Annotated in this window: 103 protein-coding genes and 1 pseudogene (2 of these 104 only partly in view); 53 read left to right on the forward strand and 51 right to left on the reverse strand. The window is 62.8% G+C overall.

Annotation, left to right across the window (positions count from 1 at the left end; translation table 11 throughout):
- Both hsdR and RhoBH5_RS22335 read right to left on the reverse strand, forming a co-directional pair.
- Positions 1–38: the beginning of an EcoAI/FtnUII family type I restriction enzme subunit R gene (gene hsdR / locus RhoBH5_RS22330; protein ID WP_270008806.1), read on the reverse strand. The gene continues 2,326 nt to the left of window position 1, outside the view; 38 of the gene's 2,364 nt are visible here — the first part of the coding sequence; its start codon is at positions 36–38; its stop codon lies off the left edge, out of view.
- 13 nt (positions 39–51) lie between these two features.
- Entirely contained in the window at positions 52–447 is a 396-nt protein-coding gene (locus RhoBH5_RS22335; RefSeq protein WP_270008807.1) for a hypothetical protein, read from the reverse strand.
- 508 nt (positions 448–955) lie between these two features.
- Between RhoBH5_RS22335 and RhoBH5_RS22340 the strand changes: the two genes are divergently transcribed.
- Entirely contained in the window at positions 956–2,545 is a 1,590-nt protein-coding gene (locus RhoBH5_RS22340; protein ID WP_270008808.1) for an integrase, read from the forward strand.
- A gap of 89 nt (positions 2,546–2,634) precedes the next feature.
- Here RhoBH5_RS22340 and RhoBH5_RS32725 read toward each other — a convergent pair whose 3' ends face one another.
- The 3 genes from RhoBH5_RS32725 to RhoBH5_RS22355 form a co-directional block, all read right to left on the reverse strand.
- Positions 2,635–2,919 (reverse strand): hypothetical protein, encoded by a 285-nt coding sequence (locus tag RhoBH5_RS32725; protein ID WP_442972470.1) that lies wholly within the window; start codon positions 2,917–2,919, stop codon positions 2,635–2,637.
- A 714-nt stretch (positions 2,920–3,633) separates the two neighbouring features.
- Complete coding sequence (locus RhoBH5_RS22350; RefSeq protein ID WP_270008809.1) at positions 3,634–5,073, reverse strand: phytoene desaturase family protein; 1,440 nt, start codon at positions 5,071–5,073, stop codon at positions 3,634–3,636.
- A gap of 4 nt (positions 5,074–5,077) precedes the next feature.
- The gene (locus RhoBH5_RS22355; RefSeq protein WP_270008810.1) at positions 5,078–7,270 is read right to left on the reverse strand and encodes a GmrSD restriction endonuclease domain-containing protein; all 2,193 of its coding nucleotides are present in this window, start codon (positions 7,268–7,270) and stop codon (positions 5,078–5,080) included.
- 534 nt (positions 7,271–7,804) lie between these two features.
- On the opposite strand from RhoBH5_RS22355, the gene gltB reads away from it, so the two are divergent.
- The 3 genes from gltB (at position 7,805) to RhoBH5_RS22370 (ending at position 14,928) form a co-directional block, all read left to right on the forward strand.
- Positions 7,805–12,403, forward strand: a complete 4,599-nt coding sequence (gene gltB, locus RhoBH5_RS22360; protein WP_270008811.1) for a glutamate synthase large subunit — start codon at positions 7,805–7,807, stop codon at positions 12,401–12,403.
- On the forward strand, positions 12,396–13,847 hold the full coding sequence (locus RhoBH5_RS22365; RefSeq protein WP_270008812.1) for a glutamate synthase subunit beta: 1,452 nt from the start codon (positions 12,396–12,398) through the stop codon (positions 13,845–13,847). The genes gltB and RhoBH5_RS22365 overlap by 8 nt, the downstream gene beginning before the upstream one ends.
- A 184-nt stretch (positions 13,848–14,031) precedes the next feature.
- A complete protein-coding gene (locus RhoBH5_RS22370) occupies positions 14,032–14,928 on the forward strand; it encodes a cutinase family protein (protein ID WP_007735797.1) in 897 nt (298 codons plus the stop codon).
- Here RhoBH5_RS22370 and RhoBH5_RS22375 read toward each other — a convergent pair whose 3' ends face one another.
- Complete coding sequence (locus RhoBH5_RS22375; protein ID WP_270008813.1) at positions 14,929–15,477, reverse strand: DUF732 domain-containing protein; 549 nt, start codon at positions 15,475–15,477, stop codon at positions 14,929–14,931.
- Positions 15,478–15,690: 213 nt separating this feature from the next.
- On the opposite strand from RhoBH5_RS22375, the gene RhoBH5_RS22380 reads away from it, so the two are divergent.
- Together RhoBH5_RS22380 and RhoBH5_RS22385 are read left to right on the forward strand one after the other, a co-directional pair.
- Positions 15,691–16,563, forward strand: coding sequence for a hypothetical protein (locus RhoBH5_RS22380; RefSeq protein ID WP_270008814.1), 873 nt, complete (start codon positions 15,691–15,693; stop codon positions 16,561–16,563).
- A gap of 149 nt (positions 16,564–16,712) precedes the next feature.
- The gene (locus RhoBH5_RS22385; RefSeq protein ID WP_042453658.1) at positions 16,713–17,438 is read left to right on the forward strand and encodes a hypothetical protein; all 726 of its coding nucleotides are present in this window, start codon (positions 16,713–16,715) and stop codon (positions 17,436–17,438) included.
- A gap of 1 nt (position 17,439) precedes the next feature.
- On the opposite strand, the gene RhoBH5_RS22390 is transcribed toward RhoBH5_RS22385, so the two are convergent.
- Positions 17,440–18,342, reverse strand: a complete 903-nt coding sequence (locus RhoBH5_RS22390) for an SDR family NAD(P)-dependent oxidoreductase (protein WP_003943614.1) — start codon at positions 18,340–18,342, stop codon at positions 17,440–17,442.
- Between the two features lie 71 nt (positions 18,343–18,413).
- Between RhoBH5_RS22390 and RhoBH5_RS22395 the strand changes: the two genes are divergently transcribed.
- Both RhoBH5_RS22395 and RhoBH5_RS22400 read left to right on the forward strand, forming a co-directional pair.
- Positions 18,414–18,704, forward strand: a complete 291-nt coding sequence (locus RhoBH5_RS22395) for a putative quinol monooxygenase (protein ID WP_003943546.1) — start codon at positions 18,414–18,416, stop codon at positions 18,702–18,704.
- A gap of 174 nt (positions 18,705–18,878) precedes the next feature.
- Positions 18,879–20,498 carry an ABC transporter substrate-binding protein gene (locus tag RhoBH5_RS22400; RefSeq protein WP_042453342.1) on the forward strand — a complete coding sequence of 540 codons (1,620 nt, stop codon included), beginning with the start codon at positions 18,879–18,881 and terminating at the stop codon, positions 20,496–20,498.
- 91 nt (positions 20,499–20,589) lie between these two features.
- Here RhoBH5_RS22400 and RhoBH5_RS22405 read toward each other — a convergent pair whose 3' ends face one another.
- Both RhoBH5_RS22405 and RhoBH5_RS22410 read right to left on the reverse strand, forming a co-directional pair.
- Complete coding sequence (locus tag RhoBH5_RS22405; protein ID WP_042453341.1) at positions 20,590–22,902, reverse strand: transketolase-like TK C-terminal-containing protein; 2,313 nt, start codon at positions 22,900–22,902, stop codon at positions 20,590–20,592.
- A 292-nt stretch (positions 22,903–23,194) separates the two neighbouring features.
- Positions 23,195–23,515 (reverse strand): UBP-type zinc finger domain-containing protein, encoded by a 321-nt coding sequence (locus RhoBH5_RS22410; protein WP_003943615.1) that lies wholly within the window; start codon positions 23,513–23,515, stop codon positions 23,195–23,197.
- A 26-nt stretch (positions 23,516–23,541) separates the two neighbouring features.
- On the opposite strand from RhoBH5_RS22410, the gene RhoBH5_RS22415 reads away from it, so the two are divergent.
- The 6 genes from RhoBH5_RS22415 (at position 23,542) to RhoBH5_RS22440 (ending at position 31,193) form a co-directional block, all read left to right on the forward strand.
- Positions 23,542–25,137: a Na+/H+ antiporter gene (locus RhoBH5_RS22415; RefSeq protein ID WP_030536674.1), complete on the forward strand. Its 1,596-nt coding sequence runs from the start codon at positions 23,542–23,544 to the stop codon at positions 25,135–25,137.
- A gap of 182 nt (positions 25,138–25,319) precedes the next feature.
- Positions 25,320–26,939: an ABC transporter substrate-binding protein gene (locus tag RhoBH5_RS22420; protein ID WP_221742474.1), complete on the forward strand. Its 1,620-nt coding sequence runs from the start codon at positions 25,320–25,322 to the stop codon at positions 26,937–26,939.
- 127 nt (positions 26,940–27,066) lie between these two features.
- The gene (locus RhoBH5_RS22425) at positions 27,067–28,023 is read left to right on the forward strand and encodes an ABC transporter permease (RefSeq protein WP_003943571.1); all 957 of its coding nucleotides are present in this window, start codon (positions 27,067–27,069) and stop codon (positions 28,021–28,023) included.
- A complete protein-coding gene (locus RhoBH5_RS22430) occupies positions 28,016–29,110 on the forward strand; it encodes an ABC transporter permease (RefSeq protein WP_230359944.1) in 1,095 nt (364 codons plus the stop codon). The genes RhoBH5_RS22425 and RhoBH5_RS22430 overlap by 8 nt, the downstream gene beginning before the upstream one ends.
- Positions 29,107–30,204: an ABC transporter ATP-binding protein gene (locus tag RhoBH5_RS22435; protein WP_003943600.1), complete on the forward strand. Its 1,098-nt coding sequence runs from the start codon at positions 29,107–29,109 to the stop codon at positions 30,202–30,204. Before RhoBH5_RS22430 ends, RhoBH5_RS22435 begins: the two co-directional genes overlap by 4 nt.
- Positions 30,204–31,193, forward strand: a complete 990-nt coding sequence (locus RhoBH5_RS22440) for an ABC transporter ATP-binding protein (protein WP_151097451.1) — start codon at positions 30,204–30,206, stop codon at positions 31,191–31,193. The genes RhoBH5_RS22435 and RhoBH5_RS22440 overlap by 1 nt, the downstream gene beginning before the upstream one ends.
- On the opposite strand, the gene RhoBH5_RS22445 is transcribed toward RhoBH5_RS22440, so the two are convergent.
- The 4 genes from RhoBH5_RS22445 to lysX form a co-directional block, all read right to left on the reverse strand.
- Positions 31,194–31,793 (reverse strand): histidine phosphatase family protein, encoded by a 600-nt coding sequence (locus RhoBH5_RS22445; RefSeq protein WP_003943544.1) that lies wholly within the window; start codon positions 31,791–31,793, stop codon positions 31,194–31,196.
- A gap of 5 nt (positions 31,794–31,798) precedes the next feature.
- Positions 31,799–33,208: a GGDEF domain-containing protein gene (locus RhoBH5_RS22450; RefSeq protein ID WP_270008815.1), complete on the reverse strand. Its 1,410-nt coding sequence runs from the start codon at positions 33,206–33,208 to the stop codon at positions 31,799–31,801.
- 78 nt (positions 33,209–33,286) lie between these two features.
- Positions 33,287–34,177 (reverse strand): alpha/beta fold hydrolase, encoded by an 891-nt coding sequence (locus tag RhoBH5_RS22455; RefSeq protein ID WP_151097454.1) that lies wholly within the window; start codon positions 34,175–34,177, stop codon positions 33,287–33,289.
- A gap of 13 nt (positions 34,178–34,190) precedes the next feature.
- A complete protein-coding gene (lysX, locus tag RhoBH5_RS22460) occupies positions 34,191–37,547 on the reverse strand; it encodes a bifunctional lysylphosphatidylglycerol synthetase/lysine--tRNA ligase LysX (protein WP_003943575.1) in 3,357 nt (1,118 codons plus the stop codon).
- 88 nt (positions 37,548–37,635) lie between these two features.
- Between lysX and RhoBH5_RS22465 the strand changes: the two genes are divergently transcribed.
- Positions 37,636–37,863 carry an RNA-binding S4 domain-containing protein gene (locus RhoBH5_RS22465; protein ID WP_003943569.1) on the forward strand — a complete coding sequence of 76 codons (228 nt, stop codon included), beginning with the start codon at positions 37,636–37,638 and terminating at the stop codon, positions 37,861–37,863.
- 15 nt (positions 37,864–37,878) lie between these two features.
- Here the strand turns inward: RhoBH5_RS22465 and rraA are convergent, their stop codons facing one another.
- Positions 37,879–38,355, reverse strand: a complete 477-nt coding sequence (rraA, locus tag RhoBH5_RS22470; protein WP_003943552.1) for a ribonuclease E activity regulator RraA — start codon at positions 38,353–38,355, stop codon at positions 37,879–37,881.
- 30 nt (positions 38,356–38,385) lie between these two features.
- Positions 38,386–39,009 (reverse strand): TetR/AcrR family transcriptional regulator, encoded by a 624-nt coding sequence (locus tag RhoBH5_RS22475; protein ID WP_042453334.1) that lies wholly within the window; start codon positions 39,007–39,009, stop codon positions 38,386–38,388.
- Positions 39,010–39,133: 124 nt separating this feature from the next.
- Between RhoBH5_RS22475 and RhoBH5_RS22480 the strand changes: the two genes are divergently transcribed.
- The 3 genes from RhoBH5_RS22480 to RhoBH5_RS22490 are packed head-to-tail and all read left to right on the forward strand — an operon-like array spanning position 39,134 to position 42,498.
- Positions 39,134–40,342, forward strand: coding sequence for a phosphotransferase family protein (locus tag RhoBH5_RS22480; protein WP_065352822.1), 1,209 nt, complete (start codon positions 39,134–39,136; stop codon positions 40,340–40,342).
- Complete coding sequence (locus RhoBH5_RS22485) at positions 40,339–41,502, forward strand: hypothetical protein (protein ID WP_064688032.1); 1,164 nt, start codon at positions 40,339–40,341, stop codon at positions 41,500–41,502. The genes RhoBH5_RS22480 and RhoBH5_RS22485 overlap by 4 nt, the downstream gene beginning before the upstream one ends.
- Positions 41,503–41,553: 51 nt before the next feature.
- On the forward strand, positions 41,554–42,498 hold the full coding sequence (locus RhoBH5_RS22490) for a tyrosine-protein phosphatase (RefSeq protein WP_192712820.1): 945 nt from the start codon (positions 41,554–41,556) through the stop codon (positions 42,496–42,498).
- 10 nt (positions 42,499–42,508) lie between these two features.
- On the opposite strand, the gene RhoBH5_RS22495 is transcribed toward RhoBH5_RS22490, so the two are convergent.
- A complete protein-coding gene (locus tag RhoBH5_RS22495) occupies positions 42,509–43,084 on the reverse strand; it encodes a hypothetical protein (protein ID WP_064113858.1) in 576 nt (191 codons plus the stop codon).
- A gap of 148 nt (positions 43,085–43,232) precedes the next feature.
- On the opposite strand from RhoBH5_RS22495, the gene RhoBH5_RS22500 reads away from it, so the two are divergent.
- Positions 43,233–43,691, forward strand: a complete 459-nt coding sequence (locus RhoBH5_RS22500; RefSeq protein WP_042920782.1) for a GNAT family N-acetyltransferase — start codon at positions 43,233–43,235, stop codon at positions 43,689–43,691.
- Between the two features lie 62 nt (positions 43,692–43,753).
- Here RhoBH5_RS22500 and RhoBH5_RS22505 read toward each other — a convergent pair whose 3' ends face one another.
- Positions 43,754–44,650 carry an oxygenase MpaB family protein gene (locus tag RhoBH5_RS22505; RefSeq protein WP_054780980.1) on the reverse strand — a complete coding sequence of 299 codons (897 nt, stop codon included), beginning with the start codon at positions 44,648–44,650 and terminating at the stop codon, positions 43,754–43,756.
- A gap of 171 nt (positions 44,651–44,821) precedes the next feature.
- Between RhoBH5_RS22505 and RhoBH5_RS22510 the strand changes: the two genes are divergently transcribed.
- The gene (locus RhoBH5_RS22510; protein WP_003943607.1) at positions 44,822–45,280 is read left to right on the forward strand and encodes a hypothetical protein; all 459 of its coding nucleotides are present in this window, start codon (positions 44,822–44,824) and stop codon (positions 45,278–45,280) included.
- A 152-nt stretch (positions 45,281–45,432) separates the two neighbouring features.
- Positions 45,433–45,816, forward strand: coding sequence for a helix-turn-helix domain-containing protein (locus tag RhoBH5_RS22515; protein WP_192712821.1), 384 nt, complete (start codon positions 45,433–45,435; stop codon positions 45,814–45,816).
- Here RhoBH5_RS22515 and RhoBH5_RS22520 read toward each other — a convergent pair.
- The 3 genes from RhoBH5_RS22520 to RhoBH5_RS22530 all read right to left on the reverse strand — a co-directional run bounded on the left by RhoBH5_RS22520 (position 45,762) and on the right by RhoBH5_RS22530 (position 50,188).
- A complete protein-coding gene (locus RhoBH5_RS22520; protein ID WP_270008816.1) occupies positions 45,762–47,210 on the reverse strand; it encodes a histidine-type phosphatase in 1,449 nt (482 codons plus the stop codon). The genes RhoBH5_RS22515 and RhoBH5_RS22520 overlap by 55 nt on opposite strands.
- Positions 47,211–47,588: 378 nt before the next feature.
- Complete coding sequence (locus RhoBH5_RS22525; protein WP_161121515.1) at positions 47,589–49,238, reverse strand: class I adenylate-forming enzyme family protein; 1,650 nt, start codon at positions 49,236–49,238, stop codon at positions 47,589–47,591.
- Positions 49,235–50,188 carry a cyclase family protein gene (locus tag RhoBH5_RS22530; protein ID WP_270008817.1) on the reverse strand — a complete coding sequence of 318 codons (954 nt, stop codon included), beginning with the start codon at positions 50,186–50,188 and terminating at the stop codon, positions 49,235–49,237. The genes RhoBH5_RS22525 and RhoBH5_RS22530 overlap by 4 nt, the downstream gene beginning before the upstream one ends.
- 115 nt (positions 50,189–50,303) lie before the next feature.
- Between RhoBH5_RS22530 and RhoBH5_RS22535 the strand changes: the two genes are divergently transcribed.
- Entirely contained in the window at positions 50,304–51,230 is a 927-nt protein-coding gene (locus RhoBH5_RS22535; RefSeq protein ID WP_270008818.1) for a TetR family transcriptional regulator, read from the forward strand.
- A gap of 46 nt (positions 51,231–51,276) precedes the next feature.
- Positions 51,277–53,004 carry an oleate hydratase gene (locus RhoBH5_RS22540; protein WP_073512952.1) on the forward strand — a complete coding sequence of 576 codons (1,728 nt, stop codon included), beginning with the start codon at positions 51,277–51,279 and terminating at the stop codon, positions 53,002–53,004.
- A 7-nt stretch (positions 53,005–53,011) separates the two neighbouring features.
- Here RhoBH5_RS22540 and RhoBH5_RS22545 read toward each other — a convergent pair whose 3' ends face one another.
- The gene (locus RhoBH5_RS22545) at positions 53,012–53,389 is read right to left on the reverse strand and encodes a DUF5313 family protein (RefSeq protein WP_003943558.1); all 378 of its coding nucleotides are present in this window, start codon (positions 53,387–53,389) and stop codon (positions 53,012–53,014) included.
- A 30-nt stretch (positions 53,390–53,419) separates the two neighbouring features.
- Positions 53,420–54,391, reverse strand: a complete 972-nt coding sequence (locus tag RhoBH5_RS22550; RefSeq protein ID WP_007735863.1) for a GlxA family transcriptional regulator — start codon at positions 54,389–54,391, stop codon at positions 53,420–53,422.
- Between the two features lie 71 nt (positions 54,392–54,462).
- Here RhoBH5_RS22550 and RhoBH5_RS22555 point away from each other — a divergent pair, with 71 nt between their 5' ends.
- The 3 genes from RhoBH5_RS22555 to RhoBH5_RS22565 all read left to right on the forward strand — a co-directional run bounded on the left by RhoBH5_RS22555 (position 54,463) and on the right by RhoBH5_RS22565 (position 57,858).
- Positions 54,463–55,779, forward strand: coding sequence for an MFS transporter (locus RhoBH5_RS22555; protein ID WP_047272696.1), 1,317 nt, complete (start codon positions 54,463–54,465; stop codon positions 55,777–55,779).
- Between the two features lie 78 nt (positions 55,780–55,857).
- The gene (locus RhoBH5_RS22560; protein WP_003943578.1) at positions 55,858–57,411 is read left to right on the forward strand and encodes a succinic semialdehyde dehydrogenase; all 1,554 of its coding nucleotides are present in this window, start codon (positions 55,858–55,860) and stop codon (positions 57,409–57,411) included.
- Between the two features lie 3 nt (positions 57,412–57,414).
- Positions 57,415–57,858, forward strand: coding sequence for an SRPBCC family protein (locus RhoBH5_RS22565; RefSeq protein WP_003943564.1), 444 nt, complete (start codon positions 57,415–57,417; stop codon positions 57,856–57,858).
- A 61-nt stretch (positions 57,859–57,919) separates the two neighbouring features.
- Here the strand turns inward: RhoBH5_RS22565 and RhoBH5_RS22570 are convergent, their stop codons facing one another.
- Positions 57,920–58,876 carry a proline dehydrogenase family protein gene (locus tag RhoBH5_RS22570; RefSeq protein ID WP_270008819.1) on the reverse strand — a complete coding sequence of 319 codons (957 nt, stop codon included), beginning with the start codon at positions 58,874–58,876 and terminating at the stop codon, positions 57,920–57,922.
- A 161-nt stretch (positions 58,877–59,037) separates the two neighbouring features.
- Between RhoBH5_RS22570 and RhoBH5_RS22575 the strand changes: the two genes are divergently transcribed.
- A complete protein-coding gene (locus RhoBH5_RS22575) occupies positions 59,038–59,250 on the forward strand; it encodes a hypothetical protein (protein ID WP_047272698.1) in 213 nt (70 codons plus the stop codon).
- Positions 59,217–59,396, forward strand: a complete 180-nt coding sequence (locus RhoBH5_RS22580; RefSeq protein WP_003943560.1) for a hypothetical protein — start codon at positions 59,217–59,219, stop codon at positions 59,394–59,396. The genes RhoBH5_RS22575 and RhoBH5_RS22580 overlap by 34 nt, the downstream gene beginning before the upstream one ends.
- Before the next feature lie 9 nt (positions 59,397–59,405).
- Here the strand turns inward: RhoBH5_RS22580 and RhoBH5_RS22585 are convergent, their stop codons facing one another.
- The 4 genes from RhoBH5_RS22585 to RhoBH5_RS22600 all read right to left on the reverse strand — a co-directional run bounded on the left by RhoBH5_RS22585 (position 59,406) and on the right by RhoBH5_RS22600 (position 63,513).
- Positions 59,406–60,221 (reverse strand): siderophore-interacting protein, encoded by an 816-nt coding sequence (locus RhoBH5_RS22585; RefSeq protein WP_007735878.1) that lies wholly within the window; start codon positions 60,219–60,221, stop codon positions 59,406–59,408.
- 144 nt (positions 60,222–60,365) lie between these two features.
- Complete coding sequence (locus tag RhoBH5_RS22590; protein ID WP_270008820.1) at positions 60,366–61,604, reverse strand: HNH endonuclease signature motif containing protein; 1,239 nt, start codon at positions 61,602–61,604, stop codon at positions 60,366–60,368.
- A gap of 92 nt (positions 61,605–61,696) precedes the next feature.
- Complete coding sequence (locus RhoBH5_RS22595; protein WP_270008821.1) at positions 61,697–62,314, reverse strand: response regulator; 618 nt, start codon at positions 62,312–62,314, stop codon at positions 61,697–61,699.
- Positions 62,311–63,513, reverse strand: a complete 1,203-nt coding sequence (locus RhoBH5_RS22600) for a sensor histidine kinase (protein ID WP_003943587.1) — start codon at positions 63,511–63,513, stop codon at positions 62,311–62,313. Before RhoBH5_RS22600 ends, RhoBH5_RS22595 begins: the two co-directional genes overlap by 4 nt.
- A 114-nt stretch (positions 63,514–63,627) precedes the next feature.
- Here RhoBH5_RS22600 and RhoBH5_RS22605 point away from each other — a divergent pair, with 114 nt between their 5' ends.
- The 3 genes from RhoBH5_RS22605 to RhoBH5_RS22615 all read left to right on the forward strand — a co-directional run bounded on the left by RhoBH5_RS22605 (position 63,628) and on the right by RhoBH5_RS22615 (position 65,963).
- The gene (locus RhoBH5_RS22605) at positions 63,628–64,674 is read left to right on the forward strand and encodes an ABC transporter permease (RefSeq protein WP_039973533.1); all 1,047 of its coding nucleotides are present in this window, start codon (positions 63,628–63,630) and stop codon (positions 64,672–64,674) included.
- Positions 64,671–65,411: an ABC transporter ATP-binding protein gene (locus tag RhoBH5_RS22610; RefSeq protein WP_003943539.1), complete on the forward strand. Its 741-nt coding sequence runs from the start codon at positions 64,671–64,673 to the stop codon at positions 65,409–65,411. The genes RhoBH5_RS22605 and RhoBH5_RS22610 overlap by 4 nt, the downstream gene beginning before the upstream one ends.
- 111 nt (positions 65,412–65,522) lie before the next feature.
- Positions 65,523–65,963, forward strand: coding sequence for a PAS domain S-box protein (locus RhoBH5_RS22615; protein ID WP_003943598.1), 441 nt, complete (start codon positions 65,523–65,525; stop codon positions 65,961–65,963).
- Positions 65,964–65,969: 6 nt separating this feature from the next.
- Here RhoBH5_RS22615 and RhoBH5_RS22620 read toward each other — a convergent pair whose 3' ends face one another.
- A complete protein-coding gene (locus RhoBH5_RS22620; RefSeq protein ID WP_003943606.1) occupies positions 65,970–66,596 on the reverse strand; it encodes a TetR/AcrR family transcriptional regulator in 627 nt (208 codons plus the stop codon).
- 51 nt (positions 66,597–66,647) lie between these two features.
- Here RhoBH5_RS22620 and RhoBH5_RS22625 point away from each other — a divergent pair, with 51 nt between their 5' ends.
- Positions 66,648–67,619, forward strand: coding sequence for a hypothetical protein (locus tag RhoBH5_RS22625; RefSeq protein ID WP_037130941.1), 972 nt, complete (start codon positions 66,648–66,650; stop codon positions 67,617–67,619).
- Here the strand turns inward: RhoBH5_RS22625 and RhoBH5_RS22630 are convergent.
- The 5 genes from RhoBH5_RS22630 to RhoBH5_RS22650 form a co-directional block, all read right to left on the reverse strand.
- Positions 67,566–68,858, reverse strand: a complete 1,293-nt coding sequence (locus tag RhoBH5_RS22630) for a YcaO-like family protein (protein WP_030535883.1) — start codon at positions 68,856–68,858, stop codon at positions 67,566–67,568. The genes RhoBH5_RS22625 and RhoBH5_RS22630 overlap by 54 nt on opposite strands.
- Positions 68,855–70,195 carry a YcaO-like family protein gene (locus RhoBH5_RS22635; protein WP_064688025.1) on the reverse strand — a complete coding sequence of 447 codons (1,341 nt, stop codon included), beginning with the start codon at positions 70,193–70,195 and terminating at the stop codon, positions 68,855–68,857. The genes RhoBH5_RS22630 and RhoBH5_RS22635 overlap by 4 nt, the downstream gene beginning before the upstream one ends.
- A complete protein-coding gene (locus RhoBH5_RS22640; RefSeq protein WP_050657051.1) occupies positions 70,188–71,618 on the reverse strand; it encodes a CocE/NonD family hydrolase in 1,431 nt (476 codons plus the stop codon). The genes RhoBH5_RS22635 and RhoBH5_RS22640 overlap by 8 nt, the downstream gene beginning before the upstream one ends.
- The gene (locus tag RhoBH5_RS22645; protein ID WP_047272718.1) at positions 71,615–72,427 is read right to left on the reverse strand and encodes a hypothetical protein; all 813 of its coding nucleotides are present in this window, start codon (positions 72,425–72,427) and stop codon (positions 71,615–71,617) included. Before RhoBH5_RS22645 ends, RhoBH5_RS22640 begins: the two co-directional genes overlap by 4 nt.
- Before the next feature lie 94 nt (positions 72,428–72,521).
- Positions 72,522–72,710, reverse strand: a complete 189-nt coding sequence (locus RhoBH5_RS22650) for a streptamidine-related RiPP repeat protein (RefSeq protein WP_047272767.1) — start codon at positions 72,708–72,710, stop codon at positions 72,522–72,524.
- Between the two features lie 92 nt (positions 72,711–72,802).
- On the opposite strand from RhoBH5_RS22650, the gene RhoBH5_RS22655 reads away from it, so the two are divergent.
- The 5 genes from RhoBH5_RS22655 to RhoBH5_RS22675 all read left to right on the forward strand — a co-directional run bounded on the left by RhoBH5_RS22655 (position 72,803) and on the right by RhoBH5_RS22675 (position 77,662).
- Positions 72,803–74,062: an MFS transporter gene (locus tag RhoBH5_RS22655; RefSeq protein WP_054827487.1), complete on the forward strand. Its 1,260-nt coding sequence runs from the start codon at positions 72,803–72,805 to the stop codon at positions 74,060–74,062.
- An 84-nt stretch (positions 74,063–74,146) separates the two neighbouring features.
- On the forward strand, positions 74,147–75,214 hold the full coding sequence (locus RhoBH5_RS22660; RefSeq protein WP_162114201.1) for a FecCD family ABC transporter permease: 1,068 nt from the start codon (positions 74,147–74,149) through the stop codon (positions 75,212–75,214).
- Positions 75,211–76,005 carry an ABC transporter ATP-binding protein gene (locus RhoBH5_RS22665; protein ID WP_047272721.1) on the forward strand — a complete coding sequence of 265 codons (795 nt, stop codon included), beginning with the start codon at positions 75,211–75,213 and terminating at the stop codon, positions 76,003–76,005. The genes RhoBH5_RS22660 and RhoBH5_RS22665 overlap by 4 nt, the downstream gene beginning before the upstream one ends.
- On the forward strand, positions 76,002–76,982 hold the full coding sequence (locus RhoBH5_RS22670) for an ABC transporter substrate-binding protein (RefSeq protein WP_063315292.1): 981 nt from the start codon (positions 76,002–76,004) through the stop codon (positions 76,980–76,982). The genes RhoBH5_RS22665 and RhoBH5_RS22670 overlap by 4 nt, the downstream gene beginning before the upstream one ends.
- Positions 76,979–77,662: a SagB family peptide dehydrogenase gene (locus RhoBH5_RS22675; RefSeq protein ID WP_007735907.1), complete on the forward strand. Its 684-nt coding sequence runs from the start codon at positions 76,979–76,981 to the stop codon at positions 77,660–77,662. The genes RhoBH5_RS22670 and RhoBH5_RS22675 overlap by 4 nt, the downstream gene beginning before the upstream one ends.
- Before the next feature lies 1 nt (position 77,663).
- Here the strand turns inward: RhoBH5_RS22675 and RhoBH5_RS22680 are convergent, their stop codons facing one another.
- The 4 genes from RhoBH5_RS22680 to RhoBH5_RS22695 form a co-directional block, all read right to left on the reverse strand.
- Complete coding sequence (locus RhoBH5_RS22680) at positions 77,664–77,948, reverse strand: SHOCT domain-containing protein (protein ID WP_007735909.1); 285 nt, start codon at positions 77,946–77,948, stop codon at positions 77,664–77,666.
- Positions 77,945–78,397: a DUF6325 family protein gene (locus RhoBH5_RS22685; protein ID WP_270008822.1), complete on the reverse strand. Its 453-nt coding sequence runs from the start codon at positions 78,395–78,397 to the stop codon at positions 77,945–77,947. The genes RhoBH5_RS22680 and RhoBH5_RS22685 overlap by 4 nt, the downstream gene beginning before the upstream one ends.
- A gap of 3 nt (positions 78,398–78,400) precedes the next feature.
- Complete coding sequence (locus RhoBH5_RS22690; RefSeq protein WP_204855105.1) at positions 78,401–80,047, reverse strand: MFS transporter; 1,647 nt, start codon at positions 80,045–80,047, stop codon at positions 78,401–78,403.
- A gap of 68 nt (positions 80,048–80,115) precedes the next feature.
- Complete coding sequence (locus tag RhoBH5_RS22695; protein WP_125050158.1) at positions 80,116–81,363, reverse strand: hypothetical protein; 1,248 nt, start codon at positions 81,361–81,363, stop codon at positions 80,116–80,118.
- Between the two features lie 18 nt (positions 81,364–81,381).
- Between RhoBH5_RS22695 and RhoBH5_RS22700 the strand changes: the two genes are divergently transcribed.
- Complete coding sequence (locus tag RhoBH5_RS22700) at positions 81,382–81,969, forward strand: DinB family protein (RefSeq protein WP_003944177.1); 588 nt, start codon at positions 81,382–81,384, stop codon at positions 81,967–81,969.
- A gap of 1 nt (position 81,970) precedes the next feature.
- Here RhoBH5_RS22700 and RhoBH5_RS22705 read toward each other — a convergent pair whose 3' ends face one another.
- Together RhoBH5_RS22705 and RhoBH5_RS22710 are read right to left on the reverse strand one after the other, a co-directional pair.
- Positions 81,971–83,533, reverse strand: a complete 1,563-nt coding sequence (locus tag RhoBH5_RS22705; protein WP_050657054.1) for a YfcC family protein — start codon at positions 83,531–83,533, stop codon at positions 81,971–81,973.
- Positions 83,530–84,906, reverse strand: a complete 1,377-nt coding sequence (locus RhoBH5_RS22710) for a M20/M25/M40 family metallo-hydrolase (RefSeq protein WP_076948835.1) — start codon at positions 84,904–84,906, stop codon at positions 83,530–83,532. Before RhoBH5_RS22710 ends, RhoBH5_RS22705 begins: the two co-directional genes overlap by 4 nt.
- Positions 84,907–85,056: 150 nt before the next feature.
- On the opposite strand from RhoBH5_RS22710, the gene RhoBH5_RS22715 reads away from it, so the two are divergent.
- From RhoBH5_RS22715 to RhoBH5_RS22730, 4 genes are read left to right on the forward strand one after another with little or no spacing between them, the layout of a single operon-like run.
- Positions 85,057–85,686 carry a TetR/AcrR family transcriptional regulator gene (locus RhoBH5_RS22715; protein WP_050657055.1) on the forward strand — a complete coding sequence of 210 codons (630 nt, stop codon included), beginning with the start codon at positions 85,057–85,059 and terminating at the stop codon, positions 85,684–85,686.
- A 25-nt stretch (positions 85,687–85,711) separates the two neighbouring features.
- The gene (locus tag RhoBH5_RS22720) at positions 85,712–87,409 is read left to right on the forward strand and encodes an AMP-binding protein (RefSeq protein WP_162114198.1); all 1,698 of its coding nucleotides are present in this window, start codon (positions 85,712–85,714) and stop codon (positions 87,407–87,409) included.
- Complete coding sequence (locus RhoBH5_RS22725) at positions 87,406–90,603, forward strand: carboxyl transferase domain-containing protein (protein WP_270008823.1); 3,198 nt, start codon at positions 87,406–87,408, stop codon at positions 90,601–90,603. The genes RhoBH5_RS22720 and RhoBH5_RS22725 overlap by 4 nt, the downstream gene beginning before the upstream one ends.
- 56 nt (positions 90,604–90,659) lie before the next feature.
- Positions 90,660–92,030 carry a sulfatase family protein gene (locus tag RhoBH5_RS22730; RefSeq protein ID WP_270008824.1) on the forward strand — a complete coding sequence of 457 codons (1,371 nt, stop codon included), beginning with the start codon at positions 90,660–90,662 and terminating at the stop codon, positions 92,028–92,030.
- Here RhoBH5_RS22730 and cysC read toward each other — a convergent pair.
- The 8 genes and pseudogenes from cysC to RhoBH5_RS22770 all read right to left on the reverse strand — a co-directional run bounded on the left by cysC (position 92,027) and on the right by RhoBH5_RS22770 (position 99,118).
- Positions 92,027–93,907: pseudogene (gene cysC / locus RhoBH5_RS22735) on the reverse strand (adenylyl-sulfate kinase). The gene RhoBH5_RS22730 and the pseudogene cysC overlap by 4 nt on opposite strands.
- Complete coding sequence (gene cysD / locus RhoBH5_RS22740; protein WP_047272728.1) at positions 93,907–94,821, reverse strand: sulfate adenylyltransferase subunit CysD; 915 nt, start codon at positions 94,819–94,821, stop codon at positions 93,907–93,909. The pseudogene cysC and the gene cysD overlap by 1 nt, the downstream one beginning before the upstream one ends.
- Positions 94,818–95,627, reverse strand: a complete 810-nt coding sequence (gene stf0 / locus RhoBH5_RS22745) for a trehalose 2-sulfotransferase (protein WP_007735934.1) — start codon at positions 95,625–95,627, stop codon at positions 94,818–94,820. The genes cysD and stf0 overlap by 4 nt, the downstream gene beginning before the upstream one ends.
- Positions 95,628–95,749: 122 nt before the next feature.
- Positions 95,750–96,691, reverse strand: coding sequence for a copper resistance D family protein (locus tag RhoBH5_RS22750; protein ID WP_007735936.1), 942 nt, complete (start codon positions 96,689–96,691; stop codon positions 95,750–95,752).
- Between the two features lie 4 nt (positions 96,692–96,695).
- A complete protein-coding gene (locus RhoBH5_RS22755) occupies positions 96,696–97,214 on the reverse strand; it encodes a copper resistance CopC family protein (RefSeq protein ID WP_003944137.1) in 519 nt (172 codons plus the stop codon).
- Positions 97,214–97,882 carry a YcnI family copper-binding membrane protein gene (locus tag RhoBH5_RS22760; RefSeq protein ID WP_042453253.1) on the reverse strand — a complete coding sequence of 223 codons (669 nt, stop codon included), beginning with the start codon at positions 97,880–97,882 and terminating at the stop codon, positions 97,214–97,216. Before RhoBH5_RS22760 ends, RhoBH5_RS22755 begins: the two co-directional genes overlap by 1 nt.
- A gap of 52 nt (positions 97,883–97,934) precedes the next feature.
- Positions 97,935–98,450, reverse strand: coding sequence for a hypothetical protein (locus RhoBH5_RS22765; protein ID WP_047272730.1), 516 nt, complete (start codon positions 98,448–98,450; stop codon positions 97,935–97,937).
- A 14-nt stretch (positions 98,451–98,464) separates the two neighbouring features.
- A complete protein-coding gene (locus RhoBH5_RS22770; RefSeq protein ID WP_003944178.1) occupies positions 98,465–99,118 on the reverse strand; it encodes a DUF6474 family protein in 654 nt (217 codons plus the stop codon).
- A 124-nt stretch (positions 99,119–99,242) separates the two neighbouring features.
- Between RhoBH5_RS22770 and RhoBH5_RS22775 the strand changes: the two genes are divergently transcribed.
- Positions 99,243–100,799, forward strand: coding sequence for a TM0106 family RecB-like putative nuclease (locus RhoBH5_RS22775; protein ID WP_270008844.1), 1,557 nt, complete (start codon positions 99,243–99,245; stop codon positions 100,797–100,799).
- 138 nt (positions 100,800–100,937) lie between these two features.
- On the forward strand, positions 100,938–103,265 hold the full coding sequence (locus RhoBH5_RS22780) for a putative bifunctional diguanylate cyclase/phosphodiesterase (RefSeq protein WP_064442941.1): 2,328 nt from the start codon (positions 100,938–100,940) through the stop codon (positions 103,263–103,265).
- A gap of 55 nt (positions 103,266–103,320) precedes the next feature.
- Here the strand turns inward: RhoBH5_RS22780 and RhoBH5_RS22785 are convergent, their stop codons facing one another.
- Positions 103,321–104,088, reverse strand: a complete 768-nt coding sequence (locus RhoBH5_RS22785) for an SDR family NAD(P)-dependent oxidoreductase (protein ID WP_003944195.1) — start codon at positions 104,086–104,088, stop codon at positions 103,321–103,323.
- Between the two features lie 158 nt (positions 104,089–104,246).
- Between RhoBH5_RS22785 and RhoBH5_RS22790 the strand changes: the two genes are divergently transcribed.
- From RhoBH5_RS22790 to RhoBH5_RS22805, 4 genes are read left to right on the forward strand one after another with little or no spacing between them, the layout of a single operon-like run.
- Positions 104,247–104,837, forward strand: coding sequence for a hypothetical protein (locus RhoBH5_RS22790; RefSeq protein WP_054188683.1), 591 nt, complete (start codon positions 104,247–104,249; stop codon positions 104,835–104,837).
- Positions 104,830–105,480: a DUF6308 family protein gene (locus RhoBH5_RS22795; protein WP_192712843.1), complete on the forward strand. Its 651-nt coding sequence runs from the start codon at positions 104,830–104,832 to the stop codon at positions 105,478–105,480. Before RhoBH5_RS22790 ends, RhoBH5_RS22795 begins: the two co-directional genes overlap by 8 nt.
- Positions 105,481–105,515: 35 nt before the next feature.
- Entirely contained in the window at positions 105,516–106,973 is a 1,458-nt protein-coding gene (locus tag RhoBH5_RS22800) for an HNH endonuclease signature motif containing protein (protein ID WP_270008825.1), read from the forward strand.
- A 3-nt stretch (positions 106,974–106,976) separates the two neighbouring features.
- Entirely contained in the window at positions 106,977–107,966 is a 990-nt protein-coding gene (locus RhoBH5_RS22805; protein ID WP_192712845.1) for an FAD-dependent monooxygenase, read from the forward strand.
- On the opposite strand, the gene RhoBH5_RS22810 is transcribed toward RhoBH5_RS22805, so the two are convergent.
- Both RhoBH5_RS22810 and RhoBH5_RS22815 read right to left on the reverse strand, forming a co-directional pair.
- Complete coding sequence (locus tag RhoBH5_RS22810; RefSeq protein ID WP_270008826.1) at positions 107,929–108,387, reverse strand: GNAT family N-acetyltransferase; 459 nt, start codon at positions 108,385–108,387, stop codon at positions 107,929–107,931. The genes RhoBH5_RS22805 and RhoBH5_RS22810 overlap by 38 nt on opposite strands.
- Positions 108,388–108,491: 104 nt before the next feature.
- Positions 108,492–109,175: a TetR/AcrR family transcriptional regulator gene (locus RhoBH5_RS22815; RefSeq protein WP_158170479.1), complete on the reverse strand. Its 684-nt coding sequence runs from the start codon at positions 109,173–109,175 to the stop codon at positions 108,492–108,494.
- 102 nt (positions 109,176–109,277) lie between these two features.
- Between RhoBH5_RS22815 and RhoBH5_RS22820 the strand changes: the two genes are divergently transcribed.
- The 5 genes from RhoBH5_RS22820 to RhoBH5_RS22840 are packed head-to-tail and all read left to right on the forward strand — an operon-like array spanning position 109,278 to position 114,936.
- Positions 109,278–110,468, forward strand: a complete 1,191-nt coding sequence (locus RhoBH5_RS22820; protein WP_007735955.1) for a lipid-transfer protein — start codon at positions 109,278–109,280, stop codon at positions 110,466–110,468.
- Between the two features lie 42 nt (positions 110,469–110,510).
- Positions 110,511–110,942, forward strand: coding sequence for a type II toxin-antitoxin system Rv0910 family toxin (locus RhoBH5_RS22825; RefSeq protein ID WP_030535858.1), 432 nt, complete (start codon positions 110,511–110,513; stop codon positions 110,940–110,942).
- 7 nt (positions 110,943–110,949) lie between these two features.
- Positions 110,950–111,825 carry a MaoC/PaaZ C-terminal domain-containing protein gene (locus RhoBH5_RS22830; RefSeq protein ID WP_073513190.1) on the forward strand — a complete coding sequence of 292 codons (876 nt, stop codon included), beginning with the start codon at positions 110,950–110,952 and terminating at the stop codon, positions 111,823–111,825.
- A gap of 41 nt (positions 111,826–111,866) precedes the next feature.
- Positions 111,867–112,733: an SDR family oxidoreductase gene (locus tag RhoBH5_RS22835; RefSeq protein WP_007735961.1), complete on the forward strand. Its 867-nt coding sequence runs from the start codon at positions 111,867–111,869 to the stop codon at positions 112,731–112,733.
- 4 nt (positions 112,734–112,737) lie between these two features.
- Positions 112,738–114,936 (forward strand): acyl-CoA dehydrogenase, encoded by a 2,199-nt coding sequence (locus RhoBH5_RS22840; RefSeq protein WP_162114191.1) that lies wholly within the window; start codon positions 112,738–112,740, stop codon positions 114,934–114,936.
- Between the two features lie 20 nt (positions 114,937–114,956).
- Here the strand turns inward: RhoBH5_RS22840 and RhoBH5_RS22845 are convergent, their stop codons facing one another.
- On the reverse strand, positions 114,957–115,343 hold the 3' end of the coding sequence (locus tag RhoBH5_RS22845) for an amidase (RefSeq protein WP_118604933.1). Its footprint extends 1,026 nt past the window's final position; only the last 387 of its 1,413 coding nucleotides appear in the window; the start codon falls outside the window, past its right edge; it ends in the stop codon at positions 114,957–114,959.

Below are 115,343 nucleotides of genomic sequence, written 5' to 3' on the forward strand. Positions count from 1 at the left end.
TCGGTCTCCTTCAATGCCTTTTTGCCGAGTTCGCTCACGACGTCATCACTATCATGGGCGTGATCCTATTGGGCGGTCCAGACGACATTCGGGGCGACCGCCCGGAATGTCGGATACCCGATCCTGGTTGCCGGATTCACCGGGCGATTCGCCCGCGGCGAGAGTGCATGAACCGGCGCGAAGCCCGGCCTGCTGCATCGAAAGATTGTCGGTGGCCCCGGATACCGTTCCGGATCGGCGGGTCTGTTCGTCGACCATCGACGCAATCTTGAACTTCCGCCCATCCGTCGTGGAGTCGAACTGAAAGTCGTTAGCCCGCAACACCTTCTGTGCATGATCCTCAGTGATCGAGGTGACCCCGGCACTGGCCCGTTTCCGGATCTTGCGGACCTTCACCCGCAATCCTTCCTCGCGCCAGAGGCGCTGAACCTTCTTCTTGTTGATCACCTAGTCGGCGGCCCGCCGGTCCGCCCACGCCCGTCGGAACCCTTTTTGCTGGTTGGCTTCGGCCCAGTCCCGCAACCACTTCCGCAGATCGGTATCCGGGTGGACCGCCCGCGATCACCACGAACTGTTCGGAGGGTGAACTGGTGGTCGACGTCGCTGAATTCGAGGATTTCTCGCCGATCATCGACCGTATTGTGTCGGACCGGTAGCCGGACGGCCTTCGACCTGACATAAGGGCGGCTATCGGAGGGTGTCGTGTGTTCTAGCTGCGGTGTCACACCCCGACCTTTTACTGTGTCAAGACGGTCAGCCATCTCGTGATGGTTCCCGTGATCGCACAAATCCCGATGGGTAAAGCTAGCCGGTGCATGCAGTTCTTGGGCAAAATAGAAGTACCCCCCAGTGAAACTGGGGGGTACTTCTGACCTCAACGAGGTAACGAGCTTATGGATGGCTTCGACGAATCGAAACAAGCCATGTAGCTCGTTTACGCCAATAAGATAACACGATGCCGATCTCAGAACTACCCCGTTACGCGAACTTCACTGCTCGAATGATGGAGATCACGTCGACACAGGCGCCGTGGCATCGACGCTTGTGGCGCAGCGGCACCATGCAGATCGCAAGGGAACTTCTCGACGAGAGTGTCAGGCCTGGAGCCCCAGAAGCCGCTATCACTGATCAACGCAGCTACGTCCAGCACTGTCTACGCACCGACCACGGCATTGCAGATCATGGCAAATGCGTCGAGGGCACTATCAAGGCGATCAAGCCGGGCATCACAGAAACGAGCCACGCCTGGATCAACCTAAGGGAACACGTCGACCGCATGCACGACTCGTATTTGATGAACTGGGCCGACTCTCTCGATTCCACGATTGCCAACGGCAAGCCGATCGACGTGGAGGGTGCAGCTAGGCGGATCACCGCCCATCTTTTGGATGCCGGCATGCACAAAAGCAGCCTGTATGCCTGGTTGCGTGCAATACGGGACAGCTCGAATACGATCACCATCGGGGATTTCTTGCGTGAGGCGGACAGCCGCCTGAAGCAGCCTGAGCGGATGTACACCTTCTGCGTTCCTGTCGAGAAAATGGGCAGATTTGATGTAGCAAATGCTCTTGGCTGGATGACAGCGCAAGAGACAGCGAAATGGAAACGACTCTACGCGAAGAACGCTCCGGGTCTGTTGCAACGCGGATCATTCTTACTCGAAGTGCAGGCCCGCGATGTCAACGCGGCAGCGGACAAAGCTAGATCCCGCATTTCCAACCTGGCCGCGAAGTTCTATCTCGGCAGCAAAACCCCAATCGTGATCTGCGCGAGCATGTGGTCGCAGGAAAAGGGCAGCGAGTTCCCCACCCAGGCAACCAACCGGGTCATCAATGTTCGCTCATTCGAACGACTCGGGCGGGTGCAGGACCTTGAGATGCTTGACTACATCACCAACACCCTTGCTCTGGTACAACCGTTGAGGACCGCCGCACCCCACATTGCAGTGATGAGTGGGTGGTCTGCGATCGAGTCGCTCATGATCGGTCCGTCCGACGGGCAGGATGCCATCGCGGCGAGTCGCTTTTCTCTTATTGTCGCCGCCAGCATGGTCCGAGCCGAACTCTCATGGCTATCGAGGAGCTATGCCGCTACTCACGGCGACGCCGCAGCCGATGACATGAGCAGCTGTGAGAAGAACATCGACCGGGCACGGTTATTTCAGATGCATGCCTGCGCGAATCCTCTAATCGACTTGCAGAAACCGGTCGACAACCTTGCCTTGGAGCGGATCCGGCCCGCACTGATAAATCCGCGACAGGAAGTCGAAAAGATCAGCGGCATCCTCACCCGCGAATTCACCCGGTTGTACAGGAAGAGAAACATGATTGTTCACGGCGGACACACACAGGAGAGCAACCTTCACTCCATTTCCGAAACGCTTGCCCCCCTGATCGGAGCTGGCATCGACCGAGTAGTCCATGTTGGCCTCACCTTCAACGTCCGACCGCTCGAACTTTCGGCAGTTGCCGAATCCCGAGTCCACTACCTCGTACCGGCAACCCCCGCCAACTCAGGCAACCTCTTGGACCTACTTGAGTTCTAATAGAGGTTGCCTTCGTTGCCGTTCTCAGATGCCAGCTTCGACTTGGTGCTCAGCTCCCACCTGCTGTTCAGTTATTCCGCCGAACTCGATCACACCTTCCACGTCAGCGCGATCGGTGAGCTGATGCGCGTCACCCGCAGCGAACTGCGAATCTTTCCACTGGTGGCCGTGGGGTCGGCGGCCCCTACCCACAACTCGACGAACTGCTCGCCGACCGGCGGGACCGCGACATTGCCGGCCGAGTCGTCAAGATTGACTACGAATTCCAGAGAGGCGGAAACCGCAGTTGGTGTGCCGCTATGACCCTTCCTCAGTTGGCCGGTGACTCGTCCACACGCCCAACTGAAGCACGCGGCATACCACTCACTCGCCACGGAACCGTTGACGGAAAACCATCGATATTCGGCATCTGGTCAGCCGCGGCGATTGCGCAGGTGGAGTGTGTCGAGAACCCGTGTCGACCGTCAACGTCGAATCGCTGCGGGCGTCCGGGGTTTCCGACGGCATTGAAGGGATCGAACCCCGTGGATTGCAGATCAGATCGCATGTCCGCGCGCAGAGGTGGTGTGCAGAGATGGACAGGCACGGTTGGTGGGCGGTCATCCTCCACCTGAATATTCGAGTGGCCATGGCGACGGAGGGTCGACTCTAACTTCGATGATCCGATTCGATCATTGTGAAGGTGCGAAATCTCGTAGCCCTCTGCACCGCGATGAAGCCATTACTCGGCGGCAACACGGCAGGGTTGAACCGGGCTGAGAAACATGGGAAGCGCGTCGGGGATCAGGAGTTCGACCCGTACAAAGTTTGATGTCGATGGCATCGCGAGTTTCCATTCGTCGTCGATGTGGGCCAATGCCAGTAGTTTCTCACCGGCGGTCGCTACGCCGGTCTCGATCTGAACCGACACAGCCCACGCGCCAACAGGGTCAGTTCAACCTCTTGTTCAGAGGCGCGACCGAAGCGCAGGCGTGCTCGAATTACGGCCCGTATTTGTGTATCGGGCGTGTCCGACAGAAGTTCCCCGTTTCCTTGAACAGTGACGACCGGTTCACGTGTGTCCGAAATGTCGTCCCCATCGGGGACGCTCAACCCCTAGACTTCATCGCCGCCCGCGCAGCATTGAACCCACCCATCCCGTGGACCCCGCCGCCCGGGGGAGTTGCGGACGAGCAGAGGTAGACGCCCGGGGCGCCGGTGGCATAGGGGTCGAGCCCGAACCGGGGGCGCGCGATGATCTGCCGCGCAGTGTTCGCCCCCGCGGAGATGTCGCCGCCCACGTAGTTGGGGTTGTACGCCTGCATCTGCGGCACATTGCGCACGTGGACGCCCACGATCCGGTCCCGGAACCCCGGCGCGAACCTCTCGATCTGACGCGTGACCACATCGGTCGCGTCACCCGGATATCCGTGCGGCACATGCGCATACGCCCATACCGGGTGGATGTCTCCCACAGATCGGGAGGGGTCGGCCAAGAACTGCTGGCCCAACAGAATGAAGGGCTTGTCCGGCATCTGACCCCGTACGGTCTGGCGTTCGGCAGCAGCAGTTTCCGAAATCGTCCCGGACAGATGCAGGGTGCCGGCCTTGCGGGCATGCGGATTCGTCCACGGCACGACGCTCCCGTCGGAATCACCACGCACGGCGTAGTCGACCTTGTACGCGGCGGTGCCGTAGCGGAATTTGCGGTAGGCCCGGGCAATGCGGTCGGGCTGCCGACCGTCGAGCAGACGGCCGGCCACGTCTGGTGCGATATCGAGCATCACGATGTCGTAGTCGGCGATCTGGGAGTAGTTGGTGACCCAGTTCCCGGTTTCGATGGTGCCACCGAGGCTACGCAGGATCGAGGCGAGCGCCTCCGCAATTGATTCTGAACCACCTTGCGCCACAGGCCAACCGTGAGCATGGGCTCCAGCAGTGAGCATCGAGCCGACAGCACTGGAGAGTGGAAGGGTGAGCGTCCCGAACATGTGCGCCGCGACGCCACCGAACAGCGCCCGCGCTTGTGGGGTCTTGAACATCCGAGCGAAACCCGTCGCGGGAAGCAGAGCGCCCGTGCCGAAACGGGCGAGCATCAGCGGGTGCTTCGGAACGTGCACGATCGGCTGGAAGACGTCCTGCACCAACTCATCGAAGTTCTCGGAGAGGTATCCGAAGACGTCGAGCCAGCGCTTACCGTCGACACCCAGTCCTTCAGCGGTCCGGCTGATGTCGCGCCACAGAACCCCGGCGGTGCCGTCGTCGAGTGGATGGACCAGATCGATCTCGGGCCACAGCCACGTCAGGCCATGCTTCGCGAGCCCGAATTCGCGGTCGAGGGCCTTGAAGTAGGGAGAAGCCAAAGCGGTGGGATGGAAGGCGGAGCAATCGTCGTGGACGAGTCCGTCGACTATGTATTCGCTACTGCGGGTGCCGCCGCCGATCTTGTCCGCACCTTCGATGACATGGACGTCGATTCCGGCGCGGGCGAGTTCGATCGCCGCCGCGAGACCGTTGGGGCCACTGCCCACCACTGCCGCTGTTGTCATGACTCTACCTTGTCAGCTTTTGTCTCTCGACGAGTGAACTGAGGGGAGTTAGTCCATCTGCTGATTCGCGCTGCCAGAAATCAAGCCCAGACATGTTGTCTGCACCAGCATGGTGCGCTGCTGAATCCAGCGTCGTGAATTCGTGGCCCTCGACCAACGCGGTTGAACTTTCCGTGATTTCGGCTCGTATCCGTAGCGATTCGTCGATCGGACTCAAAACGTCACCGACAGCCAAAATTCCGGTATCGATCAGATCCGAAATTTCTGGAGTTGCGAAAGGAGATGCAGCAGTGGGCGTCTCGTAGATTGCCGAAGGAGATTGACCTGCCAGCAATTTTTCGTATCCTGCTCGCGTTACCTCAGCCATAAGTGTGCGACGTTTCCGCAGGAACTCGTCGTACTCCATGTGCTCCCACCTGTCAGGTAGAGCGTGCCAAAACATTTGGTCTTTTAGAGATTTACCTGCGAAGCCTCGCTCCTCGACAAGCGCCGGCCAGTACTCGCCAGGTCTACGATCGGAGATCGCAATGTTGGTGCTCCAGTCCGTTGGCGCGAAGTTTGCAACCTGGTTAATCTTCTTCAGATCCATTATGCCCAAGGAGTTTTGGAGGTACTTTCGAGGATTGAGGTGGTGTCCTTCCGAACCTTTCTCCGCAGGTAGGGCCGGATCCATCCACTGTTGGATCTTGTTGTTCAACATGAACATGTCCGCATCCAAGATATTTAGAGAAGCGAGATAGGTCTGGTAGGTGGGGGAGAGCGCGGCCGACGACGAAATCAGAGCGTCGGGCATACGCAACGTCCAGAAATCTTCTGACAACTCAGCGTTGATGACCGATTCCAGTGTATTGATGAAGTGCCTGCTGTCGGTACTCTCCAGCGCACTCAAGCGATCCAGATCCTTCTGCAACTGTGTCTCTGCACTGCCGGTGTAGCGACCCGAGAGCTGAGACATGAACAGCCAACGTGCCATCAGGTTGCGTAGGACGGTCAGATCCACACCGAATCTGGTGCGTCCTAATATCCAAAGTGCGTAACTTGACAGAACATTCATGTCAGAGGTGATCATCTTGCGGGACTTGAATCCGGCGACCGCAAGGCATCGTATGAACTCTGTCCAGTGGATCTCTTTGATCACCAGAGGAAGCGCGGTTCGCAGTTTGTTTAGTTCAATTTCCTGGCGCGCGCCGTCAATGAAACCGGTGTGCCGATCTTTCGCCTGTAATGCGTTGTATGCATCACCCAGCTTCGCGCGATTCTGGCCGACAGCGACGAGCACGCGGACAAGCTGTCCGGCATCAACGGCAAGGTAGTTGTTGATCGGTGTCCACCGAACCGGTGCCTCCGCGATCTCGCTGGCTCGTTGCGGGGTCAGGCGGGAATTGCGGGCGAACTGCTCTAGCTGTTCACGCCCGTTTGGCCAGAAAACGCTCAGCCAGGTCAAGATGAAATCTGAGGATTTCAGGCTGACACCCTCGGAGTTGATTCGCACAAAGATGTCAGCGACAACCTTCTTGTCTGCGTGGCTCTGGATTTCGACGACGGTGAACTCGTAGGAACGAAGGTTGTCGAGCTGCCCCAGCCGATCTTCGATCAGCTCCTCCAACTCCTCGTCGATCTCCCCGCGCGCATCCTCGTACCTCCGTTTGAAGGCACGTTTGACCTTGAACGGATTGTCGAAAAATGCCGAGATGTTCGGTATCCAATCCGCGGATCTCTCAATAGCCGTGTTCGTGACCTCGAACTTCTCGGTGAACGGGTTGAACGCTATGAGCATGCGTTGTTCCTTGTACTCTGCATTCCGTACCGGTTGCCCCTTGAAAACGGAATACAGACTGGTCAGCCGCTGTTGCCCATCGATGATCTGGTGTGAACCACTTCGCTCGGTCGATCCTGATATGGCACGGGATGTGTCCTCTTGCGACACGTTCCAGAACATGATCTCGCCGACCGGATAGCCTCGGTACATCGAATCGAGCAGATCGCGGATCTTTGCCTTGGGCCATACAAATGGCCGTTGGAGATCTGGCAACTGAATGACACCGCTGTGGACTGAATCGACGAGGCTCTGAACATTCCATCCGACGGGTTTGAAAAGCGTGCTCATCCGGCGTTTCCTTCGACTTGGTTGGACCACGACGTAGTTGCCATCGTCGCGAAGAACTTTAGCTGCGGGGACGTCGGAGTTGACGGTCATGGCGACCTGAGCCTACGGAAATTACAGCGATGGCATTCTGCGAGCAAACAATTCAGGCCTAGACCTTGGTTGATCGATCAACTTTTGTTACAGTTCGAGGCGCACTGGCCGCAGCTGATTTTCATCGCTGCGGCCAGTTGTTGCATTCATCGCCCATCGCGCCTGTTTCCTGCGGATTCGGTATCCTGTGAATCGGAACTTCTCTGCACAGACGCAGCTCCGGAATCTGTCGAGGGGCCTTCTGGCTCCCTGCATCGCCGCAGTTCAGAGCAATTATAGGGCTACCTTAGTTGCGCCCGTGCCGGGGTTCTGAATTATCGTTTTCGTTACACGGTTGACTCACAAAAGTTTCAACCGACCGAAGACTCACGTCGCCGGGTGCCAGAACGCACACCATCGCGTCTGCGCAGGGCGGCTACTTCGGTGGTACCGAACACATCGTCGTGTCGGTGCTTTGAAGGACTTGCATTGCAAGTTGATGGCCATCAGCGCTGCTGGTCGTCGGTGCATCTTTATGGCATACGAAGGCTGGGTATGAAGCAACTTCCAGGCCCCCAGGGCCTCTATCACCCGTCCAATGAGCACGACTCCTGTGGAGTCGCATTTGTTGTCGACATGCATGGTCGCCGCAGCAGGGACATCGTCGAAAAGGCGATCACCGCTCTGGTCAACCTCGAGCATCGCGGCGCTGCCGGATCCGAACCCAACACGGGTGACGGTGCGGGCATTCTGCTGCAGGTTCCCGACAAGTTCTTCCGAGCTGTCGTGGACTTCGCGCTGCCCGCCGAAGGCGCGTATGCAACCGGTATCGCATTCCTCCCGCAGGGCGACGCCGATGCACACGAGGCTGCTGCTGCAGTCGAGAAGATCGTCGTCGAAGAGGGCCTGAAGGTTCTCGGCTGGCGCGAGGTCGGAACAGACGACTCCTCGCTGGGCGCACTGGCGCGCGACGCGATGCCGACGTTCCGTCAGATCTTCATCGGTTCCGAGGGTGACAAGTACACCGGCATGGATCTCGAGCGTCGTGCATACGTGGTGCGTAAGCGCACCGAGCACGAGCTCGGCTCCGAAGGCGCCGGCAAGGGTGGCCCGGGTAGCGAGACCGTGTACTTCCCCAGCCTGTCCGGCCAGACGTTCGTCTACAAGGGCATGCTCACCACCCCGCAGCTCAAGGGTTTCTACCTCGACCTGCAGGACGATCGTGTCGAGAGCGCACTGGGCTTGGTCCACTCGCGCTTCTCCACCAACACGTTCCCGTCGTGGCCGCTGGCGCACCCGTTCCGACGGGTCGCTCACAACGGTGAGATCAACACCGTCACCGGCAACGAGAACTGGATGCGCGCTCGCGAGTCCCTCATCGACAGCGACGTCTTCGGTGGCCGCGAGAACCTGGACAAGATCTTCCCGATCTGCACCCAGGGCGCCAGCGACACCGCTCGTTTCGACGAGGTGCTCGAGATGCTGCACCTCGCCGGTCGCAGCCTGCCGCACGCAGTTCTCATGATGATCCCCGAAGCCTGGGAGAAGCACGAGAGCATGGACCCCGCTCGTCGGGCGTTCTACGAGTACCACTCGGCTCTCATGGAGCCCTGGGACGGACCGGCGTCGGTGTGCTTCACCGACGGCACCGTCATCGGCGCCGTGCTGGACCGCAACGGTCTGCGTCCGTCGCGTCTGTGGATCACCGAAGACGGCCTCGTCGTCATGGCGTCGGAGGTCGGCGTCCTGCCGATCGATCCGTCCACGGTTGTCCGCAAGGTCCGCCTCCAGCCCGGCCGCATGTTCCTCGTGGACACCGCGCAGGGCCGGGTCATCAGCGACGAGGAACTGAAGAACGAACTCGCTGCCGAGCACCCGTACCAGCAGTGGATCGACGAAGGTCTGATCCACATGGACGACCTGCCGGACCGTCCGTACACGTACATGTCGCACGAGCGCGTCGTCCTGCGCCAGCAGCTCTTCGGTTTCACCAACGAAGAGGTCAACCTGCTGGTCAAGCCGATGGCTCTCTCCGGTGCCGAGGCACTGGGCTCGATGGGTACCGACACTCCGATCGCCGTGCTCTCGTCACGTCCGCGGATGCTGTTCGACTACTTCTCGCAGCTCTTCGCTCAGGTCACCAACCCGCCTCTCGACGCGATCCGTGAAGAGGTCGTCACCAGCCTCGGCGCGACCATCGGACCCGAGGGCGACCTGCTGCACCCGAATGCGGACTCCTGCAAGCAGATTGCGCTCCCGCAGCCGATCCTGCACAACGACGATCTGTCGAAGCTCGTTCACATCAACGACGACGGCGAATTCCCGGGCTTCCGCAGTGTCGTGATCCGTGGCCTGTACCCCGTCAAGGAAGGCGGCGACGGTATCCGTCGTGCGCTCGAGGGCATCAAGTACCAGGTCTCGCAGGCAATCGAGGGCGGCGCACGCATCGTCGTGCTCTCGGACCGTGAGTCCACCGAGGACTACGCACCGATCCCGTCGCTGCTCCTCACCTCGGCCGTGCACCACCATCTGGTTCGTGAGAAGTCGCGCACCAAGGTCGGCCTCATCGTCGAGGCCGGCGACGCCCGCGAGGTGCACCACATGGCGCTCCTCATCGGCTTCGGTGCCGCAGCGGTCAACCCGTACATGGCTTTCGAGACCATCGACGAGTTCCTGCAGAACGGCGAGCTCGAGGGTCTGACCCTCGAGAAAGGCATCGCGAACTACATCAAGGCAGCCGGCAAGGGTGTCCTGAAGGTGATGTCCAAGATGGGCATCTCGACGCTCGCGTCGTACACCGGTGCTCAGCTGTTCCAGGTCATCGGCCTCTCGCAGGAGCTGACGGACGAGTACTTCACCGGTCTGCAGTCGCAGCTCGGTGGCATCGGCCTCGACCAGATCGCAGCCGACGTCCAGGCACGTCACGCCGTCGCATACCTCGATCGCCCCGAAGAGCGCGCTCACCGCGAGCTCGAGGTCGGCGGCGAGTACCAGTGGCGTCGTGAAGGCGAGTACCACCTGTTCAACCCGGACACGGTCTTCAAGCTCCAGCACGCAACTCGCACAGGTCAGTACGAGGTGTTCAAGGAGTACACGACCATGGTCAACGACCAGTCGGAGCGCCTTGCCGCTCTGCGTGGTCTGTTCGACTTCAACATCGGCAAGCGGCCGTCGATCTCGATCGACGAGGTCGAGCCGGCCAGCGAGATCGTCAAGCGTTTCTCGACGGGTGCGATGAGCTACGGCTCCATCTCCGCCGAGGCTCACGAGACTCTCGCCATCGCGATGAACCGTCTGGGTGCCCGCTCCAATTCCGGTGAGGGCGGCGAACATCCGTCGCGCTTCACGCCGGACGAGAACGGCGATCTGCGTCGCAGTGCCATCAAGCAGGTCGCGTCGGGACGCTTCGGTGTCACCTCGCACTACCTGAGCAACTGCACCGACATCCAGATCAAGATGGCGCAGGGAGCCAAGCCCGGTGAGGGCGGCCAGCTTCCGGCTCACAAGGTGTACCCGTGGGTGGCCGAGGTTCGGCACTCCACGCCTGGCGTCGGGCTGATTTCGCCGCCGCCGCACCACGACATCTACTCGATCGAGGATCTCGCTCAGCTGATCCACGACCTGAAGAACGCCAACCCGCAGGCCCGCATCCACGTGAAGCTGGTCTCCGAGGTCGGCGTCGGAACCGTCGCGGCCGGTGTCTCCAAGGCACATGCCGACGTCGTTCTGATCTCCGGTCACGACGGTGGCACCGGTGCCACCCCGCTGACCTCCGTCAAGCACGCGGGCGCACCGTGGGAACTCGGCCTCGCCGAGACCCAGCAGACGTTGCTGCTCAACGGTCTCCGTGACCGCATCGTCGTGCAGGTCGACGGCCAGCTCAAGACGGGTCGCGACGTCGTCGTCGCTGCCCTGCTCGGCGGCGAGGAGTTCGGTTTCGCCACCGCACCGCTGGTGGTCTCGGGCTGCATCATGATGCGCGTCTGCCACCTCGACACCTGCCCCGTCGGTGTCGCGACGCAGAACCCGTTGCTGCGTCAGCGTTTCAGTGGCAAGCCGGAATTCGTCGAGAACTTCTTCATGTTCATCGCCGAAGAGGTTCGCGAGCTTCTCGCGGAACTCGGCTTCCGCACGCTGCTCGAAGCCGTCGGCCAGGTCGACATGCTGGACACCACGCGCGCTCTCGATCACTGGAAGGGAAGCAAGGCAGGCAATCTCGATCTGTCGCCGATCCTCACCCAGGTCGAGTCCGCGTTCATGGACCAGGACGTCCACTGCACCGGCACGCAGGATCACGGTCTCGACAAGGCACTCGATCAGCAGTTGATCGTCTCGGCCCGCAACGCACTCGACAAGGGTGAGGCGGTCTCCTTCGAGTCCGCGATCACCAACGTCAACCGCACGGTCGGCACCATGCTCGGCCACGAGGTCACCAAGGCGTTCGGTGGAGAGGGCTTGCCCGAGGGCACCATCGACATCACGTTCACCGGTTCCGCCGGTAACAGCTTCGGTGCTTTCGTGCCCAGCGGTATGACCCTGCGCCTGCACGGCGACGCCAACGACTTCGTCGGCAAGGGTCTCTCGGGTGGACGCATCGTCGTACGCCCGCCGCTCGATGCAGCGGAAGGCTTTGTCGCCGAGGACAACATCATCGGTGGCAACGTCATCCTGTTCGGCGCCACCAGCGGCGAGGCTCTGCTTCGCGGTGTCGTCGGCGAACGCTTCGCAGTCCGTAACTCCGGCGCCACTGCCGTCGTCGAGGGTGTGGGCGATCATGGTTGCGAGTACATGACGGGTGGAAAGGTGGTCATCCTCGGAGCCACCGGACGTAACTTCGGCGCCGGCATGTCCGGTGGCGTCGCGTACATCTACAACCCCGACAAGGCATTCGAGAAGAACCTCAACACCGAACTGGTGGACCTCGAGGATCTTTCGGGCGACGACTTCACCTGGTTGAAGGGCGCCATCGAACGTCATCGCGACGAAACCGGCTCCGAGGTTGCCACGCGCATCCTCGCTGACTGGTCGCAGCAGGTGGGTCACTTCGCAAAGGTGATGCCCCGCGACTACAAGAAGGTTCTTTTGGCCATCGCGGCCGCAGAGAAGGATGGCAAGAACGTGGACGAGGCAGTTATGGAGGCAGCTCGTGGGTGATCCAAGCGGCTTCCTGAAGCACACGTCGCGCGAACTTCCGGTTCGCCGGCCGGTGCCGTTGCGCCTGCTCGACTGGAAAGAGGTCTACGAGGAGTTCCCGAAGGAAACCCTCAAGACCCAGGCCAGCCGTTGCATGGACTGCGGAATTCCTTTCTGCCACAACGGTTGCCCTCTCGGAAACTTGATTCCCGAGTGGAACGACCTGGTCTACAAGGACCACTGGCACGACGCCATCGAGCGTCTGCACGCGACCAACAACTTCCCGGAGTTCACCGGTCGTCTGTGCCCCGCACCCTGTGAGGCGTCCTGTGTCCTGGGCATCAACCAGGATCCGGTCACCATCAAGCAGGTCGAGGTCGAGATCATCGACAAGGCCTTCGACGAAGGGTGGGTCAAGCCGGTTCGCGCCGCGCACGCCACCAACAAGAAGGTTGCGGTTGTCGGCAGTGGTCCGGCCGGTCTGGCTGCAGCGCAGCAGCTGACCCGCGCCGGTCACGCAGTGACGGTCTTCGAGCGGGCAGACCGCATCGGCGGCCTGCTGCGCTACGGCATCCCCGAGTTCAAGATGGAGAAGCGGCACATCGACCGCCGTCTCGAGCAGATGGAAGCCGAAGGCACCGTCTTCAAGACCAACGTCAATGTCGGCGTGGACATCACCGCGGAGGAGCTGCGTGAGCAGTTCGACGCAGTGGTTCTGGCCGGCGGCGCCACCGCAGCTCGCGATCTTCCGATCCCGGGCCGCGAACTGGACGGCATCCACCAGGCGATGGAGTTCCTGCCGATCGCCAACCGCGTGCAGTTGGGTGACCTCGACGCTCCCACCATCACCGCTGAGGGCAAGAAGGTTGTCATCATCGGCGGCGGCGACACCGGAGCGGACTGCCTCGGCACCTCGCACCGTCAGGGTGCGGCCAGCGTCCACCAGTTCGAGATCATGCCGCGTCCGCCGGAGACTCGCGCCGAGCAGACTCCGTGGCCGACGTACCCGCTCATGTTCCGCGTGGCTTCGGCTCACGAGGAGGGCGGCGAGCGTCTGTTCTCCGTCAACACCGAGAACTTCGTCGGTGAAAACGGCAAGGTCACCGGACTCAAGGCTCACGAGGTCGAGATGAAGTCGGGTCGCTTCGAGAAGGTCGAGGGCTCGGACTTCGAGCTCGAAGCCGATCTCGTGCTCCTGGCCATGGGCTTCGTCGGTCCCGAGAAGCCGGGTCTGCTCACCGATCTCGGTGTCGACTTGAACGAGCGTGGCAACGTCGCCCGCACGTCGAAGTGGAACACCAACGTCGACGGCGTGTTCGTGGCCGGCGACATGGGCCGCGGCCAGTCCCTGATCGTCTGGGCCATCGCCGAGGGACGTTCCGCAGCAGCCGCTGTGGACACCTACCTCGAGGGTGTCACGGCCCTTCCGTCACCGATCCACCCGACAGCGGCTCCGCAGCGCTAGAGGCTCTCACAAAGCCGCACCCCACCGCATTCGGTGGGGTGCGGCTTTGTTTCTGCAAGCAATTCGCACGATCTGTAACAAACCTTCATCAATCGTGCATCGGACAGACACAACGCCCAGACAGCATGATTCCGGAGCACCGATAGTGGTGTATGGGTTGCTGAAGGTAAAACAGGGGAGTTTCATGCGTGCGAGGCGTCTCGTTGCGGTGTTGTCGGCACTTGCTGCGGCAGTAGTGGTACCGGTTGTCAGTGCTCCCGTGGCGTCGGCTGATCCCTGCCCCAGCCTGTACGTCGTGGCCATCCCGGGAACCTGGGAGCCCTCGGGCACCAGGCCCGGCGCCGGCATGCTCGCCCCGGTGACCAACGGGCTTCCGGGCTCCGTTCGCACCGATTACGTCACCTACTCGGCGACGGCCTTCCCGTGGGAGTCCAACGTCTACGCCAAGTCGAAGCAGCAGGCCGTCGACAATGCCCGCGGCATGATCGGCGCCATGGCCGCCTCGTGCGGTGACACTCGCTTCGCCATCGTCGGATACAGCCAGGGCGCCGACGCGGCAGGCGATCTCGCCGCCGAGATCGGAACCGGCATCGGCGTGGTCCCCCCGACTCGCGTCGAGGGCGTCGGCTTGCTGTCCGATCCCCGTCGTTCCGAGTCCGACGTCCTGATCGGCCCCGCTGTCGGCGGTAACGGTGCCAGCGGCCCTCGCATCGGTGGATTCGGTTGGCTGTCAGGCAAAACGGTGACGCTGTGCGCGGTCGGTGACCTGTACTGCTCGACGCCGAAGGACGATTTCGTGATGCGTCTGGCCGGATTCATGGCTCAGGCGTCCGATCCCACTCCGGCCAGTGCGCTCGCGCTGCGCGACGAGGCCGCCGTGATCGTCAATGATCTGATCACCGCAGGCGGTCTCCCCGCTTTGATGGCCCAGCTCGATCCGGGCGCGAACTCGCGGCGCATCGATCAGTTGGTCGACTTCTACGGCTCGCAGGTCCACACCGACTACACGCGTTACGTCGTTGACGGCGCAGGCAATTCGGCTACATCCTGGCTGCACGGCTGGTTGGCCGGCAAGGCCTGATCAGCAGTACGTCTGCTCCGCCGTGTCGACGTAGATCTCGGCAACGCGCTGCGAGGACATCGGCGTGATCTGTGAGTACACCTCGCCGACGGAGTTGAACTCCGCCAGCACTTCGGACCGAGGCATACCGTCAGCGAGCGCCTTGCAGGTGCCGTCGGCGTAGAGGATCTCGGCGGAATCCATTCCGGCGGGCGGGATCCCGGCCAGACGCAGAGCGGCGATGTACCGCTGTCCCTTCTCGCCCGCGTTCGCGACGATCTCTTCCGGTGAGCGTGCGTCGATCGGTGCGTTCGCCGGAGGCGCTACCGGTAGTGACACCGCCGGCGGAGTCGATTCGACGATGCTCGGCGCTGCTTCCGCAGGTGCGGCGAGTGGGCTGGTCGGCAATTCGGGAAGCGTACTGGGGGCAGTCGAACTCGACGTCGCCGCAACCGACGTGCTGGTGGCCGCAGAAGTGGATTCCGATGCGTCGCTGTCGGATTGGCTGCTGCAGCCGCTGAGGAGTAGGCCCGCTGCCGCGACGCAGAGGACCAGTCTGTTCGTGTTCATCACCCGTGAGTGTTACATACCGTACCGCCTATTTTGTCCGTTTTAAGGAAACTCCCTTTTGCCCTGTTTTTAAGTCGAAGTCCTGTGATATACATCTGTTCAGTTGTTACTTGTGAGTAGGAGCACACCGCAAAGACCTTGTCGGCGGCGGTCGAAACACAAGCAATGACTGCGAGTTTCGTCCCCCATCACATAAACGGCAGGGAGAAATCAGTGCAGAAATCTCACAAGAACGGCAACAGACGTCTCGGCACGCGCGTGGCCGTCATTGCAGGTACCGCAGGTGCGGTCCTCGCGTTCGCGGCGCCGATGGCCTCGGCTCAGGATCCGGTCGACAATTCGATACCCGGTGCCGCAGTGTGTCCGGCTACTGCCGAATCCTGTGTGTCGGTTGTGGTTCAGAGCGGAACCTTCGACAACAACGGCTTCAACCTCCCGATCGGAAAAGGCGACATGATCATCGCCGCCGAGGCCGGCTCCGGTGAAGGTGAGTCCACCGTTCTTCTCCCGCGCGACGACGGACACAACGGTGTCTACTCCAAGCCGTTGACCGTTCCGGGTGGAGTCCTGGGAATCGATCTTCCGTTCGGCAATCTCTTCGGCCTGGCCGCAGTCACCGCCGAAGTGGAGGCAACGGCTGCGCCGACCCTCAACGGAATCATCACCGACATGGATCTGAGCATCCCGGTGCGGATGAAGATCAACAACGCGTTCCTCGGTGACAACTGCTACCTGGGCTCCGCGGCTGCGCCGGTGAATCTTCGTCTCGCGCCTGACCCGTCGGTGGTACCGACCTACACGGTGCTCCCGGACAATGCACTGAAGGTGAGCCCGGTCGGGAACCAGGCCACCGGCTTCGCGCTGCCCGCCGCCAGTGGTTGCGGACCGTTCGGAGTGCTGAACCCGATCGTCAACTGGCGAGCAAAGGTACCGGCCACGTCGGGAACCTCGCTCAGCACGATCTCCGACGCCTACCTGTACCCGGGCGGCCTCACCGGTAGCGATCCTCTCGACGATCTCGGTGGCGGAACAGGATCCAGCGGTTCCAGTGGCTCGAGCGGTTCGTCCGGAAGCTCCGGTTCCTGAAAACTCGGATGCCTTGAAGCAGCGGTGGTGACGGACTGTCACCACCGCTGCGGCGTCCGACCTGTAATAACCTGTGCCTCAGGGTGGGTGAAGGCGGACTCCATCAGGAGGACCTGCGCGGCCACGAAATCACAGGGGAGTCCTCAAACATGTTTCGAGACAGCGTTCTTGCGAGTCCGGTCCTGCGCCGGGGTGTGACAGCACTGGCAGTTGCGGCCGCGGCCACGATGTTTGTCGGTACTGCGGCAACGGCGGAGCCGGCGGCAGTCGTCGGTGAGGTGTCCGCGGACTCCATCGCGGCAGCCCGTGCGCAGGCCATCGGAACGACGGTCACCGTCGTGGGAACCGCGACTACGCCGTCGGGAGTCTTCGAATCCAGCTTCTACGACAAGGGCTTTGGTCTCCAGAGCGGAAATTCGGGCATCTACATCAGCGATCCGAACAACTCCGGGATTGCTCTCGGCGATCAGGTTCAGGTCACCGGAGTCCTCGCGGATCAGGAAGGCCTGCTCGTCGTCCGCCCGACTGCCGTCGAGGTAATCGGCACGACCTCCCAGATCAGCCCGGCGCGACTGCCCCTCAATGCAATCGGTGAGGGTAGCGAAGGTCGTCTCGTGACGGTGTCCGGAATCGTGAGCGGACCCGTCGTCGACGATCTGCCGTACGGTCACAAGATCCTGGTCTCGGGCGCCGAGGGAAACACCGTCATCTTCGTCAACACACAGACCGGAATCGACCTCGATGCCGTCGCCGTCGGACGCCCGATCACCGTCACCGGTTTCAGTGGCCAGTACGCCAGCACCTACGAGGTTCTTCCCCGCTCGGAAGCCGATGTGCAGCAGGGTTTCACGGGCAGCCTGAGTTTCGGAAGCTGACCTAGATCTCGAACCGAGCTCCGACGCGCATCGACCCGGGAGACAACCGGCTGATCGTGCGTCCGAGCTTGGCTTCGACGGTCACGGGCACGACGGCCTTGTTCGTGCGAACTGCTTTCACGATGGCACTGGCCACTCGATCAGGAGTGAAGTTCCGCTTGCGGTAGAAGTTGTCGACCTTGGTTTGATTTTCGAGTTGTTCCTCGGCGGTGGTCCCGGCAAATTCGGTGGTTTTGAGGATGTTCGTGTGAACGAGGCCAGGGCAGATGGTGCTGACGCCGATGCCGTGTGGAAGCAGTTCTGCCCGTAGGCAATCCGAGAGCATGAATACCGCTGCTTTGCTTGTCGAATACGCGGTGAGCGCCTTCTGTGGCGTGTACGCGGCGGCCGAGGACAGGTTGACGACGTGCCCACCTGTTCCCCGGTCGATCATCATCGGGGTAAAGGCCCGGCAGCCGTAGACAACTCCCCAGAAGTTGATGTCCATGACGCGCTCGAACTGGCGCTGCTCGGTGTCGGCGAACGTTCCCGAGAACCCGATTCCGGCGTTGTTGACGACGATGTCCGGTACGCCGTGATGTGCCGCGACCGTCTCCGCGAACCGAATCACGGCCTGTTCGTCGGACACGTCCACCTGATAGGCGTGGGCACCGCCACCGAACACTGCTTCGGCGCCGCCCGCTTGCGAAGGGATGTTTACAAGTGCCGCAGTGTCCTGCGCGCTTTCGAGATTGATGTCGGAGACCACGACGATAGCTCCCTGGGCGGCGAAGGCGAGGGCCGTTTCACGCCCGATGCCGCTGCCCGCACCGGTGATCACCACCAGCGTGCCGGTGAGATCGCGCAGTCGACGCTGCAACTTCGTTCCGCGTCGCCAGCCGGTGACGTCCTTGAGTAGCCCCATTGGTTGCCCTTTTCGTGTGTACGTTTGTGGCGTGTGTCTCTAGCTGACTTCCCCTCTGCGAAAGGTATCCGATGAGCGAGCTTCGTGTAGTTGCAACCATCCCGGCCAAGTCCGGTTCCGAGGACGACGTCCGATCGGCTCTGACAACTCTCGCGGAGGCGAGTCGGTCCGAGGACGGCTGTGTGTCGTACGAGTTGTTCGAGTCAGCGGCTGCGCCCGGCACGTTCGTCACGATCGAAACTTGGCGCGGGCAGGAGGAGTTGGACGCTCACATGCAGTCCCCGCATCTGCAGGCCGCGCTGGCCGCCGCCGGACCACTTCTCGACGGCGCTCCGGCGATTCATCCGTTGAAAGGCGCCTGAATCAGAATGAATTCCTGACCTTCGCTAAGGGTCTGACCTGCGAATGTCGCTCGAAAACTGACCAATCTTCGCGCTCCATTCCACTGAGCGGGACCTGCGACTAATACCTGTGCCTTAAGTCACAAACTGTCTCGACAATGCTTCACATCACAGTTTCTGACCTGGAGGTTTTGAATGAGTCGCAGTTCTCGGCGCGGTCACCGCAAGGTTGCCGCCGTCGCGCTGGCAGTCTCCGCCGGCCTGTTCGTCTCGTCGTGCGCTGACAGCGGGAACGGGGGTGGGAGCGGCGACGCACCGGACTCCGGTTCGGGATTGTCCATCGGCCCGGTCAACGAGCAGTCCGGCGAGGGCGATCCGGTCAAGGGCGGCACCCTCACGTTCAGCGGGTACTCCGCCGTCACCAATCTCGATCCGGCGAAGACTCAGATCGCCGGTTCGGTCGCCGGTTCGGAGTTGGGCGCGATCTACGACACGCTCCTGCGGTACGACCCGGCATCCAAGGAATTCGTTCCGAAGCTCGCAGAGTCGATGGAGCCGAGTTCCGACTTCAAGACGTGGACCCTCGAACTGCGTGACGGTGTGAAGTTCAGCGACGGGACGCCGGTGGATTCGGCGGCCGTCTCGGCGAGCCTCAATCGCTACGTCACCAACAAGGGACCGCAGTCGAGTCTGTACGCGTCGAAGGTCGCGTCGGTAGACACTCCGGATCCGTCGACGGTCGTCTTCAATCTCGTCGACCCGTGGACCGGTATCGAGTCACTGCTCTCCACCGGCCCCGGCATGATCGTCGCGCCGAGCGCCCAGCAAGGTGATCAGTTCACCCCGATCGGCGCGGGTGCCTTCACCCTCGAGAAGTTCGCTCCCAACGAGGAATTGATCCTCGACGCTCGGGAGGACTACTTCGACGGTGCCCCGAACGTGGACAAGCTGCGGTTGATCAGCATTGTCGGTTCGCAGTCCACCACTGAATCGCTCAAGAGCGGCGGCACGGACGTCGCATACATGCGTTCGCTACCGAACGTGCTGGATCTGATCGACTCCGGCTACCCGGGCTTCGTCGACATTCCGTCGCTGTCGTACCTGTCGCTGGTCAACACGGCACCCGGTCGTCCCGGTGCCGACGTGCGCATCCGTCAGGCATTGGCGCTCGCAACCGATCCCGTCGCACTCGACAACCGACTCAACGAGGGCAAGGGTCTGCCCGGACAGGTCATCTTCCAGGACACCTCCCGCTGGCATAACGACGTCGCTCCGATCGGCGTCGACACCGCCAAGGCGAAGCAGCTTCTCGACGAGGCCAAGGCCGACGGTTACGACGGCAAGATCACATACCTGACGCTGCAGGAGAATTCGGCGCAGGCGATGGCTCTCGCACTGCAGTCGATGGCCAACGCCGTCGGATTCGATTTCCAGATCGAGTACGTCAACTCGGTTGCCGACGTCGTCAAGCGTTTGTACGCCGACCGCGACTTCGACATGGCAACAGGTTCCGCCAGCCTCGCGGAAGCCGATCCTTTCGAGCGTCTGTACTCCAATCTCAAGTCGGGTGGACGGAACAACGCCACGAGCTTCTCCGACCCCGAGATGGATACGCTGCTCGATCAATTGGGTGTCGCGACGTCGACCGACTCGAAGATCGAGGTGCTCGCCAAGATCCAGGAGCGCGCCAACGAGGTTGTGCCGTGGCAGGTTTACGGCAACACCCCGTGGCTCGGTGTGTGGGGACAGAACGTCCACGGCATTCAGCAGAGCCTGGACGGAATCATGTTCTTCGACAAGGCCTGGAAGAACTGAAGGCTTCTGAAGAACTGAAGAACTGAAGAACTGACTGGACCCGAGAAGCGTCCCTGCGGGGACGCTTCTCGGCATCAGAGAGCGGGATAGATCAAGAAGTGAGATCGAGGGCAGCGCGGACGATGCTGTCGGAGTCGAGGCCGTGGTATCGGTAGACGTCCTCGAGTGAACCGACCTGACCGAACCGGCTCACTCCGAGCGCAGCGCCCGGAACGTTGTTGATTCCCGTCAGGAACGCGAGGGTGTGCGGGTGTCCGTCGAGAACAGTCACCATCGGCGCGGACCGGCTGCTCGGAAAGACCTGATCCAGGATCCACGACGGGCCGTCCGCGAGGCCGCGCCGCGATTGGAGCGCTTCGAAGAGCAAGCCGGGGCTGGTCACGCACACGACGTCGGCGGAAATACCTTGCTCGCCCAGTCTTTCGGCTGCGACCAGTGTTTCGGTGACGGTGGCACCCATGCCGACCAGGGTGACGGCCGGATCAGGGTTGTGCCGCAGTGTGTATGCCCCGGCGACCACCTGACGTCGGCGGCGTTCTCGCGCAGCCGGATCGGTCGGTACCGCGGCCAGGGCCTGATCGACCGGGCGGGTCGACAGGCGCAGATACGACGAGCTGCCGTCCGGGCGACCGAGGCGTCCGATGCTGTCGAGGAGCGTCCACTCGACGTCGACGGCGAATGCCGGTTCGAAACTGACGCAACCCGGCTGTTCCAGTCCGATGGATGGGGTCTTGATCGACTGGTGCGCACCACCTTCGGCGGCCAAGGTGACGCCCGACGGAGTGCCGACCATGATCGACTGTCCACCGGCGTAGATGCCGTACGACCACGGTTCGAGAGCCCGCTCGATGAAGGGGTCGTACATCACACCGATAGGGAAGAGTGGCTGGCCCCAACGACTCCAGGTCGCACCGAGTTCGCCCATCAACCCGACCAGGTTGGTCTCGGCGATGCCGAGTTCCATGTGCTGACCGGTGGGCTTCTCACGCCAGTGCATGATCGTTTCGGCGTCGTCGGCAAACCAGTTGTGCCGCTCGTCGGGGGACCACACGCCGACCTTGTTCAGCCAGCCTGCGAGGTTGGTGGTGGAACTGACGTCCGGGCTCAGTGTGACAACACGTTTCGCGGCGTCCGGCGCTTCGCGGCTCAGGTCGAGTAGTACCCGGCCCAGAGCTGCCTGAGTGGTGGACGTGCCGGAGGGCGTACGGCCGATGTCTTTCGGAACTGCCGGGGGCACCAGATGCTCCACCTTCGGGCGAGTCAGGCGCCCAGCGGTTTCGGCGCAGATGCGGCCGGACGGGCTGTCGGTCTCGAACCGTTCCCAGGGCTTCGACGGATCCATGCCGAGTTCCGACGCCAGGTGCTCGAACTGCTCGGTGGTGAGCAGCGACGAGTGGTTCTGCGGATGACCCTGCGTCGGCAGACCCCGACCCTTGATCGTGTACGCGATGATCACGGTGGGACGGGTGTCGTCGATCTGTGCGTACGCCTCTCGCAGAGCGTCGAGGTCGTGGCCACCGAGATTGCGGATGGCCTCGAGCACCGTGGCGTCGTCGAGGTCGTCGATCAGCGCCGTGATCGCGTCGGCGTCCGCCGCGTCGCCGGGCAGTCTCAGACGTACCTCGTCGGCCGTGCATCGCAGCAGACGCTGATACTCCGGATTCGGCATGTCCAGGATTCGTTCGCGCAACGCGGTGCCGCCCGGCCGGGTGAACAGTGATTCCAGCAGCGCACCGAACTTCACGGTGATGACCTGCCAACCGGCACCCGAGAACATGCGCTCCAGGCGGGTTGCCGCGATGTTCGGCACCACCCGGTCGAGTGATTGGCGGTTGAGGTCGACTATCCACACGATCTCACCCAGTTCGGCAACCGAATGATCGAGAACTGCTTCCCACACCGCGCCCTCGTCGAGTTCGGCGTCACCGACCAGGGAGTACTGACGCCCGGTTCCGGCGCCGCCGAGGGAGGCGTCGACGTATCGGCGAGCGATGGCGCCCCAGATGGGAGCCGTCGCGCCGATGCCCACCGAACCGGTCGAATAATCCACCGGATCAGGATCTTTCGATCGACTCGGGTAGCTCTGCAGGCCCCCGAATTCGCGCAGAGTCGTCAGGTAGGACTCGTCGAGTTCACCGAGGAGATAGTTGATGCCGTGGAGCACCGGCGCCGCATGCGGCTTGACGGAAACCCGGTCGCCGGAACGAAGTTGGCCGAACCACAGGGACGTCATGATCGAGACCATCGACGCGCACGAGGCCTGATGGCCGCCGACCTTGAGCCCACTGGGATTCGGACGGACACGGTTGGCGTGATGGATCATCGCGGTCGACAACCACAGAACGCGCTTCTCGATCTCCGCCAGTGACTCGGGAGCGTTCTGGTCGATGTTGGGGCTGTTCACGGCCGGTCCTGCCTTCAGTAGTGGACATCGATCACCGCACCGCCTGTACCCCAGATCGTGGGGCCGACGATGTGGTTGTGATGTTTGGCAGGACTTCCTGAGGCCGAACCGTTCGGTGCGGCAAAGTCCAGCCGCACCTGTCGATCTGTTGTGCAGATTCTGCGTCAAAGTCCATCATCGGCATACAGATTGAGCAATAGCTACCCGGTGGATTGAGCAATGTGCGCAACACCGAGGGCTGTGCGCCGTGACAGGTGGGCACTATGCGCAGTGCACCGCCAGTCGCGCGCGGTCAGTCCATCAGATCGTGGACGTAGCACCAGCGCCAGGATTCGCCGGGCTCGTGTGAGCGCATGACCGGGTGCCCGGTTTCGCGGTAGTGGTTGGTGGCGTGCTGATGAGGGCTGGAATCGCAGCATCCGACGTGGCCGCAGGACAGGCACATGCGCAGGTGAGACCAGTTATCCTCGCCCAACTCGGCGCACTCCTGGCAGACGCCGGGCGTAAGCGCCGCCGGGTCCGTTTCGGGCGCATTGGTTAGTTCCTCGCAACCGGTGGGAGCGGGTGCGGGCTGCTGTGTGCGGGCTGCTGCTCGCTTCAGGATTTTCTTCATCGCCTTCCATACTGCATGCTGCCAGGGTGAACGGCATATTACTGGGGGTTGTAGTAGCGGCGTTGCTGGTGGCGGCGGTCGCGCGAAGGTTCGGGCTGTCTTCGCCGCTGATCCTCGTCCTGGTCGGTTTGATCGCCTGTCAGATACCGGGTGTTCCGGAATTGGAACTCGATCCCGACCTCGTCCTGTTCGTCGTGTTGCCTCCACTTCTGTACTCGGCAGCACTGGACAGTTCATACCTGGCTTTGCGCTCGAATCTGCGTCCGATCGGATTTCTCGCGGTGGGGCTTCCCCTGGCGACGACGGCTGCGGTGGGCTTTGTCGCCTACCTGATCGTGCCGGAGTTCTCGATAGCGGCTGCTCTGGTTCTCGGCGCCATCGTGGCGCCGCCGGACGCGGTGTCCGCGAGCGCAATCGGACGCAAGCTCGGCCTGCCGCGCCGGATCATGACCCTGCTGGGCGGGGAGAGCCTGCTCAACGACGCCACCGCTCTGACGGCGTACAAGGTCGCTCTCGCGGCTGCCGTCGGTACGGGTGCGACGCTGATCGGCGGCTTCGAGACCTTCCTCGTCGCGGCGGTCGGTGGAACGGTGATCGGCCTCGCGGTGGGGTTCGTCATCTCGAAGGTTCGCGGCAAGCTCCAGGATCCGGTGATGGAGAGCGGAATCGGATTGGTGGTGCCGTTCTTCACCTACCTGGCTGCGGAAGAGGTCCACGCGTCGGGCGTCATCGCGGTCGTCGTAGCCGGATTGTTCCTCGGCCAGCGCTCCACCCGTGCGAGTTATGCGACGCGTTTGCAGGACACGGCAGTGTGGAGGGCCGTCGACCTGATCCTGGAGTCGTTCGTCTTCCTGTTGATCGGTCTCCAATTGCCCAGCGTCGTCAACGGATTGCAGGGGTACAGCACTTCGATCGTCGTCTGGGCGTCGGTTGCCGTTCTCGTGACCGTCGTGGTGGTCCGAATCGCCTGGGTGTTCCCGTTCACGTACGTACCGCGCTGGCTGTCGCCGCGTATTCGAGCGAGGGAGCCGGAGATTTCGGCGCGGGCGGTGTTCGTCGTGTCGTGGGCCGGTATGCGAGGGGTCGTGTCGCTGGCAGCTGCCTTCGCCATTCCGCTGACGGTCAACAGTGGTGAGGACTTCCCGGGCCGTTCGCTGATCCTCTTCCTGACGTTTGTCGTCGTGGTCGGCACGCTGTTGCTGCACGGCCTGACGTTGCCGTGGGTGATCCGTGTCCTCGGCGTGCAGGGGGACGAAGAGCAGTCCGACGCACGCGCCGAGGCGGCAGCCCAGGACAAGGCTGCACGGGCCGCTGCGGCGCGGCTGGACGAATTGGTCGGAGCCGACGCCGACGACGTCCCTCAGGTCCGCAATCGTGCCGCGGACATCTTGCGAAGCTGGAACACCCACCGCGCGAACTCGGCGTGGGAGCGACTGGGACGCAGCGACGAGGATCTGGGGGAGAGCCCGTCGAACGCCTTCCGCTCGCTGCGCCTCGAGATGATCGATGCCGAGCGAGGCGTCTTCATCGCCGAACGCGATGCCGGCCGGATCGACGACGAGGTCCTCCGGAAGGTGCTTCGCGAGCTCGATCTCGAGGAAGCGACGCTCGACCGGGACTAGACCGGCTGGTCTGCTGTCCACGAAGGTAACCGCTGGCCAGGGTCGGTTTACCTGACTGTTGAGGCCTGCAACTTAACCGATTCCACTGAGCGAGACTCGATCCAATTTTCTGTGCCTCCCATCACAGACTGTTTCGTGTTCAACATCACGTCACGGTCTTACCCCGCCTTGGAGGCATTCGAATGAGTCGTAGTTCCCGCCGCGGAAGTCGCAGATTGGCTGCGGCTGCGCTGGCGATCACCGCAAGTATGTTCCTGGCGTCGTGCGCCGACAACGGCTCGAGCAATGGCGGCGGCGAATCCGCTGATTCCGGTTCCTCGCTGAAGATCGGCATGGTCAACGAGCAGGCTGATCCCGGCACTCCCACCAAGGGCGGCACGCTGACGTTCAGCGGTTACTCGGCGGTCACGACTCTCGATCCCGCGAAGGCTCAGGTTGCCGGCGCCACCGGTGGCAGCGAGCTCAGCGCCATCTACGACGTGCTCATGCGTTACGACCCCATCGGGCAGAAGTTCGAGCCCAAGCTCGCTCAGTCGCTCGAAGCGAGTTCGGACAGCAAGACCTGGACGCTGAAGCTCCGCGACAGTGTGAAGTTCAGCGATGGTACAGCTCTCGACTCGAAGGCCGTCGCCGACAGCATCAACCGCTACGTCACCAACAAGGGACCTCAGTCGAGCCTGTGGGCTTCCAAGGTTGCCTCGATCGACACCCCCGACGCGACGACCGTGGTCTTCAACCTCGTTGATCCGTGGACAGGCATCCAGTCGATGCTCGCCACCGGACCCGGCATGATCGTCGCCCCGAGCGCCCAGCAGGGTGACCAGTTCACCCCGATCGGCGCCGGCGCCTTCACCCTCGAGAAGTTCGCTCCCAACGAGGAACTGCTGTTGGCTGCTCGCCCCGACTACTACGACGGCGCACCGAACATCGACAAGCTCAAGCTGATCAGCATCGTCGGAGCTCAGCCCACCGCCGAAGCACTCAAGACGGGCGGCATCGACGCCGCGTACATGCGTACGCTCACCCCGATCCTGGATCTGATCGAGTCGGGTTACCCCGGCTTCGTCGACATCCCGTCGCTCGGTTACATCGCCAACGTGAACATGGCCCCGGGCCGCCCGGGCTCGGATGTCCGTGTCCGCCAGGCGATGGCGCTGGCCGTCGATCCGGAGACGCTCAACACCCGCGTCAACAACGGCAAGGGACTGCCCGGCCAGGAGATCTTCCAGGACACCTCGCGCTGGCACAACGACGTCGCACCGATCGGCGTCGATCCCGCCAAGGCGAAGGAACTGCTCGATCAGGCCAAGGCCGACGGCTACGACGGAAAGATCACCTTCCTCTCCATCCAGGAACCGTCCGCACAGGCAACGGCTCTGGCCATCCAGGCGATGCTCAACGCAGTCGGCTTCGACGCTCAGATCGAATACGTCACCGGTGCAGGTGATCTGGTCAAGCGGATGTACGCCGATCACGACTACGACATGAGCACCGCAGCACTGAGCCTCGCCGAGGCCGATCCCTACGAGCGTCTGTACACGGGCATCAAGTCCGGTGGCCGTAACAACGCGACCGGCTACTCCGACGCCGAAATGGATGCTCTCTTGGACAAGTTGGGCGTCGCAACCACCGACGAGGACAAGAAGGCAGTCCTGGCACAGATCCAGGAACGCGCCAACGAGACCGTCCCGTGGCAGGTGTGGGGCAACGTCGCCGCACTCGACGTGTGGAACCAGAACGTTCACGGACTCGAGCAGAGCCTCGACGGAATCGTGCTCTTCGACGGAGCTTGGAAGTCCTAGAGAGCCTGAAGTTCACAGCCGGCCCCGCGCCCGTATTGCAGCGGATCGGGGCCGGCTGCGAACGAAGAAATGAAATCAGAGGAACTGCTGTGTATTGCGAGCTCGCTGTCCGAAGGAGACGAAATCGATGAACATCGGCGCAATAGGTAAGAAATTGGGCCAGCTCGTCATTGTGATCCTGATCGTCAGCTTCGGAACCTTCGTGCTGGCATCACTGATCCCCGGCGATCCCGCTGTCTCCGTTCTCGGTGAAGGCCGAACGCCTGCCGAGTACGAGGAAGTTCGGCAGCAGCTCGGACTCAACGATCCACTCCTGGTTCGCTATTGGGACTGGCTGACCAGCGCTCTCCAGGGCGACCTCGGCAACTCGCTCGTTCCCCCGCAGCAGGACGTCCTCACCGCGATCAGTTCCGCTCTCCCCGTCAGCGTTCAGTTGGCAGTGATGGGTCTGGTCATCGCACTCGTCGTCGCAGTTCCGCTCGCACTCTGGTCGGCGCACCACGAAGGCGGCGTCATCGACCGCGTCATCAGCGCCGCGACATTCGGTGTTCTTTCCGTCCCGAGCTTCCTCGCCGGTCTGTTGCTGATCATGGTCACCGTCAACTGGCTCGGCTGGTTCCCGCGATCACAGTGGGTGCGCATCGGCGACAGCCTCTCCGGAAACCTCTCACACGCAATACTTCCCGCGATCACCATCAGCCTCCTCGAGATGGCGATGTTCACTCGCGTTCTCCGATCCGACCTGGTGACGACGCTCCGTGAGGATTACATCCTCGCGTCGAAGGCCAAGGGAATGCCCACGCTGCGAGTGCTTTTCAGTGACGCGCTCCGCCCGTCGTCGTTCTCGCTCATCACGATGATGGGTCTGGCTCTCGGCGGCATGATCGGCAGCACCGTGATCGTCGAGACGCTGTTCTCGCTGCCCGGAATGGGCACGCTCATCGTCCGCGCAGCGCAGCAGGGTGATTCGCCGATGCTGCTGGGCGCGGTGGTCGTGATCGCGGTCATCTACGTCCTCGTCAACAGTGCGATCGATGTTCTGTACACCTATCTTGACCCGAGGAGTCGTCGTGTCCATGTCTGAAGTGACGCCAGACGGAGCGGCTCCGTCGCCGGCCCCGTCCGAGGTGATGACATACCGGCAGCAGACAGTCCTGCTGGCTCCCGGTCCCGTCGAGACGCTGGAACAGCCCAAGAATCTGGTCCTGATCGGATCGATTCTCACAGTGGTCGGCGTTGCGCTGCTCGGCACCGCACTCTTCGGTTCAGCGATCATGATGACCGTCCGCATCGTGCTCGCGCTCGTTGCCCTGGTTTTCCTCTTCAAGGGTCTCGGCAAACTCGGTACGTCCAAGTGGGGCAGTCAGTTCGATCTCTCGTACTGGTTGGCGTGCATCTGGCTGGGCGCGCTGATCCTGGCCGCGATCTTCGCGCCGCTGCTGCCACTCGGTGAGTACAAGGACACGGTCAAGACCTTGGCCGAGCCGGGCTTCGCCTCGCCGAGCCTGCTCTCCGATCATCCGTTGGGTACCAACAACTTCGGTCTCGACCTCCTCGCCCGCGCCCTGTTCGGTGCTCGCGCCTCCTTGACTGTCGCCATCTGCGCCGTGCTGATCGGCATGATCATCGGTGGCACCATCGGCGTCATGGCCGGCTATTTCCGTGGCAAGGTCGACGCCGTGGTCGGAATCCTGACCAACTCGCTGCTGGCCATTCCTTCTCTGGTGCTGCTCATCGCACTGGCCGCGGTGCTCACGTCGAACCTGCGCAACATCACCCTCGCACTGTCGATTCTCTGCATTCCCAGCATGGTTCGAATCGCCAGGGCAAACACCATCGTCGTCGCCCAACGCGAGTTCGTGCTTGCCGCGAGAGCCATGGGCGCCACCAAATGGCGCGTCATCTGGCGCGAGTTGGTTCCCAACGTCCTCGTTCCCGTCGCCGCGCTCGGACTGGTGGCCGTTTCCGGCCTGATCGTCGCGGAAGCCTCACTGAGCTTCCTCGGACTCGGTATCGCACAACCTGATCCGACCTGGGGCAACATGATTGCGGAAGGTCAGGGCGGGATCGTGGAGAAGCATCCGTTCATCGTCCTGGTACCAGGCGTCTTCCTCTTCCTGACGGTGTTCTCCTTCAACCTCATCGGCGAGAAGTATCGGAGTAAGCTGTGACCACTTCAGCTCAGAACGGCGTTCCGCTGCTGCAGGCGGACAACATCAGAACCGTATTCGCCACTCCCCGTGGCCAGTTGCGAGCAGTCGACGGTGTCTCGATCCACGTCTCCGCCGGCGAGACTCTCGGCATCGTGGGTGAATCCGGTTCCGGCAAGTCGGTTCTCGGGCGCACCATCATGGGACTGCTCCAGAAGGGTCCGGCTCTCGACATCAGCGGGACGGTGACGTTTGCCGGCCGCGACATGTCGACGATGAAGAAGTCGGAGATGAAGCACTTCTGGGGACCCGAGATCGCCATGGTCTTCCAGGATCCGATGACCTCGCTCAATCCGTTCAAGCGCATCGGTACCCACATCACCGAATCCTTGAAGTTCCACCTGGGTCTGAAGAAGGACGCGGCCCGCGATCGCGCTGCGGAACTCCTGTCGATGGTGGGTATCCCCGAGCCCAAGCGTCGGCTCGATCAGTACCCCCACGAACTTTCGGGCGGTATGCGTCAGCGTGTGGTCATCGCGATGGCCCTGGCCTGCGAGCCGAAACTGCTGATCGCGGACGAGCCGACCACAGCTCTCGACGTGACCGTGCAGAAGCAGATCCTCGACCTGCTCGCCTCGCTCAACGACAAGCTCAACATGGCCGTCATCCTGATCAGCCACGACCTCGGTGTGGTCTCGGGACGATCGGATCGCGTCGCCGTCATGTACGCCGGTTCCGTCGTGGAAACGTCGGCGACCGAAGAGTTGTTCACTCGTCCGCGTCATCCGTACACCGAAGCGCTGATGGCCGCGATTCCGCGACTCGAATCGCCGACGCACACAGTGCTGCAGACAATTCCGGGTGGACTCCCGGACATGACGAAGCCGATCACCGGTTGCCGCTTCGCGGCTCGCTGCCGTTACGCCCAGGACGACTGCCTGACCGGCGACCCGGCCCTGGCTCCCGGCGGACCGGGGGACAACACAACCGAAAGCCACACGTTCGCGTGCCACTACCCGGTCGACACCCCTGAAGGCACAACGGCATTGGTCGCCAACGAGAAGGCCGGCACTACCGCAGCGGGCCTGACGCTCGCGGTGAAGGAGATGGTCTGATGACTGCAGCAACCGATACCAGGCAGTCCGAGACTGTGGACGCGGCCTTGACGGTCGAGGACTTGGTTGTCGAATTCAACGTCGGCAAGGGGCAGACGGTTCACGCCGTGTCCGGAATCAGCTTCACCGTCGCGCCGGGCGAAACCTTGGGCGTGGTCGGTGAATCCGGCTGTGGCAAGTCCACGGCGGGCCGGGCGATCATGCAGTTGCCCTCACCGACGTCGGGCTCGATCCGCCTCGGAGAGACGGAAATGACGGCACTGGGCGCGGAAGAATTGCGTCGCAGCCGCACTCAGTTGCAGATGATCTTTCAGGATCCCATCTCCTCCCTGAATCCCCGTCGCAAGGTCAAGGCTCTCATCACCGAGGGTCCGTCGATCTGGGGTGGAAAAGACAAGGCTGCCATCGAAGCTCGGGCGCGCGAGGTTCTTGCCGAGGTCGGGCTGGACCCGGACATGGTGTGGGATCGAACCCCACGCGAACTCTCGGGTGGTCAGTGCCAGCGCGTGTGCATCGCCCGCGCATTGATGCTCGACCCCAAGGTCCTGATCTGTGACGAGCCGGTCTCGAGCCTCGACGTGTCCGTGCAGGCGCAGATTCTGAACCTGCTCGAGGACGCGAAGAAGCGTCACGGGCTGTCTTTGCTGTTCATCGCGCACAACATGGCCGTCGTGAAGAACATCAGTGACCGCGTGATGATCATGTACTTGGGTCGCGTCTGCGAAATCGTTCCCGCAGAAGACATGCAGAACCGCGCGCTGCACCCGTACACGCAGCTACTGCTGGCGTCGATTCCCGATCCCGACGCCACCGTCACTGCGGCGCAGAACGTCGAGCAGAAGGTCATCGAACTGCCCTCGCCGCTCAATCCGCCCAGTGGCTGCCGCTTCCGCACGCGGTGCCCGCTGGCTACTGATCTCTGCGCCGAGGAAGTTCCCGAGCTGCGTCTCGTCGAGGGCGGCCATCAGGTGGCGTGCCACAACGTGTGACTACACGCGAAGCATGTTGCGTACGTGACCGGTTTCGTTGATCGACCCGACCCTGCGGCTTCCGTTTCGCGACACGAGAATGCGCGTGACGGACACGTACTCGATCGGGAAGGTCAACGGGCGCTCCAGTCCGAGCAGTTCCTGCAGAACGATGTTGACGACGCCGCCGTGGCAGAAGATCGCCACGGTGGCGTCGTTGTCCGTTGCCGCGACTATCTCGTCGATCGCACCGAGGACTCGCGCACGAAAGGCGTCGCCGTCCACCGACTCGGGGAGCCAGCCGGCTTTGATGCGCGCATAGGTTTCCGGCGCCCGCTCCAGGACCTCGTGCATCGGGATGTAGTGCGGCTGCTCGTAGTCGTATTCCGCCAGACCCTCGCGCTGGGTGACCGGAAGGCCCAATATCTGCGCTACAGGGGCTGCGGTCTCGAGTGCGCGCTTCTGCGGGCTGCTGAAGAGCCCGGTGATCCGGTACGGCGCCAGTGCTGCGGGCAGCCGTAGTGCCTGGGCACGACCTTCGTCGGTCAGCGAGGGATCTGCGCGGCCTTCGGTGACCTCGGCCAGTTCGGGGAGCGCGTGTCGGATCAGGAGTAGTTGCACCTACGTCACCTTGCCATGTAGAGATCGAACGCCACCACGAGGTTTCGGCCGTCGCGTTTTGCCTGGTACATCGCGTTGTCGGCGATATCGAGCAGAGTCTCCATGCCCGGCATCGCGCGATCGGCCCAGGCGACGCCGATACTGACCGTTCCCGCGAAACCGCGAATGGATCGCGCGTGGGCCTCTTGCGCCTCTCTGATGCGCTCCGCGAGCTGGATGGCTTCCTCGAAGGTGCAGTCGGCGGCGGCGACGGCAAATTCCTCACCACCCAGTCGGCCGGAGAGTCCCAGCCCTTCGGTAGCGGCGAGGAGGGTGTTTCCGAACTGTTCGAGGACCGAATCGCCGGTGAGGTGGCCGAGGTTGTCGTTGATCGATTTGAAGTGGTCGAGATCGAGCATCATGACGGCGATCGGTCGTTGCGCCGCGTGCTGGGCGTCGAGGAGTTCCTGCGATTGGGTCCAGAACGCGTGGCGACTCAGCGTTCCGGTGAGGGCGTCGCATTCGGCGATGCGTTGGAGTTCTCGCTCAGCGCGCCGCTGTGCGCCAGTGGCGACGGCTACGGCGATGGGGGAGAGTGCCATCAAGATGACGGAGATCCGGGTGGTCACCCCCTCACTGAGTAGGTGCACCGGATCTGCCAGTGCCAGACGTCCCTTACCCGCCATGACCAGTGCCCACGCGCTCCATCCGGCTGCCAGGAGCGAAGTGCTGAACAGTGAGACACGCATTGCGCACCACAGGAGCGCCGGCATCGGCAGCAGCAGCGCAAGGGCTCCCTGGACCTCCAGGGCGAGTGGCAGACAGGCCAGGAGAGCGGCCAGAGGTGCCAGGATCTGTGCGAGCCGCCTCAAGCGCAGACTCTGCCGCACGGACGGCCCGCAGGTTCTTCGAATGTGTTCGAGCCTCGGTGCCGACAGAACGATCGGCAGCACGATCAGATACGTACACAGGTCGGCGAAGAACCACCCCACCAATTCCGTTGCCGCACCGCTTCCTTCGTGGAGTTGAGTGCGTAGTGCGCTGGCGGACCCGGCCGTGAACGACGCCAGAACCGAGATGAGGAAGATTCTGGCCGTGTACTTCGTCTCGGAGATTCGCCGCGGAAAGCAGCCGAGCAAGTTCGCGGCGATCAATCCTGTCGTGACGCCGACCAGATTGATCGCATTCAGTTCGAAGGCCCTCTGCACGGGGCTTCCGGTCGCAAGATCCGCCGTCAGCAGCGCGGCGCCGCCGACAGCGAGTCCGATCGGCGCAAACGAGCGCGGGTTACGGAGGAGAATGCCCAGAAGGATTGCGTTGGCGGGCCAGAAGGTCGACAGAAAACCGGGCGGACGGGCGGCGATGCCCGCCAGGGCGACAACGAGGATCGCCACGAAAATCAGGCACGAGCGCACCCGACGTGTCGAACGGTCCATGGTCAGCCTGTCGTAGAAAGCAGAAGCTGTCCGAGACTAGCAATGATCCGGCTACTGTCCGAGTTGTAACTTTAAGTGTCATCCCCGACGGTTCGGCTGCGTGAGGCGCCGAATCAAGTTCGCCAACTCCTCGGGCTGATCGATCATGGCGTGGTGATGCGCCGGGCGCAGGACGTGAAAACTCCCACCGAGGTAGGTGGCGAGTTTCTGCTGCTTTGCCATCCAGGCGATGGACCAGGGAGTGGTGTGGCCAGTGTGTGCGGCGACGACGCTGAGGTCGATGTCGGGCAGTGGATGCTTGCTCGAGCGTCGTAAAGCGGTGAGCTCCAGCGCCATATCGGTGTACGCGACGTATTCGATCATCGCCGCTTCCAGATAGTGAGGCTCGCGGTAGACCTTCCGGACCCATTCGAGAGTGGCTTCGGACGACCCGCTCGGCGGCACGGACTGGTTGAGGATCTTGCGCGTCGTCGTGCCGAGGAGTCGTTGGAGCCCGGTGGTGCTGAACGAAGCGGCGGCGGCTCGGGAGGCGATCAGCAGCAGGTCGCGGGGGAAAAGACGTTTCGGCTCCTTCTCGGCACTGGAATCGAGGAGGAGCATCCCCGCCGCCCGATCGGGGAACAGGCGCGCGAAACCTTCGACGTAGAAACCGGCGATGGAGTGGCCGACCACCACGGCCGGACCAGTCAGTCCCAGTGTGTCGAGGACGTCGCGGATCCGCTGAGCTTCGCCGCGGACGGTCGGAACTTCGGAAGTAGGCTCGCTGAGCCCGAAGCCCGGGCGATCGAAGCGGACGACGGTGTGGTCCGACTGAAGATGACGCGCGCAGTCATCCCAGTCGAACCAATTGCCCGCCAGCCCGCCGCACAAGACGACGACGGGGCCGTCGCCCTCGGCAAGAACATGCAGTCGGCTCTCGCCGACCTGCAATATCTCGCCCGGTGGTTTCACGTGGAACAATTCCGGCACGCGAGAATCCGGACTACTGACGCGGTTTCGCGAGGGGGAAGGCCAGCGTCTCGCGGATGCTGCCACCCGTGATCAGCATGACGATTCGGTCGACGCCCATCCCGAGACCACCCGTCGGCGGCATCGCGTGTTCGAGGGCTTGGAGGAAGTCTTCGTCCAATTCCATCGCTTCCGGGTCGCCGCCGGCCGCGAGCATCGACTGCTCGGTGAGCCGGTTGCGCTGATCCACAGGGTCGGTCAGCTCGCTGTATGCGGTTCCGAGTTCGACGCCCCACGCCACCAGGTCCCACTTCTCGGCGACGCCGGGGATGCTGCGGTGCGGCCGGGTGAGCGGCGACATCGAGGTGGGGAAGTTGGTGTAGAACGTCGGGAACTCCGTGTAGTCCTCGACCAGATGCTCGTACATTTCCTGCGCGATGGCGCCGGTATCCCAGCTGGACTGGTACGGGATCTCGTTGGCGTCGCACAACTTCTGCAGGTCTTCGAGACTTGTCTCGGGGGAGACGTCGACACCAAGTTTTTCGGCGACGGCGCCGTGCATCGTCTTCACCGGCCACTCACCGGAGATGTCGACCTCGACCAGTTCGCCGTCCGGGCCGGGACGCATGATGATCTCGCGACCGAATGCTGCGACGGCCGCCGCCTGGATCAGCTCGCGGCACATCCGCATCATGCCCTCGTAGTCGCTGTGGGCTTCGTATGCCTCGAGGATCGTGAACTCGGGATTGTGTTTGAAGTCGACGCCCTCGTTGCGGAACACGCGGCCGATCTCGAACACCTTCTCCATACCGGCGACGCACAACCGCTTCAGGTACAGCTCGGGTGCGATGCGGAGATAGAGGTCGAGGTTGTACGCGTTGATGTGTGTCAGGAACGGAGCGGCATTCGCGCCGCCATGCACCTGCTGCAGAATCGGGGTCTCGACTTCGAGGTATCCGCGACCACCGAGTGAATCGCGCAGCGACTTCACGACGGCGCTTCGGGCCTCGAGCAGTTCGCGGGCCTTCGGGTTGAGGGCGATGTCGAGGTACCGCTGGCGGACGCGGGTCTCGGGATCCGAGAGGCCCTTCCACTTGTCCGGCAGCGGGTGCAGGCACTTGCCGTTCATACGCCACTCGACGGCGATGAGCGACAGCTCGCCCTTGCGGCTGCGCCCGATGGTTCCGCTGACTTCGATCAGGTCACCGAGATCGAACTCGGCAGCGAACTCCGCCAACTTCTCGCGGCCGACGTTGTCCTGGTCGACCAGAACCTGGATGTCGCCGGACCAGTCGCGCACGTCCGTGAACACCACTCCGCCGTAGTCGCGGACCCGCAGGAGGCGTCCCGCGATTCGCACGCGGGTGCCCTCCGGTGACTTCGCTGCGGCCGCGATCGTGTGCGTCGGTGGATAGGCGACGGGGTAGGCGGCGATCCCTTCGTCGGCCAGTTGCGCGAGCTTGTTCATGCGCACGCGGACCTGCTCGGGTCGACGCGGACCGTTGGTCGTGAACGTCGGAGCCGAGTCCGGCGGGCTGCCGTCGGCATGCAGTCCTTCGGAAGTCACCAGAGCTGCCGGCACCGCCGCATGCGTGCCGGTGTGCTTGACGACCTGGCTGGACTTGCGCCCGAAACTGGGCAGCACCACAAAGCCTTCGGCGATGGCCGACGCGAATCCGACGCGCGGCAGTTCGCGGTTGTCCTCGAAGCAGAGGAAGCGCGGCGCCCAATCCGGCTGGTATTTCACGTTCGAGCGGTACAGCGCTTCGAGCTGCCACCAGCGGGAGAAGAAGACGAGCACCGAGCGCCAGATGCGGAGGATCGGGCCCGCGCCGATGCGCGAACCTTCCTCGAACACCGAGCGGAACACGGCGAAGTTGAGCGAAACTCGCACGACGCCGATCTCGTCCGAACGTGTGGCCAACTCCGAGACCATCAATTCGACGACACCGTTGGGCGCCGTCGGCTTACGGCGCATCAGGTCGAGCGAAACACCGTTCGGTCCCCACGGCACGAGCGAGAGCATGCCGACGACGCTTTCGTCCTCGGTGCCTTCACCCATGACGGCTTCGACGAGGAGGCAATCGCCGTCGAGGTGATCGCCCAGTCGGCCGAGCGCCATGGAGAAGCCGCGCTCGGTGTCGGTGTCGCGCCAGTCGTCGGCGCGGATGATGACGGCCGCCATGTCCTCTGGCGGGATGTCGCGATGGCGTCGCATCCGCACGGTGACGCCGTGACGCCTGACGCGGGTGACCGCCTGGCGCACCGGGCGCATGTCGCGTCCGTTGAGATTGAACTCGCGGGTGCGCAGGATCGCTTCGTCGCCGAGCTGCAGGACGCTCAGGCCCGCCTTCTTGTATGCCGTCGCCCCGGTTTCGCTGGCGCCCATGACGGCCGTCGCCCAGCCGTACTGCGATGCGAGCCCCTGCCACGCTTCGATGGCGTGCGGCCACGCTTCGGGATCACCGATGGGATCACCACTGGCGAGGCAGACGCCGATCTCGACGCGGTACGTGATCGCGGCCTTGCCGCTCGGCGCGAAGATGACCGCCTTGTCGCGGCGGGTGGCGAAGTAAGCGAGAGAGTCGTCGGCACCGAAGTTCTGGATCAACCCGCGGATCGCGGACTCGTCGTTTCCGGTGAGCGCGTTGTTGGAGCGTTGCGCGCGGAAGAGCGTCATGACGGCGGCGAGGAGCGCGATGGCGCCGAGCAGACCGAGGACCGTGTTGACGAAGACGCGCGGGTGGCCGTCGAACACCTCGTTGTCGACCGAAGCCGCCGCGGTGACGCGGTTCAGGGCCCACAGGAATCGCTGGTTCTGCGGTAGGTCACCTGGGAAGAGTTCGACAAGGCCCCAACCGATCACGGTCGCTACAGCCATGCCGCCGATCAGCACGCCGAGTGCTTTCCAGCCGGCGCCGCGCCGTACGCGTGTGTAGAACTCGGGCCTCGCCGCGATGAGGATTCCGATCACGACAAGCAGAACGACAACCGCCACGGCGTTGTTCGGGTTCTTGTCGACGATCGCGGAGGCGATGTTGGTGAGGGTGATCAGTGACAGGTAGATCGTCAACAGCCACCAGGCGATGCGCTTGCGGCTCGCGAGGGCGGCGGCGAGCAGGGCGACGACGAGCGCCCACGACAGGCTCGTATCCGGTGCGTCGAAGTAGTAGCTGTCGATGTATTCGCGTGGGACGCGGAGGATGTGCCGCAGTACCGGCGAGATGCTCCACAGGAACACCAGTACGGAGAAGACTCCGAGGATCAGTCCCGAGATATGGGGAACCTGGCTGAACCGCCCTTTGCGGAATCGACGCGCCTGGCGCGGATTTTCGGGTGGCGATTCCACCAACTCTGCAGTGGTGTCCGATACCTCGGTCAATGGTGCCATCGAGCTTCCTCTCCTACCGGTCGATCAGATCCTCACGCTAAGTGTGGTCTGTCGTGTCCAGTTTTGTGGGAGGAGGAAGATGATTGACATGACCGACAACATTCCAGCAGTACCCATCCGCGACGAAATGATTCGGCTCGGTCAGTTTCTCAAGCTCGCGAACCTCATCGAATCGGGCGCGGAGGCGAAGGAAGTGATCGCCGACGGCATGGTTTCGGTCAACGGTGAGGTCGAAGATCGTCGGGGCCGCCAGCTTCGTGACGGCGATGTCGTCGAGATCGGCGGGATGGCCGCCAAAGTGGAAGCCCCCGCCTGATCCCGCGACTTCTGACTAGCTTTCGCGAACGACGACGCCGTCCTGGTCGCTGTAAACGATCTCGCCGGGGTTGAAGGTGACTCCGCCGATTTCGATCGGCACGTTCTTCTCGCCCGAACCGGTTTGAGTGCTCTTGCGCGGGTTGGTGCCCAAAGCCTTGACGCCGATGTCGAGGGTGCGCAGGATCGCGGAGTCGCGGACGGCTCCGTTGACGATGACACCGGCCCAACCGTTGTCGACGCCGCGGCCGGCAATGATGTCGCCGACCAGCGCGGTGTGGATGCTCGCGTCACCGTCGACGACGAGGACTCCGCCGTTGCCGGGTTCGCTGAGGGTCTGCTTCACGAGCAGGTTGTCCTGGAAGCACTTGATGGTGGTGATGGGGCCGGCAAAGACTTCACGTCCACCGAACTGGGTGAACTGCGTGTCGCAGCTACGGATGTCGGGTCCGATCTCGTCGGCAAGGTCAGCGGTCGCTACAGGCTCGGTCATGCCCCACAGGATAGTCGGCGGGGCTCGGGCCTAGTTGTCGTCGGGGAGTATGCCGTTCAGCACTATGTCGGCAAGAGAATCGGCAAACGGTCCCGGGTCCGAGACGTCACGAACCGACATCGCAAAGATGGCCGCGCCAGCCATGATGTCGAGAAGAGCGTCGGCGTCGACGCCGCTTCGGATGTCGCCGCGCTCTCTCGCCGCCTCGAGTCGACGGTTCAGCTCGACGCGGACTCCGGCCAGTTGCCGCACCACGAGAACGTCGCGTAATTCCGCGTTTGTTCGCACTTCGCTCATCAATCCGGGAGCAGCGGCTCGTGTGGCGGGAGCTGCGAACAGAGCAACCGCGCCGTGCACCAGCGCGCGGATCTGATCCGTGATCGTGCCCTCGGTGCCGAGTTCGGTGTCGATGTCCGCGCCCTGTTCGACGTCGAGTACGGGATAGATCGCGTCGTTGACGATGTGTGCCTTCGACGGCCACCGACGGTAGATGGCTGGACGTCCTACTCCCGCACGCGTGGCTATGGCGTCGATGGACGTGCCCGCGTACCCCTTTTCTTCCAACAGTTGCCTGGTCGCGTCCAGTACTGCGTCGTCGATTGCAGGGTTTCGCTGCGGGCCCAGGCGGTGCTGAGTTTCGGAATCTTTGGACATTTTGGGCAAATCCCTTGCGGTATCGCTGTGATGGCCGTTACATTCTGTCACGGCTTTAGTCGATACATATTGTATCGACAATCGGCACGTGCGCATCGGCGCCACCGAACCACGAGGAGTGGTGATGAACCTTCGAACCGAAACAGAAACCTCCGGCGAAGATCCCGACTACGCCGAATTTGCCAGGCCCGGCGAATCCCGCAACGACCCGGCGGAGATGCGGCGCAGCCTCGAAGGCTGGCTCGCGACCGTGCTGTGGCGAGGTTCGAAACCTTCCGTGACCTCGGTCGAGGTGCCGGCCGCGAACGGCATGTCCAACGAAACTGTGCTTTTCGATGCGACGTGGATCGAGGACGGGATTCGAGCCGAGCATCGCTTGGTCGCCCGTATCGCCCCGCGGGACAGTGCGGTACCGATCTTTCCGTCTTACAACCTGGACCAGCAGTTTCGGGTCATGAGCGCCGTCGCCGCTCACACGTCGGTGCCGATCCCGCGGGTGTACTGGTCCGAGAGCAACCCGGACGCGCTCGGCGGCGAGTTCTTCGTGATGGAACGGCGTGAGGGCGAAATCCCGCCCGATGTCATGCCGTACACGTTCGGATCCTGGCTCTCGGAAGCTTCGGCCGACGACTGTTCTCGACTCCAGCAGTCATCGGTCCGGGTGCTCGCCGAGCTACACGCTATGGCCGATCCGCACCTCGCACTCCCCGAGTTGTGCCGCGATGGTGCCGAACCGACTGGGGCAGAAGCACTTCGCGCGCACCTCGAGGACCAGCGGCGCTATTACGAGTGGGCAACAGCCGACGGACCAGGATCTCCTTTGATCGAGCGCGGTTTCGACTGGATCGAAGCGAACTTTCCCGTCGATGCCGGTTCCGCAGTGCTCTGCTGGGGTGACTCGCGGATCGGAAATGTCATCTACCGCGACTTCGAGCCGGCGGCGGTCCTCGATTGGGAGATGGCCACACTGGGGCCGCGTGAGCTGGACCTCGGCTGGATGATCTTCCAGCACAGGTTCTTCGAGGATCTCGCTGCCATGGCCGGACTCCCCGGAATGCCGGACTTCCTTCGTCGCGAGGACGTGGCAGAGGCCTACGGCTCGCTTTCCGGCCACCAGGTTGCGGATCTAGATTTCTACATCCTTTACGCCGCGCTGCGGCACGCGGTGATCATGTTCCGAGTCCAAAGCCGCGCAGTGGCTTTCGGTCAGGCCGAATTCCCCGACAACCCGGACGAGATGATCCTGCACCACAAAACACTCGAAGCCATGCTCGACGGCACCTATTGGGAGTCGCTCGCAACATCCCCGCTCACAACAGGAGATGCACGATGACACTGTCCCCGCTCGACGACTACCCGGTACATCAGATCGCCGAGACCATCCGCCACGTGGGCACCTCGGATCGAAACTTCTACGACCGCTACTACTTCAACTGCCATGCCGGCGTCGACGGCGACACCGAGCCGCTGTTTCTCATCATCGGTCTCGGTCAGTACCCCAATCTTGGTGTATGCGACGGCTTTGCGGTTCTTCGGCGCGGCGAAGACCATATTGTCTTCCGGGCATCCCGAGCCTTGGGTGACGATCGTATGGACCTGTCAGTAGGCCCGCTGCGAATCGAAATCATCGAGGGTCTGCACCGCCTACGTGTGGTGTTGGACCCGAGTCCCGAAGCGCCGGACCTGAGCTTCGACCTCACCTTCGAGTCCGACGGCCCCGCCAATCTCGAGGCCAGACATTTCCATCGCCAGCTCGAACGAGTCACCTTCGACACGCAACGATTCGTGCAGACCGGAACATGGTCCGGATCCCTGACCGTCGACGGCGACGTCATCCCGGTCACCCCGGAGACGTGGCGGGGTAATCGCGATCGGTCCTGGGGTGTGCGACCGGTCGGCGAAGCGGAACCGCCTGGACGCAAGGCAGATCCGGCGATAGCCGGCAGTCAGAACTTCTTCTGGATTTACTCGATCATGCAATTCGGCGACTTCACCATCGTCACGATCGTTCAAGAAGATCAGCAGGGACGCCGAATCCTCGAAGATGCGACTCGCGTCTGGGCGGACCGCTCGCGCGAGCCGGAGTGGTTGGGTCGACCGGACCACCAGCTCACGTTCATTTCCGGTACTCGCGAGGTGAAGAGCGGAACTCTGTACTTCCGGCGCCCCGGTGCACCAGGCGAATCCGACCACATCCTGGAGATCACCTGCGAACCGATACTGCCCAACTACATCGGTGTCGGCACGGGCTACGGACTCGAGCAGGATTGGCGCCACGGGATGTGGCAGGGCGAACTGGTGGTTCAGGGCCTGCGAGAGAAGGTTTCGGACATCGAACCGTGGAAGAAGATGCTGTGCCCGGTCGACAACTTGGCTCGGTTCACCCTCGTCGAGGACGGCGTAACCCGCACCGGGACAGGCCTGTTCGAGGTAGCAGTCATCGGACCTCACCAGCGATACGGATTTACCGGCATCGGTGACGTCGCTCCGTAACTCCAGATCACCACACCACAAATCCCAAACTACAGAGAAAGGCACTGCCACATGTCCACACGCACACGAATGTTGTTCGCTCGCACTGCGAAGGCCGCCGCACTGGTTGTTACAGGTGGTCTGATGTTTGCTGCTCCCGCCACGGCAATCCCGCTCGACCTGGGCTCTCTCAACACAGGCTCGCTTGGAGCGGTCGATCTCGGCTCGCTCGATCCTGTCCTCGCGCCGACACCGAATTTGGCCTCCGTGGCCAACTTTCGCGACGTTGCCGGCAACGACGGTAGGGGATACGCCACCGTCGACGGCTCACACCTCAAGCGCGGCGTCATCTACCGGTCCAATGCGCTGACCGCGACCACCGACGCAGACAAGACGACACTCACCGGCCTCGGACTTGCCGACGCCTATGACCTGCGCGGCGCAACCGAGATCTCCAACCCGTTCATCGGTGGCGCGGACAAACTCCCGGACGGTGTGACGTACACGAACATCCCCATCGAGTTCAAGGATCTCACCCAGCTCGCGACGACGATCAAGTCGCCGGAGGAGGCCAAGCAGTTCTTGGTCGACACCAACCGCAGTTTTGTCACCGATCCCGTTCGCCGTGCCGGCTTCAAGCAGGTCCTCTCGGACATCGCTGCGAGTGACGGGGTGCAGTTGTTCCATTGCACCTCAGGCAAGGACCGCACGGGTTGGACCGCGATGTTGCTGCAGACCATCGCCGGTGTCCCCGCCCAGACGATCATGAACGACTATCTGTTGAGCAACACCTACCTTCAGGCGACCAACGAGAAGATCCTTGCGCAGATCTCTCAGGCCCTGAGCCCGCAGGTAGCGACCAATCTCGAACCGGCCCTAGGTGTCGACGCTTCGTACCTGGAAGCTGGACTCGCGCAGATAGCCAGCGATTACGGAACCGTCGACGGTTATCTCACCGAAGGTCTCGGACTCACTCCGGACACGATCGCGCTTCTGAAGGCCAAGCTCGTCGACTAGTTGCGCGCCGCTAAAACGCTTGAACGAACGAGTACCAGTCGCCGTCGAACTCCTGGTATCCGATCTCGCCGTCGCGGCGGGGCTTGCCGAGATATGGTGCGCCGTCGGGTAAGTACGCCAATCCGATCGAATCGATCAGACCGCCCTCGATGTGGAAGCGGCACCCGTTGCCGACGGGCCAGACCTGCAGGACCCGGTAGACGCCAATTGTTCGGTTTTCCAACGACTTCTGGCAATCCGCGGCCACTGCTTCGAGCGAATCTTTCGACAATGCAAACGCAACATGCGAAGGGACGGACAAGGTCACGAGCGCACCGGTGACGAGCACGATCACCGGCGCGATCGTGCTCAAACGCAGAGTTTTGTACTTCATCCAGCCAATCAGGCTGAGTATCAACCACACTCCGCCCAAACCGAGCAGTACTGAGGCTGCGAGCGCAAAGAACGGAAAGTACACAACCGGCGGCATGAAGGACCACACGATGACGCCGCATGTGAGAGTGACAAGCACTGCGGTGACAATCGCTGTCACCTTCCACCAGGATGCCGGACCTCCACGCTCAGTTGTCGGATCACCGTCAGTCATCGGACAACCCTTGCACAACGCGGTAACTGCGGAGCGGCAACGAATGGAATTGTTCCACTGATTTACGTCGGGGTCGTCCTGCGTGGATCCGAAAATTGAACACTTTCGGCCCGGTCAGTGCGCTGACGCCTGAGGGTATGGTCGGATTGTGAACCAGGATCTGATCATTCGCCGCTACGTATCCTCGGATGAGGATGTGGTCGTCGACTTGTGGTCGCGCGCTGCCCGTGAAGCCCACCCGTTCCTTGCGGGTGAGGGGACGGGCGAACGCGAGCAGAAGATGCGAGAGGTCTATCTGATTCAGGCCGACAATTGGGTCGCTGAGCACAACTCCGCTGTCGTTGGACTGTTGGGAATGATCGGCTCCGAAATCGGGGGACTGTTCGTCGCGCCGGCGTCACAAGGGTTGGGCGTCGGGCGGGCGTTGGTCGAACACGCCACAACCATGCACGGCGAGGTGACACTCGAGGTCTACACCCTCAACGATCGCGCCCGCAGGTTCTATGCGCTGATGGAGTTCGAAGAAGAGGGGCGTCGACACGACGCCGAGACGAACCATGAATTGATCACCCTTCGTCGTACTGGTCGCGACTCCTCCCTCATCTAGGCATGAGAAACGCGAATCAGCCCGGGTGCCAGGAGTTCCACCACTCCACGATGGGAACCTGCTTACGCTTGGGCCTGCTGGTCTGCCTGCAGGTGCTTGACCGGGCATCCCGTGGGGAAGGTGCCGAGGTCTTCGACCTTGTAACCGCTCGGGTAGCTGCGGATGTTGGGCAGTTCGCGGGCGAATTTCCGCTTCGTACGCACGGGGAAGAACCGCAGCAGGCGCGCGCGGACCTTCAGCGCACCGCGTGAGACGACGCGCATCGCAGTGCTCGGGTGCCTGTAGTGGAAGGCGTCGAGTAGGTGATCGTCCATGAGAGCGAAGGCGAATCCCTTGACCAGAGCCTTCGGTGCCAGGTTGTTGGGCGGGAAGGTGCACATCAGGTCGAGGGTGGAATCAGCGACGGCTCGGGCGCCGGGATCGAATGAAAAGTGTTCGCGCTCATAGTCGTCGAGAAGTTTGACGAAGCCCTCGTAAGTGTCAGGAGTGTCTTTGATGTTCATGTACCGACCCAGGTGGCGGTAATAATTCGTCGACCCGACGATCTCGTTGTCGGTCATCTTCCGCCAGCCGTACTCGTCGAGCCATCTGACCGGCGTGACGACGAAGGTGGCCAGGACATAGAGCATGTCGTCGTTGGAGATGTCGTACGAGCCGTGCATCTGATTCATTCGACGCACGCTCTTGCGGCCTTCGGTGCTGCTGAGGCCGTGCTCGAGGATGGCGTCGAGGATCAGGCTGGTGTCGTCGTAGCGCTTCTGAACCTTGTCGGTGAACTCGCCTGTGGAGAAGAGGAGCTTGCCGATCGAGGGGACAGCGTACGTACGAAACAGTGCGAAGCTGAGCGCCTGATTGATGTCCCAGGGAAACTCTTGCGCCGCGAGAATGCGCGACATCTCTTCGTAATCGGTTTCGGGATCGAGTTGATCCGTGCGACTGCGGAGGTCGTAGCGCTTCATCTGAACACTCCCTGGGACTGGTCTGCGCGCGGCAGAGGTAGGTGTGAGCTGCACCACCGACTGTAGTTCTGACAACACGCGTTGTCTAGGGGGTGTGAATAGTCGTCTTTCCTTCGTTTCGGGCGTTGTACCAGGGGTATCCGGAAAGTGTTGTCGACCCGAGGAGCAGCTATGAGCGTCACACGCACGGCCGGGGTTTTTGCGGCCATCGGACTACCGATTGCCGCGAGCGTCATGTTCGCCGGAGTCGCCTCGGCTGATCCGCCCCACCCTTTCGGCGGCGCCGCCGTCACTATCGGGTGTCCGAATCAGGGGTCGCTGGCCTCGTTGACCGGGCTCACCGGCCAGTCCGGGCCAGAATCCAATCCGCCCATCGCCAAGGGTGACATTCGCTTCGATTCGTTCCCGGCCGCTGCACCCATCCCGGCGGCGGGTCAGGTGACTGTTGCGTGGGTCAACACCGACACGGGCAAGTCCGGAATCGTCGACCTGGTCGGTACTTATCCGTACCTGTCCGCGACGGTGAACACCGGCGTCGGCAATGTCGTTGCGACGGCGTTCGGTTCGATCAACTGGGGCAGTAGTCCCATCTGCCAGTCGAATCCGACGATCGGCAGGTTCATAGCCTGATCCTGAGCCTCATCGTCGCGGCCTGGACGGGCACAGGGTTGGCGGTATCGCGTGATTATCTGTCATCTCGGAGATACCGCCGGGTCCGTCCCATCCCATATTCTGAAACATGTTAGGTGAAAGCATATTTCAGGGATGGAAAAGGTGGCGACGTGAACGGGTCGAGCGCGCGTCAGTTGATGAGCCAGATGCTCGTCGAAAAACGAAACAGTCTTGCGCCCGAAAAGGTCGGCATGCGCTGCGAGGGTGCTCGCCGAATGCACGGCCTCAGTCGGCGCGATGTCGCGCAGATTGCCGACATCAGTTTCAATCACTATCAGCGGCTGGAACAGGGTACGTCCGTTGGTGTTTCGGCTCCGGTCATCGTGAGGATCTGCGACGCCTTGTTGATGGAAGACGACGAGAAGGCGCGCATGCTGGCATTGCACCAGGTATGGGCGCGCCCTCGTCGACCGCTGGCTGGATCCCGAGTTGCCGGATCTCAGGGTGCCGGTGAAATCTCCGGCAGGCAGCGGGCCAGTTCGTCCGGCGTGTAGAAGAAACTTCCGGCGCTCACCGGAGCGCACGGGGCAGCAAAGGCTGTCTCGCGCTCGTTGTAGAGCATTCGGACCAGACGCTTACCCTCCGGTCCGGCGTACACGTCCCACTGCACGTTGGCAGCCATCGGGCTGACCTGCGATCCGCGCCAGGGGTTGTTCGCATAGGTGTAGAGGTCGCCCTCCGCCTGCGAGATGGTGCTTCCCGGCAGTTTCAAGAGTGCCGCGAAGGGGATGATCGTTTCTGCGTGTGCAAACCGGAAATCCGCTCCCGGGACGGCGTCGTCGCCGGTGTGTTTCTGCAGGCCGCGCAGGAACTCGTCGCGCAGGACGGTTGCCATCCGGTAGGTGACGTCCTCACCGGTGAAGCCCGGGCCCTTGGCGTAGAAGTCCTCGGCATCGTTCGTGTATGCGAGCCACTGCGCGTCAGCAGGTTCGATGAAGCGCTCGAAATTCCACTTGCCTTCTTCGGCCATGCCCGGAGTGATGATGTACGTGTTGTACAGCATGTACGCGGCGTCGACTTCGTTGTCGATCGTGCTGGAACCCTTGCCGCGGTCGACGAGTGAGAACTCGCCCGCGCTCAGGCGGTTGACGAAGTCCTCCGAGTAGAGCCTGAGCATTATGTGCCGCGAGACCTCGCGGGTGCGGAGAAGATCGGCGATCTGGTCGTCGACGGCTTTCAGTCGAGGATCGGACTCTTCGTAGTCCTTGTAGTCGGAGTTTGCATCCGAGTCGTGGAAGTAGAGAAGGTCGGCATCCGTGGTCACCGGCGCAACATCGCCGGCGACGGCTGGAAACGCACCGGTCAGCCCTTGCGCGAAGTTCTCGGCGCTGTCCACGGCACGGTCCACACCCGACGAGGTCAAGGTGATGGTGCCCTGTTGCGCTGCGATGGCGTCGAACAGTTGGGGGAGGCGTTCAGTGACCCGCGCGCCGAGCTGTCTGTGTTCGGTGATCCCGAGTCCGCTGAGGTTGCCGTACCCCAGCTTCTTGTTGGCGGCCATGAGATCACGAAGGGCCGGGCCGAATTCCTTGCCGACGGGAGTCAAAGCGTTCTCGGCTTCGGCGATTTCCCACAGCTGCAGGCTCAGGTCGTCGTACTTCAGGCTCGACAGTGCTCTGGAACCATGGCGCGCAACACTTTCCGTGTACACCGGGGAGTATCCCGTCGGCGGCGCCTGATAGTCGGCGATGCGCTGGCCGGGAGTGTAGGGCGTCTTGGACGTGAAACCGCCGTCGCTGACGGTCGGTATCTCTGTCGAACCGGAACTCGAACCGGCGTCGAGCGAACCGAACGGTGACGCCGTGGCGATGGACTGGACGCTGCTGGTGACAAGCACTAGTCCGACAGCGCCGGCAGCGGCCAGCACGCCGAAGCGTGAGCTTCGCATGGTGAGTTGATCCTCTCCGTCGGTGCCGAGGTGACACGACGGAAGGAAAGTTAGAACAGCTGAGCGTCCGAATTGCTCCTATTTGCCCATGTGCAGATGGACGCGGGGTTACAAGTTTCGGATTCGCGGAGCTCAGGAGGGTTTGGCGGCAATCCCGATCGACACGGAGAGCGACAACGCGATGAGGGTCATGGCCAGCCACTGGTAACTCTTGGGCGTGGGCTGCTTCTTACGTCCGAACTTGCTCACTGAAGTCTCCCGTTTGTCCGTGGGTACTCAGCACATATTACTGTTCCATTACCCCGATTGCGTGGTCGACCTAAAACTGTGCGCGATCAGACAGCAGGCGGACCGTGAAGTCCGCCCGCTGCCCTGTGATCAGGAGGTCGTGCGCAGCTCCCGTCGCAAGATCTTGCCCGTGACGGTCTTGGGCAGTTCCTCCACCAGCACCACGGAGCGTGGGTACTTGTACGCCGCCATCCGCTGCTTGCAGTGATCGATCAGATCTTCCGGGGTGACCGACGCCCCCGCGACGAGGCTGACAAACGCCTTCACCGTCTCACCGCGGTATTCGTCGGCGATCCCGACGACTGCCGCCTCACGGACTGCGGGGTGCTCGGCAAGAACGTCCTCGACCTCGCGTGGCCACACCTTGTAGCCGGACGCGATGATCATGTCCTTCTTACGGTCGACGACGTAGAACCAGCCGGCTTCGTCCATGAACCCCACGTCGCCGGTGTGGAACCACCCGTCGCGAATGGCCGACGCACTCTCCTCCGGCTTGTTCCAGTAACCGCGCACCACCTGTGGACCTCGGACGACCAGTTCGCCGATCTCTCCGATCGGCAGGACCGCACCGCCCTCGTCTTCGATGCGGACCACGGTGTTGGGTACGGGAACGCCGACAGACAGTGCTCCGGATGTGGGGTCGACCGGCGTATCCGCACCAACGGGAACGGCATGGGTCGGCGACGTGGTCTCGGTCAGCCCGTAGATGTTGTGCAGCGCAGCACCGGTCATGGCGCGGACGGCCTCGGCGGCAGTCGGCGAGATGGGTGCGCCGCCGGAATACAGCAACCGCATGGAGGAGAAGTCTTCCGGCGCGCAACCCGGAGTGTTGAGCAGTGCCGTAAAAGCAGTGATGGCGCCGACTGTGAATGTCGGTTGGTGCTCACGAATCGCGTCGAGCATCACCTCGGGCTGGAAGCGATAGGCAAGCACCAGCGGCATTCTCGCCAGGACGGACACCGCGATGTGACCGATCAACCCCGTGATGTGGAAGAGCGGTGCAACTCCGAGAACCGTGTCCTTCGGGGTGAGCCCCAACCAGTCCCGGTACACCTGGGCGTTGAAGGTCATGTTCGCGTGAGAGGTCATCGCTCCCTTCGGCGGACCGGTGGTTCCCGACGTATAGGTCAGTACCGCAATGTCTTCCGGTGCAGCGTCAGTGGTGATCGGATCGCCGAGACGATGTTCGTCGATCAGCGTCGCGAGATCGTCGGTACCGAGATCCTTCTTGACGATTCCGTCGAAAATCCTCGGATCGTTGCGACTTTGGTACTCGAGTTCCGAGGTGGTGATAACTCGCCTGACCGGCGAGTCGGAGACGACATTGCGGCCGACGGACTCGTAGAGCCCCTCGAGAGCGATCAGAACCGCTGCTCCGGAATCTTCGAGTTGGTATCCCAGTTCTCGTTCACGGCTCATGGGATTGATCGAGACTGCGACGCCGCCGGCTTTCCAGATTCCGGCGAGCGCAAGCACGAACTGCGGAACGTTCTGAAGGAACAGAGCGACGCGGTCACCCTTCACCAGTCCACCGGCTCGGAGTGCTCGGGCCAGGGCGTCACTCTGCTGATCCACTTCGGCGTAACTGAGTTGACCGTCGAAGTACTTCACAGCCGTGGCGTCCGGATCAGAGCGGACCGCCGCTGCCAACATTTCGAGCATCGTGGGGTGCTCGACGTCGATGTCGGGGGGAACGTCGTTGCGGTACAACGCCAACCAAGGGCGATCTTCGTATGTCATTTGATGGCAACCGGATTCACGGGAGAGCCGCTGGCCTTGGCAACCTTGAGTGGTGCGGCGACGTACAGGAACGTGTACTGGCCGTCGGCCGCGCAGTCCGCGGCCAACTTCTCCAGATCGCAGATCTCGGTGAACACCACTCCGAGGTTGCGCATCAATGCGTTGTGGAGAACCAGTGCCACACCGTTTTCGGGGTCGGTGGTGACCTCGTTGGCAATGGTGTCAGTGACAAGGTTGGGGATCTCCATGTCCTGGAACCACTGGACGAGTTCGGGGCTGTAGATCAGGCCGGGCTCGCAGAAGCCCTCGTAGAAGGCTTCGCCCTGGTCGAAGAACAGCTTGAGGAAGTTGGTGCGGATGACGAGGATGTCACGCTTCTCGATGGTGACGCCCTGCGCTTCGGCACAGGCCAAAAGATCATGGTGCGTGAATGTTTCGGCCTTGTCGAGGTTTTCCTTGCCGCGGAACTTTGCCACGTCGAGAAGTACTGCGCGTCCGACGACGCCACGGTCGGCAATCGGTTCGACGCTGGCCTTCTCGAGGCCGCCGACTGTCGTGTCAGCGGAGTATCCGTTCCACAGGGCGCCGTCGTACCAGACATGGCCGAGTGCGTCGTACTGCGTCGAGCCCTGCAGGAACGCGTCGATCTTGTCGTCCGCGTAATGCAGGCCGCCGGGGAAGTTGGGTGCGTCGTCGCCGTCCCAGCTGCTCTCGTCGAAGATCTGTGTGCGCTCGGCGGGGCTCCGGCCCGGCCAGACCGGATCACCCTTGGGATCGCCGATTAGACGTTGGAGTGTGAACACGGAACCCTGCTTGATGGTTCCGACGCCACGAAGCACCTGTCCGGCGTCGAGGTAGTTCAGTGAACCGACCTCGTCGGACTCTCCCCACTTGCCCCAGTTGCTGGGTGCGTCGCGCAGGAGTTCTCCAAGATATGGCGCCTCGGTCATGGTGATTCGATCCTCTCGCTACCGACACCGAACGATCGCTCGGGCGGACCTGGGTCTTTGTGATCCACATCATGTTCAGGCCGATAATCAGTAGTCAACAGGTTCACCGATTGCCGTGGTCATCGCATTGTTGGAAATCCAATGTTCGGGAATACTGAACGCTGTGACCGAATTCGAGAATGCCGTCCTGATCGGAGCGTCGATCCGGCAAGCGCGGCGTCACAGCGGGCTCTCGCTGCGTGAATTGGCCAGGCGTCTCGATGTCAGCCCGGCTACCCTCAGCGCTGTCGAGACCGGAAAGACCAGAGTCAGCGTCGACCGGTTGGCGGCAATCGGCGGGATTCTCGGAGTGCGTTTCGACGCTCTGCTCCCGGCTGCGATAGTGCGTCCGCCGGAACAGCCGCGATGGGGAGGCGACGACGCCGACCCGGACGCACATTTTCGCCCGAACGAGTGGCGAAGGTTCGGTCCGAGTTCGTTCGATCCGGTGTTGGCTGCAGCGCTCGCGGAGATGGTGAAGACCGGATATCACGGCGCTGCGATGCGTGAGATCGCCAAACGTGCGCAGATGAGTGTTCCGGGTCTGTATCACCACTATTCCAGCAAGCAACAGATGTTGGCCGAAATTCTCGACCTCACCATGGATGAACTCAACACGAGATCGTTGGCGGCAATCGACGAGGGCGAAAGTCCCTCCGAAAGGCTGGCTTTCCTCGTCGAATGTGTGACCTTGTTCCATATCTATCGGCGTGATCAAGGATTTCTCGGTGCCAGCGAAATGCGCAGTCTCACAGCCGAGAACAGATTGCGCATCACGGAATCACGCAACTACCAGCAATGGTTGATGACGAAGCAGGTCGACGACGGAATCGCTGCCGGTGTGTTCGGGACGGATCGGCCGCGACAGGCCGCGCGTGCAATAGTCGTGATGTGTGTCTCTGTCGCGCAATGGTATCGGCCGAGCGGACCACAAACGCCCGAGGAAATTGCACGCGACTACGCGCGTTTTGCACTGGATCTGGTGCGCCTTCAGCGATCGTGACGGACGTCATCCGGTTCGGGTGATGCGCCAGCGGGCAAAGGGGTCCATGCTTGGAAGGTATCCGTACCGCGACTCGAGTAAGGAACGAAACCCAATGTCTTCCAAGCTGTCTCACAAGGCCTACATGATCGGTGCCGGCATCGGAAACCTCTCGGCTGCCGTCTATTTGATTCGAGACGGTGAGTGGAGCGGTGAGGACATCACCATCATGGGGCTGGACATGCATGGAGCGAACGACGGCGAATCTGCCGCTACCTTCCAGCACCAGTACGGTCATCGCGAGCTGGGCAACGACGCGGGCTTCATCAATCGTGGCGGTCGCATGCTCAACGAGGAGACCTATGAGAACCTCTGGGACGTGCTGAGTGTGGTTCCGTCGCTGGACAACCCGGGAAAATCGGTGACGGATGACATTCTCGATTTCGACCACGCGCATCCAACGCACGACGTCGCACGATTGATCGATCGCGACGGCATTCGCAACAAGGGTGAAAACGACTACAAGCACATGCAATTCGACAACAAGGATCGGTACTTGTTGACGAAGCTGATGACGATGCCGGAGTCGGACGAGGCAAAACTCGACGACATCAGTATCGAGCAGTGGTTCGAGGACACTCCGCACTTCTTCACCACCAACTTCTGGTACATGTGGGAGACCACATTTGCTTTCAAGCGGGTGAGTTCGGCGATGGAGCTGCGCCGGTACATGAACCGAATGATTCTCGAGTTCAGTCGCATTCAAACTCTTGCCGGTGTCACCAGATCCCCGTACAACCAGTACGAGAGCATCATCTTGCCGATGCGGGCCTTCCTCGAAGGCAAGGGCGTGAAGTTCGTCAACGAACTGAAGATCACGGAGTTCGTGTTCAAGGACACCCCGCTACGAGACGAGATCATCGTGACGGGACTCGATTACGAAAACGTCCGCACCGGTGAGAAGGGCCGAATCGACGTGGCGGAGGGCGATTTCGTCTTCGACACCAACGGCAGCATCACCGACAGTTCTTCGATCGGCGATCTGGATACCCCGATCGTCGAAGACATGAGATACGCACCGAGTGCGCTGCTGTGGAAGCAGGCCACCGAGCATTTCTACGATCTCGGGAATCCCGACAAGTTCTTCGGGGACCGGGCGCAGAGTGAGTGGACCAGCTTCACCGTCACCACTTCGTCACACGAGCTCATCAACGAGATTTCCCGAATCACCAAGCAGCTCCCCGGAAATGCGCTCAACACATTCGTGGACTCGAACGTGCTTCTCTCGATCGTGGTCCACCATCAGCCGCACTACCACGCGCAGAAGGAGAACGAAGGAGTCTTCTGGGGTTACTGTCTGTTCCCGCGCAAGGACGGCGACTACGTGAAGAAGCCGTTCATCGAGATGACCGGGCGGGAAATGCTGGAAGAGACGCTCGGACACCTCGAGGCGCTCGACGAGAGCGGTGCGCTCGCCGCGCGTCGACAAGAGATTATGGACAGCGTCGTGAATTCGATTCCCAGCCATATGCCTTACGCCAGTGCGCTGTTCAATCGGCGCGCCGTCGGCGACCGGCCGCTGGTGGTGCCGAAGCACTCCAAGAACCTGGCGTTCATCAGTCAGTTCGCGGAGCTGCCGTTCGACATGGTGTTCACCGAGCAGTACTCGGTGCGCTGCGCTCAGGTAGCCGTCTACAAGTTCCTGGGGATTCCAGAAGACAAGCTCACCAAGATGCATCACTACGAGAAGGATCCGAAGGTCCTCGCCAAGGCCGCAGTGACGATGTTCCGCTGAGGGGTGCTCAGCGACCGTGCCGCTTCTCGTAGTCCTCGCGAGTGCGATCGGCACGGCGCTGGGCCTTCTCGTCGAGCAGTTCGGGATCGAGTCCGTGGCTCAGCAGGCGGTGACGGCGGTAGATCGTCCCGAGCGCCACGACGAAGTACGCGAGCGGGATGAGCAACAAGGCCATCATGGCCAAGGGAATCCAGATCGGTCCCGGGATCAAGAGGAACAGCAGAAGGATCAGCGTCGCCGGCACGGTGAAGCGGATGATGTAGCGGGCCTGGGCGCCCGGGCCGACGAGATCGTTCCGTACCCAGTCCTGATACCGGTCGGGGAGCGTCTTCCCCAGGAGGTATCCGCAGTACTGAGGAAAGTTCGGGCGAGTCTGTTCGGCCATGGCATCCAGGATAGTGCCTGGTACTGCCGCTTACACCGGTGCCTTGAACGTGCGTCGGTAGGCGCTCGGTGAAACGCCGAGGGCCTCGTTCATGTGTTGACGCATGGATGTCGCAGTCCCGAAGCCGGTTCGAGCAGCAATCGCATCGATCGACAGATCGGATTCCTCCAGTAGTTCCCGCGCCCGATCGACGCGTCTGCTGGTCAACCAGCGGTTCGGTGTGGTTCCGACTTCGTCGCGGAATCGACGGCTGAACGTGCGGACGCTCATGTTGGCGCGCGTCGCCAGGTCCGCCAGGGTGATCGGGTCGTCGAGATGTTCGAGGGCCCAGTGCCGAGCGTCGGCAGTCGATTCCGAAGGCTTGTCGGCCAGGGGGCGTCGGATGTACTGAGCTTGGCCACCGTCGCGCCACGGCGGTACGACGCAACGCCTCGCGACGGTGTTCGCCACTTCCATGCCGTGGTCACGCCTGACGATATGCAGGCAGAGGTCGACTCCCGACGCCACCCCGGCCGAGGTCAGGATGTGGCCTTCGTCGACGAACAGCACGTCCGGATCCACGTTCACCTTGGGATAGACACGCTGGAAATGGTCGGTGTTGCGCCAGTGCGTCGTGGCGCGGAGTCCGTCGAGCAGACCCGCCGCGGCGAGGATGTACGACCCGGTGCAGATCGAGACCAGCCGAGTGCCCGGCCGGATGTGTTGGAAAGCTGCGGCCAACTCGGGGGAGAGGTAGCCGTCTTCGTAGGCCGGACCCAACTCGTACGACGCGGGGATGACGACGGTGTCGGCGGTGGCGAGCAACTCGCTCCCGTGGTCGACCGAGATGCTGAAGTCTGCGTCGGTCTGCACGGGATTGCCGTCGACGGTGCACGTCAGGATCTCGTACAGCGGCCGATCCTCGACGTCGAGGGCACGTCCGAAGATGCGCGCCGGGATGCCGAGTTCGAAGGGGATGACTCCATTCAGAGCCAGTACGACGACGCGATGCGGACCAGACATGGCTTGATTCTTTCATATATTGGCAATCTGGCCACTGTTCTCGATCGAATCCGAACTGCAGAATTCTCTCTGTGACTTCTGAGACCGCTCTCCCCGAATCAGGCCAACAGCAGGTGAGCCCGCCGCGCTTTCACCGCGCCTGGTCCGTCGCGATCGTGGCATTCCTGGCGTTGGTCGGTGCGGCGAGCTTCCGCGCTGCCCCATCGGTGCTGATCGATCCGCTGCACGAAGATTTCGGGTGGTCGCGCGCCAGCATCTCGGCGGCCGTCTCGGTCAACCTGATTCTGTACGGGTTGACCTCGCCGTTCGCTGCTGCCTTGATGGAGAGGTTCGGTATCCGGGCGGTCGTCACCTCGGCGTTGGCGCTCATCTCGCTCGGCAGTGGTCTCACCATCTTCATGACCTCGAGTTGGCAGCTCATTCTGCTGTGGGGTGTCTTCGTCGGTCTCGGTACCGGTTCGATGGCGCTGGCGTTTGTCGCCACCGTCGTCGATCGCTGGTTCGTCGAGAAGCGTGGTCTCGTGACCGGCATCCTGACGGCCGGTGGTGCTGCCGGTCAGCTGGTGTTCCTTCCGGTCCTGGCGAAGATCGCGGAAACGTACGACTGGAAGAGCGTCGCCTTCACAGTTTCGTTTGCTGCACTGGCCGTTGTGCCGTTCGTTCTGCTGTTCCTGCGTAACTATCCGTCAGACGTGGGTACGACGCCTTACGGAGCGCCCGCCGATTACGCCCCAGCAGCCAAGCCTGTCTACCAGCGCGGCGGTGCCGGAGGCCGGGCGATCTCGGTGCTGGTGATGGCGTCGAAGACCAAGGTGTTCTGGCTTCTCGCCGGTACCTTCGCGATCTGCGGCGCGAGCACCAACGGCCTGATCGGCACGCACTTCGTCCCGGCGTCGCACGACCACGGAATGCCGATCACGACTGCCGCGTCCCTGTTGGCGTTGATCGGAATCCTCGACATGGTCGGCACCATTGCTTCGGGTTGGTTCACCGACCGGATGGACTCGCGAAAACTTCTCGGCATCTATTACCTGTTCCGCGGAATCTCGCTGCTCTTCCTGCCGCTGCTGCTCGCCAACACCGTGAATCCGCCGATGATCGCGTTTGTCATCTTCTACGGGCTCGACTGGGTGGCGACGGTTCCGCCGACCGTCGCGCTGTGCCGTCAACACTTCGGCGCCGACGCCCCCATCGTGTTCGGTTGGGTGCTGGCATCGCACCAGATCGGTGCGGGTCTGGTGGCCTTCTTGGCCGGTCTCGTTCGTGATCAGATCGGCTCGTACGACGCTGCCTTCTTGGTGGCCGGCGCGCTCTGCGCGATCGCCGCAGTCATGTCGTTGTTGATCGCAAAACGTCCGAAAGAGGCAGTATTGGTTGACTCTGTCTGATTCGGCACTGTGATCGGTACCACCGACGGGGTAAGTTGTGTGTAACTCCAAGAACTACTCACCAGTAGGGGTACTGAAATGCCTGCTCCGTCCGCTGCGACCTTCTCGCGGCTCGCCGATCTGATCGCCATCGACAATGTTGCCGATCGCCCGACGAAGTCCATCACCGAGGTGTTCACCGGCAAGGAGCTGGCGACCATCCCCGTCGGCACCGCCGACGACGCACTTGCGGCCATCGCCCGTGCCCGCGTCGCCCAGAAGGAATGGGCCAAGCGCTCCGTCCTCGACCGCGCTGCCGTCTTCCACCGCTACCGCGATCTCATCCTCGAGAACCGCGACGCCCTCATGGACATGGCTCAGGCCGAGACCGGAAAGTCGCGTACCGCAGCTCAGGAAGAAGTCCTCGACATCTCGATGACGTCGCGTCACTACGCACGTGTGGCGCCGAAGCTGCTGCGCCCGCGTCGCGTCTCCGGCATGCTCCCGGGTCTGACGAAGACCGTCGTCCGCTACCAGCCCAAGGGTGTAGTCGGCGTCATCTCGCCGTGGAACTACCCGATGACGCTGGCCGTGTCCGACGCCATCGCCGCGCTGCTCGCCGGTAACGCCGTTGTCCTCAAGCCGGACAGCCAGACACCGTACTGCGCGCTCGCCTGCGTCGAACTGCTCTACAAGGCGGGTCTGCCTCGCGACCTCTTCGCCGTGGTTCCCGGGCCGGGCTCCGTCGTCGGCACCGCCCTGGTCGAGAACACCGATTACCTCATGTTCACCGGTTCCACCGCGACCGGTCAGCTCCTCGCCGAGCAGGCCGGCCGTCGACTGATCGGCTTCTCCGCCGAACTCGGTGGCAAGAACCCGATGATCGTTGCCGCCGGCGCAGACCTGCGCGAGGTCACCGACGCCGCTGTGCGTGCGTGCTTCTCCAACTCCGGTCAGCTGTGCATCTCCATCGAGCGCATCTACGTCGAAGAGTCCATCGCACCCGAGTTCATCCGCATGTTCGGTGACCGCGTCAAGAAGATGAACCTCGCCGCCGGATACGAATTCGGAATCGAGATGGGCAGCCTCGTCTCCGAGGCGCAGGTCAAGGCAATCTCCGCTCATGTCGACGACGCAGTGGTCAAGGGCGCCACCGTCATTGCCGGTGGCAAGGCTCGGCCGGACATCGGACCGCTGTTCTACGAGCCCACCCTGCTCACCGGGGTTCCCGAAGACGCCGAGTGCTACCGCGACGAGACCTTCGGGCCGCTCGTCTCGATCTACCCCGTCAAGGACGTCGAAGAGGCCATCGCTGCGGCCAACGACACCGAGTACGGCCTCAACGCCAGTGTGTGGGCGGGAAGCAAGGCTGCCGGCGAAGCCATCGCAGCGCGCATCCACGCCGGCACTGTCAACGTCGACGAGGGTTACGCACCCACCTGGGGCAGCACCGCAGCACCGATGGGCGGTATGGGTGTCTCGGGCGTCGGTCGTCGTCACGGCGCCGAGGGGCTGATCAAGTACACCGAACCGCAGACCGTTGCCACCACTCGCGTCATGAATCTCGGTGGACCGCGCGGACTTCCGGCCAAGGTGTGGGCAAAGCTCATGCCTCACGCCATCAAGATCATGTCCTGGGTTCCGGGCCGGTAACGGGTGGAAACCGCCAGCGCGTACATCGAGGCAACGCCGGTATCGGTGTGGAAGGTTGTCAGCGACATCGAAGGTATGGGTCGCTTCAGCCCTGAAAACACCGGTGGAACATGGACTTCCGGAACTCCGGGCACTGTGGGTGCAAAGTTCAAGGGCACCAACAAGCATGGTCTGATTCGGTGGAGCACGCACTGCACGGTGGTCGACGTGGTCGACTGCCGGAGGTTCTCCTTCGAATCGGACGAGCCGAAAGCGCGGTGGACCTTTGTGCTCGAGCCTTCGGGAACGGGCACCGTGCTTACCGAGACTCGTGAGATCTATGCGACGCCAGCGCTTTACGTGCGCATGATGTCGGGTAGCGGCCTACTCGGTCGGGGTCGAGATCAGCTGATGCAGACCGGAATGGAAACCACTCTGGCGCGCATCAAGGCGTTTCTGGAGAGCTAGAAACTTACACAAGTGGGGCTGCACTCGAATCGAGTGCGGCCCCACTTGTGTTGTTGGAGATCTAGTTTGCAGTGCTGATGAGCGCAGCGTCGATGAGCGCGGTGTAGACACGCTCTGGTTCTTCGGCGATGCGATTGAGTACGTACAGCCACCACTGTGTTCCGAAGATGACGTATTCGCGTGTGGTGAAGCCCTCTGCTCGGAGGGCGTCCAGCTGCTCGGTACCGAGGCCGAGCAGCATCTCGAACTCGACGTGCCCGGCTCTGAGCTTCGAATCATGCTCGGCGCGTAGTGCTTCGAGGATATCGCGGTCATGCGTCGCGATGGAGACCTGGTGACCCGATTCGACGATTCGGGCTGCGTAGTCGAGATACGCGCTGCGCAGTTCGGCACTACCGCGTGGGTAGGCGACGGACTCGGCTTCGAGGAAGGCGCCCTTCACGAGACGGATGCGGCCGGGTCGGTCCAGCAGAGCGGCGAGATCCTTTGCCGTGCGGTGCAGTCGGGCCTGAACGGTGATCCCCACATGAGTGAAGCGCTCGGCCAGTCGCGCGTGCATGTCGAGGACCAGGTCGGTGCGGTCGGACGCTTCGGCAGAGATGATCAGCTCGGCACCGGCGCGTTCCGTGGTCTCGGCCAGGCGCACGACATTGCGAAAGCACTGCTCCGGATCGATGACCAAGCCGATGTGCGAGAGGTCGAACGACACGGTGCTGTCGACGCCCGACGTTCCGATCCGTTCCGCCAATTCCACGAACACATCGGTTTCGGCGTTCGCGAGTTCGGGATCCCGGACGCTTTCTCCGGTGTATTCGATGCTCGCCTTGTGTCCTCGCGCGAAGATCGAGGGGAGTCGGTCGAAAGCGTCGTCGATGGTTTCGCCGCCGATGTAGCGAGCGGCGACTTTCCGTGCGAGTGCTGCCGTCGCGGCGTCCGCCATGGTGCGTTCTTTCAGGGATTCGTCGAGTGCGAGGCGGCGTAGGACGTCCGCGGCCTGGGCTTGTAGATCCGTGTTCACGGCTTCAGCGTATCCGGACGAGGGTGCGGGAATTATTCTACGAACCCTTGCGTTCGATCTATTGTCGATATATCGTCGATACGTCAAACAAACACAGACAGTCCAGGAGGACAACATGTACGCCCCACACAACAACCCAGAAATGCAAGAACGTCGCGAGCATGGCCGCCGAGGCCCGCATCGTGGACACGGTTTCCGTCGAGGATTCGAGGGCGAGCGACCCGAGGGTCGCTTCGAAGACCGAGCAGAAGGACGCCCCGAAGGCCGGCGCGGTCGACTTGACCAGCGCGGACACGGTCGGCCTCACTTCGGTGAAGCAGGCGCAGCGCTCCGTCCCGCGATGGGCCTACTCCGAGGTGCCGCTGTCGCGGTAGCCGCAGGTGGGACCGCTGAGCAGGTAGCCAAGGCCGAGGCAATTCTCGCCGAGGCACGCCGAGCACTGTTCGAGATGCTGGCGGAAAAGTCGGCTGACGCGCAGCAGGCTCACACAGAATCTACCGACACGCTGCCGGCAGAGTGATCACGGCGCTCAGGCGCCGACGGTGACTTCCTCGCTGTTCATGCCGGAAACGTGGCCGTCGGCGCCCTCTCGCCAGTACCCGACAACATTGTGCTTGTCGCGAGCTATTCCTCGAACTTCCCTCAGATGCTTACGAATACGACGGCTGGTTGCGCTTTCGCACGCCACCCACGCGTAGATGTCGGCCGATTCGGATTCGGGAAACTCGACCTTCTCCACAGCTTCGAACAGCGCGCTCGGCGCCTTTCCGAGGCCACTCCCCACGAGCCACGTGTACGTGACGTCGCCGCGAGTGACAAATTCCTGTCGATCCTCTTCGGTTTCGACCTCGATGATCGCCTGTGCGACATCGCCTTCACGAAGTTCTTCGACAATCCTGCCCAGTCCGGGGAGACCCGTGGCGTCTGCGACCAGCAGCTGCCAGCGAGGACCCGCCGGTGCTTGGTAGTGGGACCGCGAACTGTCCGACCAGAAGACGCCTAGTAGGTGACCTGGTTCGGCCCGCAGGGCCCAATCCGCTGCAATACCGCCAGGGTGCACGACGAAGTCGATGTCCAGACGTCGGCCGCCGTCGTGCACCTTGCGCACGGTGTAGTGCCGCCACGGTGGCTCGGTTCCGAGATCGGCCTTGCCGTAGTCGGGATTGTTGAAGTAGTCGTATTCTGCTTCTGTTTCACCGGGTTTCGGGAACGCGAGGTCGATGCGCTCGTCGCCTTGTCCGCCGGTCGGCCAGTGCCAGTCGCCTTCTGCCTCGATGCTGATTCGCCGCATGTGCGGGGTCAGGGACGTGACGGTGACAACGCGGGCGGGTTCGCAGAAAGACATGCCTCGACCCTATGGGTCCGGCGTGTCGAAGTGGAGACAGATGCTGTCGCAAGACGGACATCGAGCGCAGCCGAAAAGGCCAGCGTATGCCCCGGGGCATGATTCTTCCCCGGTGCACACGCTGGCCTTTTCAGTTATGTCGGTTCACGCCGCTGTCGGTGGGCTGTTCCCGCCGATCGGCTGTTGATACGGATCAACCGACATCGGTGGATAGAACACCGATTTCCGATCCGGGCCGATCTCCACCCGCCACTCCGTGTGGTGCAGCGTCCGGTGGTGATGACCGCACAACAAGATCAGGTTGTCGAGATCTGTTGGGCCACCATCGTTCCAGTGAACAATATGATGGGCATCGCACCACCCCGACGGAGTTCCGCACCCGGGAAACGCACACCCGCCATCACGAACCGCCAACGCTCGCCGCTGCGGCACCGTCGCCGTTCTCGCTTCCTTACCGCAGTCGAGCGGAACACCATTCTCATCCAACAAAATTCGCGTGACCGTGCAATCGCAGGCCAACATCCGGGCAGTGTCGATACTGATCGGGCCCACCCAATCCGTCCACGCGAAACCCAGTTCCTGAGTCGACGGCAACATATCCTTCATTGCTTTGAGGTCGGTCATGTCTTTCGCCGACGCAGTCACCGTGATGTGCGGTTTCACCCCGCCCTCGATCGGACCCAACCCCGCCCGCTCATACCGCCGCAGTAGTTCGCAAAACCCGTCCGCCCGCCGTAGCGCCGGCGTGCGGGTGTCCTTGACCCCGTCCTTCTCCGGTGTCGGAGCCGACAGACTCGACAACAACGTGATCAGACGGGCCCCGTTCACAGCATCCAGATCACCCTTCACCGACACGCGCCCGTACAGGCCTTTCGAGGCGTAGAACTCGTTACGCTCCGAATCCTCGCCGACCGGGACGCCGTCCTCGCGCTTGCCGTACTGCTTCTCGATCCGCCGGATCGCCGCCCGCACCGCATCGCAATCCGCAATGTTCTGCGACGCCAAACCCAACAGGATCCCGCGAGCCTTGTCCACATCCGCCGGCGTCATGTTCTTGGGCGGATGCTGACAAAACGACGCCACCTGACGGGCTTTCAACGCATCCACGTCACCACGATGAAACGCATCCGCCACAACAGGTTCGAGCATCAACAACCGCGCCAACCCGACCAGCAGACTGCACTCACCGATCTCCAGATTCGTCGAACCATGCAACCACTGCGCGATCGCCCGAAAACCCTTCCCACCGAGAACCTCCCGGGAAAACATCTCCACGATCAGCAACACCATCCGCGACTGCAACTCGTGCCGGACACGCACCAGATCCAGAACCTCACCCTTGAGGTCCTCGCCATCCAGTTGCCACGCATCCCGACTGTCCATGCTCAAAGTTTAATCGAACAAAGTTTCGAACACAAGAGAATCGCAGGCGAAAATAGCTGCTGTTCAGCTACTTTCGACAATTCGGGCAAATGTCAGATCGAACCCAGCTCCCGCGCACGAGCTACCGCCGACGTCCGCGACTTCACTCCCAACTTGCCGAAGATGTGAACCAGGTGCGACTTGACCGTGGTCTCACTCAGGAACAGATCTTTGCCGATCTCTCGGTTGGAGCGACCCGCCGCCACCAACTTCAGAACTTCGATTTCCCTTGGGCTGAGGCTGGTTTCGGGTTTGCGTACCCGAGTCATGAGCTTCGACGCGATGGCGGGGGAGAGAACGCTGTCCCCGCTCGCAGCGGCGCGGACGGCTGACAGCAACTCGACCGGTGGTGTGTCCTTGAGTAAGTACCCGCTGGCCCCGGCCTCGACAGCGCTCAAGATGTCTGCATCCGTGTCGTAGTTGGTCACGACGAGTACGTGCGGCGGATTCGGCAGCGCGCACACCGCGCGGGTGGCGTCGACGCCCGTCTTCCCGGGGCCGAATCGCAGGTCCATGAGCACGAGGTCGACCGGCGTGGTGGCGCAGAAGGCTATGGCTTCCTCGGCGGTGCCCGCTTCGCCGACTACCTCGATGTCGGCTTCGCTTTCGAGCAGCGCTCGTAACCCGGCGCGCACGATCGCGTGATCGTCGGCGAGCAGCAGGCGGATCACGGTTCGCCGACTTCGAGAGGAAACGTCACCGCGACGGCCGTGTGTCCCGGCTCGGACTCGATGGAGAAAGTCCCGCCCTGCAGTTCGACGCGCCGGCGAATTGCATTGAGGCCGAAAGATTCCGCCGGGCCACGTTCGAGAACTGCCACGTCGAAGCCGCGACCGTTGTCGACCACGTCGAGGCTGACGGTGTCATCGGAATAGGTCAGTGTCACAGCCATTCTGGTTGCATCGGCATGGCGGAGAACATTGGACACCGCGCCCTGAGCGATGCGTACCAATGTTGCTTCGAGGGGCATCGGCAGCCGCACTGCCTCGCCTTCGACCACGGAGCGCGCTTCCAGTTCAGGACTGCTCGCGCGTTCGCAGATTCGACGAAGCGCGTCGGCGAGCGACTGACCGTCCAAGGCCGCGGGCGTCAATTCGGCTATGAGTTGGCGGGTTTCGGCAAGACTGTCCGCGGCAGTTTCCCGTGCGAGGCTGATCTGACGGATGGCCGGGCTGTCCGGATCGGCGCGTTCGGCAGCGTGAAGGAGCATCTGGATGCTCGAAAGTCCCTGGGCCACGGTGTCGTGAATCTCGGCGGCGAGTCTTTCACGTTCCGCGAATTTTCCGGCATCGCGAGACGTCGACGCCAATTCTTCACGGGTGTTCATCAACTCGTCGATGAGACGACCGCGCTCGGCTGCCTCGCGGTACAGCGCTTGATATCCGAGGCCGATTGCAACCGCTACGGCAGCGCCGATGATCGGGCCGACGGCGCCGGCAATCGTCCATCCACGATGCAGGCCGGTGCCGACCACGGCGACAGCCGTTGCCGCGGTGACGGCGAGAAGACTCCAGGGGCGTCGCAGAATATGGAGATAGAGGAAGAAGAGTCCGAACGCGAGGTAGGCGGCGTCGGCGGATACCGCCATCGTCGCGATCCAGACGAGGGTCAGCACGGCCAGCCACCAGCGGGCAGCGTTGCCGCGCAGCCTTTTGGCGACCCCGAAAAGATAGACGGCAACAAAGATCACGGCCAACGCGATGATTGTTGCGGTCAGGTCGGATTCGTCGATCAGCGCTCGAAGAAACACCACACCGGCCAGCGCCATGACAAGGACATGCAGGCCCAGTTGTAGGCCGGCGAAGACAGGCGTGAGCGGAGATCGGTGCATCTCGCCCAGCTTAGCGAGGTTCGGGCCTGGTTCATCCATCAAAAGTTGTAAACCGGGATGGTTCTTTCGAGCGCTGGAATGTCGATCCGAGGTGCGATGGAAAGAGTCTGCATCCGCGAGAGCGTAGAGGCAAGCACAGGAAAGGAATTCACAGTGTTTGTCGCAATGAGGGACTTACGGGCAGCGCGAGGTCGTTTCGCGCTGATCTCCGTCGTGGTTCTGTTGGTTGCACTTCTGGTCAGTTTTCTCAGCGGGTTGACTGCAGGACTTCGCCATCAGAACGTGTCGGCCATCGAGGCCATGAATGCCGACACGGTGGTGTTCGCCGACACCGGAGCCGGGGCGTCGTTCGACGAGTCGGCGCTCACGCAGGACCAGGTCAACGCTTGGACCTCCACGTCGAAGGACGTCGATCCCATCGGAATCGGTCGCGGGAAAGCGGGATTGGCCGACGGAAATCAGAAGTCGGTGGCCCTGTTCGGCGCTGATGGCGGTTTCGGTGACGTGACGCCGTCGGCGTCAGGCACGGTGGTGTTGAGCGAAGGTGCCGCCCGCGATCTGGGGGCGGGCGCCGGCGATCAGGTGAGTGTCGGTACGCAGCAGTTCACCGTCAGCGCCGTTCGCGGTGACGACTGGTACAGCCATTCGCCCGTCGTCTGGATGACGCTCGACGACTGGCAGGCGGCCAATCCACGCGGCGGAGTTGCGACAGTACTGGCTGTCACCGGAGCCTCCGACGCTTCCGCAACGGACAAGGCGGCTGCGACGACGTCGACGACGGTCAGCGGTTCGCTCGACGCGATCGGTTCGTACAAGTCGGAGAACGGGTCGTTGACGTTGATGACGCTCATGTTGTTCGCGATCTCAGCCCTGGTGATCGGTGCGTTCTTCACGGTGTGGACGATCCAGCGAACTCCGGACATCGCGACGCTGAAAGCGCTCGGTGCGACTACCGGTTCGCTGGTGCGCGACGCACTGGGTCAGGCGCTCATCGTTCTGATTGCCGGTGTCACCGTCGGAATCGGGCTGACGGCCGTGGCCGGATCGCTGATCGGTGACGCCATGCCGTTTGTCCTGGACGCATCCACCACCGTCGTACCTGCCGTGGCATTGATCGGGCTCGGTCTGCTCGGCGCGGCCTTTGCACTTCGATTCCTCTCGACCACCGATCCACTCACAGCATTGGGGAGCGCACGATGACCATGACAACCGGCACCACAGTTCTCGACATCCAGAACGTCGATCTGACGTTTCCCGATGGGCAATCGCGGGTGACGGCGCTGGACGACGTGTCTCTGCGACTGCACCGCGGCGAGATCGCCGCGATCACCGGGCCCTCGGGTTCGGGCAAGTCCAGCCTGTTGGCGGTGGCGTCGACGCTGATCCGTCCGGATTCCGGGCACGTCTATCTCCGGACGCCGGAAGGCAGCACCGACATCGCTGCGCTGAGTCGGCGGGCGGCGTCGGAGCTGCGACGCTCGTCGATCGGCATCGTCTTCCAACAGTCGAACCTCGTGTCTTCGCTGACTGCACTGGAGCAGCTCGAGGTGATGGCGCATCTGGGGCAGTCCGTGTTCACGTCACGGGCCCGTCGCAAGGCCGTGAAATCAAAAGCGATGGATTTGCTGGACGCTGTCGGGCTCGCGGATCAGAGCGGAAAACGGCCGTCCCAGCTGTCGGGCGGGCAGCGACAGCGCGTCAATCTCGCGCGAGCATTGATGAACGATCCGCAGCTTCTCGTGGTCGACGAGCCCACGAGTGCGCTCGATCAGGAGCGCGGTGCCGCTGTCATGGATCTGATCATCGGCGTGGTGCGGGAACGCGAGGCGGCAACCCTTCTCGTGACACACGACCGAAGTCACCTGTCTCGGATGGATACTGTCTATCGTGTTGTTGACGGTTCCTTGGCGGAGGATCAGGAGGCGCTCGCGGCGTGACTCAGGCGGGCACGATTCGGGCATTCGTCACTGCATCCGGGCGGGAAGTCAACCCGCGATTTGCTGGGCAGTTAGACTGTTGTCGACTCGGGCAACTTGAGAGGACGTGTTATGGAACGCCGCCGCAACGTTGCGCAGCCGCCACAATCGCCGATTGCGGATCTGGAGCAGATGCCTGCCCTGATTCTCCTCGACCGGCTTCCGGTGCCGGTCATGGCCGTTCACCGCGACGGCAGCATCGTTTTTGCCAATCCGTCCTTCGCTGACATGCTGGGATATCCCAAGAAGGCCGTCTCGGCGTTGCGTTTGCAGGACATCCTCTACGACAAGGATGCCGACGACGTCAGTGCAGAGCAGGCCCATCGTGAACTGAGTTCCGAGCCGGGCTCGGTCAAGGAGTTCGTGCACTCCGACTCCACGTTGGTGCGCGCGACGGTCAGCCAGTCTCTGCTCCGACGGGACGACGACACGATCACCCTTGCCGTCCTCCACGATCTGACGGAGCGCCTGTGGAACAACCCACGGCACATCGACGACAAGCCCACCAAGTAATCCCAGCTACTTCCGGGATTTGACGGTTCGGTCCAGGCCGAGGGTGGCGGCAAGGGTGTTGACCACCCATTCTTCGTACTGTTGGCCGGTCCAACCCGCGCCGACCACGAGGTCTGTGTAGGTCTCGGGACTGAGCAGCGTGAGTGCGACGTTCACGGCTGTTTCGAGGTCGACGGTTGGCGCTTTTTCGACGATGCCGACCATCAGATGTTCCTGCACCGTGCGTCTCTGAGTGCGGTTGATTTGCCACAGACGGGCGGCGTCCTCGTCGGCGGAAGCGGCGGCCCGCAGTGCCAGCAGGATGTCTGCGGTGCGTTCCAGAATGAGCCGTCCGTGGTGAACCTGAATCCGGAGTTGCCCGAGTGGATGTGGGGCGCCGAGTGCTGCCGCCACCCACGGACGGTCGAGAGTTGCCGTCTTTTCCTCGTCGCCCGCAACGGCCACGTCGAGCAGTGCTGACAGCACGCTCGGCTTGTTGCCGAACACGAAATAGACACTCTGCACCGACACGCCCGCCGCCGCGGCAAGCTGCTTGATCGTGGCGGCCGCGTAGCCGGGATCGACAAAAACCTCACGCGCTGCCTCGATGATCTTGCGCCGCGCCGACGTGTCTTCCCGAAGAACCTCAGTCATGATTAGAGTCTAACTCTAGAGTCGAACTCTAGCGACTCGGGAGGCGAAGTAATGACGAAGGTTCTTGTACTCGGTGGCTACGGTGCCGTCGGGATTCCCCTGATGAAACAACTCGCGAAGGTCCCCGAAATCTCCGCGTACTCCGCCGGCCGTGACCCTGCCCGCGCGGACGTCGTCGTTGATCTTAAAGAACCAGGCGCGTATTCGACTGTGGTTCGAGACTTCGATGTCGTGGTGAATGCGTCGGGTTTCGAGGATGTTCGCCTGGCCGACGAAGCGGTACGCGGTGGGGCGGCATTCGTCGACATCACGGCGACCTCGAGCTACTGCGAAGAATTGGAAGCGGTCGACGGACCCGTTCTCATGGGCGTCGGGTTGGCGCCGGGATTGACCAGTGTCCTTGCAACCGAGGCGCATCGACTCGGCGACGGACCCGTGGACATCCTGATCGGCCTCGGCGGTGGAGAACTACACGGGCCGGCCGCAACGGCGTGGACGTACGGGATGTTGGGCACGAGGTTTCCTGATCCCGACGGACGATCGGTCCGCAACTACACCGGGATGAAGACGTTTCGAATACCGGCCGATGCGACCGGCTACCGCACCGGTCCTGCTGTGCGGGCCGACTTTTCGGACCAGCATGCGTTGACGCGAGACCTCGGTGTTCCGGTTAGGACGTACCTGCGATTGGACACGTCCACCGCGACGCTCGGACTTGCGGCCATGACGTGGGCACCCGCTCTACAGAAGGTCGTGCCGAAGAAGCTGTGGGGCTCGGATCGTTGGGTAGCGATGGCCCGAGCGGATACCGGCCCGGCGCTGTGGGTTTCGGGGCGTAGCCAGTCGGTCGCGACGGCAGCTATCGCCGCGCGCGCCGTGCAGGTGATTCGGGATGCCGCGATCTCGAAGCCGACGTGGTTCCACGCGGTGGAAACCACCGAGTCGTTGCAAGCGGCGGTTCCCGAACTGTCAGTGCGGCAATGGGATGGTGCGAGCCGATCGTCCGGCAAGACTGTCCACTAGTCGGGGCGAGCCGAGAAACGGCAATCCGGCGGCCGCATTGGTGAGACAACCGGGTACGACGACGCGGACGACGTGCAGGCCGGCGTGGAGAACATCAGTTGTGGTGAGATCGACCCATGCCGGCCGGAAACCGGCTGCCGTCAGAGCGCTTTCGGTGCCGGCGGCTGATGTCAGAGAGTCGAGTCCCACCTCGCCGACGACGGCACCGACCAGCTCACTCTCGAATCGTGCTTGGATCTCCGGGTCCAGGTGAAGTTGCAAGTGGCATCCGTAGTCCATCACGTCGGCAAAATCCGATCGGTAGGCGCCTGCATAGCTTCGGTCAGCTCGCCAAGGCGCAAGCGGACTGGTCGGGGAGGCCGCGGCTCGACCGATGCCGCTCTGCGGGTTGTCGTAGTCGGCGGAAAGCAGCTGCAGCTGAAGCGCTTCGCCGAGTGACTTGAACGCAGCGGTCTGGGCGTCTTCGTGGCAAGCGGTACCCATGGTCGAGTATCCGGTCAGTCGGTCGCAAACCAGGGCGCCCAGGACGGGGATCTCAAAATCACTCTCGAATGAAATCCACCTGGTCGAGAGGCTGTCGTGATTGCCCAGTCGAAGAAGCGCCTCGGGCATGCCGGTGACGACCCGAACACCACGCCGCCCGGTCCAGGACAGCGTCATCGCGTCTCGTTCGACTATCTCGCGCAAGGCATTGTCGATTGCGAACTTCACCGAGGGTCCGGCGGCGAGACCCGCCTGAGCTACCGGAGAGATCGCCGGACCCGTCCGGGCGACGAAATGAGGATACGAACCCCAGACGAGTTCGGCCGGTACCCAGATATCCGAACCCGTGATCAGGTCGGCTCCGCGAGTCCAGTCCATCTCCAGATCGTCGGTTGGTTCGACGAACGGGAACTGTGGCCGCGCGTACTGGGCGGCGTCGAAACGCGCGAGTTGTGACAGGTCGATGCTTGCTCCGATCAAGGCATCGGCCGACCCGCGGACGATCGGTTTGGCGACGATGTTGCCGCAATATCGTTCCACCGCTTCGCCTATCGCAGCTGCGGTAGGCCGTGCACGGTTGCCCAGATCGAAGCAATATCCGGCGCCGGCCGAGTCACTGGACCAGGGTGAAAAGCGTGCTGAATCACTGACATACGAGTGAATCAGCTTGAACTCGGGCGGAAAGTGCTGGGGAACAACGGCGTCGACCAGCTCTCGAATGATCCCAGTTCGGCGGTCGACGAGCGAAGATGTCATGCGAGGGGGACCGGCAGATGCAGATGGGTGGTCGATGCGCTGGTCAATCTGCTACCTCCAAGAAGGGGAAAGGCTGCCGGGGCGTTGTTGTACAGGCCCGGAGTCAGGACGCGGACGACGTGCAACCCGGCAATCGAGATGTCGCCGGTGGTGAGATCGACGGAAATCGGCTGGTGTCCCCGTGACGTCAGAAACGCTACGAGAGAAGCCAGATCCAACGGCGCTTCGTCGGGAATCTTTGATACCGAAAGTGTTTCGGTGTAGTCGAAGAGATGTTCCTCTGCGGCCAGAGCCATCGTGGGATCAAGATAAAGTTGGGCGACGGTCGGCAGATCGACGACGTCTTTCCATTGCGGATCGAACTCGTCCCGGTAACGACGGTCGGCCCGAAAGGGTTTGTACAGGTGCGCCGGCAGCGTTCCGTCCGCCACGCTGCGCCAGGTCGGCCCGTCGGGGTCGGCGAGGTCGATCGTGATGGCAAGTACCGCGTACGCCTCGACCAGTGCCTTCGAGACTGCCGCCTCCACCGTCGGTCGACAAGCTGTGCCCAGCGCGACCAGTCCACGTCGGTCATCGCGGATCCACGCTGCGGCGACGGGAATGCCGAAGGGGGAGGGAAGCAGCAGCACTCGAACGCTCCGGGTCTGGCTCTCCAGATCCCCGAGTTGGCGGTGCGCAGGCAACCGCTCCCAGTCGGAAAGCTCGATCGCCGGCTGTGACCGGTCCCCGCACCACCACAGCGCGGTGGCATCGCGTTCGAGAAGTTCCAGCAGAGCTGACATCTCGGCCTCGTCGCGTGAGCGTCCCGCTGCGATTCCGGCGTACTGCAACGACGCGATCGGTGGCTCGCAGCGACGGGTGCCTGTGTAGTACCCGAGATAAGTCAGGGCCGCAGGCACGTAGGTGGGCGCTTTCTCGTCCATGGTGTGACCCAATGCCCAGCGAATGTTCAGATCAGAGGCGAAGGGAACAAAGGGGAATCCGGGAAGGCGGTACTGATCCTCGCTGTACAACGCAAATTTCGCCGGATCGACGACCCGTGAGCCGGCCAGTTCCAGCGCTGATGCACTGCTGCGGACCAGATCTTCGGGGACCACGTTGCCGCAATATCTTTCGACGGCCTCACCGGTTGCCGCCCCGCGGGCCGCTGCATCGTTGCGTATCGAAGCCCCGAATCCGTAAGGGTCCGCGCGAAACAGTGAACCGCTGCCGCCGAAGTTTCTGGTGTCGGCCACCCTCGCGGCCCAACCGACCCAGCCCGTCGGCATGTCCGAGCGAATGTGTGGTTCCAGTGAGGTCAGCACGCCGCTCCGGGCGTCGACCAGCAAGTCATCCACCGTCAGTTCCTCCGCGTATCGGCAGGGTCAACGACCCGGAAAATGATTGGTGCAGTGCGGTACTGCGTGTTCCTCGATAGCGATCACCGTCTCCGAGATTGCGTGCGAGTCGTGGGAAGTCCGAGCCGGCGATCCGCAGCGTCAAGACATCACCCGCGCGCACAGTGTGCAACACGGGATCGAGATCGATGGTCAACGTGCCGGAGCAAAGGCTGACGCCGGCCCCACGAGCGATCGACCTGGTGACTCCGGCGCTATCGACGACGCTCAGCTCGACGATCCAGTCAGCTTCGCCCTCGGGCGAATGCACTGTCAACTCCACCGAAGGCATTCCCGACAGCACACACTCGACCTCCATGTCGAAAGTCCAGACAACACCGTCGTTTCGGCCCTCGTCTGCGTGGTGCGTGAAGTTGAAAGGCGCCGTCCTCGGGTCTGGTTCGAGACGAACGCGATTCGCACCCGTGACAAACGGTTCGGTCGACCATTCGCCGACACCCCGGTCGAATACCCGATTGATGGTCAGGGGCCGCGCAGCGAATACCGATTCCATCCACTCGACCTGAAGGCGGCCGAAACTTGTCTCGCCGACCCTTCCAGGGCGGAGGTCGTGCGCCCAGGGGCCCACGATCAAACTCTGCGGCCCGCGCCCCACGGACGTGAAGTGCCGCAGTGTCTCCCGAATCATCGCATCGTCCCAACCGCCGATGTGCAGCCCGGCGATGTCGAGTTCGGAGAGTTCGTCCGCGGACACCAGATCATCGCCACCGAAGTCTTCGCGTTTACGAGCGCGAAGGATCGGCGTCAACCAGCCCGGTGAATCGGAGGTCAGACCAACCTCCTCGATCATCGACTGCACCGGGAGATGTTCCAGCAAAGACGAATCCGAGCGCATCAGGGCAGGGATGAAACCCTCACGAGAGGAAGACGAATCTCCGTGCTCGCCCCACCACGCCAGATGCTCGGCGAGGAGAAGTATCCCCGAGGGATCACGTTTGACGCGGTCGCTTCCGATGGTCGGCACCTTGGAGACGACGCCGTCTACACGAAATGACCGATCGGCGCTGTTGGTCTCGGTAGCAAATGCCCAGGCGGTTCCGGCCGCATACGAAGCCCCGCTTGCGATGACGCACTCCGGTGTCCACGGCTGATCCTGCAGCCACTCGGCCAGGGCGGCGCTGTCCTCGCGCTCGTGGACGTAGGGTTCCCAAGATCCGGTGGAATCGTGCCGTCCACGTACGTCCTGACAGATGAAGGCAATTCCTCGCAATCGCCATTCGATCCCCTCCGCCAGATGCCATCCACGCCCGTACGGGGTGCGGATCACGATCAGTCCCCGCGGTGAAGAATCCGGTGGGAGAAGCACATCCGTAGCCAACGAAGAACCGTCTGCTGCCGGGATCTTCACGCCGAGTGAGATCACCGGAGCGTCGGCGCGGGTTCGAGAACGCCGCCGGGCAGTGGTAGCACGGGATGGCGAGTCATCATGAGGGTTCGCGGATTCATCCGGATCTGGTGGTGAAGGTGTGATGGCGGTGCGCCATGTACACCAGCCACGACGTCCGAACATGCAAGCGCACTGGCCATTGCGGCTGCGGTGGGTTCAAGTTCGAGCGGGCGAGGTTCGCTGCCGGCGAGGTGATTCCACAGTGCCTGCAGATGATCCGGGACGCGCGACGCGGCAAGCCGTCGACCGCAGACGTCCCGGTAGCTTGCGCTGCCGATACCGTCGAAGAAGGGTCCGATGCAGATCTCACCCAGCTCCGCGTGGACGCGTTGCCACGGTGTTTGGTTTCGGCGGCACCAGGTATCGAGTTCCGACCACTCGTCGTGAGGAGGAGCACCGGCAACCGACAGTACGAGGTCCGAAGACGCAACGTCGTCTTCGATTGGCGCAGTAGTGGATACGACCTCGAGATGCGGAAGAGCCTTGGAGAGCAGGGCGATGCAAGCATCGGCAACGGGCCCGATCCCGTCCATCAGCACACGCTGTGGGCGCGGAATCTCTGGCACTTGACCTGGAACAGCCAGCACGCCGCGAGAGACGAGGGCGTCGGCGATCTCGATAGCTCCCGGGCCGAGCACCGAACCAGAGCGCCTGAGAAAGTTGTCGAGTTCCGCGAGGTCTTCGGCCGGCGCGCCGATCGTGACCGCGTTCTCGTCCGGTGTCAGGTAATGCCAAACACCGTCCGTGGTCGGATACAGCTGGTGTCCGTCGGCGAGGGCGTACACGGATCTCCTTGTCGGTGCCCGCACCCGACGAGTCGGATGCGGGCGGGGTCATCGGCAGATCAGACTGTCGAAACAGTCTGGATCAGGGGAGGTTTCAGCTCTGGAAGCTGAACGGGTTGTCGACGAGGGCGTTGGTGCCCACACCCTGCAGGGCGTGTGCGGACGTTGCCTCGGCAACCGGCTCGAAGGTGAACGGGTTGTCGACGAGAGCGTTGGTGCCGACGCCCTGGAGTGCATTGGCCGGAGCCGAGTTGGAGATGCTGTCGAACGAAATGTTGCTCATTGTCATCCCTTCCGTAATGGAAACCATTTCCATTACGATGCCACCGTACGAAAGATCGCCACGGAGAGCAACAGGTACAAGAGAGTGCATACATGAGCGAGACCCCGACGACGGGATCCGTCGAAGCGCAACCACATGTCTTTCGGGACAGATCGTTTCGATTGTTCTTCACGGCTCGTACGATTGCTGTAGCCGGTGCGGCGGTCACCGGAGTGGCCATGCCGATCCTGGTGTTCGACATCAGCCGGTCTCCGTTTCTCACCTCGCTCGCGGCTGCGGGGACGGTTCTGCCGTATCTCGTGTTCGGCTTGTTCGCCGGCGCCGTGGCAGACCGAGTCAACCGGCGGACGGTCATCCTGTGTGCGCAGGCCCTAGCTGCACTTGCTTTGGCGAGTATTCCGGCAGCGCAGGCACTCGGCGTATTGACGGCGTGGCATGCCGTCGGCGTATCGATGTGCATCGGAACGTGTTTCGTGTGGTTCGACGCCGCTGCTTTCGGAGCGCTGCCTGCTCTGGTCGGTCGGCAGAGGATACCGGCGGCCAACAGCGCGCTGTGGACGTCCAGCACGCTGATCGATGTTGTCTTTCCGGCGATAGCCGGCGTGCTTGTGGCCTCGATCGGCCCGGCCTACGCATTGGGTGCTGATGCACTGGCTTACGTACTGGCCGGGCTGGCCATGGCCTCGATCGGAGCCTCGTTTTCGATGACTCCTGCGGCGCCGAAGAAGTCGGGAACCGGAATTGCGCGTGACATACGCGAAGGCCTCAACTTCCTCTGGCAGTCGCCGCTTCTGCGGGCCTTGACCGGCGTCGGCTTCGTCAATTCGCTGACGCAGGGTGCGGTTACGGCGCTCCTGGTGGTGTACGCATCCGAGAGGCTTGGGATTTCGACGTCGAGTCCGATGATCGGCGCCGTGTGGACGGCCGTCTCCGTGGGTGGAGTGGTCGGGGCAGTCTTGCTCCCACGCCTACCGGCGCAGTGGCCGGTCGGGGCGATCACGGTCGGGGCGCTGACCATCGGCCCGGTGGTGCTGTTCGTCGTTGCGACAACCGGCAATACCGGCGCCGCGATCACGGCGCTCGTCGTCTACTCCGGCTGTGCGACCGTCACCATCCTCAATGGCATCGGTGCACGTCAGCGCCTGACTCCAGATCGTCTGCAGGGGCGCGTGAACACCACGGCGAGGATGGTCGCCTGGGGTGGTTCGCCGGTCGGCGCCTTGATTGCCGGGGCAATCGCAGGACGCTGGGACATCGGCACCGCCTACCTCGTTGCGTGCATCTTTGCGCTGGTCGGGGCGCTCTTCGCGTGGGCGAGCGCGCTGCGGACCGACCCTTATCCGCACAAATGAGCATGTGACTATTAATGAAAACGACTGTCGTTATGGTTAGATCCACCTGTTCATGACTGCGAACCCCACCGACTCAGGAGTGCGATGACGCTGACCAGCGAGGCAGCACCACGAGTGCCGTCGTGTCCACATCCCGTCGGTGAGCGCGGGTACGTCCCGTTTCTGTTGGCCACGGCGGTTGTGCTTGTCGCGGTCTCCACCGTCGCGGTGTGGTCGGGTGCCGCGTCGGTGTCCTTTGCCGACGTGTTCGCGGTGTTGTACGCACACGTCGGCGGTCCGCCGGTCGACCCGCTGCTCGATCGGATCGTGTGGGGATTGCGGGTACCGCGCATTCTGATTGCGGCATTGGCGGGCGCCGGATTGTCGTTGGCCGGCGCCGTGCTGCAAGCGTTGGTGCGCAACCCGATTGCCGATCCGTACATTCTGGGCGTGGGTTCCGGAGCATCCTTCGGTGCAGTACTGATCATGACGACCGGCATCGGCACCGGCCTGTCGATCGGTGTCCCGGTGGCAGCCTTCCTGGGGGCCATGATCTCCCTGATCGCGGTTCTCGTACTGGGTCGGCGAGAAAGAATGCTCGTCCCGCTGCGCATGGTCCTGGCCGGAGTTGCCATCGGCTATCTGCTCTCGGCTGCAACAAGTTTTGTGCAGTTGCGCGCCGATCCGAGTCAGCTTTCGGGAGTGCTCTTCTGGTTGCTGGGCTCGGTGAGCGGGGCCAGTTGGTCGGATCTCGGTGTGCCCGCCGCGGTGATCACCGTCTGTGCGGCAATTCTGTTGACACAATCGCGCCAACTCAACGCGTTGGCCATGGGAGACGAGAGCGCGCAATCGGTCGGCGTGGACGTGCGCCGTACCAGGTTGCTACTACTGGTGATCGCGTCGTTGCTGACCGCGGTTGTCGTATCCGTCGCCGGGGGAATCGGTTTCGTGGGGCTGCTCGTGCCGCACGCCGTACGACTTCTGGTCGGTTCCGATCACGGCAAGCTGCTCCCCGCGACCGCGTTGGTTGGTGCCACCTTCCTGGTGATCGTCGATCTTGCGGCTCGGATGTTGGATGCGCCCAACGAATTACCGCTCGGGATCATCACCGCCGGATTGGGTGCACCGTTCTTCCTCTGGTTGCTTCGACGGGACGGCGGTGCGCAGTCATGAGATTGTCGGCCAGCGGAATTCACGTCGTTCGGGGCGGACGCCTCGTGGTTTCGGGTGTAGACCTCGAAGCGCCCGAGGGAAGCGTGGTCGGACTCGTCGGACCGAACGGCAGTGGAAAGTCCTCCCTCCTTCGCGCGTTGTATCGCTCGATGAAGCCGCGAAGCGGAATCGTGAAGGTGGACGAGGTGAATGTTTGGGACGATCTCTCGCCTCGATCGGCAGCACGCATCATCGGTGTTGTGGGGCAAGAGCATTCATCCGATTTCTCGTTCAGCGTCCGCGAGGTGGTTGCAACGGGTCGAACGCCGCATCACAGCGCGTTCTCTCGACTCGGCGAGATCGACCGAGACATCGTCAGCGCAGCACTGATGCGAACCGGCATGCAGGGCTTTGGATCACGTCTCTTCGCCGAACTGTCCGGCGGAGAAAAGCAGCGTGTGATGTTGGCCCGGGCGATCGCTCAACAACCGTCGGTGCTGGTCCTGGACGAGCCCACCAACCACCTCGACATCCGTGCTCAACTCGAATTGATGGAATTGGTCGCCGAACTCGGTACCACGACGATTGTCGCGATCCATGAACTCGCCTTGGCCGCAGCGTATTGCGACTACGTCTGTCTGCTCTCCGGCGGGGTAGTTGTCGCGACAGGACCAACGGCCGAGGTCCTCACCGAGGACCTGCTGTCCGAAGTATTCGGGGTTCAGGTGCATCTCGGCACTCATCCGTTGACCGGGCGCCCCCTGCTCTCGTTCGCCCCTCCGCTCCTACACACGAAAGAAGCAGTGTCTTGAAATCCTCGATACGTACTGCCGCGCTGTTGTGCTCGGCCGTTACCGCCACTGCAGTACTGACCGCATGCGGAAACTCCACGGCGGATTCGGCGGCGTCGTCGTCCGAGAAGATCACCGTCACCAATTGTGATCGCGAGGTCACGGTGCCCAAGACGGCGGAGCGGATTGTCTCGCTGTATCCGTCGATGACGGAACTTCTCATTCAGCTCGGCGCCGCCGACCGCATTGTCGGACAATCGAATACCGACCTCTCTCCTCCCAGCCCCGAACTCGCTGATCAGTTCGCGGCCGTGCCGGTACTGAGCACCGGAGTTCCCGCGAAAGAAGCATTGCTCGACGCCCGTCCGGATCTGATCGTCTCCGACGGGGAATACTGGTTCGACGGTGACCGATTGCAGACCATGGACGAATTGCGTGACCTCGGCATCCCGATCTTCGTGAACAGCGGCTACTGCCACAAGGCCGTCACCGAGGGGCGGATCGACGACGTCTGGTCCGACCTCGACGGTCTCGGCGCCTTGACCGGAACAAGTGACGCGGCAGCAACCCTCCTGGCCGACGGCAAGAAGTCCCTCGCAGCAACCGAGGCATCTGTCGCCGGGCAGGAGCCGGTTCCCACTGTGATGGTTCAGGTTTCGGAGGGACAGTCCTATGCTCTGGCCAGGGGCCTCTACAGCAGTGTGCTCGAGGCCGCCGGGGGAAGCAATCTTTTCGAGAACGACCTTCCCGACGGAAAGTACTTCGGCCAGGTAGCCACGGAATCGGTGCTCGCGAAGTCGCCGAAGGCTGTCCTCGTCGTCTACTCCACCGAGTCGGCTCGGGAATCCACCCTGGATGCTGCGCGGACGGCATTTGCCGGAACCCCCGCCGCGGCGTCGAATGCGATCTTTGCCGTTCCGGAGGCGTGGTTCGCCGGCGAGTTGGTCTCGATCGACGGGGCCGGCGAGGTGTCTCGCCTGCTGCACCCGGGTTCGTGACCGCACTCGAGCGAATCGAGGCCGTCGTATCGCTGCATGCAGTGTTGGACCGGACGGTGAGTCCGTCGGAGCTACCGTTCGACGAGCACGCACTGCCGCCGGTGACGTGTGAATCCGTGGAACTGCCGGCCGCGACGCCACTGCCGGCCTGCGGGTTCGCGGACGTCTTGCAGGCACGACGGAGCCGCTACGACCCCGCACAGACGGCACTCCGAGCAGGCGAGCTGTCAAACGTGTTGCACCACAGCCTTGTCAGCAGCCCGACGGCGGGCGGGATGCGCGAACTGACGCTGTCGTTTGTTCTCAGCCGACCCGGAGACGAGCTCGGAGTCGGGGTATACCGATATGCCCGAGGCCGTGCCGAAGCTGTCCGGCCAGGCGACGTGCGAGAGCACCTTCGAGCGAGCCTTCTCCAACCCGAGTTCGTCGACGTGTTCCCGGTTCTTCTGTTTGTGGTCGCCGACGTCGAAGCTCCGCTCGAGAAGTACGCGATGCGGCACTACCGCACGATGCACGTGGATGCCGGTGTGCTGGTTCAGAATCTGTACCTCGTGACCGAGGCGATGGGACTTGCGGGCTGCGCCATCGCAGGATTCACGGATGCGCGAGTGGCATCTCTGTTGAATCTCGCGACGACGCAGCTTCCCGTCATGGCTTTTGCACTCGGGAGGCGCAGCTAGGTCAGGCGAGAATACGTGCCTTCTGGGTCTCGAACTCGGCCTCGGTCAATACTCCCGCATTCTTGAGTTCGCCCAGCTTGGTGAGCTGTTCGAGCTTCAAGTCCATCGATGCTGCCGGAGCTGCCTGCGGTGGCAGGGGTGGTAGATCGGGAATCGGCGGCACCGGCTGGGCCTGCGCTGCGCGAGCCTGATCTTCGGCGGCCCAACGGGTCCGCTGACGGCGCTGAACATTGCCGTGAATGGAGCTTGCGACGGCTACCCGGCCGGCTCGCCTCAAGAAACTCATGCGTCCTTCTCCGTATTGCCTGGTGCGGTGTTGTCGAGTGCGGTGGCAAGTTCGTCCAAGCTCAGGTGACCTTCGGTGACAATCTTTGCCCCGCTGCGTGTCCACGCGTCGATCACCGGCAGTAGTGCCAGTTCCTCGTAAACGAGCACGGCGGCAACACTACCGGTGGCCAACTCGTCACCAACGGCAGCGAGGTCGCCGGCGTCGAGCAGTCCGGAGGCAGCGCCGTCGAACTGCGCCAGATCGAAATCTGCGAGTTCGAAGGTCGATGCCGGTACGACGGCCACTGATCCATCGGCGGCTTTGGTGACGAACTCGAGGTCGAGGATGCGGATCACGCCGGAGTCGACGAGAGTGAGCAGCTGCTCGAATCCTGCGGAGGTCGGTGCACCGCCGGGAAACTCGACGGCAACGTATTCGATCGGACCGAATTGGTCTTGGTTGGACATCGGTTACTTCTTGCCCTTCGTGGGTTGCGGTTCTTCCAGAGCAGGTACTTCGTCGGGCATGCGGCCGGCCGGAATGATGGCGAGCAGGGAGAGTCCGGCGAGGACGAGTAGCGAGGTTCGCAGGGCGCGCAAGCGCGCTTCGGTGTTGATCCGGATGGCTTCGTCGATCTGTGCCTGTGTCGCGGAGGTGTTTTCGAGCGTCACGACGAGTTGATCGTTGGGGACGAAGTTGACCTGGTCGAGATTGATCCCTGACTCGACCTTGAGTGATGCCGGGATGGTGGGGTTGTCGATCAGCTGCGAGCTGACGAGGGTACCCAGGATTCCGACGGCGAACACGCTGGCCACCGCGATGCCGACGCTGCCGGACATGTTGTGTACCAGTCCCCGCCAGGCGCCGACGTCGCCGGCCAGTTCCTTGGGGGCTGCGGTGAGGAGGGTGTTGAACACCAGCGCAACGATGGCGCCCTGCCCGAGGCCGAGGGTGATCAGTCCGATGACGACAAAGATCTGATGCCAGTCGCCACGAATGGTGAAGGCCAACAAGATGAGTCCAGCGGCAACGACGACGAACCCGGCTCGTGCGATCAGACGCGGGGAGTACGTCTTGTACAGACGCGCGACGACGGTGCTCGCGATGAAGATCGAAAGTGTGTACGGGATGATCGAGAACGACGTCTGCAAGCTGCTGCGGCCCTGGATGATCTGCATGTACAGCGGAATGAGGAAGTTGGCCGCGGTTCCCACGAACATCATCGTCGCCATGCAAATCGTGGTGGCGCGCTCGGCGCCGGTCTTGAGGACGTCGAGGTTGAAGAGCTGAGGCTTGTTCTGCGCCTTGCGGCTTCGCGTCCACTGGAAGAATCCCTGCGCGCAGATGGTGCCGAGGACGATCAGGATGGCCGCGGGTGAAACACCGATGACCGAGAACGGCGCAGCGTCGGTGGCCAGGATGACGCCCCACGAGTTCAGGCCGCTGAAACCGAAGCTGAGCAGGATGACGGCAACAGCAGCAATGCCGGCGCCGGCCCAGTCGATGGTGATGTCCTTCTGCGGGGGAACAGGTTTGACCCGGAAGCTCAGGATCAGGTTGACCACCGCGAGAGCCACGACGAGGGCGAACGAGTATCGCCACCCGATCGTCGTCGCGAAGGAACCGGCGATGAGCAGCGCAAGCACACCGGCCGCCGGGATTGCTGCTGCCAGGTAACCGATGGCCTTTGCCTGCTGATCGCCACTGAAGTTCGTGGCGATGAAGACCGTCAACGCGGGAGCGATGAGGGCGATCACGGCGCCGGATGCAGCTTGGGCCACGAACAGCATTGCCGGGCTCTGACTCAGGGCGACCGCGGCCATTGCGAGGCCGTGAATCGCGACGGCAATCTGGAAGACCAGACGCGTTCCGTAACGGGCGCCGATCTTGGCCCCCAACAGAATGAAGGCAGCCATGGCGAAGGTGCCCGCGGTGATCGCGGTGCCGACACTTGTTGCGGGCGTGTCGAGATCGGTGGTGATGCCGGCCATCGAGACGGTCAGAGCATTGACGGCGAACGACGCCTGAATCTGGGTGAGGACCACCACGATGAGTGGTAGCCAGGAGGCGGTGCTCACGGCGGCCGTTGTGGCGGCCGCGCCAGGCTTTACGGACATGATGGGTCACGCCTTCCTCGACACTGCGTGTACTCGCGACGTGCCCGGATCAGCCACGCACGGCTACATTAGCCGGAATTGTGCTGAATGGTCGCCTGCAAGTGGTTGGTTTCTTCGCGGTAGACCACCATCTCCCGGTGCAAGGCGCGCCGGAAGCGCGGTTGCTCGGCCAGGAGTACGGCCAGCACGGTCAGCAACAGCCACGTCGCGGCCGCGCTCGCGAGGAGCAGCAGGACCGGAATCCACGGACCGCCCATCTGCTCGAGCAGCGTCGTCTTTGCCCAGACGCGCCAGTAGAGCATCAGATTGACGATCAGTCCGACACCGTACGAGATGACGAAGGACAGCAGGAACTGCTTCCACGTGCCGTCGTGGCGCCGCGCCGTCATCGGTTCTGCCCGCAGCGGCAAGCTCACCGACATCACGTTCGCGACCCCCAACCAGAGCAGGATCATGGTCAGCACCTGGCCGCACGCCTTCACCAGGTCGGCACTGCTTCCGGAGCGCCACGCGAGGACGGCGCTGAGCAGGAACCCGGCGCTGCCGACGAGAAGCAGCATCACCGCGTTCTTCGCGACCAGTACGTGCCAGAGCCTGGTTCCACCGGACAACGCAGCACGGACGCGGCCGGCGTCGAAGCTGAGCGCATTGGTGCACACGACGCTTCCGACCACACCCGAGAGTGCATACAGCGCAAGGTAAGGCAGTCGATCTTCCTTGGTGTCCCACTGGAAGAGGCGAATGAATGCCAGGTACGCCAAGCCCATTCCGAGGCTCAGCCCCAGCCGAAACGCGATCGACCGAGGCTTACCACTCACGACGTGCCGTGCTTCCTCACGGATCCGGGAGCCGAGATCCTGCACGTGGCGGACGACGGGGTTGCCAGAGTTCAGCGGGACGTAACCGCGGATCGCGGCGGCGACGGTATCGGTGTCACCGGCATCGAGCGCGGCGACGCGTGCTTCGAGAACCGCAAGGTGGGCGGCGCGCAAGGCTATCCGTGCGGTGGTCACCGCGGCGACGGCGTCGGCCTCGGCCTGCGCGGCGGTGCCGATGCCGGCGTCGGCGGGCAGTGGCGGCTCCAACGTCGTGATCAGTTCGAGTTGGCGCGCCATGTGCGGCGACGGTGACAACCCGCTGTACGACGGTCGGCTCAGCGCTGATCGTTCGTCGTCGAGCGAATCACGGACGGCCGCGGCAGCCTTGCGGACGGCTGCCGGGTTGTGCCAGCGCACCGACCGGGCGTCACGCTCGGCGGCGACGGCCCGGGAGGCAACCTCGGTCAGATCCTCGACCGCTGTCAATGTCTGCTCCACTCGGTTTAGGTTGGTTTCATGACCACCAACTCGGAAAAGGAAGATCTCCAGCGGTACCTGCAGGCAGCACGTGATGCGCTCGTCTGGAAGCTCGACGGGCTGTCGGAGTATGACATTCGGCGCCCGATGACCCGGACAGGGACCAACTTGTTGGGTCTGGTCAAACACATGATCGGCGTCGAGCTCGGGTATTTCGGTCCGACGTTCGGCCGTCGGGTTCCCGATCTACCCGCGTGGTTGCGTTCGGAGGAACTCAACGTCGACATGTGGGCCCGCGCCGACGAGTCCACTGCCGACATCGTCGAAACCTATCGCCGCACCTGGGCTTTCGCCGACGCCACGATCGAGGAGCACGATCTGGACGCCCCCGGCTTCGTGAAGCACTGGCCGGAGGATCGTCGCGACGTCACACTGCACCGGATACTCGTTCACGTTGTCACCGAGATCCATCGGCACGCCGGCCACGCGGACATCGTGCGGGAGCTGATCGACGGCGCCGCTGGGATGAAGGCGGGCGACAACAATCTGGCTCCCGGCGATGAGGCGTGGTGGGCCGAGTACACCGACCGTCTCGAGACGGCGGCACGCGAGGCCCACCACGCCTGAACTATTCGAATACTGCTGCCGCGCCGATCACCACGACAACGATCACGAAGTTGATCAGTAGCAGTGGCCAGACGAAGCGCAGGAACTTGTCGTAGCCGACCTTCGCCATGGCCAACCCGCCGACAACGACGACGTTGGTCGGGGCAACCATCAGCATCAGGCCGTGGCCCATCTGGAAGGCGGTGATGACGAGTGCGCGGCTGACTCCGGCGAAGTCGCCCAGCGGCGCGAGCAGCGGCATCGCCAGGGTGGCGTGACCGGAACTGGACGGGATCAGGAACGCCAGCGGGATGTTGACGAGCATCACCAGGATCGCGAAGACCCCCGCCGAAGCGCCGCTGACCAATTGCTCCATCGCGTTGAGGATGGTGTCGAGGGTTTCGGTGTTGGTCATGATCACCGAGACGCCGCGAGCGAGCAGGATGACGATCGCCGGTCCGACCATGTCGCCGGCTCCACGCGTGATCAGGGAGACGATCTTCTTCTCACCCATCTTCGCGACTATGCCGACGAGAACGGCGGCGAGGATGAACAGCATCGCCAATTGCGGGAACCACCAGTTCAACTCGAACCAGTAGGGCTCGGTTGCCGTGACGTGATACGCGTCGTACTCGGCCGGACCGGTGGTGGCGCCGAAGATGCTCGACCACGGGATGACGGAGAAGATCATCAGTCCGAAGGTGAGTCCGGTGATGAGCAGTACCAGCTTCTGAGTTCCGGTGAGCTTGCCGTCGATGTCCACCGGCTCGGCCGGCTCTTCGTCTTCGTCGTCCGCGATGTCGAAGCCGACAAGCGACTTGGACGGATCCTTCTTCACCTTTGCGGCGTAGCGGAGAACGAATACCACTGCCACAGCGGTCAATACGATCCACAGGATCACGCGCAGCACGATGCCGTCACCGATGGAGACGCCTGCCTCACCGGAGGCGACGCCGATCGAGAACGGATTGACGGTCGACGCCATGTTTCCGACCAGAGCACCGAGGATGATCATGGTGGCCGCGACCATGCGGTCGTAACCCAGTGCCGTCATCAGCGGGATGAGCAGGGCGTAGAAGCCGAACGTCTCGACCGAGAAGCCCATTGTCGAACCGAGCAGCGAGAACAGCACCATGATGACGGTGATGAGCAACCAGCCCTTGTCGCTGAGCTTGGTAGCCAGCTGGGAGACAGCGGTTTCCAGGCTGCGGGTGGCAAAGCTGACCGAGATGAACGCACCGAGCGCCATGATGAAGAGGACTACGCCGACCGAACCGAAGAGCCGTCCGATGTTGTCGGTGTCGACGAACCCGGTGATCGAATCCTGGACGCCGTAGAGGCCGTTGACGGGGGAGAGGATCAGTTGCTGGATTCGTTCCCAGAACGACAGCGGAGACGTGACGGTTTCGAAGCTGCCGGGAACGGGTGAGCCGTCCACGTCGACGCCGAAGCGTCCGGCCGGAATGAACAGTGCCGCAATCCATACCAGGACGGTGACGATCGCGAGCATCGTGACCGCGCCGGGGAACTCGAACTTCTTCTTGGCCGGAGTAGGTGCGGACCCCGTGTCGGTTTCGGTGCTCATTTCTTCCCCTCGAAGGTGTCGGCGTACTCCTGGAAGAACAGTGCTTTGGCGACGACGGCCTTCTCGAGCTCGTCGAGCAGGACGCGTTCGTTGGGGCCGTGGATGTTCGCGTAACCGTCAGTGGCGCCGAACAACAGCTTCTCGGCGGTGGGCACTGCTGTATCCAAGGCCATCACGAGGGGGATCGAGCCGCCGCCTGCCATCAGCCCGGCCGGCTCACCCCACGACTGCGATAGTGCAGACAATGCCGCGTCGAAGGCCGGTCCACCTTCGGCTGCCGCAAACCCGTCGCCGGTTTCTCCCGCGGTGACAGTCAGTTGCAAACCGAAGGGGCGCAGGGCTTCCAGGTGCCGGACCAGAGCAGCCTGCGCCTCGGTGGCAGGTTGGCGCGGGTGTACGCGCAGATTGATCACGGCGCGGGCAGTGCTTGCGACGGCGTTGACCGCACCGTCCACAGGGGGAGCGTCGATGCCCGTCACGGTGATGGCCGGGCCCGACCAGATGCGTTCGCCGATGCCGCCGGTTCCGAGCAGCGGAAGCCCGTCTTGGATCTCGGCGAGGGTGCGGAACTCGTCCTCGGTGTATGAACTGCCGGTCCACGGTTCGCGCAGGAGGCCGTCGATCGCCACGTCACCGTTGTCGTCGTGCAGCGACGCCAGTGCGCGGATGAGCGCGAGGCGGGCGTCCGGTGCGGCGCCGCCGTAGAGGCCGTTGTGCTTGTCGGCTCCGAGAGTGGTGAGTTCGACGATCACCTGGGCCGATCCGCGCAGTGCGACGGTCAGGGTCGGTGATCCGGGCCGAACGCTCCCGACGTCGGCGATGACCATTGCGTCGGCCGCAAACAATTCGGGGGCTTCCGGCGGATAGTTGTCGAAGGGGCTGCCGAATTCTTCCTGGCCTTCGATGACGAGCTTGACCGTCACTGGCGGCTTTCCGTCGAAGACGCGAAGCGCGCCGATCATGCCGATGACGTTTGCCTTCGAATCTGCCGTACCGCGGCCGTAGATCGCGCCGTCACGCTTGCTCGGTTCGAAAGGCGGTGAATCCCAGAGTTCGACGTCGTCGGCGGGAACGACGTCGTAATGCGAATACATCAATACGGTCGGGGCTCCCTCTGGACCGGGAACTGTTGCAATGATGACCGGCGCAGTTTTACCTGTTATTTCGAGTTTCTCTATCTTCGTGACTCCGGACTTCTCCAATAGAGAAACGATCAGGTCGTGAGCCTCGAACAGGGGCTCGCTGGGGAAACCTTCTGTTGCTATCGACGGAATACGAACAAGTTCGACGAGTTCCGACTCCAGTGCCGGCATCAAAGCTGCAACTGTTTCCTTGATTGTGGAATAGGAGGGCGAGGCGGATTCTTCCGGCACGGAATTGACTCCTTCTGGGAAAGGCGAAAAACATTAGAGGCAGAGTCTTACACCCGATATGCGGGGTGTGAAAGGGTGACCCGAACAAAAAGCCGAAGTGGGGCGTCGGGCCCGCGATTCTTGACATTGACGTCAACGTCAACACACACTGTGACGGTGACCACCAGCGAAACGCAGGAGCGAGCGCGGACAGCCCGCAAACTCGGCGACGGTCCACGCCGTGCCGGACTGCTCGACACCGCTGCCCTCTGCTTCGGCGAACTCGGATACGACGCCGTGACGGTCGAGACGATCACGACCAGGGCTGATGTGTCCCGGGCGACCTTCTACGCGTACTTTTCGTCGAAGGACGAGGTCTTCCGCGCCGTCGCCGAAATGATGTGCCGACGCTTCCTCGACGCTCAGCACATGGAGGGCCCGGAGGATCTACGCGAAGTTCTCCGAACGACCACGTCGGCGTTCATCACGGCCGTGTACACCTACGGTGACCTGCTCGCGGTGATCGAGCATCGGGCGCGGGTGGATTCCGAGGTCGAGCGCAGTTGGTCTGCGGTTCGCGAAAAGCTCGTGAGCCGCTACGTCCGCTTTGTCGAACGGATTCGACAGGTTCACGACGTAGATCCCTGCGTTTCGCCTCCGGTGCTCGTTCAGATGATCTCGGATGCACAGATGGCCGGTGGAGCACGACTGAGTAAGGCGAGTGTCGAAGAGCAGAACCAGTTCATTGCAGATATGACGACGATGTCCGAGCGGTTGATCGGGTTCGAAGAGTCGAAATAGAGTTCTTTTACGAATGGAGTGATCGGTGGCAGAACAAGACGTGCTCGAAGCGGCTCTGGCGGAGATCTCTGCGCTGCAACAAGCGCATTGGCCCGCCGGCATTCCCCGCGCCGTCGAGTATCCGCTCGAAGGTGGGGGACTTGTCGATTACTTGCGGCATTGGGCGATCGAGCGGCCGGATACTCCTGCCATCGTCTTCTACGGCCGGGTCATCACGTATTCCGAATACGACGAGCTTTCGGATCGTTTTGCCGGATGGCTGCTGTCACTCGGAGTCGAACGCGGCGATCGCGTCGGCGTTCACCTGGTCAATTGCCCTCAGTTCCATATCGCGATGCTCGGCATTCTCAAGGTCGGTGCGGTTCACGTGCCGATCAATCCACTCTTCCGTGAACATGAATTGATTCACGAACTCAACGATGCCGGCGTCAAGGTCCTACTGACGCAGAACACCTTCTCGAAGTTGGTGAAGAAGGTTCGCTCACAGACTCCACTCGAACACGTCGCGAAGACTGCAGTGTCGGACATGCTGACGGCGATCCCGACCGTCGAACTGCCCTTCGAGGTCGACGATCCGCGCCTGAGCGACTGGCAGTCGATCATCACCAGTGAGCGGGCGACTCCTGTCGCCACCGAACTCGATTCCCTCGCCGCCCTGAACTACACGGGCGGAACGACGGGAATGCCCAAGGGCTGTGAGCACACTCAGCGCCACATGGTTTACACCGCGGCCACCGCGACGCTTGCGGGCGGTGACCAGGTGGGTGCCAATCCGCCGGTGTCCCTGGTGTTTCTGCCGATCTTCTGGATCGCAGGTGAGGACTTCGGCATCCTGGTTCCGCTCGTCAACGGCGGAACCGTGGTCCTGCTGAATCGTTGGGATGCGGAGACCACGCTCGACGCTGTCGAGGCTTACGGCGTGACCTCGCTGGTCGGAACTGTCGACAATTACGTCGAACTGATGGACACGCCAGGATTCGCGGAGCGAAATCTCTCGACACTCCAGAACGTCATGGCAGTTTCGTTCGTTCTCAAACTCGATCCGGCCTCGCGCCAGCGGTGGCGCGAGGCTACAGGCGGCGTTCTGCGCGAAGCGAGCTACGGCATGACCGAAACCCACACCGCGGACACGATCACCCTCGGCTTCCAGGACGGCGACTACGACCTGAAAAGCGAGCCGGTGTTCTGCGGAATTCCGGTGCCCGGCACCGACGTTCTGATCGTCGATCACGACGGCAGGCCGGTGCCCGTCGGCGAGCACGGGCAGATCATCGTGCGCAGCCCATCCATCCTTTCCGCGTACTACCGCAACGAGGCGGCCACCGCCGACGCCATCCGTGACGGCTGGCTGCAGACCGGTGACGTCGGAAAGTTCAGTGAGCGTGGCGGTTTGCACTATTTGGCGCGGAACAAGGAAATGATCAAGACCAACGGCATGAGTGTCTTTCCCTCCGAGGTGGAAGCGCTGCTCATGCTGCACCCGGCGATCGAAAAGGCTGCGGTGGTGCCGAAACCGGACCCGGACAAGGGGCAGGTGGCTTTTGCGTTTGTCCAACTGGTCGAGGGTTCCGACACTGCGGCCGACGAGATCGTCTCGTGGGCCAAGGAGAACATGGCCACGTACAAGGTGCCCGAAGTGGAAGTGCTCGAGGCGCTTCCGATGACAGCGACAGGAAAGGTGCGCAAGGGCGATCTGTTCGAGCGCACTCAGGGGGACAAGTGAGACTGCTGATTGCGAACCGCGGCGAAATTGCGCTGCGGATCATTCGAACTGCCCGTGAACTCGGGATCGAGACGGTGTCGGTGTACGCCGAGGACGACGCGTCCAGTCCGCACGTCGCGGCGGCCACGGAGTCGGTGCCGCTCGGAGCGTCGGGCGCATCCGCGTACCTGGATCAGAGCGCACTGCTGAAGATCGCGGCCGAAACGGGCGCCACGCACGTGCACCCGGGCTACGGATTCCTCAGTGAGAATGCCGAATTCGCGCAGGCGTGTACCGAGGCGGGCATCGTCTTCGTCGGCCCGGACGCCCAGGTTCTCCGGACTTTCGGCGACAAGGCCAGCGCCCGCACTGCGGCGGTCGACTCCGGCGTACCGGTCCTGCCGTCGACATCGGCGAACGCCGACCTCGACGAGGTGCGTGAATTCTTCGAGCGCAACTCCCGCGGCATCATGATCAAGGCGCTCAGCGGCGGCGGTGGCCGCGGCATGCGCGCGGTGCGCGACCCGAAGGCGCTCGACGACGCGTACCGTGTGTGTGCGGCCGAAGCCCAGTCGGGATTCGGCAGTTCGGCACTGTTCGCCGAGGTACTCAGTGAGCACGCTCGGCACATCGAAGTGCAGATCGTGGCGGCACCGGGGCAAGGTGGAACCCACGCGCTCGCTCTGGGTGACCGCGATTGCAGCGTCCAACGTCGCCATCAGAAGTTGATCGAGGTTGCGCCCGCGCAGGGGCTGTCGGGGGCCCTGCGCGAGCGTCTTCACGCTGCGGCGGCGAGGCTGTGCGCCGAGGTCGGCTATCGAGGCATCGCGACGGTCGAGTTCCTGGTCGAGGAACGCGGGTTCGTCTTCCTCGAAGTCAATCCCCGAATTCAGGTGGAGCACACGGTGACCGAAGAGGTCACCGGAATCGATCTCGTCGCCGTGCAGCTCGCGATCGCGGACGGAGTTCCGTTCGAGAACCTGGACCTGCCAACAGGGATCACCGCTGTCGAGAAGGCCTCGGAGACAGTCGGATCCGTGGCAAACGCTTCGGGGATTGCGATACAGGCCCGCGTCAACATGGAAACCATGACGCCGGACGGCAATGCGCTGCCGTCCTCCGGCACGCTCGACAACTTCACTCCTCCGGGCGGACCCGGCGTGCGAGTGGACACCTTCGGTACGGTCGGACTCTCGCCGAGTGCGCGTTACGATTCGCTCTTGGCAAAGGTGATCACCCACACGCGTCGATCGGATTTCCCTGCCGCGGTGCGCAAGTCGATTGCTGCTCTGAATGAGTTCACCATCGACGGCGTGGCGACCAACCTCGAATTCCTGCAGGCAATACTGTCGGACAAGGACTTCCGCGACGGCCTGGTCGACGTCGACTGGTTGGGTTCTCGATTGGCGGACCTCGTTCCCGAAGCGGACCCACAAACACCCTCCGCGAGTGTTGACATCGCGCCGGACGAGGACGTGGTCCGTGCACAGATGGCGGGAATCGTCGTCGAACTTGCCGCAGTCGGTGACGGCGTCCATGCGGGTGGCCAGGTTGCCGTCCTCGAAGCGATGAAAATGCAGCATGTTCTCTCGGCGCCCGGTGACCTCGAAGTGGTCCGGGTCCTGTCGTCACCGGGGAGATCGGTGAGTGCGGGCGAACCGTTGCTCGTCGTCCGTAGCGCGAGCGCGGGATCGAAGCTCGCCGAGGTCGACGAGGTGGACCTCGACGACGTACGTCCCGACCTCGCCGAAATCATCGCTCGCCACGAGATGACCCTGGACGCGGCGCGGCCCGCGGCAGTGGCGAAACGCCACAAGCTGGGGCGGCGGACTGCTCGCGAGAACGTCTACGACCTGGTCGACGACGACAGCCTGGTCGAGTACGGCGCTCTCGCGCTGGCGGCGCAGCGCAGTCGACGCAGCGAGGAAGACCTGATCGCCAACACTCCTGCTGACGGGTTGATCGGCGGAGTGGCGACCATCAGCGGCGGCGAGAGCGTCGTGATCTCGTACGACTACTCGGTGCTCGCCGGTACCCAGGGCATGCGCAATCACGCCAAGACCGACCGCCTGCTCGAGATCGCCGATCGCAAGCGAGTTCCGGTGGTGCTGTTCGCGGAAGGTGGCGGCGGTCGCCCCGGTGACACCGACGCCGGCGCCGGGGCGGGCCTCGAGCTGGGAACCTTCCGCGCCATGGCGGCGCTGAGCGGGCGGGTGCCCATGGTCGCCGTCGTGTCCGGGCGCTGTTTCGCAGGCAACGCGGCCCTGGCCGGCGCGTGCGACGTCCTGATCGCGACACCGGACGCCAACATCGGGATGGGTGGTCCTGCCATGGTCGAGGGCGGCGGGCTCGGAAACTTTCGCCCCGAGGACATCGGCCCCATCGACGTGCAGCGCCGCAACGGCGTCGTACACCTGGTCGCTGACGACGACGCTCATGCGGTGGCGCTGGCCAAGCAGTACCTCGGCTACTTCCAGGGTGCGAGCGGAGAGTGGACCGCTCCGGATCCGCGGCTCTCGCGGCATGTGGTGCCGGAGAATCGCCTGCGCTCGTACGACGTTCGTGGAGCGATCGACGCAATCGCGGACGTCGACAGCGTCCTGGAACTGCGTCGAGACTACGGACGCGGTGTAGTAACCGCACTCGTTCGTGTCGAAGGAGTTCCGTACGGTGTGCTGGCGAACAGCAGCGAGCATCTCGGCGGCGCGATCGACGCGGAAGCCTCGGACAAGGCTTCGGATTTCCTGGAACTGCTCGAAGCGCACCGCATCCCTCTGGTGACGCTGTGCGACACACCGGGATTCATGGTGGGCCCGGATTCGGAGGAGGAGGCGACGGTTCGAAGGTTCGGCAGGTTCTTCGTTGCCGGTGCTCGCCTCACCGTGCCGTTCGGAACGATCATCCTGCGCAAGGGTTACGGGTTGGGCGCCATGGCAATGGCCGGTGGTTCCTTCCACGCCCCCGAGTTCACGGTCGCGTGGCCGACGGGCGAGATCGGGCCGATGGGTCTGGAAGGTGCTGTGCGTCTCGGTTTCCGCAAGGAACTCGAGTCCGTCGAAGATCCGGTGGCTCGGGAAACGCTGTTCGGTCAGTTCGTGGAACTGGCCTACGCACAGGGCAAGGCGCTGATGGCGGCGACCACGTTCGAACTGGACGACGTCATCGATCCGGCCGATACCCGCGGATGGATCAGACAACTCTGCAGAAACAGTTGAGATCCTGCTGATTCGAGCTGTTGCCGCACGTGGGCGGGGCAACTAGCCTTGCCCACGTGTCGGCTGCGCGAGATAACGTCCTGATCATTCACTGGCACGACCTGGGGCGGCACCTCGCGAGTTACGGTGTCGCCGGGGTCAACAGCCCCCATCTCGACCGGCTGGCGGCAGAAGGCATCCGGTTCACCGACGCACACGCGACGGCGCCGCTGTGCTCGCCTTCGCGCGGATCGCTCTTCTCGGGCAGGTATCCGCACAACAACGGTCTGATCGGGTTGGCGCACCACGGCTGGGAGTACCACGCTGAGGTGCAGACGCTCCCGCAGATCCTCTCCGACAACGGTTGGTACACCTCGCTCTTCGGCATGCAGCACGAGACTGCGTATCCGAAGCGACTGGGCTACCACGAGTACGACGTCACCAACTCGTTCTGCGACTACGTGGTTCCGCGTGCCCAGAACTGGCTACGACGCTTCCCGCCCGAGCCGTTCCTGCTCACCACGGGATTCTTCGAAACGCATCGCCCGTACCCCGCCGATCGCTATACCCCGGCGGACACCGCAGCCCTGGAGGTCCCCGGATACCTTCCGGACGTGCCACAGGTGCGCGAGGATCTGGCCGAATTCCACGGCAGCGTAGAGGTGGCCGACGCCGCGGTGGGGGAACTGCTCGCGACCCTCGAGGAAGAGGGGCTCGACGAGAACACCTGGGTCTTCTTCCTCACTGATCACGGCGCGGCGTTCCCGCGTGCCAAGTCGACGCTCTACGCCCCGGGTACCGGTATTGCCTTGATCGCTCTGCCTCCCGCGCGGTATCGCAGTGGCGGAAAGGAATACGAGACACTGTTCAGCGGTGTGGATCTTGTTCCGACCATTCTCGATCTGCTTGGAATCGACGTCCCCACCGAGGTGGAAGGGCGCTCGCACGCCGATGCCCTCGTCGACCGCGGAACCGAACCGTCCGAGCCCGTTCGTACCTCCTTGTTCACGGAGAAGACCTTTCACGACAGCTTCGATCCCATTCGTGCGGTGCGCACCAAGGACTACAGCTACATCGAGAACTACGCCGTCCGCCCCGCTCTGGATCTACCGCTCGACATCGAGGACAGTCTTTCCGGAAAGGCGCTCGGCACCGAGCATCTTGCGGTACGCGCACCCCGGGAGCTGTACGACCTCCGTGCCGACCCGGACGAGAAGATCAATCTGATCGATCGACCGGAAGTCTCGGCAATACAGGCGGAATTGTCCTCGCAGCTTCACACGTGGCGCGCCGAAACCGATGATCGTCTCCCGGACGAGGCATTGGGAAGCGCGATGGCGGTGCACCGCATGGCGGCGTACCTCGAGAAGATCGGTGTCCGACCCAACGTGCGGTCCGCCTACAGTGCGGACCGCGGTTACCTCGAGTCGGACACCGAAAACCCCTAGGGCCTTGCGGTCTCGCGCTCCTCCAACAATGCGATGACCCGCTCGACCAGTTCGTTGATGTCAGCGCCGGTTGTGTCGAATGCCAGGTCCGGGTCCTCCGGCGTCTCGTAAGGCGCGTCGATTCCGGTGAGCCCCTTCAGTTCACCCGCCCGCGCACGTGCGTACAGGCCCTTGGGATCTCGACGTTCGCATTCTTCGACGGGAGTGGTGACGGCAACTTCGAGGAAGGTGAGTCCGGCAGCTTCGTTGAGAGCGCGCGCAATCGCTCGATCCGAACGCAGCGGCGAAACCATCGACGCGATCGCCACCACGCCGGCGTCGGCGAACAGTCGAGTGAGATGCCCGACGCGTCGGATGTTCTCGGCTCGGTCTCCCGGCGAGAACCCGAGATCGTCGGAGATACCGTGGCGGACGTTGTCACCGTCCAGGAGATACGCGGTGCGTCCCGCGTCGACGAGCGCACGTTCGACAGCGACTGCGACGGTGGATTTTCCGGAGGCAGGCAGGCCGGTCAGCCAGATCGTCGCGCCCTTCTGGGTGGTAGACGCCCACCGCCGTTGACGTTCGAGTGAGGACGGATGCCACTTGATGTCGTTGCGGGTCTGCTCGCCGGGAACGACGACGCGTGGTTCGAGAATGGTGCCTGCGCCGACGGTGTCGTTGCTCTGCTCGTCGATCAGGATGAAGGCGCCAGAGTCCCGATTGTGGTCGTAGGTGTCGGCGACCACCACGGAACTGGTTCGGAGCGTGACCGTTCCGATATCGTTGAGTCCCAGTTCGACAGGGCTGTCCTGCTCGTCGAGCGTTTCAGGATCGAGACGGGTGTGCAGTTCTTGGACGGTCGCTCGCACGGTCCGGGACGTGTGTTTGAGCGCTATCCGATCGCCCGCGCGCAACGGTGTGTTGGACAACCAGCAGATGGTGGCTTCGAGTTCTCGGGCCAGAACCGGCAAATGAGCCTGCGCACCGCCGCTGACCAGAACGTCGCCACGTCCGACGTCGATGTCGTCGGCCAGTTCCACCGAAACCGACAGTGGTGCAACGGCAGTACTGCGGTTGTCGTCGAGAGTGTCCAGACTGATCACGGTGCTCTTCGATCCGGACGGCAGGACCACTACCTCGTCTCCGACGCTCAGTGTGCCTGCCGAGATCCGGCCGGTGTACCGGCGACGATTCTGCGGATCGGGGCGCGAAACCCATTGCACGGGAAGCCGAAGCTCCTCGATGTGCGTCGCGGGCGCATGGAGTTCGACGCCTTCGAGGTACTCGAGGAGCGTCGGCCCCTCGTACCACGCGGTGTTCTCGGACCGCGTCACGACATTGTCGCCGGCTTTCGCGGAGACCGGTATGGCGAGTACGTCCTCGCGTCCGACTTGCCGTGCCAAGGCCCGCAATTCTTCCTGCACCTGAGCGAATCTCGCTTCGTCGAAGTCCACCAGATCGATCTTGTTCACCACGGCTACAAGGTTCGGAACACCGAGCAGTGCGGCGATTCTGGCGTGCCGACGGGTCTGACGCAGCACGCCGGTCCTCGCGTCGACCAGCAGGACCGCTACGTGAGCGTTGGATGCTCCGGTGAACATGTTGCGCGTGTAGCGTTCGTGCCCCGGGGTGTCGGCGAGTACGTAACTTCTTGTCGGGGTGGAGAAGAATCGGTACGCGACGTCGATCGTGATGCCCTGTTCACGCTCGGCACGTAGTCCGTCGGAGAGTGCAGCCAGGTCGGCGACACCGTGCTCGTCGGTCACGGAATCGAGGTGATCGGTTGGCAGACTGTCGGTGTCATGCTACAGTCGGCCGATCAGCGTGCTCTTGCCGTCGTCGACGCTACCCGCCGTGGCCAGTCGCAGGAGTTGGCGAGTGATGGTGGTCGTCATCAGAAGTAGCCCTCACGCTTTCGGTCTTCCATCGCGGCGACCGACGTTCGGTCGTCTGCGCGAGTCTCGCCTCGTTCGGAAACCGTCGCGGCCGAGATTTCGGTGACGACGTCGTCGATAGTGGTGGCGTGCGATCGAACGGCGCCGGTGATGGTCAGATCGCCGACGGTTCGATATCGCACCCACTCGGTCGTTGCCGCGGCGTTCTCGGCGTCGGTGCTGAATTCGGAAGCAGCGAGGAGCATTCCGTCGCGCTCGAATACCCTCCGCTGGTGCGCGAAATAGATGGACGGCAGTTCCAGTTCCTCCTGGGCTATGTAGCGCCAGATGTCGAGCTCGGTCCAGTTGCTCAGCGGAAAGACACGAACGGACTCGCCGCGTCTGATCCGACCGTTGTAGAGCGACCACGGTTCGGCCCGTTGCGCTCGCGGGTCCCACTGGCCGAACTCGTCACGGAAGCTGAGGACTCTTTCCTTGGCGCGCGCACGTTCCTCGTCCCGGCGGGCGCCGCCGAACGCGGCGTCGAACCTTCCAGCTTCGAGAGCGTCGAGCAGGGTTCTGGTCTGCAGGCGGTTTCGCGATCCGCTGGTCTCGGTCGACTCCTGCACTCTGCCCTGGTCGATCGAATCCTGAACGGAAGCAACCAGAAGTGTGTGCCCGCCCTCCTTGATTCGACGGTCGCGAAATTCGATGACCTCCTCGAAATTGTGACCGGTGTCGACGTGCAGGACCGGGAAAGGGAGTGGGGAGGGCCGGAACGCCTTCTCGGCCAGACGAAGCAGGACTATCGAGTCCTTGCCGGCCGAGAAGAGCAGTACCGGTCTCTCGAGTTCTGCCACCACCTCTCGAATGATGTGAACCGCTTCGGATTCGAGAACTCGGAGTTCGTCGACGACATCGGTGACGGTGCTCATGTGACGGGATATCCGTTCTGTTCGGCGTCGATGCGATAACGCTGCACCCATTCGCGGGATCGTCCGTCGCTCTGACGACGCAGCGGCGGTGGCGGGGCCAGTTGTCCGTCGAGGCCGAGGGAGATGAGGGTTTTTGCGACCACGGACTGCGGGTCTTCGGTGAGATCGCGGAACCCGACTTCGATGGGAGAGATGTCCTCTTCCTCGAACCAGCGCTTCCATTGGCGTTCCTGCTCACCGAGAATCGTCACCAGGTGCGCGATTCCGACTGCGTTGTACTGCGCACCGTCCGAGAGATTCGGTGGAGTCGCGTCGTCGCGCCAAACCTGTGTCTGCACGGCGCGCCACATCGACACAGCTTGAGCGACGACATCTTCTCGATAGACGTGGATGAACTGCAGGTCGTGATCGAGGGTGTCGTGGAGTGCAGAACGTAGGTCCGTCCCACTGCGCCAGGGCAATCCGGCCGCGCGATCGAGTAGGAGCGGCGTCTGGTTCCACATCAGCTTGCCACCCCAGACTCCGTTGGGGGTTCGGCCGAGTTCGAGAAGTTGTGTGCGCCACTGTTCGGAGGTGCGAGTGTCCGGCGTGCCCGGGTGGAACGGGGCTAGCAGACCCAGGACGGACTCGTCCGTGACGTCTTCGAACCACTGCCTCGGTTGCGGTGATCGCGAGGTCTCGGGGAGGTACTGGAAGAACTCTTCCGGCTCACCCGCGACCCCGGTTGCTCGCAGGGATTCGACCAGCAAAGTACTGCCGCTGCGCTGCGAAGCGCAGACGAGAAACGAGCGTTGGGCCTCCGTCATGCGAGCAACGCTAAGGGGGGCCGGAAACCGCCGCAAGCTGGGAAAATAAACTCACGTAGAGGTTAAATCTCGACGTGAAACGTTAAATGTGCGGGTCACGAAATGTCGCGCTGAGGCACGTCTTACGCAGTTGTCGCAAGGGCCGCGGCAAGCCCGAATGCGATGGCCATGAAGACAACTTCACCGATGGCGCGACGCAGAGATCCGTCCGAACTCATGCGGTGTGCAGCGCTCGCGACCACCCATGTCCGGCGCCACCACCATCCCAGGGCGACGAGCAGTCCGATCGCCACGATCTTGGCGAGGATCACCCGGCCGTATGCGGTGTCGTAGAAGGCGGAGAGTGAGTCGAGTCGCACGACGGCGTTGACGATACCGGTGACGACCAGCGCGAGGACGCATCGCCAGGCGAGAGCGGAGTACTTGGGCAACCAGATCGCCCAGGCACCGCGCGACGGTACGGCAAGCGCGAGTGCGGCGAGCACGCCGAACCACAAGGCCGCAGCGAGGACGTGAACGGCGTCGAGGATCGATCCGAAGCTCTGCTGCGCCATGTGCCCGGTGATCGGGCGGGCAGCGAGCGCCAACGCGGAGACGACCAATGCCGGTGCGACGGGCACCGTCTCGGGATTGGTGAATCCGTAGATGCCGTAACAGACGACGGCAAACGCGCACGCGATGATCGCGACGCCGACGCGGCCGACGTTGACCTCGGAGACGAATGCGCCGAAGTGCCCGATGGTCAGCGAGGTGACCGGGGCGCCGTCGGCCGCTGCGGCATTGAGCACGAGGAGCGTGATCTCGGCGACGAGCCACACTGCTGCCACCGCGGTGAGCTGAGTCCACATGACGGCGGGGGATGTTGCCGGGCGGCGTTCACTGCGGCCCATCCAGGCGAGAGTCGCGATGCCGAGCGTCAACGAACCACATCCGATCGCGAGAACGCGGACCGTGCTCGACGATTCGGGTCCCGACGGGCTGGCGAGGCCCCAGGCGATCAGGACTCCCAGCAGAGCTGTGGGTACGGCAAACAGCAACCACCACCTGTTTGCCGTACCCGTCACGCGATCAGCTCGACTTCGGCTTACGGAGCACGAAGAACAGCGCACCGCCGAACACGACGACGCCGGCGACGATGAAGATCCACACCGGCATGCTGCCGGACTCCGACTCACCCGTACTCGACGCGGCGGCAGCGCCGGGAGTGCCCGACCCCGCCTCGGTGAGGGTGAACGTCAGGGTTCCGTTGACGGGGTGACCGTCAGCGGAGGTGACGCGGTACGCGATGGTGTAGACGCCGGTCGGCCCGAGATCGCCGAGGTCTGCACTGACAGTGGGTCCTTCGACGGACGGATCGCTCTTGGTCCAGAGGTTGCCGTCGGGACCGGTGACGGTCAGCGCCGCGAACTGTGCCTGCAGAGCCTCGTTGAACGTGACCGAAACCGTGTCAGGCGCAACCTGAATGGACGCACCGTTTTCCGGGTTGGAGCCGACCACCGCGGAGTGTGCACTGGCCGTGCCCATTCCGAGCATCGTGGCCAGCATCGCGAGCATGCCGACGGCGATGACCTTGATCCGGGTACTCATCAGCGCTTGCTCCTGACCAGTGCGCCGAGGCCGAGTGCAGCGCCCAACGCGCCGAGCACCAGGCCGACGCCGCCGAGCCAGCGCGCGGTGTTGTCTGACGAAGAAGATTCGGAAGCAGCGGACGTCTCGGCAGTGTTATCGGCAGAGGGGGCTCCGTGGGCATCGCCGGTGGATGCGGCGAGAGTCAGCGTCGGCGCGGGCTTGTCCGGCTCGCTGCCGTCGGCAAGCTCTTCCTGATCCCAGTTGACGACGTTGCCGTCGCTGTACGTCTGCACGGCCTTGAACTCGACCTCTTCCTGCTCGGGCAGCGGGCCGGCGGAAAGGACGAACTGCTGGAACTGGCCGGGGGCGATTCCGACGCCGGGGTCGGCGGTCCACGTCACGGACTTGGCGACCAACGAGGTGGGGTCCTTCTCCACGACTGCGGTCCAGCCGGGCATCGGTTCGGTGCGTGCCGACTTGAGGTCGGGGAGTGCGACCGTCAGCTTGGTGGTCGAAGCGGTGTCGGATTCGGTGGGCACGCGGAACGTGAGAACGGAGTATCCGCCCTGCGCAGCTCCTGGTGCGACGACGCTGACGTGTGCTGAAGCAATTCCGGCGGCTAGCAGCACGGCGCTGCCGGTAGCGACGGTCGTGACAACCGCGCGCGAAATCAGGGTGTTCTTCATGTCGGGAAGTGTCCTCTTGGTCTGGTGAAGGGGTGGGGCGTTCTACGAATCTTCAGACCAGGGCAGGAGGACCGCGCCGCGAGATGCTGGCGCGAAGTAGAGCGTCGACAGGTCCGTGATGGATTCCGGTCGAGACGGTGTGGCCGCGGGAAGTGACAGCGGCGGGAGCCAGAGACGCCAGGACGACGTGGAGAGCGTGGGTGACAACGCGGTAGAGGCGCTCGGCGGCCAGGACCGCCACCGCACAAGCGACGGTGGCACCGGCGTGAGCACCGAGCATCACCAACCCCGGAGCGGGCGAATGAGCGTGCTCGGAGAGCGTCATGGTGGTGTGCGCGGCCAACTGACCCAGACCCAGAGCAACGATCAAGGCAGCGGGCCCCCGTGAGAGGGCGGGAAGGGTGGCCGTCACGGCGCCGACGGTTGCGCAGACGGCGAGCAACAGGGTCAGCGACGACGACTGTGGCAGCTCGCCTCCGCCGATCCCGTGCGCGGCGACAGCGAGAGCAGCCGAAGCGGAACCGACAGCTGTCCCCCGGAGGGTCGAGGTCTGCTCGGCTGCTCTCACTGGCGTTCTCAGGTCTAGCGCACGCCGAGACGTGCGAGCAGATCTGCTTCGACGCCGTCGAGTTCGGAAGAAATCGCCTGGTGAGCTGCTTTACGGCGAGCCTGCGGCATCTGCTCGGCAGCGCGAACTGCCGTGCTGAGGTCGCCGAGGCGCTCACGGATGGCGGCGGCGAAACGCTGCGTCTCCGCGTCGTCGGGCTTGCGGCTGAGGATCTCGGTGACCGAGCTCTCGGCGCCGGCGATACGAGCGCTCAACTTCGCGCCGTGACCGGTGTAGTCACCGAGCTGGTCGACGGCGATGCCCATCTTCTGTGCACGCGTGGTGTCGAGCTGGGCGCGCACCGCCGTGGCTGCGCGGTAAGCGATCGGCAGGAGAACGGGGGCAAGCAGACGTGCCACTCCCAGGTACTTACGCACCTTGGCGACGGTCAGGCCCTGATTCGCAGCGGCCTTCTCCTGCGCCTTCAGGGTCGCGATCTGCGCCTTTTCGATCTTGTGCTGTGACTCGATCTCGGCTTTCTCCAGCTTCTTGAGCGACTTGGTCTCGACCTTGTCGCGCTTACGCTGGCTCTTGGCGTTGAGCTTCGCCTCGACCTCAGCCTTGTGCTTGAGAGCCTTTGCCTCCGCCTTGCGGGTGGCACGAGACTTTCGCTTCTTGAACAACCCCATCGAAAAGGACCCCGTTTCCAGGTGTTTGTGTGTTGCCAGGTACCTGCGCTTCGGCTTCAGCCTAGGGGAGCACATAATCTTCGTCATCGTGTGTTCCGTTAACAACCCCGCGCCCCAGCTCCCGATCATCGATTCGGGGGCGTTGACCCGATGCCGTCATCGGGTGCGTCTAGACGGGTTGTTTCCCGGGAAATCGGCTTCGGAACCCGTCGACACCGGCGTCAAGCAGCGCCAGGACGCCGCGATCGCGAAGCGCGCGGAGATCGCCGAACTCGTGATCGGTGCTGCTCCCGAGCGTTGGGTGAAGATCAACCCTGATCAATCGGCGTCGGCTCAGGCTCGCGACACCTTGGCTGCCTGTGAGGCCGGCGCGGACCGGATCTGGGGCGCGGTCTTGCCGGTCGAGCGCGACACCGGACGCAAGGGTCGCTGCGAAATGCTCATCCGTGACGACGAGGGCGGCGGGTACATCCCCGTCATTGTCGTCAATCACAAGGTGACCGATCCCGGCCAGGGCGCGATCACCTCGGGGCTCTTCGAATGGGAGCCCGCGGCCGATCCCAAACGCAAGGTCCGCAGTCAGGTCCGCGATCAGATGCGCGTCGCGCAGGTCTATCGGATGCTCGAGCGTCGTGGGCTGGCGAGCCCGTCGCTGACGGCAGGCGCGATCGGATACAACGGAGACTGCATCCTCGTCCACGACCTCAGCGCGATTCTCGACGATTACGACGAGCGTTTCGCCGACCGTATCGCTGTGGCCCGCGGTGAGGTGCTGACGTCTCCGTCACAGGTGAGCGAGTGCAAGTCGTGCCCGTGGTGGACCGAATGCAAGCAGGAGTTGGTTCGCAACCGCGACGTCAGCCTGGTGGCTGTCGGATCGCGGGCCGAGCTTCTGCGCGACGTCGGCTGCAACACGATCGATCAGCTGGCCGCCTGGCACGGTGAGCCGCTCGAGGATTGGCCGCACGGAAATTTCGACGACGCAGTCGTGATCGCCAAGGCGTGGTTGGCAGATGCTCCGTTGGTGCGGCGGTTCGAGAAGATCTCGGTGACTCGGGCGGACATCGAGATCGACGTCGACATGGAGAGCTATCAGGAGCACGGCGCGTACCTGTGGGGGACGTTGCTCAATGTCGGTGGCTTCTCGATGTATCGAGGATTTGCGACGTGGGATCCGTTGCCGACACGTGATGAGGCGCGGTCGTTCGCAGAGTTCTGGGGCTGGCTGATGGCGGAACGTGCCGCAGCCGCCGCTTCGGGTAAAACCTTTGCCGCGTACTGCTATTCGCGTTCGGCCGAGGACAAATGGTTGTTGGACTCGGCGCGCAGGTTTGCCGGTGAACCCGGGATTCCGAGTAAGGACGAGATCCGCGAGTTCATCGACAGTCCGCAGTGGGTCGACATTTATCAAGCGGTGAGTGATCAGTTCATCTGCCCGAACGGCAAGGGACTCAAGAAGATTGCTCCCGTCGCCGGCTTCAACTGGCGTGACGCCGAGGCCGGTGGTGAAGCGTCGATGGCGTGGTACCGCGAGGCGGTCGGCTACGACGGTGAGCCGGACGAGACGCAGCGGACACGCATCCTGCAGTACAACGAGGACGACGTCATTGCCACCAAGGTCCTCCGTGAGTGGATGACGGACCGCGCGGAGAAGGAAATTCCGCTGGCTTCCGAGTTGTAGCGCTGATCCGTTCTGTCGCGATTGTCTGAAACATCCTATTTAACAGTATGTTTCAACTCGTAGTTTCTCGTCATCGTGTGTCCGGAACCCGCATCCGCGCTACCTTCATCTGGTCGGCTCCACGATGGAGGGTGTTGCATGCTGAGCAGGCTGACTTCGAGTGCGAGCGACGCCGAACTGTCTGACGTCGAGCGGCGCGACCTCTTCGCACGCCAGATACTGCAGGTGACGACGGTCGCGCCACTGGCCAACATGGTCAATGTACTCAGCGTGTGCGCTTTGCTTGTGTATGTCGTACCCCCCGGTCACAACGAGTTTCGGGTGATCTGGGGTTCTGCGGCCTTCTTGGTCGTCCTCAATTCGGTGCGCGTCTGGATACCGCGAGTCGTCCTGAAGGGCCGGTACACGCCCAAACATACGACGAAGTACGACTACTGGGCGCTCATGCTCGAGGTGATCCTGCTCGGGCTTCTGCTTGTCGTTCTCGCCGCCGCGATGCTTCCCGTGACGGACAACTCGCGAAAGCTTGTGCTTCTAGCGACATTCGCCGGAGTCATGGGCGCCGGCGCCGTAGCATTGTCGACGGTTCGGTCGATAGCGGTAGCGTGGATTCTGGTGCACAGCATCGGATTGCTCGTCGTTATCCTGCCCAAGAGAACCACGGAATACGCTGTCCTCTCGTTCCAGTTGGTCGTGTACTCGGTGACACTGATTATCGGCGTCGTGTACCTCTGGGCGTCGTTCCGAAGTCGTTGTCTCGCCGAGTTCGAGGCTGCTGCCGAGCGCCAGACGGTCAGTTTGCTTCTCGACGATTTCGAGGGTGGGTCACGCGACTGGCTGTGGGAAGTCGACACCACCGGGACGTTGTCGCACACCTCCGCTCGGCTGTCGCAGATCTCGGGAGTTCCCGTCTCCGACCTGCGAACCCTGTCGCTGCGCGGATTGTTGGATCGGCTCGACGTGGGTTCGACAAAGAGTGGCCGAGCCGCGGTCCAGGTCATCGGAGATCACCTCGACCGCCTCATGCCGTTTCGAGAGGTCGTCATTCCCGTTCGTGTCGACGGCGTCGACCGATGGTGGTCTCTGTCGGGTCATCCCAGGCTATCCGAGGCCACGGAGTTCGTGGGTTGGCGAGGCGTGGGCTCGGACATCACCGAGAAGTACAACTACGAGCGGCGAATTCTGTGGCTTGCTGCAACCGACGGACTGACCGGGCTCCCGAATCGCCGGACGTTCGGCTCGGAGCTGTCCGACGCGCTCGGCACCGTCCGAACCGGCGAGGAAGTCCTTGTCGGAATCCTCGACCTGGACAATTTCAAGTCGGTGAACGACACGTTAGGGCACCCTGTCGGTGACAAATTGTTGATTTCCGTTGCTGCACGGCTCAATCGGGTGGTCGACGGCGCCATGTGTGCGCGAATCGGTGGTGACGAATTCGGCGTCGTCTTGCGGGGAACAGGGGACGGCGGAGAGGTGTTCGCTCGCTATCTGGATGCATTGCGTGAGCCGTTTTACGTGCGGGGGAATCGCATCGAGGTTCGTGCATCGATCGGCTATGCCGGCGCACCCGCAGATTCCGAAGACGCGGACACGCTTGTCATGTCCGCCGACCTGGCGCTGTATGCGGCAAAATCCGCCGGCAAGAACCGGGTAGGAAGATACTCACCGGTGCTGCGGGCGCGGGCCAGGGAGCGAGCATCGGCCCTGCAAGAACTTGGGCTTGCGATCGAGTCTCGGCAGTTCGAGCTGTACTACCAACCGCAGGTTCGTGCGGACACCGGCCGCGTCGAGGGTTTCGAGGCACTGCTTCGCTGGAATCACCCGGTGCGGGGCGTGCTTGCACCGCACATTTTCATCGATGTCGCGGAGGAGACCGGCTTGATAGTCCCTCTGGGGCTTCAGGTACTGAACATGGCGTGCGCCGAAGCCGCGACGTGGCCCGACGACACTTACGTGACGGTGAACGTCTCTCCGGTGCAACTGATGTCGTCCGGCTTCGGATCGGCCGTGAACGATGCGCTGGAGGCAAGCGGTCTGTCCGGCAAACGGCTTCAGCTGGAAATCACAGAGACGGGAGCAGTGGAGGAGCTTGCCGTCGCCGAGTTGGATCGCCTGCGTGCCACCGGAATTGCGATTGCCCTGGACGACTTCGGAACCGGCTATTCGTCTTTCGAGAGTTTGAAGAAACTGCCGTTGGACATTCTGAAAATCGACCGGTCGTTCATCACCGAACTGAGCGAGGGTGATTCGGCAGTTGTCACTTCGGTGGTCGAGGTGGCGAAGGCGCTCGGTATGCAGTCATTGGCGGAAGGCGTGGAGACGGCCGACCAGCTGAGGCTCTTGCTTACCGCCGGTTGCGAATTGGTTCAGGGTTACTACATCAGCCGACCGATGCCGGCGAAGGAAGTGGCCGAGTACCTCAGCGCAACTGCCCACTCCAACGGTGGGTATTTTCATTCGTTCTGACAACTGTGCGCCTTTATTAACCGCGGGCGGTTAATAAAGGCGCACAGCAGGGAGGTTAGCGCGGCGCCATGCGCAGTGCGCCGTCCATGCGGATGGTCTCGCCGTTGAGGTAGTCGTGCTCGACGATCATCTGCGCGAGCTGCGCGTACTCGGACGGCTGGCCCAGGCGCGACGGGAACGGAACGCCGGCCTCGAGGCCCTTGCGGTACTCGTCGGTGACGCCTGCGAGCATCGGGGTGTCGATGATGCCGGGAGCGATCGTGTTGACGCGGATGCCGAACTGCGCAAGGTCACGGGCAGCCGGAACCGTCATGCCGTGCACGCCGCCCTTGGAGGCGGAGTACGCGATCTGGCCGATCTGGCCTTCGAAGGCAGCAACGGAAGCGGTGTTGATGACGACGCCGCGCTGGCCCGACTCGTCGACGGCCTCGGTCTTGGCGATGGCGTCGGCGGCCAGGCGCATGACGTTGAAGGTGCCGAGCAGGTTGACGGTGATGACCGTGCGGAACAGCTCGAGGTCGTGCGGACCCTTCTTGGACAGGATGCGTCCGGCCCAGCCGACACCGGCACAGTTGACGACGATGCGCAGCGGGGAGCCCGACTCGACGATCTGGTTGATCGCTGCTTCGACCTCTTCGCCGCTGGTCACGTCGGTGGGGATGAGGGTGACGCCGGCGGGGACGTTGTCGCCTGCGCGCTCGATCGACGCGGGCAGATCCAGGCCGAAGACGGTAGCGCCGGCGTCGGCGAGGCGCTTGGCTGTTGCGGCGCCGAGGCCTGATGCCGCTCCGGTGACCAGTGCTGCGGTTCCCTTGATTTCCACTTCGTGTGCTCCTCGAGTTAGCGATCGGTAAGGCGGTGGTACGTGTCGAGAACCATAACGCGAGGGTGTATGTGAGGGCGAACGCGCGAGACCCGCGTAGGGCTGGGTACCTTGGACGCGAGGTCTGAGAGCAAAGCACCGGACGAGAGGGGACCTGCGTGAGCAAGGCGCCTGTGCGTCCCGCCGCTTCTGTCGAGAATTTCGAGCGGTTGCAGCGCGACCCTCTCTTCGAAGATCTCGCCGAACTGATTGCCGAGGTTCTCTCCTACGCGTTCGACGCTCCGGCCGCCGTCGAGATCGAACAGTGGACGATCAGCTGCCTGCCGTCGACCAACCGATCCGCGGAGCGCCATCGCTTGTTCACGCTCAATATCGGTCCGATGGAGATTCTGAGCGTCGAGTGCCATCTGGTCGGCGGTAAGCCGATCGAGCACGTCATGTCCGTGTACGTATCCAGTTCGGCACTGGAATCGCGAACCGGATGCAGCATCGAAGAACTCGACGCCAAGCACGATCTGGTCGCCATCAGACGCACCGAGTTGGCGTCCGCCGACGGCGACGGGACCGTGATCGACTGCAGTCTCGAGGACTCGGATGCGTTGGAACAGTTTGCTCAACTGCCCGTCGACATGACGACGGTTCGTCCGCTCGCGGAGCATCTTGTTGCCAAGGGCAAGGGCCCATTTCGGCAGTATCACAACGCCGGGTTCGCCAAATATGTACTGGAAAGGTCGCTCGACCATGCTTGATCAGTTGCCCATCCGACTCCCGCGTGTGCTGCGAAACGGGGACGATGACGGCGCGGTCGACGTGCTGCAGGAATATTTCACGAGGCCGCTCCGAAAGACCGGTTATCTCCGAACCGGTGCGTTGTGGGATTCCTGGGATCCCAGTGGCAATCGCGATCGTGATGCGAACATCTTCACCGCGGAAGATCTTGTTGCGGTGACGCTTCTGTCGGTTCAGGTTCCGGCGCAAGGAGCCTTCTTCCTGCTCGGGGAGAACAATGCCGAACTGAACCGACTCCTGGCGGACGTGGGCCCGGATCGCGATCTGTCGAACGAACCCGATCCCTTCACTCCGGAATCTCCGGTGTGGCGGTTGGAGACGGCGCTTCGAGAGATTCACGGTGTCGGGCGAACCATGGCGTCCAAACTGATCGCGCGCAAGCGTCCGCGACTCTTCCCGATCTACGACGACGTCGTCGGGCGGGAGTTGGGAACGAAGTCGGCCCACCTGGAACCCGTTCGCGTAGCCATGCGGGAAGACGAGTTGCAGAGTCGACTCCTCGATCTACGTGCACGAGCAGGTCTCGACGAATCCGTTCCGGTCATCAGGGTGTTGGACGTGCTGGCGTGGATGCAGGGTAAGGGATACAAACCGGCACTCTAGCTTTCTTGTCGGTGGGTGGGTTTATTGTCGAATGTATGTTCGATAAGGGATCGACGGGCGGTGTGGGCACATCCGTCGATGACGGCTGTCCTGTCGTCGACCCACTCGTGTTGCCGGACATGCTCTTTGCGACGGCGCAGAGCGAGAACATGCTAGCCGCGCAAAAGGTGCTCGGTGCATCCATGTTGTCGGAGTCGAGATTCAACGCCGAACTCGACGTGTCCGGTGATGTCGACAAGGCGTGGCGGATCGCATGCAACGAGATCGCGGTCATGCTCACGTGCTCGCGTCGTACTGCCGAAGTCCACATCGAGATCGGTGATGCCCTACGGGAGTTCCTTCCGCTCACCAAGGTCGCCTTCGCTGCCGGCGAGCTGGACTATGCGCGTGTGCGCAAGATTGTCGACGGACTCACCGGGGTCGACCCCGAGGCGATCGCAGCACTCGAGCGCCGGGTACTTGCCTCGGCGCACCGTCTTCCGCCCGGGCAACTGGAGCGCGACATCGAGCGCCAGCTCTTTGCCTACGATCCGGATGCTGCCGCCGAACGTCGCCGGAAGATGCTGGAACACCGCGATGTTCGCACGCGAGCAGACCGTCACGGACTCGCCCAGTTGCAGGCAACACTCAGCGCGACCGAGGCCGTCGAAGCGCTTGGCCTGATCAACGAGGCCGCCGGAAGCGTCTGCAACCACGATCCACGAAATGTCTCGACCCGTAGGGCCGACGCACTGGTCGCTCTGCTGCACGGCGAACAGGGGCTGACATGTCAGTGTGGCAGCGAAACGTGCGAGGCAGCATCCACAGCAGCTCGATCGACTGCATCCTCACGTCGGAAGCCGTTGTTGCACATCGTGTGTGATCTGGCGACGCTCCTCGGATTGATGTCAGATCCCGCGAGCATCGACGGATACGGGCCGATCGATCCTGATTTTGCTCGCGAGCTCGCCGCTGATTCCACCTGGCAGGCCTTGTTCGTCGATTTCCGCGCCCAGGCCGCGGGGAACCGACCGCGTCGGCAGCATGCTCCGACTGTCCTGCCGCTTGTCACCCGACGTGATCGCCCAAGTCGCGAACCGAACGGCTGCGGGGATCGGATTCGGGCGATGCAACGGTTGGTCGCGCGATCCCCGGACATCGTTCGAAGATCGGATGGGCATGGCACCCAACCCGATCCGCCTCCCGGCGCGCTGACCTATGCTCCGGGAGCGGCTCTGGCCGCATTGGTGCGGGCCGTCGACGGTCACTGCCGGTTCCCTGGTTGTTCGGTGGCCGCGAACAGGTGCCAACTCGACCACATCACCGAGTTCGATCCTTCCGATCCGAGACGTGGTGGGTGGACCATTGCGAGCAACCTCCAATGCCTGTGTCGTCATCACCATCAGGTGAAGACATACAGGTTGTGGACGCCGGTGATGCTGGAGGACCGTGCCATTCACTGGACCGATAAAACCAGCGGGTTGACGGCTGTCACGGTTCCGGAGAGGATCTGACCTGTGCCGGAAGGACAGTGCGCGGGAATCGTCGGCGGGGGAATTGGCGGGCTGACGGCTGCCATCGCGCTCCGCAAAGCAGGCTGGGATGTCACCGTGTACGAGCGTTCGTCCGAGTTTACGGAGGTAGGCGCCGCCGTCGTGTTGTTTCCCAACGCTCTGGCAGCGTTGGACGAAATCGGTGTAGGCGAACAGGTCAGGGCGAATTCCCTTCCGTACAGCTCGGGCGCGATCAGGAATCTGCGCGGGCAAAATCTGGTGACGCGCAAAATTGGTGACCTCGCCGGCGGTCGCGATCTGGTGACAATCCACCGCGCCGATCTGATCGACGTGTTGGTTCGCGCAATCCCCGCTGAGTGCCTACGCACCGGAACCAGGGTGACGGGTGTTGGCTGCGGAAATCATGGCCGCGGCGAGATCGTCACCGATGGTGATACCGCTCGATACGACCTTGTCGTTGCTGCGGACGGTGTGCACAGTGTTGTGCGACAGCAGATCTGGGACGGCGAGGGAACCGTGGAACGGACTGGCGTGTCCGCTTGGCGCTGGATCGTCGATGGTCCACCGCCCGATTTTGTCGGACAGGTATGGGGGATTCGAGGGGAGTTCGGGATTCTCCCGTTGGCGGGCAACCGCACCTACGCTTTCGCGGGTGCGCAACGCGGCGAGAGTCTTGCGCATTTTGCGGACTGGCCCGAACCTGTGTCGCAGCTCGTCGCGAACGCTGACCCGACCCGCATCATCGAGAACGAACTGCTCGAGATTCGGACCCCGAAGTTGTTGACACGCGGCAAAGTTGCGTTGATTGGCGACGCCGCTCATGCCATGCGCCCTCACCTCGGGCTAGGTGCGGCTTTGGCGATCGAGGACGCCGTTACTCGCCTGCTGGCGGCGGTGCGTGACGTCGTTGTGCGGTTGACTCCCGACATTCTTGCCTTGTCGGTATTCGGTGTGATCAACCGTTGGCGGCCGAAGCCGATCGAGAGGCACTGACTTCGAAGATGGTTTCCAGACCGTCTTCCTCGTCCCACTGCTCACCGACTTCGCAAAAATTGTACTGGCTGATCAGGTTTCGAGATGCGGCATTGTCCGGGCTGATGGTCGCGCGAACGATGTGTACTTCGGATTCGCGACTCGCGACGTCGAGAAGTATCTCGAGGGCGGCCCGTGCGTATCCCTGACGCCGGAACGCCGGGTCGATGCGATATCCGACCTCCACCATCCCGCGCGCATCGGGGCGACCGTGGAATCCGGCCAACCCCACCGGCGTCGAGGTGCGGGCATCGACTGCGATGCGGGTGATCCACGCGCTGTCGAGGGGATTCTCTGCTATCTGCTTGCTACGGTAGCGCCACAAGCCCTGGCATTCTTCGCCGAGGAGATACGGGGTCAGGAGGTCGGGTGCGAGTTCCATTGCAAGATTAGCGTTGTCTTCACCAAGTGCGTGGAGGGCGAGTGATGGAACCTGGACCAGTTGAAGTCCACGTCCGCCGAGTGTCCAGGGTAGTTCGGTGACTGTCACAGGTCGGCGATCGGTGTCGACAGCGTTATGTCGACACCGATGCTCCGGAGATTGCCGTCGAGGACTTGCCAGATGGAGCGTTCGAGGAATTCGGCCAATTCCGCACTGGTCACATCGGAACCCGGCTGGCTGAGCCAACGGTTGACGCTGACGTCGACCAATCCGATGACGCCGAAAGCCAAGGGCTCAGCCATCTTCGACGGTTTGCCACGGCTGGTGAGGATCGTGCCCAACAAATTTCCCAATTGGACGGCGATTGCCGTCTTGGTTCCGGTCACCACTTTCGAACCGGTGGCCCGCGTACTCGGCGAGCCCTTGCCTAAAAAGTGGTGCAGTCGTGGATATTTCACAATCCACTGGAGGTAGGTCTCGACGGCCCGTGAGATGGCCTCGCCGACGGTGCCCTTCGGCGTGAGAGTGGGGGCCAGGTCGGTCATCATCATCTCGAGGATGCGGACTCGCAGCTGCTCGTCGAGGTCGGCTCGATCCTTGAAAATCCGGTAGACAACAGAGCGGGGGACGTCGGCGCGCTCGGCGATCTGCTGGACGCCGACGTCGGCGCCACCTTCGTTGACTGCATCGAGTGCTGCGTCGAGGATCCGCGCTTTGCGCTGCTCCTTGTGATCGTTCCAGCGAGTGCTGCGCCCGTCGGGCTGCGCCGACTCGGCTGTTTTTGTCATAAATCGAACGATACTCACCCCGCCATTGACTGGACAAGATGTCTCACATACTTTGGTGGGACAGCGTGTCACACACAGATACCGTTCTCTTCAGGAGTGGCAATGAGTAACAGGGTTTTTGTCGTCGGCGTCGGCATGACGAAGTTCGAGAAGCCGGGAGCCCGCGAGTGGGACTACCCCGACATGGCACGCGAGTCGGGTACCAAGGCGCTCGAAGACGCGGGTATCGACTACACCGAGGTCGAGCAGGCATACGTCGGCTACGTCTACGGCGAGTCCACCGCAGGTCAGCGCGCTGTCTACGAGCTCGGTCTGACGGGTATCCCCATCGTCAACGTCAACAACAACTGTTCGACGGGATCGACCGCGCTCTACCTCGCCACGCAGGCGGTCAAGAGTGGTCAGGCCGACTGCGCACTCGCGCTGGGCTTCGAGAAGATGCAGTCCGGGTCCCTCGGATCCACCTACGACGACCGTGAACAGCCCCTCATGCGGCACCTCCTCGCTCTCGCCGAGCTGCAGGAGTTCGCGATGCCGCCGGCTCCGTACATGTTCGGCGCCGCGGGCGTCGAGCACATGGAACGCTTCGGAACCACTGCCGAGCAGTTCGCGAAGATCGCCGTCAAGAACCACAAGCACTCACTGAACAACCCGTACGCGCAGTTCCAGGACGAGTACACCCTCGAGCAGATCCTCGAAGCACGCCAGATCCACGGGCCGCTCACCAAGCTCCAGTGCTCGCCCACCTCGGACGGATCCGGTGCGGCGATCATCGCCAGCGAAGCATTCGTCGAGAAGCACGGCCTCGCTGCTCAGGCGATCGAGATCGTCGGGCAGGCCATGGTCACCGATATGAACAGCACTTTCGAGGACAAGAGCGCCATCAGCCTCGTCGGCGCAGACATGACCCGCAAGGCCGCCGAGAAGGTGTACGCCCAGGCCGGGATCACCGCCGACGACGTCGACGTCATCGAACTCCACGACTGCTTCTCCACTAACGAGTTGCTGACCTACGAGGCACTTGGACTGTGCGCCGAAGGTGACGGCGGCAAGCTCGTCGACGCCGACGACACCACCTATGGCGGACGCTGGGTGGTCAACCCGTCCGGCGGCCTCATCTCGAAGGGCCACCCCCTCGGAGCAACAGGCCTCGCGCAGTGCGCCGAACTCACCTGGCAGCTCCGCGGAACCGCGGACAAGCGTCAGGTCGACGGCGCGAAGGTCGCCCTCCAGCACAACATCGGACTCGGCGGTGCAGTTGTCGTGACCGCATACAAGCCCTACGCACGCTGAATCACACCCTCAACCCGCTAGCTACCCACTAGGAGTTTCATCATGGCTTCCGTTTCCGTCTCCGCCGTACTGCCCGCATCCCCCGAGAAGACCTGGGATGCGCTCTCCGATCTGTCTCGCTGGGAAGAGTGGCTCACCATTCACCAGGGCTGGAAGAGTGAACTCCCCACCGAGGTCGCGTTGGGCGCCAAGTTCACCGAGGTCGTCTCCGTGATGGGTATGGCCAACAAGATCGAGTGGACCGTCGAAGAGGTCGAGGTTCCGAAGATGGTCAAGATTGCCGGTACCGGAATGGCCGGCGTCACCGTCGAATTCATCCTCTCGGTCGAGGCCGACGGTGCGGGTTCGAAGGCAACCGTCGACGCCAGCTTCAAGGGCACCATGATCGTCGGGCCGATCGGCAAGGCAGTTGCCAAGAACGCCAAGGCTGATCTCGAGGCCTCGCTGGCCAAGTTCGCCGAGCTGGTCGGGTAACGGCTCGATGACGACACCGAAGACCAACGCGGTCGAATTCGATACGTCCGGGCTGGACGCATGGACCGATCCGGAGCACTTCGAGGTGACAGCCGAGCGCATCGCCGAATATGCCGCTGCCACAAACGACCCCATCGAGCGACACCTGAAAGGCGAGATCGCTCCGCCGGTCTTCGCGGTGGTACCCGTCTTCATGTCGATGGCACCCGCTGCGCTGTCGGTGGCGCCGGTCGAACTGCTGATGAAGCTCGTTCACGGTGAGCAGGACTTCCTGTTCCACCGTCCGATCTACCCCGGTGACCACCTTGTCGCTCGCGCCAAGCCCATCGGATTCGAGGGCCGGGACAACGGATCCACCGTTGTCATCTACGTCGAAACCAAAACCGACAAGGGTGAATTGGTCAACGAGCAATGGATGACAGCGTTCTTCCGCAAGGTCGACGCGGGCCCCGGACTGGGCGAGAAGGCTCCCGAACACCGATTCGACGACGCTCTTCGCGCTGGTAGTCCCGCAGCGGTGGTGAACCAGCATATCGACGAGGACCAGACGTTCCGGTACTCACCGGCTTCCGGCGATCCGATGCCGATCCACCTTGACGAGGAGATCGCTCGGATGTCCGGGCTCCCCGGAATCATCAACCACGGACTGTGCACCATGGCGTTCACGTCGTGGGGAGCCCTGACCGAACTGGCAGGCGGCGAGACCGAGCGGTTGCGCCGTCTCGCAGTGCGATTCGCGAAACCCGTACTCCCGACACAGGACATCGAGACGGTGTTCTACAAGTCGAGTTCGGCAGACGGAGCCACGTCGTACTCGTACGAAACCAGTGCGGTCGGCGACCTCGTGATCAAGGACGGCCTCGCGGTCATCGCCGACAAATGAGTCTTCATGTCCGACAACTGAACTGATGGGAATCTGAACTGATGGGAAGTCTCGACGGTCGCGTAGCGATCATCACCGGAGCAGGACGCGGCATCGGCCGTGAGCATGCGCTGCTCTTCGCTCGTGAGGGTGCGAGCGTCGTGGTCAACGACCTCGGCGGCGCAAACGACGGTTCCGGTGCAGATGCCGGCCCCGCGCAGCAGGTAGTCGACGAGATCGTTGCCGCAGGCGGCAAGGCCGTTGCCAACACCGACAACATCGCCACCTGGGACGGTGCCGAGGGCCTCGTCAAGCAGGCCGTCAGTGAGTTCGGCCGACTCGACGTCCTGGTCAACAACGCCGGCATTCTTCGTGACGCCTTCATCGCGGGTATGGACGAGAGCCAGTGGGACGCAGTCATTGCCGTGCACCTCAAAGGGCACGCCGCGACACTGCACCACGCTGCCGCATACTGGAAGGACCAGAGCAAGGCAGGCGAGACCGTCAACGCTTCGGTCATCAACACTGCTTCGGCTTCGGGTACCTTCATGCCCAATGCGGGCCAGGGCAACTACGGTGCCGCCAAGGCGGGCATCGCAGCTCTGACTTTGGTGGCCGCTGACGAGCTCGATCGATACGGCGTGCGCGTCAACGCAATTGCGCCGATCGCGCGTACTCGACTGACGCTGGCGACACCCGGTATGGGTGCGCTCTTCGCGGCCGAGGTCCCCGAGGGTGAGTTCGACGCGTTTGCGCCGTCCAACATCTCGCCGCTCGTGGCCTATCTCGCGGCGGCGGACTGCAAGCTCACCGGCAAGGTGTATGCCGTTCAGGGTGGGGCCATCACGGAACTCGCCGGCTGGCACGGTGTGAACACCATCGAGAGCGAGGGTCCCTGGACCACCGCCGACCTCGCAGAACGTCTGTAAGCGCATGGCACGCAACGCATACGAACTCGGTCTCGGGCTGAGTGAGGAGCACACCGCGCTTGCAGATTCGGTGCGCTCCTTCGCCGAGCGCACCATCACCACCGAGCAGGTGCGCGCGGCCGTGGAGTCACGGACCGAGGACAAGTTCCCCCAGTTCTGGACGGCACTCGTCGGGCAGGACCTTCTCGGGCTCGCGGTTCCGGAAGAGCAAGGTGGTCACGGCGCCGGCCTGCTGACCTTGGCGGTGGCACTGGAAGCATTGGGCCGCACAGTCTCTCCCGGCCCGTTTGTTCCGACAGTATTGGCAAGCGCCGTTCTCGGTGCCGCCGATTCCAAGGCGGGACCCGAGTTCCTGCCGGGTCTGATCGACGGAAGTCGTACGGCAGCAGTCGCCTTGGGTGCACCGTTGACGTCCGAGTCGTCGGACGGCGGATACAAGATCACGGGCGCACTCGACGGTGTGCTCGGTGGTGAACACGCCGACGTGCTGCTGGTCCCGATCCAGTTGCCCGAGGGCGTTCGCTACGCGGTGCTCGAGAGCAGCGCAGTCGCGATCACCGTGCAGGACAGCATCGACGTGCTGCGCGGCAGTGCGCGGATCGAAGCTGACAATGTTCAGATCAGCGCCGAACGGGTACTCGACGGTCTCACCGAGGCGCGGGTACGGTCCATTGCCGCAGTCGTTCTCGGCGCCGAAGACGTCGGCGTCATGTCCTGGTGTGTTTCCACTGCGTCGGAGCACGCCAAGACCCGTGTGCAGTTCGGGCGACCCATCGGCCAGTTCCAGGGCGTCAAGCACAAGTGTGCGCAGATGGGCATTGCGCTCGAGCAGGCCCGCGCCGTTGTGTGGGATGCGGCAAGCGCGTTGGACAAGGGCGACGACACGGCAGATTTTGCCGCCGACATCGCAGCAGTCATCGTGCCGGACGCCGCAGTGCAGGTAGCGCAGGACTGCGTGCAGGTTCACGGCGGCATCGGATTCACGTGGGAGCACGACGCACACCTGTACTACCGCCGCGCGCTCTCGATCCGCGGCATTCTCGGCACCCGCGAGGATCGAGCCAATCGTGTTGCGCAGCAGGCACTTGACGGTGTCAGCCGGGCTTCGGTTCTCGAACTGCCGCCCGAGGCGGAGGAGATCCGCGGCGGCATCGCGGCCGAGCTTGCCAAGTTGGTCGAGCTCGACGAGGACGACCAGCTCATTGCACTCGGCGACGGCGGCTGGGTTCAGCCGCACCTGCCGAAGCCGTACGGGCGCAGCGCCGCTCCGCTCGAGCAGATCGTCATCTCCCAGGAGATCAAGGCTGCGGGTATCTCGATGCCGCAGCTCCTGATGGGCACTTGGGCCGTGCAGGCCGTCGTGGCACATGGTTCGGACAAGCAGAAGCAGGAATTGGCAGTACCGACCCTGCAGGGTGAGCTGGTGTGGTGCCAGCTCTTCAGTGAGCCCGGTGCTGGTTCCGACCTCGCATCACTGTCGACGAAGGCCGAAAAGGTCGACGGCGGTTGGAAGATCACCGGTCAGAAGATCTGGACCACGGTTGCTCAGTTCTCCGACTGGGCGATGCTGATCGCCCGTACGGACGCCGGCAAGCCGAAGCATCAGGGCATCACCTACTTCGTGCTCGATATGTCGACACCGGGCATCACCGTCCGCCCGCTGCGTGAGATGACGGGCTCGGCGTTGTTCAACGAGGTGTTCCTCGACGACGTGTTCATCCCCGACGAGAACGTGGTCGGTGAGGTCAACGACGGTTGGAACGTCGCCCGGACGACGCTGGCCGGCGAGCGCGTCGCGCTCAGCCAGAAGATGGAGGCGTACGCCTCGGACTCCGATCTGCTGAAGTTCGCGAAGTCGGCAGACCTGAGCCCGATCGGACGCTACCGTGTCGGCGAGCTGGTTGCGGAGAGTCAGGCGATCGACCTCATCGGCTCCCGCGTTGTGCTCAAGCAACTTTCGGGGATCGACGTGAGTACGACGTCGAGCGTCGGCAAGCTGTTGGCGATGAAGATCAGCCAGTCGATCGCCGAGTTCGTCGTCGCCGAACTGGGTGCTGCCGGAGCGGTCAGCATCCCAGGTCAGCCAAGCGACAAGGCGATGGAGCAGCTCATTTCGGGCCGTGCCACCACCATCTACGGCGGCACAACCGAGGTGCAACTCAACGTGATCGGTGAGCGCATGCTCGGATTGCCGCGAGACTGAGGGTATTTATCGGGTGGGGCTCAGTCCTGGATTCTTCTCCAGGGCTGAGCCTCTTCCAGTTCGAAGGCCAATTCGAGGAGCGTGCGCTCGTCGCCGAGATCGGCGGAGAAATGCGAAGCCAACGGCAAACCACTGCTGGTCTGATGCATCGGTAGCGAAATCGCGGGACCTCCGGAGATGTTGTTCAGCGGCGTGAACGACGTGTACGCGATCAACTTGTCGAAAAGCTCCTCGAAAGGCTGAGCGGGAGAGAGGTATCCGAGCTCGGGGGTGGTGTGCCCCAGAGCCGGCGAGAGCACGACGTCGTACTTCAAGAACATGGCGCTGTACTGCTGCTGGAGCCGTCGCAGACGGTAGAGCACGCGCGGCGTCTTCACCAGGTTCTTCCGGTACAGCGTGTAGAGGCC

Source organism: Rhodococcus sp. BH5, assembly GCF_027583855.1.
In the GTDB taxonomy this organism is placed as follows: domain Bacteria; phylum Actinomycetota; class Actinomycetes; order Mycobacteriales; family Mycobacteriaceae; genus Rhodococcus_F; species Rhodococcus_F qingshengii.

Bases quoted from the DNA above. Each gene is read 5' to 3' on its own strand.
- RhoBH5_RS22340 (WP_270008808.1), top strand. From the start codon at position 956: ATGCCGATCTCAGAACTACCCCGTTACGCGAACTTCACTGCTCGAATG.
- RhoBH5_RS22350 (WP_270008809.1), bottom strand. From the start codon at position 5,073: ATGACAACAGCGGCAGTGGTGGGCAGTGGCCCCAACGGTCTCGCGGCG.
- RhoBH5_RS22355 (WP_270008810.1), bottom strand. From the start codon at position 7,270: ATGACCGTCAACTCCGACGTCCCCGCAGCTAAAGTTCTTCGCGACGAT.
- gltB (WP_270008811.1), top strand. From the start codon at position 7,805: ATGAAGCAACTTCCAGGCCCCCAGGGCCTCTATCACCCGTCCAATGAG.
- RhoBH5_RS22370 (WP_007735797.1), top strand. From the start codon at position 14,032: ATGCGTGCGAGGCGTCTCGTTGCGGTGTTGTCGGCACTTGCTGCGGCA.
- RhoBH5_RS22375 (WP_270008813.1), bottom strand. From the start codon at position 15,477: ATGAACACGAACAGACTGGTCCTCTGCGTCGCGGCAGCGGGCCTACTC.
- RhoBH5_RS22385 (WP_042453658.1), top strand. From the start codon at position 16,713: ATGTTTCGAGACAGCGTTCTTGCGAGTCCGGTCCTGCGCCGGGGTGTG.
- RhoBH5_RS22390 (WP_003943614.1), bottom strand. From the start codon at position 18,342: ATGGGGCTACTCAAGGACGTCACCGGCTGGCGACGCGGAACGAAGTTG.
- RhoBH5_RS22395 (WP_003943546.1), top strand. From the start codon at position 18,414: ATGAGCGAGCTTCGTGTAGTTGCAACCATCCCGGCCAAGTCCGGTTCC.
- RhoBH5_RS22400 (WP_042453342.1), top strand. From the start codon at position 18,879: ATGAGTCGCAGTTCTCGGCGCGGTCACCGCAAGGTTGCCGCCGTCGCG.
- RhoBH5_RS22410 (WP_003943615.1), bottom strand. From the start codon at position 23,515: ATGAAGAAAATCCTGAAGCGAGCAGCAGCCCGCACACAGCAGCCCGCA.
- RhoBH5_RS22420 (WP_221742474.1), top strand. From the start codon at position 25,320: ATGAGTCGTAGTTCCCGCCGCGGAAGTCGCAGATTGGCTGCGGCTGCG.
- RhoBH5_RS22425 (WP_003943571.1), top strand. From the start codon at position 27,067: ATGAACATCGGCGCAATAGGTAAGAAATTGGGCCAGCTCGTCATTGTG.
- RhoBH5_RS22430 (WP_230359944.1), top strand. From the start codon at position 28,016: ATGTCTGAAGTGACGCCAGACGGAGCGGCTCCGTCGCCGGCCCCGTCC.
- RhoBH5_RS22440 (WP_151097451.1), top strand. From the start codon at position 30,204: ATGACTGCAGCAACCGATACCAGGCAGTCCGAGACTGTGGACGCGGCC.
- RhoBH5_RS22450 (WP_270008815.1), bottom strand. From the start codon at position 33,208: ATGGACCGTTCGACACGTCGGGTGCGCTCGTGCCTGATTTTCGTGGCG.
- lysX (WP_003943575.1), bottom strand. From the start codon at position 37,547: ATGGCACCATTGACCGAGGTATCGGACACCACTGCAGAGTTGGTGGAA.
- RhoBH5_RS22465 (WP_003943569.1), top strand. From the start codon at position 37,636: ATGACCGACAACATTCCAGCAGTACCCATCCGCGACGAAATGATTCGG.
- rraA (WP_003943552.1), bottom strand. From the start codon at position 38,355: ATGACCGAGCCTGTAGCGACCGCTGACCTTGCCGACGAGATCGGACCC.
- RhoBH5_RS22475 (WP_042453334.1), bottom strand. From the start codon at position 39,009: ATGTCCAAAGATTCCGAAACTCAGCACCGCCTGGGCCCGCAGCGAAAC.
- RhoBH5_RS22480 (WP_065352822.1), top strand. From the start codon at position 39,134: ATGAACCTTCGAACCGAAACAGAAACCTCCGGCGAAGATCCCGACTAC.
- RhoBH5_RS22485 (WP_064688032.1), top strand. From the start codon at position 40,339: ATGACACTGTCCCCGCTCGACGACTACCCGGTACATCAGATCGCCGAG.
- RhoBH5_RS22490 (WP_192712820.1), top strand. From the start codon at position 41,554: ATGTCCACACGCACACGAATGTTGTTCGCTCGCACTGCGAAGGCCGCC.
- RhoBH5_RS22495 (WP_064113858.1), bottom strand. From the start codon at position 43,084: ATGACTGACGGTGATCCGACAACTGAGCGTGGAGGTCCGGCATCCTGG.
- RhoBH5_RS22505 (WP_054780980.1), bottom strand. From the start codon at position 44,650: ATGAAGCGCTACGACCTCCGCAGTCGCACGGATCAACTCGATCCCGAA.
- RhoBH5_RS22510 (WP_003943607.1), top strand. From the start codon at position 44,822: ATGAGCGTCACACGCACGGCCGGGGTTTTTGCGGCCATCGGACTACCG.
- RhoBH5_RS22520 (WP_270008816.1), bottom strand. From the start codon at position 47,210: ATGCGAAGCTCACGCTTCGGCGTGCTGGCCGCTGCCGGCGCTGTCGGA.
- RhoBH5_RS22525 (WP_161121515.1), bottom strand. From the start codon at position 49,238: ATGACATACGAAGATCGCCCTTGGTTGGCGTTGTACCGCAACGACGTT.
- RhoBH5_RS22530 (WP_270008817.1), bottom strand. From the start codon at position 50,188: ATGACCGAGGCGCCATATCTTGGAGAACTCCTGCGCGACGCACCCAGC.
- RhoBH5_RS22540 (WP_073512952.1), top strand. From the start codon at position 51,277: ATGCTTGGAAGGTATCCGTACCGCGACTCGAGTAAGGAACGAAACCCA.
- RhoBH5_RS22545 (WP_003943558.1), bottom strand. From the start codon at position 53,389: ATGGCCGAACAGACTCGCCCGAACTTTCCTCAGTACTGCGGATACCTC.
- RhoBH5_RS22550 (WP_007735863.1), bottom strand. From the start codon at position 54,391: ATGTCTGGTCCGCATCGCGTCGTCGTACTGGCTCTGAATGGAGTCATC.
- RhoBH5_RS22560 (WP_003943578.1), top strand. From the start codon at position 55,858: ATGCCTGCTCCGTCCGCTGCGACCTTCTCGCGGCTCGCCGATCTGATC.
- RhoBH5_RS22575 (WP_047272698.1), top strand. From the start codon at position 59,038: ATGGCCGCCGAGGCCCGCATCGTGGACACGGTTTCCGTCGAGGATTCG.
- RhoBH5_RS22580 (WP_003943560.1), top strand. From the start codon at position 59,217: ATGGGCCTACTCCGAGGTGCCGCTGTCGCGGTAGCCGCAGGTGGGACC.
- RhoBH5_RS22585 (WP_007735878.1), bottom strand. From the start codon at position 60,221: ATGTCTTTCTGCGAACCCGCCCGCGTTGTCACCGTCACGTCCCTGACC.
- RhoBH5_RS22590 (WP_270008820.1), bottom strand. From the start codon at position 61,604: ATGGACAGTCGGGATGCGTGGCAACTGGATGGCGAGGACCTCAAGGGT.
- RhoBH5_RS22600 (WP_003943587.1), bottom strand. From the start codon at position 63,513: ATGGATGAACCAGGCCCGAACCTCGCTAAGCTGGGCGAGATGCACCGA.
- RhoBH5_RS22610 (WP_003943539.1), top strand. From the start codon at position 64,671: ATGACCATGACAACCGGCACCACAGTTCTCGACATCCAGAACGTCGAT.
- RhoBH5_RS22615 (WP_003943598.1), top strand. From the start codon at position 65,523: ATGGAACGCCGCCGCAACGTTGCGCAGCCGCCACAATCGCCGATTGCG.
- RhoBH5_RS22620 (WP_003943606.1), bottom strand. From the start codon at position 66,596: ATGACTGAGGTTCTTCGGGAAGACACGTCGGCGCGGCGCAAGATCATC.
- RhoBH5_RS22625 (WP_037130941.1), top strand. From the start codon at position 66,648: ATGACGAAGGTTCTTGTACTCGGTGGCTACGGTGCCGTCGGGATTCCC.
- RhoBH5_RS22630 (WP_030535883.1), bottom strand. From the start codon at position 68,858: ATGACATCTTCGCTCGTCGACCGCCGAACTGGGATCATTCGAGAGCTG.
- RhoBH5_RS22650 (WP_047272767.1), bottom strand. From the start codon at position 72,710: ATGAGCAACATTTCGTTCGACAGCATCTCCAACTCGGCTCCGGCCAAT.
- RhoBH5_RS22655 (WP_054827487.1), top strand. From the start codon at position 72,803: ATGAGCGAGACCCCGACGACGGGATCCGTCGAAGCGCAACCACATGTC.
- RhoBH5_RS22660 (WP_162114201.1), top strand. From the start codon at position 74,147: ATGACGCTGACCAGCGAGGCAGCACCACGAGTGCCGTCGTGTCCACAT.
- RhoBH5_RS22665 (WP_047272721.1), top strand. From the start codon at position 75,211: ATGAGATTGTCGGCCAGCGGAATTCACGTCGTTCGGGGCGGACGCCTC.
- RhoBH5_RS22680 (WP_007735909.1), bottom strand. From the start codon at position 77,948: ATGAGTTTCTTGAGGCGAGCCGGCCGGGTAGCCGTCGCAAGCTCCATT.
- RhoBH5_RS22685 (WP_270008822.1), bottom strand. From the start codon at position 78,397: ATGTCCAACCAAGACCAATTCGGTCCGATCGAATACGTTGCCGTCGAG.
- RhoBH5_RS22690 (WP_204855105.1), bottom strand. From the start codon at position 80,047: ATGTCCGTAAAGCCTGGCGCGGCCGCCACAACGGCCGCCGTGAGCACC.
- RhoBH5_RS22700 (WP_003944177.1), top strand. From the start codon at position 81,382: ATGACCACCAACTCGGAAAAGGAAGATCTCCAGCGGTACCTGCAGGCA.
- RhoBH5_RS22705 (WP_050657054.1), bottom strand. From the start codon at position 83,533: ATGAGCACCGAAACCGACACGGGGTCCGCACCTACTCCGGCCAAGAAG.
- cysD (WP_047272728.1), bottom strand. From the start codon at position 94,821: ATGAGCACCGTCACCGATGTCGTCGACGAACTCCGAGTTCTCGAATCC.
- stf0 (WP_007735934.1), bottom strand. From the start codon at position 95,627: ATGACGGAGGCCCAACGCTCGTTTCTCGTCTGCGCTTCGCAGCGCAGC.
- RhoBH5_RS22755 (WP_003944137.1), bottom strand. From the start codon at position 97,214: ATGAGTACCCGGATCAAGGTCATCGCCGTCGGCATGCTCGCGATGCTG.
- RhoBH5_RS22760 (WP_042453253.1), bottom strand. From the start codon at position 97,882: ATGAAGAACACCCTGATTTCGCGCGCGGTTGTCACGACCGTCGCTACC.
- RhoBH5_RS22770 (WP_003944178.1), bottom strand. From the start codon at position 99,118: ATGGGGTTGTTCAAGAAGCGAAAGTCTCGTGCCACCCGCAAGGCGGAG.
- RhoBH5_RS22780 (WP_064442941.1), top strand. From the start codon at position 100,938: ATGCTGAGCAGGCTGACTTCGAGTGCGAGCGACGCCGAACTGTCTGAC.
- RhoBH5_RS22795 (WP_192712843.1), top strand. From the start codon at position 104,830: ATGCTTGATCAGTTGCCCATCCGACTCCCGCGTGTGCTGCGAAACGGG.
- RhoBH5_RS22800 (WP_270008825.1), top strand. From the start codon at position 105,516: ATGTTCGATAAGGGATCGACGGGCGGTGTGGGCACATCCGTCGATGAC.
- RhoBH5_RS22810 (WP_270008826.1), bottom strand. From the start codon at position 108,387: ATGGAACTCGCACCCGACCTCCTGACCCCGTATCTCCTCGGCGAAGAA.
- RhoBH5_RS22815 (WP_158170479.1), bottom strand. From the start codon at position 109,175: ATGACAAAAACAGCCGAGTCGGCGCAGCCCGACGGGCGCAGCACTCGC.
- RhoBH5_RS22820 (WP_007735955.1), top strand. From the start codon at position 109,278: ATGAGTAACAGGGTTTTTGTCGTCGGCGTCGGCATGACGAAGTTCGAG.
- RhoBH5_RS22825 (WP_030535858.1), top strand. From the start codon at position 110,511: ATGGCTTCCGTTTCCGTCTCCGCCGTACTGCCCGCATCCCCCGAGAAG.
- RhoBH5_RS22830 (WP_073513190.1), top strand. From the start codon at position 110,950: ATGACGACACCGAAGACCAACGCGGTCGAATTCGATACGTCCGGGCTG.
- RhoBH5_RS22835 (WP_007735961.1), top strand. From the start codon at position 111,867: ATGGGAAGTCTCGACGGTCGCGTAGCGATCATCACCGGAGCAGGACGC.
- RhoBH5_RS22840 (WP_162114191.1), top strand. From the start codon at position 112,738: ATGGCACGCAACGCATACGAACTCGGTCTCGGGCTGAGTGAGGAGCAC.